Source organism: Roseovarius sp. 217, assembly GCF_000152845.1.
Classification (GTDB): Bacteria; Pseudomonadota; Alphaproteobacteria; order Rhodobacterales; family Rhodobacteraceae; genus Roseovarius.
In genome coordinates this window covers 1,651,866-1,737,569 of sequence record NZ_CH902584.1, presented here as the reverse complement: position 1 = coordinate 1,737,569, position 85,704 = coordinate 1,651,866, and the positions used below count along the sequence as shown (strand labels likewise).

Sequence of the window (85,704 nt, the reverse complement as noted above, 5' to 3'; positions counted from 1 at the left end):
TTCGACGGCCACAGGATCACCACCCGACGACCCGGTCTTCCACAGCGAGAACGCTACCCCGATGCCAAGAATGGCAAAGGTGATGCCCAGCGACCATGCGGGCGGAAACTTCTCCCAGCCCATCGCCTCCGCGACAAAGATCTTGGACCCGATAAACACCAACAGAACCGACAGCGCGTATTTCAGATAGGCAAAGCGGTGCAGGATCGCCGCCAGGGCAAAGTAGAGCGCACGCAGGCCAAGAATCGCAAAGATGTTCGAGGTATAGACGATGTAGGGGTCCGTTGTGATGGTAAAGACCGCCGGAACCGAGTCGACCGCAAAGACGATGTCAGCGACTTCGATCACGATCAGCGCAAGAAGCAGGGGCGTTGCATATCGCACCATGTGGCCTGTTTCGGGATGCGGCTTTCTGACTAGGAAACTATGGCCGTGTAGGTCCTCCGTCACGGGCATCCGCCGCTTGAGAAACCGGATCAGCCCGTTTTCCTCGAACGTGTGTTCCTTGTCGGCGACAAAGAGCATTTTGACCCCTGTAAAGATCAAGAAGGCCGCAAAAAGATAAAGGACCCAGTGATACTGCTCGACGATGGTCGCGCCGAGGCTGATCATGATGCCCCGCAATACGATCACCCCAAGCACGCCCCAGAACAGCACCCGGTGCTGGTATGCGCGCGGGATTGCGAAGAAGCCAAAAATCAGGGCGATCACAAAGATATTGTCCATCGCCAGTGATTTTTCCACCACGAAGGCGGTCAAATACTGGGCCGTGGCCGTGGCATCCATCTGCCACCAGATGAAACCGGAAAAACAAAGGCCGAGCGTGATATAGAGCGCAGACAGCCTGAGGCTTTCGGCCACCCCGATCTCATGGTCGTCCTTGTGCAGAACACCAAGGTCAAAGACCAGCAAGGCCACGACAATCGTCAAAAAGACAAGCCACATCCACAGCGGCTTGCCCAGAAAGAGCAGAAACAGGATTTCCAAGACAGGACCCTCTCGAGCGGCGTTACGCGCCAGATCAATAACCGCTCAGAACGAGGTCCAACCGGGCATGTCTCAAGCGCACGTGTTCACATGTTACGGTCCGACATCACGATGGGAGACCATCGTCAGAGGGGCCCGGTCCGTCATCAAGAAATCGTGTGCCTCTCACGGCACTTCAAGCCCCGGTGAAAGAAATTCACCGGACCAGATGGCGACACCGGCACTGGGGCTAGTGCCGCCAGCACCGCTCAGGCATCAATCTTTGCGAACTTGTGATTTGCCTTCCACTTTGGAACATCGCTGCGATCCAACCCCAGGAATAGAACGATGTTCTTGGCGACATAAAGCGTGGACCAAGTCCCGATGACCACACCAAAAACCATGGCAAAGACAAAGCCACGGATCACATCGCCGCCAAAGACCAAAAGCACGATCAGCGCGATCAGTGTTGTCACCGCCGTCATCAACGTCCGGCTCAATGTCTCATTGGCCGAGAGGTTCATCAACTCGCGCAACGGCATGACCTTGAACTTCGTGAGGTTCTCGCGCAGCCGGTCAAAGATCACGACCGTATCGTTGACCGAATAGCCCAGAATCGTCAGCAACGCCGCCACGATGGTCAGATCGAACTTGAACTGGAACAGCGCAAAGACACCAATCGTGACAATCACGTCATGCGCCAGCGCCGCCACAGTGCCGACGGCGAATTGCCACTCAAAGCGCATCCAGACATAGACGAGAATCCCAAAGGCCCCCGCCCCAACCGCCATCAGCGCCAGCCAGATCAGCTCAGCCGAGACCTTGGGGCCGACGGACTCCACCGCAGTGAACGCAATGCCCGGATCGACCGCGCGCAGGGCCGCCTGCACCTGCTGGACGGTTTCGACTGATATCGCCTCACCGCCATCCTGCGCCTGCACCCGGATCATGGCGACGTGCTGATCCGCCCGAAATCCCGGATCGAACACCTCGGAAACCGCCACATCTCCAAGCTGCAAACTGGACAGCGCCGCACGATACGCTTCCAGATTGATCTCCTGTACAGCCTCAGTCCGAAAGGTCGTGCCACCCTTGAAGTCGATCCCAAAGTTGAGGCCCAGTGTCGCCACCAGCAACAGCGAGGCTACAACCGCGAAAACCGAGACCCCAAAGGTGGCCCATTGTGCTCGGAAAAAGTCTATCGTGGTCCTGTCGGGTGCCAGCTTGATCCAGCCCTTCAGGGTGATGGAGCCCGGTTTGCGCCACCGCATCCAGGTCTCGATAATCAAGCGCGTCACATAGATGGCGGTAAACATCGACGTCACAAGACCAAGCCCCAGCGTCACCGCAAATCCCCGCACAGCCCCCGAGCCAATGGCAAACATGATCAGTGCCGTCAGCAACCCGGTGATATTGCTGTCCAGAATGGCCGAGAGCGCCCGTTGAAAGCCAAGCTCGATCGCGCGACCGGCAGGGCGCCCCTGTCGCAACTCTTCGCGGATACGCTCAAAGATCAATACAGTCGCATCGACCGCCATGCCCATCGTCAAGACGATTCCGGCAATACCCGGAAGGGTAAGGGTGGCCCCGATTACCGCCAGCGCCGCAATAAGAAGCGCCATGTTGAGGCTCAGCGCAAAAACAGCCATGACACCGAAACTGCCGTAACACGCCACCATAAACACGATCACGGCCACCATACCGATAGCAGCCGCACGCTGGCCCGCGTCGATGCTGTCCTGCCCCAGTTCCGGACCGATGGTGCGTTCCTCGAGAAAGGTCATTTCCGCCGGCAAAGCTCCTGCGCGCAGCAGCACGGACAATTCGGTGCTATCTTCAACCGTAAACTGCCCCGTGATGATCCCCGACCCGCTGGCAATATGACTCTGGATCACCGGGGCGCTGATCACCTCGTTGTCCAGAACAATCGCAAAGGGCTGACCGATGTGTGAGGCCGTGTAATCGCCAAAGGCGCGTGCGCCCGTGGGATCAAAGCGAAAGCTGACGGCCGGGCGGTTGTTCCGGTCAAACATCGGCTTGGCATCGACAAGATTGTCACCGCTGACGACCGGGGTTTGATCGACCCTATAGACCAAACCCGCATCATCCAGCGACGGCAGGATCAGCGTGCCGGGCTCTGCCACGGCATCCGCGGACGCCGCACGACCGATGACCGGATGAAACGTCAGCCGCGCCGTCGTGCCGATCAACGCCTTCAGCTCAGAGGCAGATCCGATGCCTGGAACCTGAATCAGAATGCGGTCAGCCCCCTGTCGCTGGATCGTCGGCTCGCGGGTGCCGACCTCATCGACCCGGCGGCGGATGATCTCGAGGCTTTGCTGCACTGTGCGTTCATCCGTCACTGCGCGTTCCGCCTCTGACAAGGTCACGCTCAGAACGCCGCCTTCGGCGCGGGCTTCGATGTCGGCCTGTCCCGCCCCGGTCATGGAAACAACGGGCGTGGCCAAAGCCCAGATTGCGGCCAGTGCCGCCTCGCTCCCGGCAGGGTCGGACAGTGCGATCCGCAACTCACCCGCTGCGGCCTCCTCGCGTCGAAAGGGTCCGACCTCGTCCCGGACGTCGCGCAGCGCATCCCGGACTTGTGGCCAAAGCGCGTCCATCCGCGCCGCATAGACGTCTTCGACCTGCACCTCGGCCAAAAGATGCGCACCACCGCGCAGATCGAGTCCCAAGCTGACCAAGCCTGACGGAAGCCATGACGGCCAGCCCGCCAGATCGGCCGCCAGCTCAGACGGCACGGCCCCGGTCTCAGCCTGAAGCGCGACAGCATCGTTGTATCGCTCGACCTGAGGGTAAAAGGCATTAGGCAACGCAACGACGAGGCCCCAGAGGCAAACGCTCCATATCAAGAGGCGTTTCCAGAAAATGGTATTCAGCATGATCGTGTCCTTGAACCGACACTGACCGACGGGCATCGCGCCCACTCCGGCAACATCGACGAGATCGGGGAAAGACTGTGGATCGGCAGGACAGTCACTCCAGAGCCCTTGTCGCCAGCAGAGCCAGCACCACAAGGCAACGGATCGAAAGATCACAAAGCCGCTTCGATGACGCGGCAGAAGTCAGAGCTGTCCACAGCTCTCACCATCCTGCCCGAGCATCAGGCGGCGGGCGGTGCCCTCGGGGAATGCGGCTGGTGCGCCCGGTCAACCGGGCCATCCGACCCGCATGCAACCCATCCAGCCCCTGACACCGACCAGCTTTCCCAAGCAGACGGGGGGACGGTCAGAATCGGGTCCACATCCGATGCATATCTGTCATCGGACGCGCGCTGCGACAGGCTGGTCTTGACCTCCCACGCTGCAAATTCGGGCGCCTCAGCACCGCTGAGCGCGGCCCCTCTCGCAAAAGGTTCAGAGGTGGCATTGGTCGCCCCAACACCCCCGACCCAGACCAGAAACACCGACAGCACCATAGCCCATGTGGCAAGCACTTGGCGCGATAAGCGGGCGAAGGGAATTGCTGTCGTCATGGAGCGGGTTATCTCACCAATTCAGAGCCAAGGCAATCTGCGGCAAGTGTCGCGCCACGCCCCGATACGACGGACCTCATGTCACACTCAATGCGACCATGAGGACGGCTGTGACGCCACGCGCCAACTCAGCGTGTAGGCGCGGCCCCTCATACCGCGCCGACGATCTCCAGACACCGACGAGCGCCACAAAGTTGTAGGGAAGTGAACAGCCATAGCCCACCAACAGCGCAAGCCACGGAAGATCAAAGGTCATCAGACCGATAAACAGGATGCTGGTCGTCAGGTTGACGATTAGACCACCAACGATAGCCCAGGTCCAAAACGCGTCGCCAAGATCCAAAGTGCCCTGCCAGAGGGCCTGTAACTGTTTCATCGCCCTAATCTGGGATGGCACACGCACCAACACCAGCCCTTTGATGCTCTATTTCAACACCAAATTCGCCGTCCTTGGGAACCAGCGCAGACTTTGCGTCCGCACGACGCATTCCGCATCACCACAGGATCACCGGTCGTCAGGACCGGTCGGGCTTGCGGGTCCGCGCTCGGTCTTGAGGCCAGTTCGGATCGTCCCGCTTGACGGCACGCGCTGTCCAGATGCCAGCCGGCACACCAAGAACGAGGCCCAGCGCGCCAGCGGTCGCAAAAGCGGTCCAGGTGACCCATCCGATACTGAGAAACGCAACGACACCGGCACCCGCAATGGAACTCACCCAAAGCAGCACCATGAACGTTCTGAGAGGAGCAGGCATAACGACCTCCTTTCACTTTGGAACCTGTGATCGTCATGGACCCAACGCGCACAAGCCTCTTCCGTTCCCTGCGCCGTCCAAGATCAGCGGAAACTTGCGCGACAGAGTCACCGGAAAAATGGGCTTCGTCAGCAAAGCTCAGCCCCTCACGCACGGCATCAATGGAACCAGAGACCGGCTCAAAGGGTTGTAAGGTCCTGACCTTGTCAAAGCCGGAGGCCCCTACGCGGTGCCCTCCAGAACAGCGATCACCTTGGAACGCACGCCGGTGCAGTGCCAGATGTTAAGGAGACACAACATGGATGAAGTCAAAACGGAGAAGACGCCCGAGACCACCCACACGACGATCACCCGCACCACCGAGAGATCATCGGCAAGCGGCGCGACCCTGTGGTTCCTGCTGGGCGGCATTGTCGTGGTCATCGCGGTGGTCGTCTTTTTCGTCTTCGGCGATGGGGTGCCATCAACGCAATCCGCCACACCGACGGACGGCGATGTCTCGGTCACAGTGGAAACGGACAATAGCCCCGTCGACGCCCCGGAACCCGCAGAAGCCGCGCCTGCCGACGCAGCTCCCACCGACGTAGAGCCCGCCGACGCAGAGCCCGCCGACGCAGAGCCCGAAGCGGCACCGCAAAGCGACTAAGACAAAGGGCGTCATGGCACCGAAACCCGAACCAGCCATGCCGCCACCAGCGCCTCAGGCCCGGCGCACGCTCGGTCTGAGGCAGGCCTATCCGCAGTACCGGGACCGCACATCTTGGCGGGGCACTGTATACGCATAGGACGTCGGCTCAAAGGGTCTGGTTTTGCCCGGAAAATCTCCGCTCACCCCCGGCAGATCCTTGCGCTGGGTCTCATGCTGCCCGTGCCGCTGCCGATCCCACTCCCGCACCCCAGCCTGTGCAGATGCGATCCGCCGCGGGAAGTCAGGTCTGAATGACTGGCAAATCAGTTGATCGCTCAGCGTGGCCTCGGCAAACTGGCCGGGCTTACGGTTCCGCAGGTTGACGATGTGACCCGCCTTGACCCCTAACCCTCGGGTTTCAAACACAAGGGGATCTCGCAACTCGAAAACATCCGTTTTCTCCCCCGGACCAAAGAGAGCATCCTCCCCCTTCCAGATATTTCCAGCGGCAAATCGCAACCTGTAGGACCCCGGCGGAACCAGAATCTTAAAGAAATCGCCGCCTTTGATATAGGCGGCCAGAGCCGCCGCGCCGGTCTCGTCATCACTCAGGGTCAAAAAATAGTCCTGCCCCGGCAAGGTCTTGACTTGAAGCGGAAACACGGCAGGCAATCCGGTCTTGTTCCACATCAGCCCGGCAGAGGGAACAGGATGCGCCATGTCGGCCTCGGCGCGCACGAGGGATGCCACCACGCCAAGAAACAGCACAAGCATCAGCCCTGCCACCTGTCTGCCGTGGATCAGTTTCATCACATCACCCTCATCACCAGACGCCGCCACGATCTGTCTGACACAGGGCACAGGACGGCCTGCACCCTCTTTGCCATCCTATCAGCCAGACCACCGCGATAAAAGACCAGGGATCACACCTGATCTATCAGGCAGCCCCATCGCAGGTCTGCGTCAGAGCTTGCGCAAATAGGCCCAGGACACAAATCCCCGCAACCCACGCGCCCGCTCCAGCGAAACCTCACACCAGCGTGTGCCGCCGGTCTGCTGACAGCTATGCACCCGCAAAACGGTCCCATTCGGCAAACCGACAATCACACTATACCCAATGCCCGGTCCGCCCCGCATTTTCAGCATGTCGTCGCCCTCGACCCCATGCACCTCAAAGCTCCCGAGCGAGGCCGCCATCGCGGGATCAGCCTCCATGCAACTCAGCAGCACAACCGCCGCCAACGCGCTCCAAAATGCCTTGCGCATCACAGTCTCCACCTTGCTCGCTCACCGCATGTTCTACGCGCTTGAGGTGTCAAACGGAATAGCAAGCTGTCTCAGGACCGCGCACGTCTCACCCGCCCCACGCCCGTCTTACGCCTCGCAGGAGGACACCATCACGAAATCCTCAAGGAGCGCGTGGAAAAGGGCGGGCTTTTCCAGATGCACGGCATGGGCGGTGCCCGGCACAACGGCCAACACGGCATCCGGCAACCCCTGCCAGAGCGCTTCGATCTGCGGCCAGCGATAGGAGCGATCGCCGTCCCCCCAAAGCACGAGGGTCGGCATTGTCAACCGCCCGAGCGCACCGCGCCCGTCCCAATGGCTCATCGCATCGAGCCCCGCCAGTGCCGCGCGTTCACTGGCCTGCGCGCCCAGATCGGCCACGATGCCAAATCCCTTGGCCGCCGTCCCCGCCCGAAACCATGTCGCGCCGATCCGCCGGATCGTCTGTGCCACGCCCTCACTGCGAATACGCTCCCGTGAGGTCTCCAAGAGTTCGAACCGGTCCGGCATCGCCCCCAACGGGCCGGTGCCATAGAGGATCAACCGCATGATCCGATCCGGATGGGTCGCGGCGATCTCCTGCACGATCATACCGCCCATGGAATGCCCCAGCAGGATGATCTGTCCCAGACCCAGTTCATCCAAGAGATCCACCACCGCCGCACCAAAGCGCGCGATTCGATCAGCGGGTGGCAACGCGGCAGACCCGGCATAGCCCGGCAAATCTGGGGCAATCACGTCAAACCGCTCCGAGAACCGCGCGATCTCAGCCTGCCATTGCGCCGATCCGCCCAGATACCCATGCACCAGCACCAGCGGCAGGCCCACGCCCGCCCGGCGATAGCTCAGTCCGCGCTGGCTGATCAACGCATCTGATCGGGCAGCCACAATGCAGTCTCCGGCACAAGGATGAGAATGACGATCAAGAGCACAAGCGCACCAATAAAGGGCAGACATCCCATGATCACATCGCCGATGCTGACCTGCCCGCGCCCGATCCCTTGGATCACATAGAGGTTGAGCCCCACAGGTGGCGTCAGCACCGCTATCTCCATGGTGATCGTATAGACCACGCCGAACCAGATAAGGTCGAACCCGGCGGCGGACATCAGCGGAAAGATCGTGGGCAGGGTGATGAAGGTCATCGAGACCGGCTCAAGAAACATCCCCAGCACGATGTAGAAAATCAACACGATGGTCAGCACGACATAGGGCGACAGATCAAAGCTCAGGAACAGCTCCGTGAATTGCTGCGGCACCCGGTAGTAGGTCAGCACAAAGCCAAAGAGCACCCCTGCCGACAAGAGCAGCCCGAGATAGCCCATCGTCCGCATCGTGGCAAAGAGCGCCTCCTTGAACCCCTGCCAGGTCAGCCCGCCGACACCAAAGGCAAGGATCACCGTCAGCAGAGCCGCCACCGCAGAGGCTTCGGTCGGGGTGGCGATTCCGGCATAAATCGCCACGGTGATCACCAATCCGATCAGGGCAATCGGTGCAATGGTGGCAGCAATCTGAACCAGCCCCATCTTGACGGCCACTTCACGGTCCGGAATGTCACCCGGTTTCAGAATACCCCAGACCAGCACCACCACCGAAAAAGAGGTGACAAGGATAAGCCCCGGAATGACCCCCGCAATAAAGAGATCGCCGATGCTCTGATCCGTGACGATACCGTAAAACAAGAGGATGAGCGACGGCGGCAGAAGCACACTCAGCGTGCCCCCCGCCGCCAGAACCCCCGACGACAGCCGCTTGCCATAGCCCAGCCGCAGCATTTCGGGCAGGGCCACGCCGCCGATGGTCAACGCCCCCACCATGGACGAACCACAGACCGCGCCAAACCCCGCGCAGGCCCCGATCGAGCCATAGGCGGCAGAGCCGCGCACGCGCACGCCTTGGTGCAGAAATTGATAGAGGTTCGGGCCAATCGACGATTTGCCGATCAATTCCCCTAAGAAAACAAAGAGCGGCACCGCCAACAGGATATAGTCGATCCACACCCCCCAGAGCTTCAACTCCGCCGAGGCGATCGAGGTCTCAAAGGTCTGAATTTGCCACAGGAACGGCAGTGACGCCGCCGCCAACGCAAAGGGGATCGGCACCCCCACCGCGATCAGGAACATCAAGAGGCCAAGCAGCCCAAGACCGACTTCATACCATTCCATCGCTCAAACCTCCGCCGCAGGCGTGCGTATGAGACGGATCAGCCTCAGCACCGCGTAAATCGAAAACAGAACCAGCGCCAAGGCCCCCGGCGCCCAGAACGCATAGCGCGGCCAAAGCAGGATTTCCGACGACGCGCCCGAATGGAATGACCGGATCGTGGCGCTCACCCCCGCCAGCGAAAAGAAGAGACCGACCCCCAGCATCACGCAGAGATTGAACACCGCCACCGCCTTGCGCAGACCGGCAGGCAGGGTATCGGTCAGCAGCGTGACCTTGGGATAGGCATCCTCGCGCATCGCATAGGCAAGGCCCGCAAAGGCCACCGGAAAGAGCAAGAGCGCGGTCGCCTCTGTCACCATCCGGTCCGGCGCATTCAGCGCATAGCGGGTAAAAACGCCGTAGCTGATCCACACCATCTGCACGAGCACGACCACGGCCCCGGCGGCCGCCAACCAGACAACGGCGCGCTCGACATGATGGATCAATCGGTCAAGGCCGCTTTGCATGGCTTGCCTCCCTTTGATGAAACGGGCGGCCCCCCGCGTGATTTGCGCGGGGGGCTGTCAGGTCACGGTGCGTGCTGTGCAAAGAGATCACGAACCTTGCCAGCCAGGTCCGGACCACAGGCCGCATCGACCGTCTCGTCCCACTTGCCTTGCACGCTGGCAATCAGCTCCATCCGCTTTTCCTCGGGGATCGCCACCGCCGCGCCGCCGCCCTTCATCACCGCATTGCCAACCCGCTGATCCACCCAATCCTCATACCGGGGCTTCAACCATTCCTCGGTTTCCTTGGCGGCGGCCATCACAGCGGCCTGCTCGTCGGCGGTCATGCCGTCGAACTTTTCCTTGTTCATCATGTATTGGATATTGCCATAGAACAGGCTGGCCTTGACCATATAGGGCATCACATCCCACAGCTTCCAACTGGAATAGGTGGCAACGCCCATGTTGATCCCGTCCACCACACCACGCTCGGCCGATTGAAACACCTCCTTAGGGGCGACAAAGACGGGCGCGCCGCCCCATGTCTCGATCATCAGGCTGACCAGCGGGCCAATGGAGCGGACCTGCTTGCCCGCAAGATTGCCCAGATCGTCAATCGCCTCTTCAAACCACCATTCCTGATCGTAGGAATAATTGGAATTGAACACCGGCACGAGGTTGATCGCCGCCGCCTCATCGCGCACCAGATCGGCATAGGCGGCGTCCATCTCGATCTGCCCCTCCAGATCCACCGCCACCGGATAGAGCGAGGTGACGCGGTAACAGGGCAACCGCTCGTCCGCGGGCATCCAGCTCATGTCCGAGACACCGCCCTGAACGGCATCCACACCCTCGGACCAACCATGCAGCGTGGCCGAGGGGAAAATCTCGACCTTGACGCTCCCGCCGGTCTTTTCCGCGACCAACTCTGCGAAATGCACAAAGCCATCATAGCGAATGTCCGCCTCGTTCACATAGGTGGACAGCCGGATCGTTGTCTCGGCCGAGGCGGGCAGCGCCACCGTCAGCCCGAGTGCTGTGGTGGCGATCAGTCCTTTCAGCGAAGTTTTCATGTCTTTCTCCTTGTTGGGGGCTGCGCGAGACCGTTCATGCGGCCTTCGTCTTTGATCTTGGCTTGAATGCTAGGACAGCCCCCCACGAGTCGGCCAATTCAAACATCTCATAAAACTATTCCGATCTTGCATGGTTACCCCGGCTGGCGCAGTCTGCTGGCTAAGAGGGGGCGCATATGGACATCAACTGGCTGCGCGATTTCGTGTGCTTGGGACGGACGCTGAATTTCACGCGCGCCGCCGAGGAACGCAACATCACCCAATCGGCCTTCAGCCGTCGCATCCGGTCTCTGGAAACCTGGATCGGTGTGCCCCTCATCGACCGCGCCAGCTATCCCGTGCAACTCTCCGAGGCGGGGCGGCAATTTCTGCCGGTGGCGCAACAGACGGTGGCGGACCTCACCGATACCCGCCAAGCGATTCGCGAACGCGCGCGCGGCCATGCCAGCTTTCAACGCTTCGCCGCCCTGCACGCCATTTCGGTCAATTTCCTGCAACCGCGCATGGCGGCGCTCGAGCGCGAGTATCCCGAGATGCGCACCCGCGTCATCTCCGACAGCCTCAGCGCCTGTTGCCAGCTCCTGAGCGAGGGGGGCTGCGAATTCCTGCTCTACTACCGGCATCAGGACGTGGCCCCGATCCTCGACGAGACCCGCTTCAAGCGCAAGGATATCTGCGAAGAACGCCTCATCCCCGTCGCCCAGCACGAGGCCGCCGCGCGTCACGGCTGGTCTCTGCCGCCACGCGCGGGCCAAGAGGTGCCGTATCTCAGCTACGATCCCAACACCTTTCTCGGCACCGTGGTGGACCAGACCATCGGCAACCGCCGCCCGGCGCTCAACCTGCGTTACATGGATGCGCTGGCCGAAGCCTTAAAACGCCGCACATTGGCCGGGGCGGGGCTTGCTTGGTTGCCGGAATTTTCCATCCGCGAAGAGCTGGCCGATGGCACGCTGGTCCGCTTGGGCGGGCGCGACTGGACCGCGACGATGACGATCTCGCTCTTTTGCTCGCCCGAGCGGCTGGATGATCTGGGGCGCACGATCTGGGATCAGTTTTAACTAGACTGGCGCAATCAGAATTGCCCGGAAATCGTTGACATTGGTCAGCGTCGGCCCCGTCACCACCTGCCCGCCAATGGCGCCAAAAAACCCATGTGCGTCATTGATCGCCAGTGCTTGCTCAGGGTCAACCCCGGCGGCTTTGGCCTGCGCCAGCGTCTCCGGCCCGATCACCGCCCCCGCCACCTCGGCCGCCCCATCGACGCCATCGGTGTCACAGGCCAGCGCGTGAATCCCGCCCGCCCCCTGCAACGCCAGCGCCAAGGCCAGCGCATATTCCGCATTGGGCCCGCCCACGCCATCGCCGCGCCGCGTCACCGTCAACTCACCGCCAGAGAGCAGCAGCACCGGCGCATCCCCCGGTGCCAGCCCCGCTTGCACATCACGCGCCAGCACCGCATGCACCTCTGCCACGTCCCGCGCCTCCCCCTCCAGCGCATCGCCCAGAATACGCACCGTCAGCCCCTCGGCTCGCGCCACCTCGGCTGCCGCCTCCAGCGATTGCACTGGGGCGGCATAGATCACATTCTCGACCCGGCTAAGCCGCGCATCATCCGGCGGCACCACACCGCTCTGCCCGTTCAGCACCGCCTGCGCCGAGACGGGCAGATCAATCCCATAGCGCGCCACGATCTCCAACGCCTGCGCAGCCGTGCTGCCCTCGCCCACCGTCGGCCCCGATCCGATCATCCCCGGATCATCCCCCGGCACATCGGAAATCAGCAGCGCATGCATCCGCGCCGGATAGGCCGCCGCCGCCAATTGCCCGCCTTTGACGCGGCTCAAATGCTTGCGCAGCACGTTCATCTGCCCGATCGGCGCACCCGAGGCCAAAAGCGCCGCATTGACCGCCTGCTTGTCCGCCAGCGTCATCTCCCCCGCTGGCTGCACCAAGAGCGACGACGCCCCGCCCGAAATCAACGCCAGCACCATATCGCCGTCGCCCAAGCCCTGTAGCAGATCAAGCATCCGCGCCGTGGCGCGCATCCCCGCGGCATCCGGCACCGGATGCGCCGCCTCGACAATCTCGATGCCCTGACAGGGCCGGGCATAGCCATAGCGCGTGATCACCAGCCCCTCGCAGGGGCCCCATTCCGCCTCGACCGCCTCGGCCATGCGCGCGCTCGCCTTGCCCGCCCCGATCACCACGACACGGCCCTCGGGCCGCGCAGGCAGATAGGGGGCGAGGCTCTGCATCGGGTCCGCCACAGCGACAGCGCGGTCAAAGAGACGGCGCAACAGGGTCTGGGGTTCGGTCATGTCTCTGGGGTCTCCGCTCACGTCGCGCGCACCCTAGCTTGGCCTGCGCGCCTGCGAAAGCCCTCAGCGCGCGGCGCGCGCCGCTTCCCGTGCCAGATGCTTGGCATAGAGACGCGGGGCAAGCACCCGCTCGTAAATCAGCCCCGCCACCTGCTTCAATCCCGGCAAGGCCACAATCCGCGCCGCCCAACGATAGCGCGGCAAGGCAGCCCAGAGCGCGGCAAAGGCCTCAACCCCCGAGAGCACCTGCCCCCCGCGCCGCACATGCAACCGCCGCGCCGCCTGATCCGGGTCAATCCCCCACTGCTCAAGACCACCCGCATTGAGATCATGAAACGTGACCGGCAATCCCTTCGCCTCCACATACCCCGCATAATGCACAATCTCCGCCCGACACACCGGACAGCGGGCATTATAAAGCACTTGGGTGGGTTGGGTCATGGCGGCCTCCTGAGGGGGGAGGTAGAACGCCCAAGCGCGGGGGAAAGAGCCACAGAATGTCGCGCTTTCGGCCGCAACCATTTCACGCGTCATTCCCGCGAAAGCGGGAATCTTCAGCCCCGCAAGAGGTCCTCGGGTCACACCCGAGGATGACGGTATGGAACTTAACTGTGTGCGCTTAACTTCACCGAAGCTCTTTAAACACGATTTTCAGTCACCAATTGCAATTCTCTCGCAATGGCTCAATGGCATTTTCTACGCCTGAGATCGCAAATGTGGCTGTTACAGGGCTTTCCGAATGCGGTGTGGCTCTAATCAAAAGTTTATCATGGCCGAACATCTGCTTGATAAATGGAATTGAAGTCCCACCACTCCATAATCCCAAAGCCATATGATCAGTCGACTCTTTCATATTTTTGTCACCGGCTGGATTTTTGTCCAATCGGTAGGTCACCTTGCCATGCTGATGGTCGGACATGAAATGGTCGTTGAATGTCACATAAAATAGAGTGGTGTTTTCACGGCATTGTATGAAAATTCTCATAGGACCAGCACTTCCGAAGCGTGCGGTAATGTCGTCTTCAGAAACTAACGAAATGTAAACATTTTCCGAATCGTCTATCGGAGACTTCTCCATTGTGACGGTCCATTGTCCTTCGGACTTTTCTAGTGGTACTTCCGGCTTGGCAAAATCTGCATCGTTCAAAGGTTCTCCGCTATTGGTCGCGCTATCTGGAACAACATAACCGGTAGCGCGATCATAACACCCCAATCGTTCAAGAGTGTTGACCACTGCGTGACAACTTTTCGCCTCATCTTCGGAGGCAAGTGCTCCCGAACCAATATTTATCATCGTAGCAAATAGAACAGGAACCATACTCATACTTCTCTGCATCGTCAGATTTCCTAATTACCCGCATACGCTTAATAATATTCTCGTCACGAATACGATAAACTCGCGTTTTAGGCGATTGACTGTCAACAAATAACTTTCCCCTCCGCTTGCCCCGCCTCTACTCCCCCAACCTTCCCCACAAATCATACTCCCCCGCCTCATCGACCACGACCGTGACGATGTCGCCCACGGCGATCCCCTCGGTTCCCTCATCAATGAACAGGTTCCCGTCGATCTCGGGCGCGTCCGCTTTGGTGCGACAGGTGGCGATGCCGTCGGCGTCGATCTCATCCACGATCACCTCCATGCGCTGACCGACCTTGGCCGCCAGCTTGGCCTCGGAAATCGCCTGCGCCTTTTCCATGAACCGATCCCAGCGCTCTTGCTTGACCTCCGCCGCCACATGATCCGGCAGGGCGTTGGACCGCGCGCCGGCGACATTCTCATATTGAAAACAGCCCACCCGGTCCAATTGCGCCTCATCCAGCCAATCGAGCAAAACCTGAAACTCCGCCTCGGTCTCGCCCGGATAACCGACGATAAAGGTCGAGCGCAGGGCGATCTCGGGGCAATCCCGCCGCCATGCCGCGATCTCATCCAAGGTCCGCGCCGCCGCCGCAGGCCGCGCCATGCGCCGCAGCACCTCGGGATGCGCATGCTGAAACGGGATGTCGAGATAGGGCAGCACCAGCCCCTCAGCCATCAGCGGGATCAAATCGCGCACATGCGGGTAAGGATAGACATAATGCAGCCGCACCCATGCTCCCAGTGACCCCAGATCCCGCGCCAGATCGGTGATATGCGCACGGTGCCCCCGCTCCTCGGCATGGCGGATATCGACGCCATAGGCCGAGGTATCCTGAGAGATCACCAACAACTCTTTGACACCGCTCTCCACCAGCTTTGCCGCCTCGCGGATCACCGCATGCGCCGGACGGCTCTGCAACTTGCCGCGCATGTCGGGAATGATGCAGAACTTGCACTTGTGATTGCAGCCCTCGGAAATCTTGAGATAGCTGTAATGCCGCGGCGTGAGGCTGACACCAGAGGCGGGCAAAAGATCAATGAAGGGATCGGGGCTGGGTGGCACCGCCAGATGCACGGCATCCAGAACCTGCTCATATTGATGCGGGCCGGTCACGGCCAAGACGCGCGGATGCACCCCGGTGATATACGCGGGCTCCGCCCCCAGACAGCCGGTGACAATCACCCGGCCATTCTCAGAGAGCGCCTCGCCAATCGCCTCAAGGCTCTCGGCCTTGGCGCTATCGAGAAAGCCGCAGGTGTTGACGATCACCGCATCCGCCCCGGCATAATCGGCTGAAATCCCATAGCCCTCGGCGCGCAACCGCGTCAAAATCCGCTCACTGTCCACCAGCGCCTTGGGACAGCCAAGGCTGACCATGCCAATCGTCGGCTGGCCCGCACGGGGCGTGTCAGTCAGACGCGCACGCGGCGCGAGATCGGGGCGGAGGGAGGGAGGGTTCTGAGCCATGCGCGCGCTATACTCTGCCGCCGCCCGCCCGCCTAGAGCTTTTCTGAAATTGCCGAGGCCCAAAATCGGTTGCCCCCCGCCACCCCACACGCCTAGACTGCGTCCGAGTGGAGCGGCAAAGGGGGCGAAGCCATGCGGTGGCTGTTTCGACTATTGGGATTGGTTGTGGTCATGCTGGCCATCATCCTTGGCGCGCTCTTTTTCCTGCCCGGCGAACGCATCGCCCGCATCGCCGCCGACCAGATCTCCAAGGCGACAGGTCGACAGGTCACCATGTCCGGCGACACCACGATCAGCTTTTATCCCATCCTCGGCGTCTCCACCGGGGCGGTCGAGGTGGCCAATGCCGACTGGTCCGACGCGGGCCCGATGCTGCGCGCCGACAGCCTCAAGATCGGCGTGGAACCACAAGCGCTCTTTGGCGGCGACATCCGCATCACCGGGCTCGAGGCGGTCAATCCCGAAATCCGGCTGGAACGTGCAAGCGATGGGCGGGTGAACTGGGAGTTGGGCGTCGAAGGCGTGGCCCCCTCCGGTCAATCAGGCGAGACATTGGCCACCTCCAACCGGCTCGCCCTCACGCTTGACCGCGCGCTCATCACCGGCTCCAGCCTCAGCTATACCGATCACACCACCGGCACGGTTCAGGCATTCCGCAACATGGATTTCGATCTGCGCTGGCCCGATTACGACGGCACCGCCACCTTTGAGGCGGTGCTGCGCCAGACCGCAAACCCCGTCACCCTCGCGGGTCAACTCGATCAGGTGGGGCAATTCCTCGACGGGGCGGTGACGGGCCTGTCGGCGCGGCTCTCGGGGCCGGGCGGCAGCGTGGCCTTTGCCGGGCGGGGCGGGGCGCAACCGCAACTCCAAGGGCGGCTCGACATCGACCTTGGCGATACCGATGCCTTTCTGGCGGCGCTTGGCCTTGACCGGCTGGAATTGCCCCCCGGCTTCGGCGCCAGCGTCAAGGGCGGCACGGATCTCACCCTTACGGATGCGCTCGATCTCTCGCTGCGCAACCTCGCGCTCAACTCGGGCGGCAACGCGATTGCCGGGGCGGCGGATATCGCCCTCGCGGGCGATGTGCCACGCATCAACGCCCAACTCAACGCAGGCGCGCTTGACCTCTCACGCTTTGCCGGGGCCGACAGCACCGCCTCGGGCAGCGCCGATAGCGGTTGGTCCACCAGCCCGATTGACGCCAGCGCCCTTGCCCTCGCCAATGGCGAGGTCGCACTTGTCGCCGACAGTATCAATCTGGGCGATCTGGAACTCGGCAAGACCCGCAGCCTGATGACACTGGACAACGCTCGCGCCGTGTTCGACCTGCGCGAATTGCGCGCCTATGATGGCCTCGTCACCGGGCAATTCATCGCCAACAACCGCTCCGGCCTCTCGGTCGGTGGCAACCTGGCGGTCAGCGACCTCAACCTCGAACGCTTTCTCACGGACGCGATGGACATCACCCGCTTTGCCGCCGCTGGCAGCGGCGAACTGGAATTCTTGGGCGTGGGCAATTCCGTGCAGGCGATCATGCAATCGCTCTCGGGCAAGGGCAGCTTGCGCACCGGGCGCGGGGTGATTTCCGGGTTTGACCTCGACCGGCTGATGCGTGCGGGCGATGTGACGGGCGGCACCACGATCTTTGACGCGATGACGGCCTCCTTCACCATGGACAAGGGAAATCTCTTTAATCAGGACTTGGCCATGAAACTACCTCTCGCCCGCGCCTCGGGTCAGGGACGCGTCGGCCTTGGCGCGCGCGACATCGACTATCTCTTTACCCCTGTCTTGCTCGAGGGCGAGAACACCCGCGGCCTCGCCATCCCGGTGCGGATCGAGGGGTCCTGGGCCAACCCTCGGATCAAACCGGATCTGGAAAAGGCGGTTCGCATGAACCTCAAGGCAGAACGCGACAAGCTGGAACAAGAGGCCAAGGACCGGCTGGAACGCGAGGTGCAGGAACGGCTGAACGTCACCCCGCAAGAGGGCCAGAATCTCGAAGATGCCTTACGGCAAAGTCTCGAGGAAAAAGCGGCGCGCAAACTGCGCAAACTCTTCGAGTGAGGCGCGCGGGGATTTTGAGTATTTTTGGACCGATGAAACGCAGGCCGCGCCCATGAGCGAGGTCAAGGCACAATACGAGACCTATCCCTATCCCGCCCGCAACCCCGAGGACGAGCGCAAGCGCCTGATCACCGGCTCGCCCTCGCATGTGCTGGAGATTGACCATTTCCTCTTTCAGGGCCAGCGCGACTGGCGCAAGCCTCTGCGCGCGCTCATCGCAGGCGGCGGCACCGGCGACGGGCTGATACAACTGGCGCAGCAAATGAAGGACGCAGGGCGCGAGACCGAGATCACCTATCTCGACCTCTCGACCGCCTCGCGCGCCATCGCCCAGGAGCGGGCCCGCCTGCGCGACCTGACCGAAATCCGCTTTGTCACCGGCAGTCTGCTCGACGCGGCCACGCTCGGGCAATTCGATTACATAGATTGCTGCGGCGTGCTGCATCACCTGCCCGACCCGGCGGCGGGGTTTGCAGCACTCTTGGCGGCGCTCGCCCCCGGCGGCGGGATGGGCTTCATGGTCTATGCCCCCTACGGGCGCGCGGGCGTCTACCCGCTGCAAGAGGCGTTCGGCGCGCTCTACGCGGGCCTGCCCCCCGAGGCGCGGCTCAGGGCCGCCAAGACTGTCGTGGCCAACCTGCCCGAGGGTCATCCGTTCACATCCAACCCCAATCTTGGCGATCACAAGGACAGCGACGCCGGCTTTTACGACCTGCTCTTGCATTCACAAGACCGCGCCTTTGACGTCACCTCCCTATCCGAGACCCTCACCCAGACCGGCTGGACCCTCACCGGCTTTAGCTTGCCCGCCCTCTATGACCTGTCGCGGATCACCACAGCCCCTGATCACCTCAACCAGACAGAACGCATGGCCGTGGCCGAGAAACTGCGCGGCACGATCAAGACACATGTGGGCTATGCCTGCCGCGCCTCCGAGGCGCGCGCACCCGCACACGGACGCAACCGTGGGCTCATCCCCCATCTCAAGGGCCTGTGCGCCAGTGATCTGGCCCGCGCTGTCGCCGCCGGACAAAAGCCCACGCTGCGGTTCAACGGGCTGGAGGTCCGACTCTCCCTGCCGAAACAGGCAGTCCCCCTCCTTGCCGCCATCGACGGACGGCGCAACCTGACCGAGATCGCGCAGGCCACCGGCACCGACCCCATCGCCTTTGGCAGCCTCTGGGCCGGGATCGAGCGCGACTTGGCCGATCACGGCCTCCTGCTCTATTCCAGCATCCTGCGCACATGAAAAAACCGCCGCCCGGAGACATCCGAACGGCGGTTTCACTCTCAATGCAAACCGGCTCAGGCGGCCAGCGCACCCTTGGCTTGGTCCACGATCGCGCCGAACGCAGCGGGTTCGTGCACGGCCAGATCGGCCAGGACCTTGCGGTCTACCTCGACCCCGGCCAGTGCCAGACCATTGATGAACCGCGAGTAGGTCAGCGATTCATCATGCGCACGCACAGCCGCGTTAATCCGCTGAATCCACAGCGCACGGAAATTGCGCTTGCGGTTCTTGCGGTCGCGGGTCGCGTATTGGTTGGCCTTATCGACGGCCTGTGCAGCCACCTTGAAGGTGTTTTTCCGGCGGCCATAGTAACCCTTGGCGGCCTTGATGACTTTCTTGTGACGGGCGTGGGTGACAACCCCACCTTTGACGCGTGACATATCCTAAATCCTCCTTAGCGCGCGTAGGGCATCATTGGCTTGATGATACCTTCATCAGCCTTTGACAACGTGGTCGTACCGCGAGCGTTACGAAGGAATTTGTTGCTGCGTTTGATCATGCCATGGCGCTTGCCGGCCTGTGCGGCCACCACGCGGCCCGAGGCCGTCACTTTGAACCGCTTTTTGCAGCTCGACTTGGTCTTCATCTTGGGCATTTCCGGCTCCTCTAATAGGTCGGTAGGACCACACGACTCGGCATGCCACATCGGGCCGGTCGTGCGGGATGAGCGCGCCGTATACGCGCCCACGAAATATTGTTCAAGAGGCTTTGACCCCGACGCCGGGCCGCTCAGCCCACGTAGCGCGCAATCACCCGCACAAGCACCTCCGGCAAGTCGCCAAAGCTGTAACCACCCGGCTTGTTGTTGATCGCCCAGACCACGAGTCCCCCCGATGCTATCAGCGTAAAGGCCGCCACCCGCGGCGAACGACCCTCGGAAAAGGCCGACAGAATCGAAGGTATCGAAAACACCCCCAACACCATGCCGATTGCCATCGCCAGATCAGGATCCATTCCACACCTCCGGAAAATATCTTTAACTAAACCGTTACAGTTTAGCCCGGATCGGTGGCGTAAATCAAACTTTCCTGACAGGGGGCCACGCGCAGGATATTCGTCGTCCCCGGCACGTTAAAGGGCACACCTGCGGTGACCACGATCTGATCGCTCTCGGTGGCATAGCCATGCGCCCGCGCCGCCCGCGCGGCATTGATCACCGCCATCTTGAACCGCGTCAATTCCCCGGTCATCACACAGGTCACACCCCAGGTCAGCGCCAGCCGCCGCGCCGTGCCAAGAAGGCTGGTCAGCGCCAGAATCGGCACACGCGGCCGCTCGCGCGCGGTCAAGAGCGCGGTGGTGCCCGACTCCGTATAGCAGCAGATCACCTTGATATTGGCGGTCTCGGCGATCTCGCGCGCGGCGGCCACGATGCCATCGGCCACGGTCTGTCGATCCACCCGGCGGCTCGCCTCGATCACCTCGCGGTAAATCGGATCGCCCTCAACCTCGATCGCCACATTATCCATCGTGCGCACCGCCTCAACGGGATAGTGCCCCGCCGCCGATTCCGCCGAGAGCATGATCGCGTCCGATCCCTCATAAATCGCGGTCGCCACGTCCGAAACCTCGGCGCGTGTCGGCATCGGGCTGTCGATCATCGACTCGAGCATCTGCGTCGCCACGATCACAGGCTTGGCCACGGCCCGACACCGCCGGATCAACCGCTTCTGAATCGGCGGTACGTTCTGCACCGGCAATTCCACCCCCAGATCGCCACGCGCCACCATGATCCCGTCGCTGACCGCCAGGATTTCATCAAACCGCGTCACCCCGGCAGGCTTTTCGATCTTCGACATGATCGCGGCGCGACCCCGCACCAGGTCGCGCGCTTCGGTCACATCCTCGGGCCGCTGCACGAAACTCAGCGCCAGCCAATCGACCCCTAGCTCACAGATGAACTCCAGATCTGACAAATCCTTTTCCGACAACGCCGCCAGCGGCAGCACCACATCAGGCACGTTCACGCCTTTGCGATTCGAAATGATACCGCCGGCAATCACGTCGCAATCGGCAAACTCGGGTCCGCAGGCGGTCACGCGCAGCCGGATCTTGCCATCATTGACCAGCAGGTTCGCCCCCGGCTCCAGCGCCGCGAAAATCTCCGGATGCGGCAGGCAAACGCGGGTCACATCCCCCTCTGCCTCGTCGAGATCGAGGCGGAAGGCCGCCCCCGGGATCAGCTCTTCCTCACCCTTGGCAAACACCCCAACCCGCAGCTTCGGCCCCTGCAAATCACCCAAGATTGCAATCGGGCTGTCCAGATCCGATTCGACCTGCCGGATGATCCGATGCCGCTCGGAAATATCGGCCTGCGTGCCATGGCTCATGTTGAGACGAAACACATCCGCCCCCGCCTCGTGCAGCGCCCGGATCGTATCATAATCGGACGAGGCCGGGCCCAGCGTGGCCACGATCTTGACATTGCGGTTGCGTCTCATTTCATGCGTCCTTCATCTCTTGCATCGCCAGCAATGTTAACGCTAACATCGCCCTTTCGCGCCTTATCGCGCAATTCACATTGTCTCGCAACTGTTCTAAAGGACGATGACAGGAAAAACCAAGCCAATGATGTATCACCCCTTCCAGATCGACGGGCAGGACCGTCCCGAACGCTGGCTCGTGACCTGCGATCACGCCAGCAACCGCGTGCCGGAGTTCGTCAATGACGGCTGCCTTGGCGTGGCCCCTGCCGACATGGCCCGCCATATCGCCTATGATGTGGGGGCCGCCGGTGTGACCCGCGCCTTGGCCGAGGCCTTGGGTGGCCCCGCCATCCTCAGCAATTTCTCGCGCCTCGTGATCGACCCAAACCGGGGCGAGGATGATCCGACCCTTGTCATGCGCCTCTATGACGGCACGATCATCCCCGCCAATCGCCACGCTGCGCCCGAGGATATAGACCGCCGCCTGAACCGGCTCTACCGCCCCTATCATACGGCCTTGGCCAAATTGGCCGCGCGCCGCGCCGATACGGTCATTGTCTCGATCCACAGTTTCACACCGCAATTGCGCGCCCGCCCGCCCCGCCCCTGGCATATCGGCCTGCTCTATGCCGCCGATGCGCGTCTGGCCAAACCGCTTCTGGCGCGCCTCAGCCAAGAGCCTGACCTCTGCGTCGGCGATAACGAGCCTTACACCGGCCATCTGCCCGGCGATGCCATCGCCCGCCATGCCATCGCCTATGAGCGGCCCAATGTGCTGATTGAACTGCGCAACGACCTGATTGAAACCCCCGCGCAACAGACCGCTTGGGCGCTCCGCCTCGCCCCCATCCTGCAAGAGGTCGCGGCCCGGACCGGCCTCTGACCCATCCCCCAAAAGGCCCATCCCCTAAAGGCCCATCCCCCAAAGGAGTGTGACAATGGACGACCAGACCAGACTTGAGCTTGAGGCCGCCGCCTTCCGCACCCTGCGCGCGCATCTGATGGAAAAACGCGCCGATGTGCAGAATATCGACATGATGAACCTCGCCGGTTTTTGCCGCAACTGCCTCAGCCGCTGGGTGCAAGAGGCCGCCAACGCGCGTGGCATCGAGATGTCCAAGGAAGACGCCCGCGAAATGTTCTACGGCATGCCCTATGACGACTGGAAGGCGCAGAACCAGACCGAGGCCAGCGCCGACCAACAGGCGGCTTTCACCAAATCCTTCGCCGAGAATGTCGGCCCCAAGGACTGAACCCGTCTTTCATCGTTCTTCAAATACTCAAAACTCCCCCGCCCGAGAGTGTCCGATGACCGCGCCCTACCGCCTGCATTACGCCCCCGACAACGCCTCGGTGATCGTCCGCCTCACCCTCGAAGAGCTGGGTGTGCCTTATGAAACGCTGCTGCTGGAACGCTCGAAACAGGCGCAGGCGGCCCCCGCCTATCTGGCGCTCAACCCCGGCGGGCTGATCCCGACGCTGGAAACCCCGGAGGGAACCATATTCGAGACGGGGGCAATTCTCCTCTGGCTCGCCGACCGGCATGGGCGGCTTGCCCCTGCCCCCGATGCGCCCGCGCGCGGCGATTTTCTCAAATGGCTGTTCTATCTCGCGAACACAGCCCACACCGCCCTGCGCATGAGCTTTTATCCAGAGAAATACGTGGGCCCAGATCAAGGCGCACAAGACCTCTTGCGCGCCACGATGCAGGCGCACTTTGCAGGCCATCTGGATATCCTCGAAACCCGCGCCACGCCGTGGTTTTCCACGGATTGCCCCTCGGTTCTGGATTACTACCTCGCCTGCCTCATGCGCTGGCGCGCGCTCTATCCAGAGGGCCTGTGCTCTGGCTATGACGCAAACGCATGGCCCCGCCTCACCCGCCTGCTGGAGCATCTGGAAACCCGGCCCGCCACCCAGCGCGCCGCCTTGGCTGAAGGTCTGGGCGCACAGCCCTTCACAGCCCCGGACTATTGCAATCCGCCCGAGGGCAGCGCCACCTGATCCGATCAGATGACAATGCGGCGGCCTTGAATCGTCGCTTTCGGACAAGTAGATCAAAGGGCAAGCGGCGATAAGACCCGCAATCAGGGAGCGCGCCACATGTTTCTATCCGTCTTCGATATGTTCAAGGTGGGCATCGGCCCCTCTTCCTCGCATACCATGGGGCCGATGGTCGCCGCCGCGCGTTTCTTGGACAAAATGCGCGCCTCGCCCTTCCATTACGCCGGGTTGCGTGGCTCGTTGCACGGAAGCCTCGCCTTTACCGGCGTTGGCCATGCCAGTGACCGCGCCACGATCCTTGGCCTCGCGGGCTATCTGCCCGACACCTATGATCACGACCGCGCCGAGGCCACGCTGGAGGACATTCGCGAAACCCATAGCGTGACACCCCCCGGCCTGCCGAGGCTCAAACTCCACCCAAAGGAAGACCTGATCTTCGACTTCGGCCCCAACCTGCCCGGCCATGCCAATGGCATGATCCTGATGGCCACCGACGCCCAAGGCGACGTGATCCTGCAAGAGACCTATTATTCCATCGGCGGCGGCTTTGTGCTGACCGAGGCGGAATTGGCCGCAGGCAAGGCCACCGACGACGGCACGCCCATCCCCTACCCGTTCAAATCCGCCGCCGAGATGCTGGAAATGGCTGAACGCTCCGGCAAGAGCATCGCCCAGATGAAACGCGCCAATGAGATCGCGCGCGGCGGCCCGGAAAACCTGCGCTCCGGCGTGGCGCGCATCTGGCAGGTGATGAACGACTGCATCGAGCGCGGCCTCAACGCCGAGGGCATCCTGCCCGGCGGTCTCAAGGTCAAACGCCGCGCCAAGGGCATTCGCGACGCGCTGGTGGCCGAGCGCGGCACCAACCTCACCGCCCCGCACAAGATCAACGACTGGATGAGCGCCTATGCCATGGCGGTGAACGAGGAAAACGCCGCCGGCGGGCAGGTTGTCACCGCGCCGACAAATGGCGCGGCGGGCGTGGTGCCGGCTGTGATCAAATACTGGCTGGAGCATGTGCCCGGCGCCCACGAAGGCCAGATCGAAGAATTCCTGCTCACCGCCGCCGCCATCGGTGGTCTGGTAAAATACAACGCCTCGATTTCCGGGGCCGAGGCAGGCTGTCAGGCCGAGGTGGGTTCTGCCGCCGCCATGGGTGCGGCTGGCCTTGCCGCCGTGTTGGGCGGCACCCCCGCCCAGATCGAAAACGCCGCCGAGATTGCGCTGGAACACCACCTTGGCATGACCTGCGACCCGGTGCGCGGTCTGGTGCAGGTGCCCTGCATCGAGCGCAATGGCTTGGGCGCGATCAAGGCGGTCTCCGCCGCCTCTCTGGCGTTGCGTGGCGACGGCACCCACCTCGTGCCGCTCGACGCCTGCATCGAGACCATGCGCCAGACCGGCCTCGACATGAGCGAGAAATACAAGGAAACCTCGCTCGGTGGTCTCGCGGTCAATATCCCGAATTGTTGAGGGGGTAGCTTGTTTCCGCGCGCGGATCGCTGGGCCGGGGACTAGCGATGCGACGGCTGAAACTGCCGCTTTATTCCGGCCAAATCCGTATGACCCCTCAGTGTTGCGCTCCCTGTCAAAATCGCTAGGCCGCGGGACGGCCCAGCGATCGCGCGGCGGCGCTCCGCGCCTTGTTCCGCGCGGATGGCATTCAATACGGACTAGACCCCAATCACCCCCAGCACCGCCTCCGGTGGCCGCCCGATCACCGCGCGCGCGGCCCCTATCGCAATCGGCCGCTCAATCAGAATCGGATGCGCGGCCATCGCCGCCAGCAGATCCTCCGCCACACTCTCGCCGTGCAGCCCCAGCGCCTTGAACTGCGGCTCACAGGGGCGCATCATCTCAATCGGCGCAGCCCCCAACAGCGCCAGAACCCTCCGCACCTCAGCCACACCCGGCGCATCCTCCAGATAGCGCCGCACAACCACCTCTGCCCCATGCTGCTGCAACAGCGCCAGACCGGCGCGCGACTTGGAACAGCGGGGATTGTGCCAATAGGTGATCACAGCCATTTCTCACGCTCCGTGCCCACCGCCTCCGCCACGCTGCCAAACCCGTCCCGCGCCAGCAACCGATCCAGCCCCCGCGCAATCTCGCTGACCAAAGACATCCCCTGATAGACCAGCGCCGAATAGAGCTGCACAGCACTCGCCCCGGCGCGGATCTTGGCATAGGCCTGTTCGGCACTGGCAATGCCCCCCACCCCGATCAGCGGCATCTCACCCGCCGTCAACTGCGACAGCCGCGCCAATACCCGCGTCGACTTTTCAAAGAGCGGCTGCCCCGACAGCCCCCCCGCCTCGCCCTTCGCGGCACTTACCAGCCCCTCACGGCCCAGCGTCGTATTGGTGGCAATGATCCCGTTCAGGCCCGACGCCCGCGCCACATCGGCGATCTCACTCAAGTCCACATCGCTCAGATCCGGCGCGATCTTGAGAAAGACCGGGATCGGCTGCGGCAACCAATCGCGCGCCTCCATCACCCCTTTCAAGAGGCCCATCAATGCCTCTGCCCCCTGCAAATCGCGCAGCTTCTCGGTGTTCGGACTGCTGACATTGACCGTGGCGAAATCCAGATGCGCTCCACAATGCGCCAGCACGCGGGCGAAATCCTCGGCCCGGTCGGCGCTGTCCTTGTTGGCCCCTAGGTTGAGGCCGATCACGGCATCCCTTGGCCGTGCCGCCAACCGTGCCGCCGCCGCCTCCATCCCAAGATTGTTGAAACCGAATCGGTTGATCACCGCGCGGTCCTCGCTCAGCCGAAAGAGACGCGGACGCGGATTGCCCGGCTGCGCACGCGGCGTGACTGCCCCCACCTCGATAAAGCCAAACCCGGCACGGGCAAGCGGCCCCAGCGCCTCGGCGTTCTTGTCAAACCCCGCCGCCAATCCCACCGGATTGGGCAGGCGCAACCCCGCCAGATTGGTCCGCAGCCGTGCGCTGGTATAGGCGCCCGGCGTGGGCACCAGACCCAGTTGCAACGCGCGGAGCGCCAGACCATGCGCCCGCTCCGGATCGACCCGGTGCAAGAGGCCAAGACCCAGACGCTCCATCCCGCTCATTCCAGACCTGCCGGAAACTGATGCACCCCGTCCATCAGCGGCAAGGGCTGCGCCCAGGCCACATCCGACAGTCTCATCTCGCGGTAGAGATGCGGAAACAGCGCGCCGCCGCGCGACGGCTCCCACTTCAGCGCCTCGCCCAACCGGTCCGCCGCAACCGCGACCAGCATCAACCCATCGGCCCCGGCAAAATGCTTGGCCGCTGTCTCCGCCGCCTGTTCGGCAGTCGAGAAATGCACATAGCCATCGGCCAGATCGACCGGCGCGCCAGCACTCTCGCCCGCCGCCCGCAACTCGGCCCATTCCGGGCCATGCAATATCTTGTATATCATCATGCAGGCGTGATGCCTTGACCCCGACCTCCAGTCAAGCGGCGCTTGAGACCGCCGCCCCAATCGGCTAGTCAGAGGGTCCGATCACGAAAGGGCAGCCCATGGCGTTCACCATCGCAATTGACGGACCCGCAGCGGCGGGCAAGGGCACCATTGGACGCGCACTCAGCGGCCATTTCGGCTTTGCCCATCTCGACACCGGCCTGCTCTACCGCGCCACCGGACGGCGCATGCTCTCCGGGCTGGACCCGGTCGAGGCCGCGCGATCCCTGCGCGCCGAGGATCTCGACGCCGATGATCTGCGCACCCCCGACGTCAGTCAGGCCGCCAGCCGCGTGGCCGCCATCCCCGAAGTGCGCCAGGCACTCCTCGACTTTCAGCGCGCCTTTGCCCGGCGCGCGGGCGGGGCCGTGCTCGACGGGCGCGACATCGGCACCGTCATCTGCCCCGACGCCGAGGTCAAACTCTACGTCACCGCCTCCGACACGGAACGCGCCCGCCGCCGACATCTCGAACTGACGCAAAAGGGCCACAACGTCACGCTGGATGAGGTCGCCCAAGACCTGCAACAACGCGACGCCCGCGACAGCGCCCGCGCCACCGCCCCCCTCAAACCCGCAGACGATGCGGTGCTGCTCGACACCTCCGAGATGAGCATCGAAGAGGCCACCAAACGCGCCATCGCGATCGTCGTCGCCGCACTGCGCTGACCCTCGCAACTGGCAGGATGCCGCCCATCCGGTTGCATGCCCCGGCATGGCTCTTACGTTTGTTGGCAACAGGCCCGCCTGTTGCCAACCGCAAACCAGAGCCGAAAGGAGGCACCATGTCCTTCCGCAAGACACTGACCGCATCCACCACCGCCATCGCCTTGGCGCTCGCAGCGGCCCCCATGGCCGCCTTCACCGCCCAGAGCGCTGCGGCGCAAGAGGCCGGGGACTATTCCGACCAAGAGCTTGACGCCTTCACCAGCGCCCTGATCGAAGTGGCAAGCGTGCGCGAGAAATACACACCTCTCGTGCAAAGCGCGGAAACCGAGGATCAAAAGGCCGCCATCGTCGAAGAGGCCAACACCGAGATCACCGAAGTGATCGAGGGCACCGAAGGGCTGACAATGGACAGCTATCTCGAGATTGCGCAGGCCGCGAGCACGGATCAGGCCCTCAACAAACGGATCGTCGAGCGCGTTCAGGCGCAGGACACGGCCGTTCAATAAACTGCGACAACCGGGGGCAACCCTGCCCCCGGACCGCTTGCCGCAAGCTGCAAAGGACTTTGCCATGACCCGCCCCCTTGCCCTCGCCGCCTGCCTCATGGCCCTCGCCGCCTGCCTCATGGCCCTCGCCAGCCCCACTCTCAGCGACTCAACTGAACTCAGCGAGACCGGCTCCTGCCCGGGGTGCGATCTGTCAAAGGCGGGGTTTGCGGATCAGGCCTTGGTCGGTGCCAACCTCACCGGAGCGATACTGGAGGACGGAGACTTTTCCACCAGCAACCTCTTTTTGGCCCAGTTGGACGACGCCCGCGCCGACCGCGTCAATTTCCGCAACGCCTCGCTCAAGGCGACCACCTTTGTCGGGGCGTCCCTGCGCGGGGCCGATTTCCGCGGCGCAGATCTGTCGGGGGCGCGGCTCAAGGATGCCGACATCACCGATGCCCGCTTTGACGGGGCGATTCTCTGCAATACCGTGATGCCCGACGGTGAACTGTCGCGCGACTCCTGCCAATAGGCCCGCTCAAGGGGCTGGATCACGCCAAATTCCATCCTCACAGGCTTGATTATCCCACCAAGCCGCTGTATACGCGCGCCTGTCACCAAAGGCGAATAAGGCCACAGGACACAAGAGATCGAGCAGGGTCGGGACCACCGGCCCTCTTTGTTTTGTGACCCGCCCGACCAATGAAACCCGCAAAGACCGGCGGAGACAACCGCGCGGCCAGAAAACCGTTAAAAGGAAACCAGAGACCACATGGCTCAACATACATCTATGGAGGAATTCGAAGCCCTCCTGAACGAAAGCTTCGAAATGGACACACCCGAGGAAGGGTCTGTTGTCAAAGGCCGCGTCATCGCAATCGAAGCGGGACAGGCCATCATCGACGTCGGCTACAAAATGGAAGGCCGCGTTGATCTGAAAGAATTCGCAAATCCCGGCGAGACCCCCGACATTTCCGTCGGCGACGAAGTCGAAGTTTTCCTGCGTTCGGCAGAGAATTCCCGTGGCGAAGCCGTGATCAGCCGCGAGATGGCCCGCCGCGAAGAGGCATGGGACCGTCTTGAAAAGGCATATGCCGACGAAGAGCGTGTCGATGGCGCGATCTTTGGTCGCGTCAAAGGTGGCTTTACCGTCGATCTCGGCGGTGCCGTGGCCTTCCTGCCCGGCTCTCAGGTCGATGTCCGCCCCGTGCGCGACGCTGGCCCGCTGATGGGTCTCAAACAGCCGTTCCAGATCCTTAAGATGGACCGTCGTCGTGGCAATATCGTTGTGTCGCGCCGCGCCATCCTCGAAGAATCGCGCGCCGAACAGCGCGCCGAGGTGATCGGCAACCTGACCGAAGGCCAGACCGTTGACGGTGTGGTCAAGAACATCACCGAATACGGTGCCTTCGTTGATCTGGGCGGTGTGGACGGCCTCTTGCATGTCACCGACATGGCATGGCGTCGCGTCAACCACCCCTCCGAGATCCTGACAATCGGCGAAACCGTCAAGGTGCAGGTCATCAAGATCAACAAAGACACCCACCGCATTTCGCTGGGCATGAAGCAGCTGCAAGAAGATCCGTGGGATCTGGTTGCCGCCAAATACCCGCTGGAATCGACCCATACGGGCCGCGTGACCAACATCACCGATTACGGCGCATTCGTAGAGCTGGAGCCGGGCGTCGAAGGCCTTGTTCACGTCTCGGAAATGTCCTGGACCAAGAAAAACGTCCACCCCGGCAAGATCGTCTCGACCTCTCAGGAAGTCGAAGTCATGGTGCTGGAAATCGACGGTGCCAAGCGCCGCGTGTCGCTCGGTCTCAAGCAGACGATGCGCAACCCGTGGGAAGTGTTTGCAGAAACACACCCCGAGGGCACCGAGGTCGAGGGCGAAGTCAAGAACATCACCGAATTCGGTCTCTTCATCGGTCTCGAAGGCGAGATCGACGGCATGGTTCACCTCTCGGACCTCAGCTGGGACGAGCGCGGCGAAGATGCCATCCAGAGCTACAAAAAGGGTGACATGGTTCACGCCGTCGTGTCCGAAGTAGACATCGAGAAAGAGCGTATCTCGCTCTCGATCAAGGCTCTGGGCGGCGACAAGTTCTCCGAGGCCGTCGGTGGCGTCAAGCGTGGCTCGGTGATCACCGTGGCCGTGACCGCAATCGAGGATGGTGGCATCGAAGTGGAATACGAGGGCATGAAGTCCTTTATCCGCCGCTCCGACCTCAGCCGCGACCGCGCCGACCAGCGCCCCGAGCGTTTCTCGGTCGGTGACAAGCTCGACGTGCGCGTGACCAATGTCGACGCCAAGACCCGCCGTCTGGGTCTCTCGATCAAGGCCCGCGAAATCGCCGAAGAGAAAGAAGCCGTCGAACAGTATGGCTCCTCCGACTCGGGTGCCTCGCTCGGCGACATCCTCGGCGCAGCCCTCAAGGGCGACCGCTAAACAGACCGCAACCGGCATCACGCCGGTTGCAGGTTCGCAAATACGAAGCGGCCCCACCGATCCGGCGGGGCCGTTTTGCGTTTGGGGGGATATCAATGACCGGACATCTATCGACCACCGATGAGCCGCGCGGTGCCCGTCCGCCGGGTGGGCGCTGCTACGCTATCGGCTGGCATTTTATATCCGCAAAATACTTCCGCGTTATCAAGAGACTACGACGTTGCAAAAGCGCCCGCCCGAGGGGGCGGACCATGCCAGAGGCATGCCTTCAGCATGACCGCTGCGCGGCGGCGCTACGCGCCTTGATTCCGCGCGGGGGTGCATGCGGCCTAGGCCAGCATTCCCCCCTCAACTCTCCTGCCGCACCGCGCCCACCACCGCATCCATCACCTGATCCAGAACCGCCGGATTGAGCGCCTCCGCCATCACCCGGATCAACGGCTCCGTGCCCGAGGGCCGCACCAACAGCCGCCCATCGCCGCCCAACAGCTTTTCCGCCGCCGCCATGGCGCTCTGCACCGCATCGGACGCCATCGGGTCTTTGCCCTTGGCAAAGCGCACATTGATCAACTTCTGCGGCACCGGCTCGAAGACCTGCGCCAGACCACTGGCCTTTTCACCCGTCTCGACCATCGCCGCCAGAAACTGCAACGCCCCGATCAACCCATCGCCGGTGGTGGCATAATCGGTCATCACGATATGGCCCGACTGCTCTCCGCCCAGATTGTGCCCGCCGGCGCGCATCGCCTCGACCACATAGCGATCCCCTACCGCCGTGCGCCTGAGGTTAATCCCCTGCGCCTCCAGATGCCGCTCCAGCCCCAGATTGGACATCACCGTCGCCACCAGCGTATTGCCCGCCAGCCGACCCTCACGTGCCCAGCGCGTCGCAATCAACGCCATGAACTGATCGCCATCCGCAATCTTGCCCTCCTCGTCGATCAACACGACCCGGTCGGCATCGCCATCCAGACAAATTCCCAGATCGGCCCGCGTCTCCAGCACCTTGCGGGCGGCGGCCTGAGGCTTCGTCGATCCGCAATCGAGGTTGATGTTGAACCCGTCCGGCTCCACCCCCATGGTGATCACCTCAGCGCCCAACTCCCACAACACTTCCGGCGCGGTGCGATAGGCCGCGCCATTGGCGCAATCGAGCACAATCCTCAGCCCCTCCAGCCGCCGCCGATGCGGAAAGGTGGTCTTGGCATATTCCACATAGCGCCCGCGCGCATCATCGATCCGCTTGGCCCGACCGATGTTCTCCGGCGACGCGAGGCGCGCGCCCTCATCCAGCAACTGCGCGATTCCCGCCTCCACCTCATCACTCAGCTTGTAGCCATCCGGCCCAAATAGCTTGATCCCGTTGTCAGAGGCCGGATTATGGCTGGCCGAGATCATCACCCCAACATCGGCCCGCAAAGAGTGGGTCAGATAGCCAATCGCGGGCGTCGGCACCGGCCCCAGCAGAAACACGTTCATCCCCGTCGAGGTGAATCCGGCTGTCAGCGCATATTCGATCATATAGCCCGACCGGCGCGTGTCCTTGCCGATCACCACGCGATGCTCCTGCTTGTCGCGACGGAAATACCGCCCCGCCGCCGCCCCCAGTTGCAGCGCCACATCCGCCGTCATCGGCCAGCTATTCGCCTGCCCCCGGACCCCATCGGTCCCAAACAGCTTTGCCCCCATCGTGTCTCTCCTTATCCACTCAACGCCACAGGCTTGACCTGTTTTCCCCTACAGGACCCTGCAACGCGTTGACACACCCGATTCGACCCCCAATACAGTCAAACGCAGAGGTCTTGCGTCAAAGGGAATGTAACATGAAAATTGCGATGATCGGAACGGGCTACGTTGGCCTTGTCTCGGGGGTCTGTTTTTCCGATTTCGGCCATGACGTGACCTGCGTCGACAAGAACCCTGACAAGATCGCGATGCTCCTGCGCGGCGAGGTGCCAATCTTCGAGCCGGGTCTGGATGCCCTGATGGCCAAGAATGTCGAGGCCGGTCGCCTCCGCTTCACCACGGATCTGGCCGAGGCCATCGACGGGGCCGAGGCCGTCTTCATCGCCGTGGGCACCCCCACCCGGCGCGGCGACGGGCACGCCGACCTCAGCTTTGTCATGGCCGCAGCCGAAGAAATCGCCCACGCCGCATCGGATTACGTGGTCATCGTCACCAAATCCACCGTCCCCGTCGGCACCAACCGCGCCGTCAAGAAGGTGGTCAACAAGGCCAACCCGGCCCTCGACTTCGATGTCGCCTCCAACCCCGAATTCCTCCGCGAAGGGGCCGCCCTCGACGATTTCATGAAACCCGACCGCGTGGTCGTGGGCGTCCAGACCGAACGTGCCGCTGATGTCATGGCCGAGATTTACCGCCCCCTCTACCTGCGCGACTTTCCCATCGTCACCACCGATCTCGAATCCGCCGAGATGATCAAATACGCCGCCAACGCCTTTCTCGCGACCAAGATCACCTTCATCAACGAAATCGCGGCGCTCTGCGAACGCACCGGCGCGGATGTGAAACAGGTCAGCCACGGCATCGGCCTCGATGGCCGCATCGGCAACAAATTCCTGCACGCGGGCCCCGGCTATGGCGGCTCCTGCTTTCCCAAGGACACGCGGGCGCTTGCCCGCATCGGTCAGGATCACGGCCTGCCGATGCAGATCACCGAAAAGGTCATCACCGTGAACGAGGAAATGAAGCGCCGCATGATCGACAAGCTGCTTGATCTCTGCGACGGCTCCTTCAACGGCAAGACCATCGCAGTGCTGGGCGTCACCTTCAAACCCAATACCGACGACATGCGCGATGCCCCCGCCCTCACCATCATTCCCGCCCTTGTCGGCGGCGGCGCACGCGTCCGCGTCACCGACCCCCAGGGCCAGCGCGAAGGCGAGGCGCTCTTGCCCGGCGTTGTCTGGCAGGACGACCCCTACAAATGCGCCAACAAGGCGGATCTTCTGGTCATCCTCACCGAATGGAACGAATTCCGCGCCCTCGATCTCAAACGTCTGGCCCGCAAGATGACCAGCCCCCGCATGGCTGACCTGCGCAACATCTATTCGGTCAAGGATGTCAAACGCGCGGGCTTCATCGCCTATGACAGCGTCGGGCGGACCCCCTACCGCCACGACGCGCTCCCCCAGAAGGACTGAACATTCCATGAGCGATACCCCAAAAACCGCCGTTGTCACCGGCGCCGCGCGCGGCATCGGCCTGGCCACCACCCGGCAATTTCTGGCCCAAGGCTGGCGCGTGGTGATGATCGACCGCGACGCGCCAGCCCTGCAAGAGGCCGCAGGCGCGCTCACCGGCGTTGACCCGGTGCTCTGCGATGTCTCGCAGCCGGATCAGGTAGACCGCATGGCCACCCATGTGACCGCCACCGCCCCCAGCATCAACGCGCTTGTCAACAATGCCGGCGTGGCCGATTTCGGCCCCTTGGCAGAAACCGATTTCACCCGCTGGCGCCGCGTGATGGACACCAATCTCGACGGCGTGTTTCTGATGTCCCAGGCGCTGCGCCCGGCGCTCTGTGCCGCACGCGGGGCCATCGTCAACATCGCGTCGATCTCGGGCCTGCGCGCCTCGACCCTGCGCGTGGCCTACGGCACCTCCAAGGCCGCCGTCAAACACCTGACCCTGCAACAGGCGGCGGAATTGGGCGAATTCGGCGTGCGCGCCAATTGCGTCTGTCCCGGCCCGGTGGCGACCAAACTTGCCATGGCCGTGCATACCCCCGACATCGTCGCCGCCTACCATGACGCGATCCCCCTCAACCGCTATGGCAGCGAGGATGAAATCGCATCGGTCATCACCTTCCTCTGCTCTCCGGCCTCCAGCTATGTCACCGGTCAGATCATCGCCGTCGATGGCGGGTTCGAGGCCACGGGCATCGGCCTGCCCGCCCTGCGCGGCTGAGTCACCACAGGACGCAATGAAAAACCGCCCCGGTTCTGCACCGGGGCGGCCTCACATGCGAGCGTCAAAGCTTGGCTTTACTTTTGCGCCGCTGTCACGATGAACTCGACCAGATAATCCGGCGTCGCCAGCTTGGCTTCCCCCGCCGCGCGCGCAGGCGTGTGCCCCTGCGGCACCCAGGCATCCCAAACCGCGTTCATCTCGGCAAAATCCGTCATATCCGCCAACCAGACGAAGGTTTGCAGAATGCGCGTCTTGTCGCTTCCGGTCTCGGCCAACAGCGCATCGACCTGCGCCAGACAGCTTTTGGTCTGCTCGGTCACGGTGTCACCGGGCTTGCCAACCTGCCCCGCCAGATAGACGATGCCGTTATGCACAACCGCTTGGCTCATGCGGGGGCCGGTATGAAGACGGGTAATCTCACTCATGGGATGTCCTTTCAGATGTGGTCCTGCCCCTTTTAGGCAGCCCGCCCAGCCCGCGCCAGTGCCAATCGCTACATCCACCACCGCGCCCGGTCGTGCCGCGCCAGCCAGCCACCGACGCTGAAATGATCCCGCCGAATGAGCAGCACAAGGGCGATGAACGCCGCCAGAACCGCCAGATCAATCACCTGATTGCGATTGATCGGAAACCCTTGGGCATTGACCGCGAAAGGGTCAAAGAACCCCTCCCAGCGCCGCGTCACGGTAAAGAAATGCATAATCAGCAGGCCGCCGTAGGAAAAATACCGCAAGACCCCAAGCACCACCAGGCCGCAGAGCACAATCTGCGCGCCCCCCGCCAGATAGACTTGGGTCAGGCTCACCTCGATCCCATCGAAATTGCGCGCGAGGCTCTGATATTGCCCCGGCGTGATGATCTTATGCGCCGCCCACAGGAAGATGAACCATGCCAACCCCATCCGCAACACCAAGACCGCCAGCGCATCCAGCTTGTCCTGCGGCGACAGACTGATTTTCTCGTGCAATGCCATCTGAACCTATCCCCGTTCCAAACAGCTTCTGGCTAACGGCATAAATTCCCACATTCAAATCACAGCTTGGCGAAGATTGTGTCAGCTGCGCTCAGCCCTGCCACCGTCGCCCATGCGCCTTCCCTATCCGCCGCCCGCCGCCTATGCGCCTTCTCTATCCGCCGCCCGCCGCCGCCGTGGTCCTCGTCTGTCCTTCATCCTCTGCCGCCGTGGTCCTCCTCTGGCCTTAACCCTTAGCCCTTAGCCATCTGCCGCCCCTCATCCTCCGCTGCGTCAACGGCCTCAGCCCCCATGTGCCGCGCGGCTGTCCTCGGGCGCCTCGTCCCGCTCATGCATGCCGTAATCCCGGATCACGCTGACCACGCGCAGCCGGTAGTCGTCAAACATCACCTCGCGCCCCGCCTTCTGCGCCCCGCGATGCGCCGCCAACTGCCGCCACCGGATCACCGCCGCCTCATCCTCCCAGAACGACAGAGACAAGAGCTTGCCGGGTTGGGTCAAACTCTCAAACCGCTCGACGCTGATAAAGCCGGGGATCGCCTCGGCCAGCGGTCGCATCTTCGCCGCCATCTCCAAATACGGCTCCTTCTGTCCCTCACCGGGGATCACCTCGAATATTACCGCGATCATGTCACGCCCTCCCACTTGGCTGCGCCGTTTCCCTTGGCTGCCAGCCTTAGCCTATTCCCTCGGCTCTCCGCCACGGCTTCCACAGCTTCTTGCCCCGGCAATCCGCTTGGGCAGTAAGTCTCAGCCTCCGCGTCTTGCCCCGGCCCGCCGCTTGGATCCCACCGCTCCGCCTCGGCACGTCCCATCATCCCCCTCCGCTCACGAGCTTCAGGAAAACGCGGTCCTCGCGCAACAAAAACCGCTCGCGCTGCGCAAAGGCATAATTCTCGCGCCCCAGCGGATCATCGGCCAGCCGCGCGCGATAGCTCTCATACGCCGCCAGAGAGGGGATGTTATAAATGCCATAGGCCAGCGTGCTGCTGCCTTCATGCGGGGCGTAATAGCCGATCAGATCCGCCCCACAGCGCGGGATCGCCTCACCCCAATTGCGGGCATATTGTGCAAACTCCTCCCTCTTGGTTGGGTCGATATGATAGCGAATCACACAAGTCAGCATGGCACGGCACTCCTTTCCAAATGGTTGCAGCCCGAATCTACCCGATTGCGCGGCGTTAATGCTTCGGCTATCATCGAACTATGAAAACTGGTCCCGACATCGCCCGCATCGCCGCCCTCATCGGCGACCCGGCCCGCGCCAACATCCTCACCGCCTTGATGAGCGGCAAGGCCCTGACCGCCACCGAACTGGCGGCCGAGGCGGGGGTGACCCCACAAACCGCCTCCGCGCATCTGGCGCGCCTTGAAACCGGCGGTCTCGTCATCCAGCGGCGGCAGGGGCGGCACAAATACACCCGCCTCGCCTCGGATGACGTGGCGCATCTTCTTGAAACCCTGATGGGCATTGCCGCCGGTGCTGGCCACCTGCGCACCCGCCCCGGTCCCCGCGACCCGGAATTGCGCCGCGCCCGCGTCTGCTACAACCACCTTGCCGGCGACATGGGCACCCGGATGTATGACAGCCTGCTCGCACGCGGATTTCTCCATCGCGATCACGCGGCCCTCACGCTCACCGACAGCGGCCACCGCTTTATCACGGCGCTCGGGCTCGACCTTGCCACGCTTCCGTCGCCGCGCACGCCCCTGTGCCGCGACTGTCTCGATTGGTCCGAACGCCGCGCCCATCTCGCCGGGCGTCTCGGGCGCGGCCTGCTCTCACATATCGAGCGGGTGGGCTGGGCCCGCCGCATTCCGGACACCCGGATCATCCGCTTCACTCCGGCGGGCGTGTCCGCCTTTGACAGCGCCTTTCCGCAGATTTGAGCTTGTGTACAAAAGCCGTGTACATAATGAACATCCGGTACACAGCGCCCTCGACGCATCACCAGACCAGATTGCACAGCACATAAGTCCAGTCTAATCTCGCAACATGGCGATTCCAGTCGAAACCTTCTTTCTTGCCCCCGAGGCCGAGGGCACCCTTCAGGCGCAGATCCAGCAGATGATCGCGCAGGGCATCCTGTCGGGCCGTTTTCGCAAGGGCGAGAAACTCCCCTCCTCCCGCAAACTCGCCGCGCATTTGGGTGTGAGCCGCATCACCGTGACCCTTGCGTTGACCGAATTACAGGCCAATGACTACCTCGCCTCGCGCGACCGCTCTGGCTACTATGTCTCTGAAAACGCACCAGAACCCCCGGCATTCACGGCCCCCGCGCCGCGCGGCGACACGATTGACTGGTCCCGCGCGCTTGGCCGCCGCTTCACTGGCGGCGACACGCCCGAGAAACCGCAGGATTGGGCGCGCTACCCCTATCCCTTCATCTACGGCCAGACAGACCCGGCGCTCTTTGACCATGCCAACTGGCGCCATTGCGCGCTACAGGCGCTCGGCGCCAAGGATTTTCAGGCCCTGACCGCCGATTACTACGATCAGGACGATCCCAAGCTCATAGAGTTCATCGCCCGCCACACCCTGCCCCGCCGCGGCATCATCGCGCAACCCGATGAAATCCTTGTCACAATGGGCGCCCAGAACGCTTTGTGGCTCACCGCGCAGGTGCTCCTGACCCAACGCCGCACCGCAGCAATCGAGAACCCCTGCTACCACGCCCTTCGTGACATTCTCATGCAATCCCGCTGTCATCTGATGCCGGTGGACGTCGACCGCGATGGCCTGCCGCCCGAAAACCTGCCCGATGAGGCCGACGTGATCTTTACCACGCCCAGCCATCAGGCGCCCACCAATGCCACCATGCCCCTCGCCCGGCGCAAGGCGCTGCTCTCCCGCGCCGCCGAGATGGAGGCGCTGATCGTCGAGGATGATTACGAGTTCGAGGTCTCCTTCCTCCGCGCGCCCCTGCCCGCCCTGAAATCCCTCGATACCGAAGGGCGGGTGATCTATGTCGGCTCCTTCTCCAAGTCGATCTTTCCCGGTCTGCGCCTTGGCTATCTCGTTGGTTCCAAATCATTTATCCGCGAGTGTCGGGCGCTGCGCGCCTCAGTTCTGCGCCACCCGCCGGGCCATATCCAACGCACTGCCGCCTATTTTCTCTCGCTCGGGCATTACGACAGCCTCGTGCGCCGGATGGGTCAAGTCTTTGCCCGCCGCCGCAGCGTGATGGAGAGCGCACTGACCGAACATGGCCTCGACGTCGCCGGGCGCGGCGTCTTTGGCGGCTCTTCCATCTGGATGCAGGCCCCCGATCACATCGACATGGGCCTGATTGACAACGCCCTCCGTCAAACGGGCGTGTTGATCGAGCCCGGTCACCCGTTCTTCCACGGTGCCGTCCGGCCCCGCAATTTCTACCGCCTCGCCTATTCTTCGATCCCCTCAGAACGCATCCCGCAAGGAATAGCCCATATCGCTCGCGAATTGGCCCTGGCTTCAGAACATAGCTCTTTAGGTTAAACGTATAATATTTCTCAATAAAAACAAGTATATAGGCTAATTTCTTTGTGACACAATCAAGAGCGTCTCTTCTAAGAGAATTCACTTTTGATACCATCATTCTCATTTTTAATATATTCTGGTATTATCCTCCACAACCGTCTGGCCCTAGAAGTAAGCCCCTCAGAAGGCTAGTTTCGCCTCAGACACCCATTCAACCGCCACTGTGCGCCCGATCCAGAGGACCCAGCCGATGAAGATGACCACCGAAGAGGCCTTTGTCAAAACCCTGCAACTGCATGGAATCCAACACGCTTTTGGGATCATCGGCTCTGCCATGATGCCTATCTCGGATATTTTCCCCAAGGCCGGAATCACCTTTTGGGACTGCGCACATGAGGGCTCTGCCGGCATGATGGCCGATGGCTACACCCGTGCCACCGGTAAGATGTCGATGATGATCGCCCAGAACGGCCCCGGCATCACAAATTTCGTGACCGCCGTCAAAACCGCCTACTGGAACCATACCCCCCTCCTGCTCGTCACCCCACAGGCGGCCAACAAGACCATCGGTCAGGGTGGCTTCCAAGAGGTCGAACAGATGAAACTGTTCGAAGATATGGTCGCCTATCAGGAAGAGGTGCGCGATCCCACACGCATCGCCGAAACCCTCAACCGTGTGATTCTAAAGGCAAAACGTGCCTCAGCACCGGCCCAGATCAACATCCCCCGCGATTTCTGGACCCAGGTCATCGACATCGAATTGCCCGCCATCGTCGAGTTCGAGCGCCCCTCGGGCGGCGAGACCGCGATTGCCGAGGCGGCCAAACTGCTGACCGAGGCCAAGTTTCCCGTCATCCTCAACGGCGCGGGCGTCGTTTTGGCCGATGGTATCGACGCCTCGCGGCAACTGGCCGAACGGCTCGATGCGCCGGTCTGCGTGGGCTATCAGCACAATGACGCTTTCCCCGGCTCGCACCCGCTTTTCGCCGGTCCCTTGGGCTATAACGGCTCCAAGGCCGGGATGGAGCTGATTTCCCGCGCCGATGTCGTCCTCTGCCTCGGCACCCGCCTCAACCCTTTCTCGACCCTGCCGGGTTATGGCATCGACTACTGGCCCAAAGAGGCCAAGATCATTCAGGTCGACATCAACCCCGACCGCATCGGTCTGACCAAGAAAGTGGCCGTGGGCATCGTCGGCGACGCCAGAAAGGTCGCCACCTCGATCCTCGCCCATCTGGGCGAGAGCGCGGGCGACACCAACCGCGCTGATCGCAAGGCTCTGATCGCACAGACAAAATCAACATGGGCGCAACAGCTCAGCTCGATGGATCACGAAGATGACGATCCCGGCACAAGCTGGAACGAGCGCGCCCGCGCCGATAAGCCCGACTGGATGAGCCCCCGCATGGCATGGCGTGCGATCCAATCCGCCCTGCCGCGCGAGGCGATCATTTCCTCTGACATCGGCAACAACTGCGCCATCGGCAACGCCTATCCGTCGTTCGAAGAGGGCCGCAAATACCTCGCCCCCGGCCTCTTTGGCCCCTGCGGCTATGGCCTGCCCTCCATCGTTGGCGCGAAAATCGGCCAACCTGACGTGCCGGTCGTGGGCTTTGCGGGCGACGGTGCCTTTGGCATCGCGGTCAATGAACTGACCGCAATCGGGCGCGGCGAATGGCCCGCTGTGACGCAGATCGTATTCCGCAATTACCAGTGGGGCGCCGAAAAGCGCAACTCAACCCTTTGGTTTGACGACAATTTCGTCGGAACAGAGTTGGATCAACAGGTCAGCTACGCCGGCATCGCGCAGGCCTGTGGCCTAAAGGGCGTGATTGCCCGCACGATGGAGGAACTGACAGACGCGCTCAACACCGCGATCAAGGACCAGATGGAGCATGGCAAGACCACGCTCATCGAGGCCATGATCAATCAGGAACTGGGCGAGCCCTTCCGCCGTGACGCGATGAAGAAACCCGTGGCCGTCGCGGGGATCGACCCCGCCGACATGCGCGAGCAGCAGGTCTGATCCATGTCGGGACCCGGCGACAGCGATCTTGTTCTGGTCCTGAATGCCGGGTCGTCCTCGATCAAGCTGGCCGTTTTTGACGGCGCGCTGACCCAGATCCTGACCGGGATCGCCGATGGTATCGGCGGCCCCGGCACGCTCAAACTGGGCCATGTGGATACGACCCAAGCCTTCCCCGACCACGCAACAGCCCTGCACGCCATCCTGCAAGCACTTGAAATTGAAGGACTTCCAATCAGCCGCTTTGCTGCCGCCGCGCATCGTGTGGTGCATGGCGGTACTGCGCTGACCCAGCCCACGCGCATCACGCCTGAGGTGCTCAGCGCGATCAAAGCCTGCACGCCACTCGCCCCCCTCCACAACCCGCACAACATCGCCGCGATCGAGACATTGGCCGCCCTCGCCCCTGATCTACCGCAGGTGGCCTGCTTCGACACCGCCTTTCACGCGAGCAACCCGGAGGTCGCCACCCGCTACGCCCTGCCACCAAGAATCGAGGCGCGCGGCATCCGGCGCTATGGCTTTCACGGCATCTCCTATGCCTCTCTCATCGACAGCCTGCCCGCCCTGACCGGCACGCCGCTGCCCGCACGGCTCTTGGCCTTTCACCTTGGCAACGGCGCGTCGATCTGCGCCATTCGCGACGGAAAATCCATAGCGACATCAATGGGATACTCGCCACTTGAGGGGCTGACCATGGGCACCCGCACCGGCATGATCGACGGCAACGCGGTGCTGCGATTGGCCGAGGAGGACGGTATCGCCGCCACCCACCACCTCTTGAACAAGGAAAGCGGGCTGCGCGGCCTCTCGGGCGGCCTCTCGGACATGCGCGCTCTGCTCGCTGATCCATCCCAGGCAAGCGCCTTCGCGGTTGACCATTTCTGTTACTGGGCCATCCGCCACGCCGGATCGCTCATCGCCGCGATGCAGGGGCTGGATGCCGTGGCCTTTACCGGCGGCATCGGCGAAAACGCCGCCCCCGTGCGCGCCCGGATCATGGACGGACTGGCATGGCTCGGGGCACAGATCGACGCCCGCGCCAATGCTACGGGCGAAACCCGCTTGCATGCCCCCAGCTCTGGCATCGCCTGCTGGATCATCCCGGCCCAAGAAGAACGCATGATCGCAGGCGACGCACAGCGTCTTTTGTCTCGCTAATGAGGTTTCATATCGGGAAAACAGACCTGTAAATTCGGAAATTCCGAGACATGTTTTCAGGAAATGAAAAGAAACGAGAAGATGGTCGCGAATTGGGTTCTCCTGCCATAACGTGACGCCGACGGAGGAAAAGGCCAGCCATGACACATCAGCCCCGCATCGACACCTCGCCGCATGTCTCGGATGAGGTCCGCAAAACCACCTGCTACATGTGCGCCTGTCGCTGTGGGATCAATGTGCATATGAAGGCCGGCCCCGACGGCAAAAAACATGTCGCCTACATCGAAGGCAACCGCGACCACCCGGTGAACAAGGGCGTGCTCTGTGCCAAGGGCTCGGCAGGTATCATGCAGGTCAACGCCCCCTCACGCCTGCGCGCTCCACTCAAGCGGGTCGGCCCGCGCGGTTCCGGCGAATTCGTGGAAATATCCTGGGATGAGGCGCTGCAAATCGCCTGCGACTGGCTCGAACCGATCCGCCATGAGGACCCATCAAAGCTGGCCTTCTTCACTGGCCGCGACCAATCGCAGTCTTTCACAAGCTTCTGGGCGCAGAATTTCGGCACCCCCAACTATGCAGCACACGGCGGCTTTTGCTCGGTCAATATGGCTGCGGCGGGCATCTACACCATGGGCGGCGCCTTTTGGGAATTCGGCCAGCCGGATTGGGACCATACCAAGCTATTCATGCTCTTCGGCGTCGCCGAGGATCACGATTCAAACCCGATCAAGATGGGCATTGGCCGGATCAAGGCGCGTGGCGCGCGCGTCATTGGCGTGAACCCGATACGCTCGGGCTATAATGCCGTGGCCGATGATTGGGTGGGCATAACCCCCGGAACCGATGGGCTTTTCATCCTGTCACTCATTCACGAACTCATGCGCGCAGGCAAGATCGACCTCGATTATCTCGCCCGCTACACCAATGCGCCGGTTCTGGTGAATGCCGATTCCGCCTCGCCCGAACATGGCCTCTTCCTACGCGACGCCGATGGCAAACCTCTGGTGATCGACCGCGAGACGGGCCAGCTCACGGCCTTCGACAAACCCGGCGTGCGCCCCGATCTTAGCGCCACATACGACTCCGATGGCATCACGCATCGCCCGGTGATGCACCTCATGGCCGAGCGCTATCTCGATCCGCAATACGCGCCCGAAGCGGTGGCCGAGCGCTGCGGCATCACCCCCGACAAAATCCGCCGCATCGCCGCCGAAATCGCGCGTGTGGCTTTCGAGGAGGAGATCGCCCTAGATCACGAATGGACCGATTTCCGCGGCGAAACCCATAAGACAATGATTGGGCGGCCCGTCAGCTTTCACGCCATGCGCGGGATTTCGGCCCATTCCAACGGTTTCCAGACCTGCCGCGCCTTGCACGTACTGCAAATCCTCCTCGGCACGATCGAGGTGCCCGGTGGTTTCCGCTTCAAACCGCCCTATCCGAAACCCGTCAGCGCACATCCCAAGCCGCATTGCGGCGTGCAGCCTGATTGCCCGCTCGACGGACCGCACCTGGGCTTCGTGCGCGGTCCCGAGGATCTGGCGCTCAAGCCAGACGGCACGCCGGCCCGCATAGACAAGGCGTTCACATGGGAAAACCCGATGTCCAGCCACGGGCTGATGCATATGGTGATTTCCAACGCCCACGCGGGGGATCCCTACAAAATCGACACGCTCTTCATGTACATGGCCAACATGTCCTGGAACTCATCCATGAACACAAGCGGTGTGATGGACATGCTGACGGACACCGACGAAACGGGTGAATACGTCATTCCCCGCATCATCTATTCGGATGCCTATAGCTCGGAAATGGTTGCCTATGCCGATCTGATCCTGCCTGATACGACCTATCTGGAGCGGCATGACTGCATTTCGCTGCTTGATCGCCCCATATGCGAAGCGGATGCAGCCGCCGATGCGATACGCTGGCCTGTGATCGCCCCTGACCGTGATGTGCGCGGCTTTCAGACCGTCCTTGTGCAACTGGCCAATAAGCTGAAGCTGCCCGGCTTCACCTCTGAGGATGGCTCGGCGAAATACGCCGATTACGCCGATTACATTGTCAACCACGAGCGAAAACCGGGAATTGGCCCACTCGCAGGCTTTCGCGGCGATGGAACCGAGACCGGGCGCGGCGCACCCAATCCCGAGCAGCTTGACCGCTATATCGAGAACGGGGGGTTCTATGTCAGCCATATTCCTGAGGGGGCGAATTACTACAAACCGTGGAATATGGCCTATCAGGATTGGGCAGTCGGCATGGGACTCTTTGACACGCCACAGCCCTATGTCTTTGATATTTATGTTGAAACGCTGCGCAAATTCCAGCTTGCCGCTGAGGGTCATGGCGACCGTCAACCGCCCGACCACCTGCGCGAACGGATCAAGTCCACGCTCGATCCCCTGCCAATCTGGTATCCGCCGTTTGAAGACGACAGCGTCAGTACGGATGAATTCCCGGTCCATGCTCTGACCCAACGCCCGATGGCGATGTATCACTCATGGGGCACGCAGAACGCATGGCTGCGCCAGATCCACGGGCATAACCCACTCTATTTACCCACGAAAATCTGGCAACAGCACAGTTTCACCGACGGCGATTGGGCACGCGTCACGTCTGCTCATGGCGAAATCACTGTGCCGGTCGCCCACATGGCCGCGCTCAATGAGAATACCGTCTGGACATGGAACGCCATCGGCAAACGCAAAGGCGCTTGGGCTCTAAGTGAGGATGCCCCAGAGGCCACCCGTGGCTTTCTACTCAACCACCTCATCCATGAGCTTTTGCCGCCCAAGGGCGACGGGTTGCGCTGGTCGAATTCTGACCCGATCACCGGACAGGCCGCATGGTTTGACCTGCGGGTCAAGATCACCAGGACCGACACCCCATCAGAGGCGAAGCCCATCTTCGCCCCACTCAAATCCCCCGTTCCCCAAGGGCCCTCACATCTTGAATGGAAGGTTGGCAAATGAGCGGAAAAACCCTGACATTGCTCGCAATTCTGACTTTTGTCGCGGTGACGGTCGGATCATTCGTCTGGTTCATTGTCACATGGGACAAGGCCAAGGAAGAACCGGTCACTCTGATTGCACCGGCATATACCGTTGAGGAGCGCATCACATGACCTCGCTTCCAAAATCGACACAGCGCAAGATGGGCCTCGTGATCGACCTCGACACCTGCGTAGGCTGTCATGCCTGCGTCGTGTCCTGCAAGGGCTGGAATACCGAAAACTACGGTGCTCCGCTGAGCGATCAGCAGCCCTACGGAGCTGACCCCTCGGGCACCTTCCTCAACCGCGTGCACAGCTACGAGGTGCAGCCGCTGGCAACCTCGACGATGCCGCACCCCGCCGCACAATTGATCCATTTCCCCAAATCCTGCCTGCATTGCGAGGACGCGCCCTGCGTCACGGTTTGCCCGACAGGGGCCAGCTATAAGCGGGTGGAGGATGGGATCGTTCTGGTCAACGAAACCGATTGCATCGGTTGTGGCCTATGTGCCTGGGCCTGCCCCTACGGCGCGCGCGAAATGGACGCGGCCGAAGGGGTAATGAAGAAATGCACCCTTTGCGTCGACCGCATCTATAACGAAAACCTCCCCGAGGTGGACCGCGTGCCCGCCTGCGTGCGCACCTGCCCTGCGGGTGCCCGGCATTTCGGCGATTTCGCGGATCCTGAGAGCAATGTGTCGAAATTAACCGCAGAGCGCGGTGGGATGGATCTCATGCCCGAGCAGGCCACCAAACCGGTCAACAAATACTTACCGCCGCGCCTCAAGGATCAGCTCGATCAGCCCAAACCAGTCGGCGAAATCGACGTTCTCGCCCCCTTTCTCGCCCCTGTAATCCAAGAACCCAAGGGCTTTCTTGGATGGCTCGACAAGACCTTGGAGAAGCTCTGATGCACCCCGCACCATCCGTCATCGTCTTCACCACGCTCTCTGGGTTGGGTTTTGGCCTACTTGTCTGGCTTGGTTTAGGCCTGCCTGCCGTTTCAGGCTGGGTGGCCTTTGTCTTCTTCGTCATTGCCTATGCTCTCGCCGTTGGCGGGCTGATGGCCTCGACATTTCACCTCGGCCACCCTGAACGGGCCTGGAAGGCCTTTAGCCAATGGCGTTCCAGTTGGCTCAGCCGAGAAGGCGTCTGTGCGGTTGCCGCGCTCTTGGTCATGGGGGTCTATGCGGCGGGATTGGTGTTTTTTGACATCCGGCTTGCGGTGGTGGGCTTGATCGGGGCGCTCCTTTCGGTGGCGACTGTTTTCACGACCTCGATGATCTACGCGCAACTCAAGACCGTTCCGCGCTGGAAAACACCCCTTACGCCAGCGTTGTTGATCGCGATTTCTTTGGCAGGCGGTGCGCTCTTGGCAGGTCAAGTCAGCGCCGCCTTGGTTCTAATCCCCGTTGCCGGTGTGCTGCAAATTCTATGGTGGGTTCGTGGCGACGGGGCCTTTGGGCAAAGTGGCACAACCATGGCTACAGCCACTGGCTTAGGTCAAATCGGCCAAGTCCGCGCGTTTGAGGCGCCGCACACCGGACCCAATTACCTATTGCGCGAACTTGTGTTTCAGGTGGGGCGCAAACATTCGCTAAAGCTACGCGGTATCGCTTTTGGCCTTGGCTACGCACTGCCCGTGCTGCTGTTGCTCGCGCCTTTCACTCATATATTGGCGATCATCGCAGTGATCACCCACGTCGCTGGTATCGCTGCGTCACGTTGGCTGTTCTTCGCCGAGGCAGAGCATGTCGTGGGCCTCTATTACGGGAAACGCTAGGGCGCGGGCGCGTTAGCGCCCGGTGCTCCATTCTTCGTCGACAGACTCTCCTCGCCCATGCCAGAACCGTTTCCACCGCGCGCGGATGGCCCAAAATAGTGCGGCCAAAAGGATCAAGATCACAATCTTGACCCAAGGAATGATCTGCACGTCCGGGCCCTCAACGGCCCAGATCGTGACGGCATTGGGATAGATCGAAAAGAATTCGTTACGCCATCCATAATGGCGCACCACGACCCATTGCGCATTCTCGGCGTTCTTCTTTGACATCATGTCTGACGCCTGCGCCTGCAAGTTCGATGTATCGAACTTGAAATAGGGTGGCCAGCCCCAGCCAGTATCCTCATTGCGGTAGATCATGGGCTTGTCATTGGCGCGAAAGGTCTGGATGAAAAACACATCCCGCTCCGCAACATCCGTGCGCTCACCAGTATCGGCATTGGACCAAAAGAGCGAATTATCGCCCGGATTGACCCGCTTTTCATAGGTGTCTGTGATCCGCACCACGTCATGCTGTGGCAACGTATAATGCAGAAACGCAATCAACACGGTCCAGAACAGACCCCAGAACACCCATTTGACATAGACCATATCCGGCTCCTTACCTGAAATTCGTCATATAGATGACGACAGCCACCGTCGTCACCGGAACGATATAGACCAGCAATATCAGACGCCGCCGCAGGGAGTGCTGATATTGGATCATTCCTGCCTCTATATAGGCCTCACGATCACCCGGACGACCGGCCTCTTCCCAATCATGCTCCATTTTCTGGCGGCGCTGCGATCGCGAGTACCACGATATCCCCAGATAGAGCAGCGTCAGCACGATCAGCCCAAAAATCAGCAATCGCATCAACGCCAGCATAACAGTCTTCCCTTTTGGTTTCCGCAGATCAAGCCACGCTCTGCATAACTCAGAATCATGCTAGGCTGCACCCCGTATCCCTCAAATAATGAAAGGACTACCCCATGTGTGACGCCTGTATCATCAACGCAGTCAAAGACCGGATGCTGTCTCGCCGCGCTTTCTTTAGCACGGCCGCGGCATCCGGTGCGGCTGCGGCCCTCACAACCGGGGGCACAACTCGTGCGATGGCCTCAGGTCATTCCTCGGTCGAGGATCTGACCCATGCCTATGACGCCAGTTTCCCGACCTATTTCGGCGCGCCCGGCATCTCGACCGAGCAGACTTTCAACTTCGCCGAACATGGCTTCAATCTTATGACGTTGACGATCAACGAACATACCGGCACCCATGTGGATGCGCCGCTGCATTTCTCTGCGGACGGCGCCTCGGTCGATGAAATCCCGGTGGGAGATCTGGTGGCCCCGCTCTGTGTCGTGGATATCGCGGCGCGCGCGGCTAACGACGCCGACACGCTGCTGACACCTGACGATCTCAAAGCCTGGATTGCAACGCATGGGCCGATCCCGGATGGGGCCTGTGTGGCGCTCTATTCTGGCTGGGGATCCAAGACCGGAACCGAGGCCTTCCGCGGCTTTGACGGCGAAAAGCAACATTACCCCGGCTTTCATATCGAGGCGGCGCAGATGCTGATTGAGGAAACCGGCGCACGTTCGATTGCCAGCGATACGCTCTCGCTCGACCATGGGCCCTCGGCAGATTTTGCCACCCATTATGCTTGGCTCCCCACCGGCCGGTTTGGCATCGAATGTCTGGCAAACCTCGACAAGGTACCCGCGGCCGGGGCGACGATTGTGATCGGAGCGCCCAAACATCGCGGTGGTTCGGGCGGACCGGCACGAATTTTCGCCCTGATATAAAGTCTGGCGGCCCCGGCAAGCTTTCTCCGGGGCCAAAGTCTTGACGACCGTAGGACATGACGGTTCAAAACGGTTTCATTGACAACGATGTAGGTCGTCATAGGATTGATGCGCGGCGTGTTGGTTCCTAGACGCAGGTCTGGCTCGGCGTGGCCCCGCCCGCCATCAAAAAAGTTTACGGGATACACCCCTACTCCAATGCCCGGTGGAAAAGAGAACCATTTCGCTCTTTCCCAATTCCGAAAGAGACGCACCACTTTTGTGGCCGAAGATCAAGACACCGACATTAAGAAGTCTATCAGGACAAACGCCTCTATCCCTTTGCTGGACGTGTCGATCAGAACGCCCGTCCAAGCAACGCAGACCACAAAGGTGGTACGCAACGGATTGATTTAGGGCGGTGCCTCATCATCGAACCCTATCAGCAGCCGTACAAACTTAAATCCGAACTCATCTGCTTGTTGACTGCAAGCAATCTACTTGAACATCGGCATCAATGCGGCTGGCTTGCGTGAGTCAAGTGCGAGACCGCGCTCTCACTCAATCGAGAGAAATTGCGGCAGACAGACGTGTCGCTCGATCTGTATCGCCGATACAAAAAACGGGCCCTAAGGCCCGTTTTTATTCTGTGCATCTCACGTGCCTCTTGGCAGCGCAGAGATGTATTAGTTGGTGGTTGTGGTCGTGCTGGAGCTATCGTCCGAGCCCCCAGCTACAGCCCCAATAATGATCGCGCCAACAACGATAGCTGTAGCCGTTGCCGCAGTCACACCAAGACCCGGAGTCGTCGACTCACTTTGGGTCGACACAAAGGGGTCAGCGTTCACTTTTGCGTCGTCAGCGAACACAGGGGCAGCCGCAGAGCATGCAATTGCAGCCACAGCAACAAACGTCGAAATCTTGTTCATACCATTCTCCTATCCATAATGGACCATAACGCCCTACAAGGACTTGGCCCGGTTATGCCATACCTCATGGTTCAATGGAACCAATAATTGCAGCCACAACGCAATCTCGCTGGATCGGCGCAAACTTGCCACGTTTTGGATGATTTTTAGGCAGTTTCAACTCACTACCATCGCCATTGCAGCGATTTCCGCCGCTCCGGCACTGCTGGCGGAGCAGTCACCCCGCGATTCGAGCCAAAGACAATAGGCCGCCATGCGCCAGTGATACCAGGGCGCAAGGGACAGGTAGCGAGGAACCAGATCCTGATCAGGATAGCTCAAGAGGAATGTCTCTCGTTCGGTTTCTGTAAGAGGCTGTTGGCGATACGCCAGTTGCATCGCGGGTGACAAAAAGAGCGCGAGGTCTTCACAGGGATCGCCCAATGCCGGACATTGCCAGTCGATCAGCCGCCATGCGCCTTGCATGCCAACAATATTCCCCGGAACCGGGTCACCATGCAGAAAAGAGAGCCTTCCGGATGGTTGAACGGCACCTTGTGGCCTGAGACCCAAGAGACTCTGCGCCCGGAATTGAGGGCAAAGAGCGAGGATACTCTTGGTCTGATGTTCAATTTCGCCACTTCCATCAGGTGTGATGCGGAGATGAGGGGGGCCGGTCACGCAATGAACACGGTACAAGAGTTCCGCAATTTGTAACGGCCCGTCCTGCCATGTCCGGCCGGGCACATGCTCATAGATCAGGCAATGCCCATGGTCGGTCGGAAAATCATCGACATAAGCTGGAGCAAGGTCTCGGCCAGCGAGATGCCGCAAGGCCGCCACCTCTCCATCCGGATCATTCGGAAACAAGGGGTTGTGTCCACCGGGGCTAAACAGTTTGACGACAATGCATTGGTCGTGGGATTCCACTTTCCAACTCCTGTTCGTTCGCCCACCGACCAATTGGGTCCAAGCCGCGGCTGCGACATCAAAGCCCCGGCCTTTCAGCGCCCGCAACAAGCCTGTCTGTGTCTCGATTGCCGAACCGAACGGCATGGTGTGTCACCTGTTGCAGGGAAATGGGTCGAGTGACGCTAGAGGGATTGGGCCCATTCGACAAGTCCAGGATTACTGAGAACTCGGACGCAGGCCTAGAACTTGGTCTGGTGAAATCCGCTGCCCGCTTTCGAGTAACAAAACTGCCTCACCAGCCTCGAATTGGGCCTCAACGATGCGGCTAGGCACACGCGCGTTATGCCGGGCGATGATGTCGTCATTCACCAGCGAGTGGACCGAAAGAGCGTAGTCCCCATGGGCGAGGGGCAGACCTATAGGATCAAGCCCAGCCCACAAAACCTGTCCGGAGGTGGTCGGGATGGGTTGTCGATTAACAATAATGCCTTGGGCGTTGGTTGCCACAATCTCGGCCGCTTCTGCTTGCGGGTCAACCGTAGCCAAGAGCGAAACTGGCTCACCGCTAAAGGTGACGGGCAGCTCTGAGAGCGCCTCCATCCCGATCCAACCAGATACCTGTGACAGACCCTGCGCGCCAATCCGCGCGCCCAGATCAGTAAGGAGATCGTTGGTGAGGACCTGCTGCTCGACCGTCGAGAATGTCGCCAGCTGCACAGCGAAATCCGACGACTCAATGGGGTTGAGCGGATCCTGATTACGCAACTGAGTTGTGAGCATTTTGAGAAAGGTTTCAAAATCGGTGCTGAAGCCACCAGTCGCTTTCTCAAGGGAATTGTCCGAGGTTGTCGCGCCGCGCTGTAGTGCGCCCGCCTCGAAGCTGGGTTGACTGGCAGACGTCACGTCCATCTAGGTTTCCTTTATATCAGAACATCAAGCCGCTCTCCGTGCATTGACTGCGGAGAGGCCAAGGGAATTGCGGCAGCCCCTGAGGCAGTATCGAACTGAACCGATTCCTGAGCAGGGTCTCGTCGGTGGTGCAACTTAGTATTGGAGCCGTTGGCCGAGTCTTGGCCGCCAAATGAGAAATGCGTGCGCTCATATCCGACGTCGAGGAGTGCGCGGGCCAGAGTATCAATATGGCGTCGCAAGAGATCGAGAGTTTCCGGTCGATCAGCCAAAAGGTTGACAGTCATCACGCCATCTTGAGATGACAGTTTCAGACGTATCCCGCCCATTTCATCGGGGGACAAAAGCAATTCTACCGAGCGTTCGCCATCCCCTGATTGATGCACAGCGGTCGCGATGTGCTGCGCAAGAGCCGAAGGCAACTCCGAACGATGCCACAGAGCACTGTTTCGGAACATGCTGGGGTTCTCTTGTGATGTCGCCACAGGGAATTCCGAACCCATGACATCATTCTGACCGTCCTGACCGATTTCAACATCAAGGTTCAGGACAAGGTCCACAACACCGTCAGTCAGTATTTCATGGTTCTGGCTAAGGGGAAATCTGATCTCAGGTCGCGAGACGGCGCGTGTCGGATCAAGCAAGTCAGGATGAACGCGCTCAACACTATATGCGTTCCTTGCCAGCCCGGCGTCGCGAGAACTCAGGTCTTCATGGATCGACTTTGACGCAGATGCGGTGAGACCCAACGCGATCGCCTTCTCTTGCATGATCGCCGGAGCGTTAGGACCAACGTGGGGCATTTCTTGCACAGTCGTGGCACCGGTGGCCTTGCCTGGAATAATCGGTGCCTCGGGAGCTATCAGGATCTTTCCCGCGACATCTATGGTCTGGTGAACATGGGTCTTCTGTCCAAGATCGCGCCCCTGATCCAGAGATGACAGCCCGTCCGGCCCATCTGGTAAAGCCACAAAGTGTTTCCCCCCCAGTCGCGAAATTGCACCATCGGGGACCACAGGGTCCAAACTTTGGTCAAGGCCATTCAGAACCGGCACCCTCCCACCGTCGGACGCCATGATAAGCGCCTTGTTAACCCCTGCCGCCGCTTCTGGCCGTGCGTACGTGGTCAATTGCTCATCAAACTCTCCCTCAGAACCGTGGGTCTTGGGAAACTCCGGCACATCATCCAATGGCACCAAGACATGTTCCGCCCCGCTATCCTGCCGCCCCTCATCGAGGCCCACCGATGAGGACATCAAGATGTCTTTGGTCGAAACGGTTTCTGGCCGCCCACTCTGCATCGCCTCTGATAGCGAGACATCTAGGCAGCCGACTCATAAAACTCGATCCACAGCCTGATCGATGCCAGTTTGATCATCGACAGGAAATTGCGTGAGGTCTTCTCGTATCGGGTTGCGATACGGCGGAACGAGGCTTTCAGCCTGCCAAAGAAGCGCTCGATTTTGTTGCGTTCCCGGTAGATTTCAGCATCAAATTCGGCGGGTAGTTTACGGTTGGCCTTGGGAGGGATCACGTCGATAGCCCCCTGTTCCCAGATCATATCCCTGATCCAGTCTGCGTCATATGCTTTATCCGCGAGCACATGTTGTCCAGGTTGCAAGTTGTCCAGTAGCGTCTTGCACGGCGGCGCGTCATGGGCTTGACCGGGTGTCAATTCATATCGGATCGGCAGCCCATCCTGATTGGTAAGTGCATGTATTTTCGTCCCTAATCCGCCCCGTGAACGACCTAAACAGCGGCGTGGGTCTTTTTTTGAGCGTGGTGGCGGAATGATGCGCACGCACGCTGGTCCCGTCGACCATCACCATGTCAACGTTATGCGCGTCGGCGATGGCCTCCATGATCCGGTCCCAGTGGCCTGCATAGCTCCACCGGTTGAAGCGGTTGTAGACCGTGGTCGGTGGGCCGTATTGCTCTGGTAGATCAGCCCAAGGGATGCCGGTGCGCAGGACGTAGAAAATGCCGTTGATCACGCGGCGGTCATCAACCCGCTTCTTGCCACGTGTTTTGTTGGGCAAGACAGCTTTGATGAACTCCCATTCCAGATCGCTCATATCTGATCGCGCCATTTGCATTCTCCCGCCCAGTTTTGTGCGAGAGTGAATCACAAACTTATGCTTCTAAACAAGAATTAATGAGTGTGCTGCCTAATTCTGGTGTGTCACTCTCAATCAATGTCGTCGCCTCGTCGTCACTGATGTCATCGCGAGACAAATCATGAACTTTCTCGAACACCTCTCCAAAATCCTGCGGCGCACGCGCAGCATCGGACGATTTAGTCTCAATGCCCCTCACGGTCATCGGCGGCGCAGACGTCCGCGTGTTGGAGTGCATTGGCCCAGTGGCAAGTGATTCGAACATCTGCGCCCTCCAGTTGTCTGTGACCATGTCCCTGAATATGGCGAAACCGGTTACTGCTTCTTTACCGATTTCGAGTCTTCTGGTGATTAGTTCGATCAATTTGAGGAATACCCATGCCCAACCCAGTATCGTTACCGTCGGGAATAAGGGGTTCAGACACCCCCCTCAAAAACCCGACCCGCATCGTCGCCGAGCGCCTGGAAGCCAGCTTTCTGGCAGAGATGCTCAAGTTTGGAGGGCTCGAACCAAAAGAAAGCAGCTTTGCTGGCAGCACTGGAGAATCACAGTTTGCTTCCTTCCATCGAGAGGCATTGGCACGCGAGATGGTCAAAGCAGGCGGTATCGGACTGGCGGACGTCTTTTTTCAGTCCATGATGGAGCGCTCCAATGGCTCATGAAATTGAAGCCCGGATTATCACTGATCTCGATGCGATTCTGGAAGAAGAGCGCAACGCGCTGCTGGCGAGTGATATTGCAAGGATCACCGCGCTCATTCCAGAAAAGGAACGCCTGATTGAACGTCTCAATGCGCTCGACCATCAACCGGTCAATGCATTGAACAGCCTCCAGAAAAAGCTGTCGCGCAATCAGGACCTGCTCAACGGCACCTTACAAGGTATTCGAACCGTCGCCGCGCGGCTCGCAGCTCACCGCAGCATTCGCCGCTCGACGGAGACATACGACCAACATGGCCGCAAATTCTGTATCCGCGGCGAGGTCGCCCATACCATCGAAAAACGCGCCTAGGCAGGGTTCGTTAAAATTCGCCGCTTATCTCATGCCGGGTTTAGCACTCCATTAGGACCTTGGCGGCACTCTCGGTCTTGCATCCACACCGGATGGCGCAGACGGATCATACCCTTCGCTGCACATGTCAGAATGACATCAGACCGCTCCCGATACGGGCGTGGGACATTAAATGGCGAAAAGCGTCAAAATCAAAGGGAACATACAATGTCCAGTATTCTGACCAACAACAGTGCCATGGTGGCGCTTCAAACCCTGCAATCGGTCAACTCGAATCTCGCCAAGACGCAGGATATGATCTCAACAGGCAAAGCTGTTGCGACGGCCAAAGATAACTCGGCGATCTTTGCAATTTCCAAGGTGATGGAATCCGACGTCAGTGGCTTCAAGGCCGTCTCTGACGCCTTGTCCTTGGGTGAATCGACCGTGGCCGTTGCCTCTGCCGGAGCGGAACAAATCACCAATATTCTCAATGACATCAAGGAAAAGGTCGTTGCCGCTACCGGTGAAAACGTCGATCATGCCAAAATACAGAACGATGTTGATGAACTGGTCAATCAGGTCAATTCGATCATTGGCGCGTCTCAGTTCAACGGGGCGAACCTGCTCGACACGGCAGGCAATGCTGGCATTACGGTGCTGTCCTCGCTTGATCGGGACGCGACTGGAACGGTAACAGCATCGAATATCTCCGTGGCGTCCGTCGATTTCGAGACCAACCTTGACCTGAGCAATATTGACGTGTCGAGCGCAACTGCAGCAGACAGTTCGCTGGCTGCGATCGAAGTCCATATCCAGACGGCCGTTGACGGGGCAGCCGCCCTTGGCGCTTCGGCGCGACGGATATCTGATCAGAACGAGTTTGTCAGCAAAGTCACGGACGCCATGAAGTCCGGAATCGGCGCACTGGTCGATGCCGATCTGGAAGAGGCCTCGGCGCGTCTTCAGGCTCTTCAGGTACAGCAGCAGTTGGCAACCCAATCCCTGTCCATTGCCAATCAGGCACCACAGGCGATCCTCTCGCTGTTCAGAAACTAAGCTCAACTGGGGGCGCCCTCAGGGCCCCCCAACCTCCGCTCAGTGACAGACCGCCTACTTGAAAGGACATGACGTGAACGCGACCCAGCTGGCGCAGACCGCCTATCGAAACCAAGCGCAGACCATTCGGACTGAGCGAGGGCTGGAGTACGACGCCTTTGCCCGGATAACGCATCGCCTCGGCTTAGCTGCAGCCAAGGGTCGTGAGGATATTCACAACCTTGCCGCAGCGCTTCATGACAACCGGCGCCTTTGGACAATTCTGGCGACAGACGTCGCAGATCCGGACAACCCCTTACCAAAAGAATTGCGCGCGAGAATTGTATATCTGGCGCAGTTTTCGCACCATCACAGTACTATGGTGCTCAATGGCGACGCGTCTATCCAGCCTCTCATCGACATCAATACAGCCATGATGCGCGGGCTGAGTAACAGGCAGATCGTATAATGAGCGGTCTTGTACTGAAGCTTGGTCCCAAAGAGCGCGTGCTGATCAACGGAGCGGTGGTTGAAAACGGGGATCGTCGCTCGCGTTTGTCAATTATGACCCCGAACGCACATATTTTGCGCCTGCGTGACGCAATACACCCTGAAAGTGCGACCACGCCGGTGCGTCGGGCATGCTATGTCACACAGCTTCTCCTGTCAGGAGACGGCGATCCGCAACAGGCGCGTCGCCAACTCTTGCGACACATTGAGGAGCTAAGTCAGGTCCTGCGCGATTCCGACAGTCGAATCCAGCTGACACTCGCAACAAGAGCCCTGTTAGGCGGGGAGTATTATCAATGTCTCAAGGCCCTTCGTAGACTAATACCACGAGAAGAACGGCTATTGGCGCATCGAATGTCATGAACTTTGCGCCGGTTCTTCCCCTGAGCGGATTGTCAGGATGGGCACTCTTGGCTCGCACCTTTGAGCGCCAGTCAGATCTCTTCAATAAATCCCCGCAGATTGTTCGGGATACAGACTATTTCGAGCAAACCATCGGCAAGATCACCACCGCTGAGGATCTCGTGTCTGACCGCCGCTTGTTGCGGGTCGCGCTTGGGGCATTCGGGCTTCAGGAGGACATCGACAGCCGTGCCTTCATCCGCGCTATCCTTGAGGGCGGCACGATCAACGAGGATTCATTGGCCAATCGCCTCGCCGATGATCGCTATAAACAGCTGGCCGAAGCCTTTGCATTTGCAGATCGCCCCATCCCTCGCACTCAATTGTCCACTTTCGGCTCCGAGATCACTGAAAAATTTCGCCGCAGGGAGTTTGAGGTGGCGGTCGGTGATCAGGATCAATCCCTACGCCTCGCCCTGAACGCGCGGCGCGAGTTAGGTGATATCGCAGGCGACGATGCGGCAGAGGATACGCGGTGGTTCCGTATTCTTGGAAATACCCCGCTGCGCCGCGTATTCGAGGTGGCGCTAGGATTACCTGAGAGTTTTGCACAAGCGGATCTGGATCGACAGTTGGACGAGATAAAATCTCGGGCGGCGCGCCAATTGAACATCGGTTCGCTATCAGACCTTGCCGACACAGATGTTCAGGAACAATTGCTCCGACGTTTTTTACTGCGTGATCAGATGGCGAGCATCAACGTGCAATCATCACAGTCCATCGCGCTGACCCTGCTGCAATCGGTCCCTCCGCGATCTTGAGTCGCAGACCGTGAGGTGGGTTTCACAGGTCAGGTCCAAACGTCATTTCAAATTTCTTATTGCAATTGTAAGGACATGACGGCCCTATAGCCCTATGATCTGGCGCAGCCTGAAGCCGAAAAGGTCTTTCGACTGGCTCGAAAACAGTCTCTGCGTCTACACAGAAGGAAAGTTAAATGCGCTGCGTCTTTATCAACATTCGCTGCAAACCGGGGCATTCGTACCGCGTTGCTGAGGCGATTGCATTGCGCGAGATTCATTCAGAGCTTTATTCCACATCCGGCCCGTTTGACCTTTTGATGAAGCTTTACGTTCCCGAGAGTGAGGATATCGGGAAATACATCAACGATAACGTGCTCGATATCGCAGGCATCGAAAGAACCGAAACGACCCTGACATTCAAGGCCTTCTAGCTGAGGATCTCGAACCGCGTGACATCGACCAACCCACGATCGGTGATCTTGAGTGCCGGAATGACCGGTAGCGCCAGAAACGCCAGTTGCAAAAACGGCTCTTGCAACGTGACCCCCAGGGATTTAGCCGCCGCGCGCAAACCAATGAGCCTATCACGCACGAGTTCGAAGCGCTCAAGGCTCATCAGCCCAGCCATGGGCAACGCCAGTTCCGCACGCACCTGCCCCCCCTCGACGACTATAAAACCACCTTCTATTTTGCCGAGTCGGTTCACGGCAACAGCCATGTCCGCATAATCAACGCCAACACAAACGATATTGTGATGATCGTGACAGACAGTCGAGGCAATTGCCCCGGCCTGCAAACCAAAACCCTGCACAAATCCTGTTGCGATATTGCCATTCTTTCCGTGCCGCTCGACAACCGCAATGCGTACCAGGTCCCGCGCGACGTCTGGACACTTGTCACCATTCTGCGGGGCGATTTCTTCGTGCAGATGCTCCGTCAGAATTTTGCCATTCAAGATACCGATCACATCGGTTTCGGCCCGATTGCCCGCGTGACGAAAATCCTCTGGCCGAACTTTGGGAGCATTTACAGAGTTCCGCCCGATTGGTGGTATCTCGTAACGCGCGGCGAATGTACTGGCATCGGCCACTCGACCACCGCAGAGCACCAATCGCACATCGCACGCCTCCAACGTCCCAACGGCTACGATATCGGCACGTCGCCCCGGCGCAATCAAACCGCGATCTTTTAGCCCAAATGCTTCTGCTCCGGACAGCGACGCCGCACGATAGGTTGCCAATGGGGAAGATCCGAGCGCGATCAAACGTCGGATCATGTGATCGAGATGCCCTTCTTCGGCGATATCGAGCGGGTTGCGGTCATCCGTACACAGGCACATGTAGGGGGCTGTGACATCCGTCAATAGCGCTTGTAGAGCATCCAGATCCTTGCTGACCGACCCCTCGCGGATCAGAATGCGCATGCCGCGCTGCAGTTTCTCGCGCGCCTCCTCTGGCGTTGTCGCCTCATGTTCGGTGCGAATGCCGGCAGAACAGTAGGCGTTGAGATCGCGACCCGAGAGCTGCGGACAATGTCCGTCGACATGCGCCCCTTCAAACAACCGCAGTTTGGCCATCATGCCCGGATCACGGTGGATGACGCCCGGGTAATTCATCACCTCGGCCAACCCGATGCCAGAACGATGACCCATCACAGAGCAGAGATCCTCTGCCGCAATTTCGGCGCCAGAGGTTTCCATATCCGTCGAGGGCACACAGGACGACAATTGAACCCGAATATCCATCAAGGTTTGCTCGGAGGCGGCTTGAAAATAGCGAATTCCGTCGAGGCCCAATACATTGGCGATCTCGTGCGGGTCACAAATAGCCGTGGTCACCCCACGCGGCGTGACACAACGGTCGAATTCATAAGGTGTGACCAGCGAGCTTTCGATGTGCAGATGTGTGTCGATAAAGCCCGGCACAAGGATGAGGCCTGAGACGTCGATCACAGCGCACCCTTCATAGGCGGCCCCGATGCCCACGATGGTATTGCCGCAGACCGCGACATCACCGGGGATCAAATCCCCCGTGACTAGGTCAAACACCTGCGCCCCACGCAGCACCAGATCAGCGGGGCCATCACCCCGCCCCTGTGCGATCCGTTGTTCAAGATCTGACATGTTTACGCCCCCCGCGACATGCAGCGAGTGTCGCGCGGAGGGTAGCCAAGAGCAAGCCCATTGAGCCAAAATCATCGACCACGGGCTTGCCGTCAGAGGATGATCACTCGGTCTTCGCCGCTTGCTTTTCGAGCTTCATTTCGGGTTTGCACGCCATGCCGTTGTAGCGGCCGACCAACGATTCGTTACGGCGCTGATAGGCACGCGCCTCGTCGCCCGCAGCCCCCTTGAGATCCATAAAGAACCAAGGAACAAGAAGGAAAGCACCTGCTGTCCCGGCAACGATGTTCTGCGTGGTTTTGGCCTGCTGCTCTTTGATGAGGCCTTGAATAGCATGGGTATTGGCCGTGATCTCGGTGCGCAACTGGGAGCAAGAGAGCGCGCCGTCGCCGGACTGAATTTCGTCAACAGGATCGGGGGCACGACCACCACAACCGCTCAACACGACAATGGACAGGAGGGCAGGAGCTAACAACTGGTTCATCTGATTACCTTTTAACAGAGTGTTCGCGTCAGTACCCGGCTCCTAAGACGATGAAAAGCAGCAATTTCACTTTAGCCTCGCCGACGCTTGCGGCGCCCACCATCGCTTCCATCTCCATGGGTGTTGAAACTCGGATTTGGCAAGGTCACGATCTTGGCCAATTCGGGAAACGGGTCGGTCTTGTGTGGGATCGCGTTTGCCGCAACAAAATGCTCTTGGAATTTCGGCTCGATGGCGGTCTCGACCTTGGTGATCTGGCCCACCACGCGCTCAATCTCGCGCCGGGCCGCAACATTGCAGAGCGCGATGCGCGCCCCGGTGCCCGCTGCATTGCCCGCCGATGTCACCTTGTCGAGCGGTACATCGGGGATCATGCCAAGCACCATCGCATGTAGCGGCGAGATATGCGCTCCAAATGCCCCAGCCAGAACCACCCGGTCTACCTTGTCCACACCGCGCTCATCCATCAAGAGGCGCGCGCCGGCGTAAAGCGCAGATTTGGCGAGCTGGATCGCTCGTATATCGCCTTGGGTTACGGTAATGACCGGACCGCCCGTGGCACTCCCATCGTGGACCAAATAAGAATGGGTGCGGCCGTCTTCAATCATCCGCGCGGTGCCCGTGGCCGCCGCCGATCCGATCAGACCGGAATCGTCCAAGAGACCGGCCATCCGCATTTCGGCAACCGCCTCAATGATGCCGGAGCCGCAAATGCCGGTGATACCGCCGTCGCCCACCTCTTCGGTGAAACCATCGTCATCCGACCATTTGTCAGATCCGATAACCCGAAACCTTGGTTCCTTGGTCACGGGATCAATGCGGATCGCCTCAATCGCGCCGGGTGCTGCCCGTTGCCCGCTGGAAATCTGCGCACCCTCAAAGGCCGGTCCGGTGGGCGACGAACAGGCCAGAACCCGCGTCTTGTCGCCCAGCAAAATTTCGGCATTGGTGCCGACATCGACGATCAGCGCCAGGTCTTCGGACTTGCCGGGCTCTTCACTCAGCGCCACAGCGGCGCAATCCGCGCCCACATGTCCCGCAATGCAGGGCAGCACATAGACCTGCGCCCGCGGGTTTACCGCCGTGAGGTCCAATTCTTTGGCGCCCAAGGTCAGGCTTCCCGACGTCGCAAGCGCAAAGGGTGCCTGCCCGAGTTCTACCGGGTCAATGCCCAAAAGCAGGTGATGCATGACCGGATTGCAAACAAACACCGTCTCGACGATGAGCTTTGCATCAATGCCCGCCTCCTTGGCGATCTCCTCAGCCAACAGGTTGAGCGCATCGCGCACGGCCGCCGTCATTTCCTTGTCACCGCCGGGGTTCATCATGGAATAGCTGACACGGCTCATCAGATCCTCGCCAAAGCGGATCTGCGGATTCATAATACCAGACGAGGCCTTGACCTCGCCGGTTTCCAAATCCGTCAGATGCGCGGCGACCGTGGTCGAGCCGAGATCAATCGCAAGACCAAATAGCCCACCCTCGTGCAGTCCGGGCCATATCTCCAGAATTTGCGCAGCCGCGTCAGCGTGACCGCGGTGCAGCGCCACTGTTACCTGAAACTTGCCCTTGCGCAGAACGGGTTGCAGCTTCGACAACAAGCTCAGATCAGCACGAATATCGTCAATCTCCCATTGCGATTTGAGCGCGCGCTTGAGGCGTTCGAAATCTCCGGTTGGCTCGTGCATGTCGGCCTCTTCGACTTCAACGAAATAGAGCCGAGTTGCCGGGTCCATCTCGATCACGCGGGCCGAAGCAGCTTTGCGCACCACCTGCTTGTGGACTTGGCTCTCAGGGGGCACGTCGATCACAACATCGCCCATGATCTTTGCCTGACAGCCCAGCCGACGTCCCGGTTTCAGGCCACGCTTCTGGTCATACCGCTCTTCAACGGCGTTCCAGTCCGACAGCGCGTCCTGATGCACGGTAACACCGTGTTTTGAGAACTCACCATAGCCCGGCGAGATCTGGCATTTCGAGCATATCCCACGCCCACCGCAAACGGAATCAAGATCGACACCAAGCTGCCGCGCGGCCGTCAGGACCGGGGTGCCTATGGCAAATCGCCCACGTTTGCCGGACGGGGTGAATACGACGAGAGGGTCTGTCGACATAACGAATATCCTGCTTCTGACGCTGCGCTTGCGCGGAACATAAGGCATAGGCGCTTGCCCGACAGCCCACAAGCGTCAGAAAATCGTCGTCGCGCGGCATGACCTGAGAATGAGAAAGCCCCTAAGAGAGAGTCCAGCCAAAGAGCCAGATTGCGAGAGGCACAGGTGCGGTCGCAATCACAAGAGTCAGGATTGCCAAATGCGCCCGAAACACGCCCGATAACCCGGACACAAATGCAATACCACCTCCGCCCCCGATCATCGAGTTTCCCGGAATGTTGATAAGGAGCGCGAGGTTGACGTAGCGATATTTGACAACCCAGCCCAAATAGCGCGCGGGCAACTGCGCTTGCACAAAGCTGGCCCGCTCATCGAGGGGCAGTGCCTGAAACCTTTCGAACATCACGCAGGCCCGCGTAAGATGCAGATCGAGCAGAATGCGGCTAAGCCAACGATAGGGGACCTTGCATCCAACCATATAGGCCAAAACGAGACCAGATGCCGTTGCAAGCCACACCAAAGGCGCAATATCCGGGCCACCGACGGCTAGAACCATGAGACCGATTTCAATGCCCGGAACAAACGGAATGGCGATCAGAACCGCATAGATCAAGAGCGCCGCCGCGAGAACGCTCGGTATGGCCCAGCCAAAGTTATTTTGTGTGATCCAGTCTTGCGCCCAGACAAAAAGCGCGTGCAGCAAGATGGCCAGGATCACGAGCGCCACAAGGCGCAGCGCAGTCCGGAACAGCCCGATTTTGACAGGGGGCGGAACCGGCGTTTCAAGAATTGGTAGGTCGTTTTTGTCCATAGCCGAGTCTATGGTTCAATCACCGGTCTCCACAATGGCCCGCGGACCGAGATCACACGCATTTGCTTCAACGGGCGAACTGCAGATCTATCTCAGCCCATTCAACCTGCTCTGATCACTCAGACCGGAGTTATGTCAGCCAGTGTGACTCATACCCTTCGAATGTCAGCGCCTAGACCAGCCATCAGATGCTCAAAAATCGGAAAGGAGGTTGCGATCGGGCTTGCGTCATCGACACTGACCGGAGCCGTTGTCGCCATGCCCATCACCATGAACGACATCGCGATCCGGTGATCGAGATGACTGGCGCAGGTCTGCCCGCCTAGAACATTTCCGTGTCCTCGCCCATGCACAATCCACCAATCTGGACCGTCCTCGACCTCGACGCCCCCCGCGCGCAATCCGGCCGCCATTGCCTCGATTCGGTCGCTTTCTTTGACACGCAGTTCCTTGACCCCGCGCATGACGGTCTCACCTGTCGCGAATGAAGCGACCACCGACAGAACGGGATATTCGTCGATCATGCTTGCCGCGCGCTCGGGAGGCACCTCTATTCCCTTGAGGTCAGGAGAGAACCGGGCGCGCAGATCGGCTACCGGCTCACCGCCTTCTTCGCGCAGGTTCTCATACTCCAGATCGGCCCCCATCTCGCGCAAGGTTGTAAAGAGCCCGGCGCGCGTTGGATTCAGGCCGATATTTGGAACCAGAACATCGGACCCCGGTACAATGAGCGCCGCGCAGACGGGAAAGGCCGCAGAGCTTGGGTCGCGCGGCACCACGATGGTCTGAGCCCTGAGTTCGGGTTGCCCGGTCAGCGTAATCACCCGCCCTTCGGCGGTTTCTTCTGTGACAATCTCGGCCCCGAACCCAGCCAACATCCGCTCGGTATGATCGCGCGTTGCTTCCCGCTCGATCACCACGGTCTGTCCGGGCGCGTTCAGCCCCGCCAAAAGCACGGCACTCTTGACCTGCGCCGAGGGCACAGGCACGACATAGCGTATCGGCACCGGATCAGCAGCGCCCACGATGGTCATCGGCAGCCGGCCTCCCGCCCGTCCAACAGAGCGTGTTCCAAACAACGCCAAAGGGTCCGTCACGCGCGCCATGGGCCGTTTGTTCAAACTGGCATCGCCAGTGAACGTTGCGGTTATGGGTGAGGTCGCCATCGCGCCCATGATCAAGCGCACCCCTGTGCCCGAATTTCCGCAATCAATGACATGATCAGGTTCGGCAAAGCCTCCAACGCCTACGCCATGAACGTGCCAAGAGCCAGTCTCGTCGCGCGTCACTTCGGCCCCAAAGGCCCGCATCGCCTTGGCCGTATCCAGCACGTCCTCACCTTCAAGCAGCCCCGTGATCACGGTCTCGCCCACGCTCAGCGCCCCAAGGATCAGTGAACGATGCGAGATCGACTTGTCTCCCGGCACATCAGCAACACCGGAAAGAGGCCCGGAGCGGTGCGATGTCATTGGGGTCGGAGTGCCGTGGCCAGACATGATGTGCCTCTTGAATAGTCTGTGTTATCCGCCCAATAGCCCAAGCTGGGGCACCCGTCCATGACCTTTGCCACGCCGCCTTTTATGGGGCGGCACCCAGTTGGGTCACGATGCTGTGCCCCGGCGCATAGCTCAGGCGAGCAAAGGTCACGGCCCGCACATGATCCCATGTCAGGCGCTCAATCACAAACAGAGGTGCGCCGGGACGCGCGTTCAGGATCATGGCCTCAGCCTCTGTTGCAGCTTGGGCCGCCAAACGGATTTCACCATGGGTATAGGGGACATTGGCCAACAACCACTCATTGGCGTTCAGCGCCTTAAAGTCCTGAGCATCAGCGGATGGGGCTGTCTCAAGATTGATCCAGCGATCTTCGAAGACAAAGGGCTCACCAGAGGCCAGATGCAGGGCCGTCACATGCAGACATTGGATGAGGCCTTCGGCGCAGAACCGACGCGCCAGACCAAGCGGCGGCGCGGCACGGGCACGGCTCAGACGACGATACTCGTATATCTTCCCAAGGGCGCTGACTTCCTGCCGGATCACCGGAATGTCCACGGTCGCGCGGCTCACAGGGTGCAAAGCAACGCGTGTCCCCGCCTTGCGCCGCCGCTCGACAAGTCCAAGTTCTGCCAATGCTCTCAGAGCGCGATTGACGGTGGCGCGCGCACACCCAAATTCCTGTGCTAGATCGGCCTCGTTCGGAATCACGGCACCTGGCGGCCACTCACGCGCATGGATACGGCGCAAGACCTCGTCCTGAATCGATTGCCAACTTTTGAACTGTGGTTCTGTCATGGGGCATTCCAACGCGGTTTCGTACTCTGGCAAGGACGGCAACTTTGCCGTCCCGCAGCATTGCGCGCCCTTATCGGTAGCCTTTTCTGTTACGCCACGACCCCGAACAGAAGGCAAGTCCCCCTCAGCCAGGCCGTGGATGTGTCAGCGCATACCGTCTTGACAGATTAATATGTATAGACATAATATTCAATCGCGGTTCAGAAAATCACAAGGGTGCTCTGCATGCTTCTGCGCAACGCAACTTTAGCAACAATGCACGGGGATGACCCCTACGGCCTGCTTCTTCAGGGAGCAATCCTCGTTGATGCTGGTCGTATTGTCTGGCTCGGGAAAGACGCGGATGTCCGGAGGGGATACCAAGGACCGGAAGAAGATCTTGAAGGACGTCTCGTCACCCCTGCGTTGATCGACTGTCATACCCATATCGTCCATGGCGGCAACCGTTCCGGTGAGTTTGAGATGCGGTTAAACGGGGCGAGCTATCAGGACGTTGCCCGCGCTGGCGGAGGGATCGTTTCAACCGTTACCGCGACTCGCGCAGCCTCGGAAGAGGTGCTGCTCAACGGGGCTTTACGCTTTGTTGACGCGCTGATTGCCGAGGGCGTTTGCACCCTAGAGGTGAAGTCCGGCTATGGGCTGGACATCGACACGGAGTTGAAAATGCTGCGTGTGGCGCGATCCATCGAGGATGTGCGTGACATTCGTGTGAAAACCACCTTTCTCGGAGCCCACGCAGTTCCAAAGGAATTTGATGGACGTACGCTCACGTATGTTCAGCAGATTTGCATTCCCGCACTCAATGCAGCGCATGCGGCCGGCCTCGTCGATGCTGTGGACGGGTTCTGCGAGGGAATTGCATTCTCGCCCGAGGATCTGGAGCCTCTCTTCGCAAGGGCGCAGTCCCTTGGCCTGCCAATCAAACTTCACGCAGAGCAGTTGAGCCACCTTGGCGGCACGCAATTGGCCGCGCGTTACGGGGCTTTGTCTGCGGATCACCTGGAATACGCGACCGATGAGGATGCCAAGGCAATGGCCCAGTCTGGCAGCGTGGCGGTCATCCTACCGGGGGCGTTCTACACCCTTCGTGAGACGCGAATGCCACCGATCGACGCCTTTCGCGCCGCGGGCGTGCCAATGGCCTTGGCCACCGATTGCAACCCCGGTTCGTCGCCCTTGGCGTCAGTGTTGTTGACGATGAACATGGGATGCACCCTTTTCCGGATGACACCCGAAGAGGCGCTCGCGGGGGTAACGCGACATGCTGCGCGCGCTTTGGGGCTTGATGATTGCGGGATGCTTGCCGCAGGCATGCGCGCAGACCTTGCCGTTTGGGACGTCGAGCATCCAGCCGAATTAGCATATCGCATTGGGTACAACCCGCTCTGGCGGCGCATTTTCGGAGGCAGGGCGTGACAGTTATCCTAGCACCAGGACAAGAACGGCTCGCCGCACTTGAGAGTATCTGGCGGAAAAACCTTTCCGTGGAACTGGATCGCGGCGTCAAATCCGATGTCGAGGTCGCACATGCGCTCGTCGCACGGGCTGCATCCGGACATACGGCTGTGTATGGAGTCAACACAGGCTTTGGCAAGCTCGCCAGCGTAAAGATACCACCGGAAAAGACCGCCGAGTTACAACGCAATCTCATCCTGTCACATTGTTGCGGCGTCGGAGAGGCGTTGGATATCGCGACCACTCGGTTGATGATGGTGTTGAAACTCCTCAGCCTTGGGCGCGGGGCGTCTGGCGTGGCGTGGTCTACCATCACGTTGCTCGAAACCATGCTCGCACGCGGCGTCACACCTGTTGTTCCGGATCAGGGGTCGGTTGGCGCCTCGGGGGATCTGGCGCCCTTGGCTCATATGGCGGCGGTGATGATTGGTGCGGGCGAAGCCTGGGTGAACGATACGCGAATGCCCGGTGACACGGCGCTTGCCCTTTGCGGTCTGAGCCCAATAACCCTCGGCCCAAAAGAAGGATTGGCGCTGATCAATGGCACCCAGTTTTCAACGGCTTGCGCGCTGACCGGACTCTGGACGGCGTGGCGCAACGCTCAAAACTGTGTGGTGACGGCAGCGCTCTCGACCGATGCCATCATGGGGTCCACGGCACCATTGGTGGCAATGATCCATGAATTACGCGGCCATCGGGGTCAGATTGACATGGCCCGCGCCCAATCTGACCTTATGACAGGCAGCCAGATTCGTGAAAGCCACCGCGAAAACGATACGCGTGTCCAAGACCCCTATTGCATTCGTTGTCAGGCACAGGTCTCCGGCGCGGCTGTCGACCTGTTGCGCCAAGCTGGCGCGGTGTTGGAGATTGAGGCGAACGCCGTAACCGACAATCCCTTGGTTCTGGTGGACCCAACTCATCCAGACGGTGGCATGATCGTTTCGGGCGGTAATTTCCACGCCGAACCAGTCGGCTTTGCTGCAGATCAGATCGCAATGGCGATTTCAGAGATTGGCGCGATTGCGCAACGTCGCGTGGCGCTGATGGTCGACCCCACGCTGAGTTTTGATCTCCCGCCCTTCCTGACTCCTGATCCGGGTCTGAACTCAGGTCTCATGATTGCAGAAGTGACGACCGCCGCGTTGATGAGCGAGAACAAGCATCTGGCCAATCCCTGCACGACCGATTCCACGCCGACGTCTGCCAATCAAGAGGATCACGTCAGCATGGCGGCACATGCCGCGCGACGCCTCAAGCGCATGAATGACAACTTGAGTGTGATACTGGGGGTCGAGGCAATCTGCGCGGCGCAAGGCATCGGATTTCGCTCGCCAATGCAGACAAGCGCCGCACTCCAAGCAGTTATCACCCGTCTGCGTGAGCAGATACCTCCGCTGACCAAAGATCGCTACCTTGCTCCCGATTTGAACGCAGCAGCACAGATGGTGCGTGCCGGGGAACTAGTCGTGGCGAGCGGGCTGGATCTGCCGCTGAGTGGTCCGGCGCAGACCCGGGTGTCTTGAGAATGATGGATTTGAGCCCGAATACACCCGCCTTGTGCGCTGATGTCATTCGCATTGCGCACATCAACATTGAGCATACGCTACCGTACGCTTTGGGTCAGTGGACCCTCCTCGGCAGTCGACCCACAATCTTCACCCCCTGACTATCCGACTGGGAAGGAACCAAAATGACCGATCCGCGTCACAATACCCGCGACATCTATCCGGACACAGGCACAAAAATCTCCGCCAAGAGCTGGCTAACCGAAGCCCCACTCCGGATGCTGATGAACAACCTTCACCCGGATGTGGCTGAAAACCCGCACGAACTTGTGGTCTATGGCGGCATTGGGCGCGCGGCGCGCACCTGGCAGGATTTCGACCGCATCGTCGCCGCGTTGCGATCGCTTGAAGAGGACGAAACACTTTTGGTCCAATCCGGAAAGCCGGTAGGTGTTTTTCGCACTCACAAGGACGCGCCACGGGTTTTGATTGCGAATAGCAACCTCGTACCGCATTGGGCCACGTGGGATCATTTCAGCGAACTCGATAAGAAAGGGCTGATGATGTACGGTCAGATGACCGCCGGTTCGTGGATTTACATAGGATCTCAGGGGATCGTGCAGGGCACCTATGAGACCTTTGTTGAGGCGGGCCGACAGCACTATCATGGCAGTCTGACTGGTCGCTGGATCCTGACCGGGGGCCTTGGCGGTATGGGTGGCGCGCAACCTTTGGCGGCGGTGATGGCAGGAGCCTGTTGTCTGGCCGTGGAATGCGACGAGACCCGCGCCGAATTTCGCAAGCGCACCCGTTATGTGGACGAAATCACCCATGATCTGGACGAGGCGCTCGCCATGATCGACCGATGGTGCAAAGCGGGCGAGGCCAAGAGCGTGGGCTTGATTGGCAATGCCGCCGACATCTTTCCAGAGCTCGTGCGGCGCGGCGTGAAGCCCGATATCGTGACCGATCAGACAAGTGCGCATGATCCCCTGCATGGCTATCTGCCTCAGGGCTGGACCGTCGCCGAATGGCGCGCGCGTCAAGAAAGCGATCCTAGAATGGTTGAACGTGCCGCGCGTGCCTCCATGCGGGTGCAGGTGCAGGCCATGGTCGATTTTTGGAACGCTGGTGTTCCGACCCTCGACTATGGCAACAACATTCGCCAAGTAGCGCTTGAGGAAGGGTTGGATACTGCCTTTGCCTTTCCCGGATTCGTACCCGCCTATATCCGACCGCTGTTTTGTAGTGGGATTGGGCCGTTTCGCTGGTGTGCCCTAAGCGGCGACCCCGAGGATATTTACAAAACCGACGCCAAGGTAAAGCAACTGATTGACGATCCACATTTGCACAACTGGCTCGACATGGCGCGCGAGAGGATTGCGTTTCAAGGTCTGCCAGCACGGATTTGCTGGGTAGGACTTGGCGTGCGACACAAACTTGGTCTCGCGTTCAACGAGATGGTGCGCAGCGGTGAATTGAGCGCCCCGATTGTCATTGGCCGCGACCATCTCGATAGCGGCTCAGTGGCAAGCCCCAACCGCGAAACCGAAGCCATGAAGGATGGATCTGACGCCGTGAGCGACTGGCCGCTTCTCAACGCGCTGCTGAACTGCGCGTCAGGCGCCACTTGGGTGAGCTTTCACCATGGCGGCGGCGTGGGAATGGGATTCAGCCAGCATTCCGGCATGGTGATCTGCTGCGATGGATCCGAAGAGGCGGACCGGCGTCTTGCACGGGTGCTTTGGAATGATCCCGCGACTGGTGTGATGCGCCATGCCGATGCGGGATATGAGATTGCACTGGATTGCGCGAGGGAACACGGGTTAAATCTCCCGAGCATTTTAACCTGACCCATGATTGACGCATTGAGGATAACATGATGACTTTAGAGCGGTTTGTCTTAGCACAGAACAAGATATGGCCGCTCCCACTCCAAGAGATCGCATCTGGCAAAAAGCGCCAGCATTGGGCGTGGTTCGTGTTGCCACAGGTCAAAGGGCTGGGTCGGTCCGAGTTTGCGAAATCCTTTGCAATCGACGATCTCGATCACGCGCGCGCCTACCTGGCGCATCCGGTTCTTGGTCCCCGTCTGATCGAAACCTGCGCGGCCTTGTTGGCATTGCAGAACACCTCCGCAGAGCGCGTGTTGGGCGGCATAGACGCACTCAAACTTCAATCCTGCGCCACCTTGTTTGCTGAGGCTGGAGGTCAGCAAATTTTCTCCGATGTTCTGGCGAAATTCTATGGTGGCATACGCTGCGAAACCACACGCGATTACCTTGCAGGACGGCGTGCATTGCCAACAGATGACGAGTACTTCACGCGCCCACCACAGCCCGACCTCCCAACTGGCGTGGCCTGAACCGTCAGCGTAGTCTCTGGATGGCGCTATATCCCATAGTTGGACCAGCCCAGTGGCGAGATTGTAATATCCTGCCACTTGAATCTACCAGATAGGAATTGACCACACTTCGATCCGATTGCCAGCACTCTGCTGTCATTCGAACCACGGATGCAGTGCCATTGGCACCCGCCAAGGTTTCTGTGTCACCGCGCGTGATCTTGCAATCTGATTTCAGGGTCACGATTTTGTTTTCCCCATCGAGATAGCGCTGCTGAATCTTTGCGACGCCGTTTTCCCGGCGGGTCACAACATCAAGCAACGGCTCAATCCGTGACGACATCAGATCATTCCCAAGCCCCCGCGTCGCAACCAACACACCATTGCGTGTCGTCGCACTGCGCCGATCTGAACTGCCATAAGAGGCCCACGTCTGGTGCGGCCCATTCTGCTCGATTGGGCGCAAAACAGCAGCCGCCTTACGATCCTCCAAGGCATAGAGCGCAACTGGGCCTGTGGTATTCGCCAAGGCTTTCATCGCAACCGACGAGACGAGCTGAGGGTCAGGGGCAACAGGTTTGACTCTTTGTTGATTGATCAAGCTCTTGGCGACCGAAAAAACGTTCTCCGAACTCCGCTGATTGGAGCACGCAGCCAGCACCATGAGACCTCCCAATAGGAAAACTTGGGGCAGCGATCGGCACATCATCTCCAGAACTTCCCCCAACTCGCGGCCGCGTCGCGTCTGTGCGATGTCCGAACTGTTTCATATAGACGCCCGCTGACATTCAAACGCTGACCACCATCGCGGGTTAGCGAGCGGATGACGGCCGTCGGCGCCTGCTGTGTCGGCTTGCCCAAGATCCAAGAGATTGGCGCAGTTATGCGAATGCCCTTGTCAAACGATCCTTCGCCGAAATCCTGAGCCGAAACATCAGTTTTCGTCGCGAACGCACCCACCTTCCAACCGTTGGCGAATTCGCGGTCGAGGCCTAGCGTTACACCCCAGTCCCCTGCCAGATAGCGCCCGGCATCAACCTGCGCGTGATATCCGCCACCAAAATCATAATAGACCGACGCATGCCCATTGAACTCGGGGATCGCGCCGCTGATCGTGTTCCGATCGCGCAAGCCAAAATCACCATCAAAATCACGTGGTCGGACATAGTTCAACTCAGCGCCTATTGCGATCCGGCTGTCTACTGGCCGCCACAGCACCTCTGTCGAGACCCCAGCATACATCTGCTCCAGATACCCCACAGTCCCCCGGGCGTAGACGTCCGGAGCAAGGCGCTGATACTTGCTCAGGGTCAGCCAGTCGAGACGAGGCGCATCCGATTTTGCATAAAGCGCCGCATCGGAGCGCACCCGCGGTATGCGCGAATTGCTGACTCGGTTCGATTTATCAAGGTTGCCAAAGAGTTTGACGGATGTCGCCGCACGCGCCACCCATCCTCGCCCAAATTCCACCTGACCTTGAAACCGAAGCGCAACATCGATCCGCGCCGGATTATCAGGATCAAACAAGCTGATCCGCGTAAAGGGATTGATCCCCCAACCGTAACGCGGAAACTTGCCCGGCAAAGGTTCGGGCAGATTTCCAAATCGCAGACTGTCGCTGAAAGTTGCCGCCGCCAGAGCGTCATCAGCGGCCGTATGTTCCAGCCGCTCAATATCACTGCGTGCGAAACTGACCGTGCTGGCGGGAATTCCCTTTACGTAGAGGGTGATATGAAAGTCCTCGACAGAGGCGGGCAAAACCCGTGTCATCACGCGGGCTGTTCGGCCAAGTGCCTGCGAGGTCTGGTCATAGGTTTCGTTCTGAATTCCAACATAGGCGGCGCGATCTTCTAGCCGCAACCTGATCAGGTCAATTTGATCCTGTGCAAGGGTCTCATCAAGCGCCTTGCTGACTTGCGCCCGCGCGGCTGGCACAGTGGCCCAACCAAGGTCACGCGCCGCGTCCGGATCACGAACCGCAACAGGCAATGGTGCAGGTTCCAACCCTCCAGGAATTGGCATTCGGCGCGGGTTGATCGCTATGGAAAGGTTCACACCAATTTCCTCACCGTGCAGGACAAAGGCCCGCATGGTGGCATCTTGGCCCAGCTTGTAGGTCAATCCAAAATTGATCGGTGTGCTTTGATCAAAGATGCCCGCCGTCTTCTCCGTGTCGTAGTTATCGGATGAATACTCGACAGCAAAAGCCAGCTTTTCGCTGATATCGTAGCTGAATCCACCGAAGAAACCGATGTCCCCCTTGAACCAGTTTGAGATGCTCACATCGCCACCGGTTCCGACACCGGCAAAGTTAAAGGGCGTGCGGGTTCCGAACCCACCAATTGAATTGCTCGAGCCAAACCGCCCCCAACCCAAGCCCGCAGTTACACGCAAACGGTCTCGATAGGATTTCGTGGCAACCAGGTACTCGCCTCCGAGAACCCCCGTCCCTAGAAAGTCCTGAAGTCCGATCGCGATTGCCGGTGAATAGTCGGTTTCCTTGAACAGTCGGAACCGCAAATCAAAACTACGGTCATAGAAGGTGCTGAACTGTGGCGTAAGATCCCGCGTGCCCGAGTAGCGAAAGCTGCCTGTGATCCAAGGTGCAATCTGAAAGCTGAGCGTGGTCTTACTGAAGCCATCGAAATAGGCAACTGTCGTGGATAGCTGCGCATCCGGGGCCATTTCCGCCGTCGGCATATCCCAAAGACCACCGGGTGTTCCGTAATTGTTTGTCACGGTTGTTGTCAGATCATTCGCCGACGCACTCGAAGCAGCGACCAAAACCACCGTCGCGCCGAACATGTTCCGCAATCTGCCTGTCATCGACTGTTCACCTGCTCCGAGCGCCTTCACTTTTCTCTTGGGGGACAATAACCGTCACAGTGCAACACAGCAATGTGCGTTTATAAATCAATCCACTTTGACCCACAAAAGCGCGAACATCGCACATTCAGATCAGAGTTGCGGCAATCGCCACGCCCAAAATACCGATCACAACGCCCAGACCTGACCAGAGCGCGCGCTCAGGCCAAACAGAGCGCTTAGGCGGCACCTGTGGCGCAGTTTGACGAATAAGAGCCGCCTCTACCAGCCCCGGCAACCTCGGGCCGTAGCGTGACAAAACCATCGCTGTCCGCCCCAAATCCCTGAGAGCGGCCCGCGGACCAATGGTCTGTTTTATATAATCTTCGACCACTGGCTTGGCGACCTGCCATATATTGATCTGAGGGTTGAGGCTACGCGCCACCCCCTCAACCACAACCATGGTCCGCTGAAGCAGAATCAGTTCAGTGCGCGTTTCCATGCCGAAACGCTCGGTCACTTCGAAGAGATAGCTCAGCAGGCTCCCCATCGAAATCTTGCTCGCATCCATGCCGAAAATCGGCTCGCCAACTGCCCGCAATGCACGCGCAAAGGCATCGACATCGCGATCCGCAGGCACATAGCCTGCCTCGAAATGCACTTCGGCTACACGTAGGTAATCCCGCTTTATGAATCCGTAGAGGATTTCCGCGTAAACCCGACGGGTATATTCATCAATATGCCCCATGATACCGAAATCATAGGCGATGACATTGCCATTGGCGGCCACCTTGAGATTTCCCTGATGCATGTCGGCATGGAAATAGCCATCCCGCAAAGCATGGTTGAGAAATAGTTGTAGCACCCGCTCACCCAGTTCAGAACGGTCGTGTCCGGCAGCATCCAGAGCGGCGTTGTCCCCCAACGGCAGCCCATCCGCCCAAGCCATGGTCATCACGCGCCGCGACGACAGGTTCCATTGCACGGTGGGAAGTTGAAATCCCGCATCCTGCGCCGTATTCGCCGCGAACTCAGAGGCCGAAGCCGCCTCAAGTCGCAAATCCAACTCGCCCGTCACCACACCTTCGAAATGGGCAATCACATCCGTGGGGCGAAGTCGGCGCGCACCCGGGGCCAGCAATTCGATCATCCGCGCGGCGAAATAGAACGCGTCTATATCGCGCCGGAAAGCCCGCTCAATCCCGGGGCGCAGGACCTTGACCGCCACTGCTTCGCCGCTATCCCGCAGCCGCGCCTTGTGGACCTGCGCAATAGAAGCCGCAGCAACCGGTGGGCTGAAATCGTCAAACATATCTTCAACCGGCCGCCCGAGTTCGTAAGCGATGCTGCCCTTTGCAAGCTCAACCGAAAACGGCGGCAGCTTGTCCTGCAGCACGCGCAACTCGCCAGCCAGCTTTTCACCAACAAGATCGGGCCGCGTGCTCAGAATCTGCCCGAACTTGATATAAGCAGGCCCAAGGGCGGTCAGCGCCCGAGGTGCAGGTGGCGTCGAGGGGTCTCCCTTGTAGCCCAACCATTGAAACGGCCAGGCCAGAAACCGCATCGTCCCACGCACCATCGGCGGAGCCTCGAATGCATCCATGATCAGACCCATGGCACCCGTACGTTCCAGGGTCGCACCCGTACGGATCAGCCGCAGAATATTGTGCGGTCCGCGCATCTCAGATCTTCCAGCCGGAATGCAAGCAGGCGATTCCGAGACTCAAATTGCGGTACTTTGCATTCTCGAATCCTGCCGCCCGCACCATCTGCAGAAATGTCTCTTGGTCAGGAAACTGACGGATAGATTCCACCAGATACTGATAACTGTCGCGATCATCCGCGATCATCTGCCCCAAACGCGGGATGATGTTGAAGCTATAAAGGTCATAGACCTTTTGCATCAACTCGTTGGGGATCTGACTGAATTCCAACACCATCAACCGCCCGCCGGGCTTGAGCACGCGAAACGCCTCGTTCAGCGCCTCTTGCGGGCGGGTCACGTTGCGGATGCCAAAACTGATCGTGTAGACATCAAAGCTGTTGTTCTCAAACGGCAGCGCCATCGCGTCGCCCACCACCCAATCGAGGCTTTCGGCCATCTGCTCTGCCTCGGCACGCTTGCGCCCCTCAATGAGCATCGGCTCGGTCAAGTCCAACACTGTCGCGTGCGCCTGCCCTGCCCGCTTGAGAAAGCGAAAGGAAATATCCCCCGTTCCCCCCGCGACATCGAGCAGACGTTGACCCGAGCGTGGTGCCAGCCAATCCATCATCGCATCTTTCCATACGCGATGGATGCCGAGCGACATTGCGTCGTTCATCACGTCATACTTGCTGGCAACACTGCCAAAAACGCCGCGCACGCGCCGGGCCTTCTCTGACTCGGGGATGTCTTGAAACCCGAAATGCGTGGTTTTTTCGATCATGGGCCTTGCCGCTCTTGTGTCTCGCCTTTCTTATAGGGCTATGACAGGGGGTTACAATGCGCCCCTTGTGCCCATCGAGGTCCGATATGCCCGAATTACCCGAGGTTGAGACAGTCCGCCGCGGCCTTGCCCCGATCATGGAGGGACAGGTGATCGCCCGCGCCACCGTGAACCGCCCCGACCTGCGCTGGCCCTTTCCACCCGAAATGTCGGCACGCCTGACGGGTCAGCGCGTGCTGGCGCTGCGGCGGCGATCAAAATACCTTCTTGCAGACCTTGCTTCGGGTGAGACATTGCTCATTCACTTGGGCATGTCAGGTCGGATGCTGATATCGGGTGATCCCCTCGGCCAGTTTGTTCACGCGCATCCAGCCCCTGAAAAGCACGACCATGTTGTGCTTGATATGGCGGGCGGCGCGCGGATCACGTTCAATGACCCGCGCCGGTTTGGGGCAATGGACCTGATGCCCACGACCACGGCAGAATCGCATCCACTTTTAGCTCGGATCGGTCCAGAACCGCTGGGCAACGACTTTAACGAACTCTATCTGACCGCCGCACTCAAGGGTCGCAATACCCCGATCAAATCCGCGCTTTTGGATCAGCGAATCGTCGCAGGCTTGGGTAACATCTATGTTTGTGAAACTCTCTATCGCGCAGGCATTTCGCCCCTGACACGCGCCGGGACGCTCTCGGCCAAACGCGCCGCATCTCTGGTGCCAATCATCCGAGACGTTCTCCGGGACGCCATTACCGCGGGCGGCTCTTCGCTGAGGGATTTCCGGCAAACCGATGGCGAACTAGGCTATTTTCAACATAGTTTTGACGTCTATGGGCGTGAGGGCGACCTATGCCGCAACTCGGGATGCACCGGCCTGATCACGCGCGTCATTCAGGCAGGCCGATCCAGCTTCTATTGCCCGAAGTGTCAAAGATAGGTTGAACGCGCGGCCAACAGTGGTAATGAATCACCCCTGATGCAAACAAATGAAAGCTGATTTCATGGCCTATGAGACGATCATCGTCGAAATAGAAGACCACGTCGCCCTCATCAAGCTCAACCGCCCCGATGCGCTCAACGCGCTCAATGCGCAGTTGATGTCGGAACTCGCAGAGGCATTGGGCGAAGCGCAACAGAATGAAAAGGTGCGCTGCATCGTCCTGACCGGCTCGGAAAAAGCCTTTGCCGCCGGGGCCGACATCAAGATGATGAGCGAAAAGAGTTTTGTCGATGTCTTCACAGAAGATCTCTTTACCGCTGACAGCGCCGCCATCTGCCGGGTGCGCAAACCGATTATCGCCGCCGTGTCGGGCTATGCGCTTGGTGGAGGCTGTGAACTGGCAATGATGTGTGACTTCATCATCTGCTCTGATACCGCCAAATTCGGCCAGCCCGAAATCAATCTTGGCGTGATCGCGGGCCTTGGAGGCACGCAGCGACTGACACGGCTGGTGGGCAAATCCAAGGCGATGGACATGAATCTCACAGGCCGCTTCATGGATGCCGAAGAGGCAGAGCGTTCTGGGCTGGTCAGTCGGGTCGTGCCCGTCAAAAAGCTGATGGAAGAAGCGTTAAGCGCCGCTCAGAAGATTGCGGAGAAATCCCAGATTTCGGTGATGGCAGCGAAAGAGTCGGTCAATCGCTCCTATGAGACCACGCTGCGCGAGGGACTGCTCTTTGAGCGCCGCGTGTTCCACTCGCTCTTTGCCACCGAAGATCAGAAAGAGGGCATGGCCGCCTTTGCCGAAAAACGCGAGGCACAGTTCCGCGACAAGTGACGCCGTTTGGCGCGCGCAATGCGCGCCCGGGTTTGACACACGCAACACCCGGGCGCGACTTGTCCTTGGGCGGTCATCAGCTCTCCAGCCTGTACCGCAGCACAAGCATCGCATGTCAGGGTTAACAAAGCCTTGCGCTTTTTCTTGGCAGAAATACTCAAATCCGACGCTGGTTGAGTAGACAAACGCCTCAGATCAGCCCTTCTGCCGCAAAGAGCGCCTTGACGTCCGCCTCGGGCCGCGCGCCGTAATGGCCGATCACCTCGGCGGCGGCGATGCAGCCCATACGGCCGGCCACGGCCAAGGACTGGCCGGTCGCCAGGCCGTAGAGCAGGCCCGCGGCAAACTGATCGCCCGCGCCGGTCGTATCAACCGGGGTCACGCGGTGCACCGGCACGGTGACGGTCTCATCGCCTTGCACAAGCACGACATCATGGCCCGATCGGGTGCAGACAATCAGCCCGCTCTCAGATGCCGCCTGTTCCAGCGCCGCCCCCAGATCCTCGGTCTCATAAAGCGCGCACCATTCATGCTCGTTGCCGATCACGTAGTCCAACTCGCGCAAGAGACCCCGGAAATCGTCGCGGTGGCGATTGACGCAGAACGGGTCAGAGAGGGTGATCCCGGCCTTGCCGCCACCTGCCCGTGCGGCCCGCGCCGCCGCTTGAAACGCCGCCTTGCCCTTGGGCTTGTCAAAGAGATAGCCCTCAAGGAACAAAAGCTCTGCCTGCCCGGCCGCCGCCTCGGGCACATCCGCATCGTCGAGTTCGGTCGAGATACCCAAATAGGTGTTCATCGACCGCTCGCCGTCGGGCGACACAAAGATCATCGAGCGTGAAGTGGGCAGCGCGCCATTGCTCCGCGGCGGGTTGACGAAATCGGTGCCGACCTCGGCCATGGCCGCCGCATAGTAGCGCCCCAGCTCGTCATCGCTGACCCGTCCGATAAACCCGGTCGAGAGGCCAAGCGCGCCCAGTCCCGCGATGGTATTGGCGACCGAACCCCCCGGCATCTGCCGCCGGTCGGCCATGTTTTCATAAAGAAACTCGGCGCGCTCGGTCTCGATCAATTGCATCACGCCCTTGTCGACACCTAGGCGCTCCAGAAAGGTGTCATCGCATTGGCTGATCACGTCCACCACGGCATTGCCGATGCCGACGGCCTGATATTTGGTCATAGGGTCTTGTCCTCGAATAAGCAGAGATCACGAATAAGGCACGTGCCGCAGGCGGGTTTGCGTGCTTTGCAGGTATAGCGCCCATGCAGGATGAGCCAGTGATGCGCGTGGCGCTGAAAACCCACTGGTACGTTGTCTTCGATGGCGCGTTCGACGGCGACCACATCGCGACCCGGACCGATGCCGCTGCGGTTGCCTACGCGGAAAATATGCGTATCAACGGCCTGCGCCGGATAGTGCCACCACATGTTGAGCACCACATTGGCCGTTTTGCGCCCGACGCCCGGCAACGATTGTAGCGCGGCGCGGGAATTGGGTACGCAGCCGCCATAGTCCTCAACAAGGATACGGCTGAGTTTCATCACATGCTTGGCCTTATTGCGATAAAGACCAATGGTCTTGATATGCTGGATCAGCCCCTCTTCGCCCAAATCCAGCATCTTTTGGGGCGTGTCGGCGATCTTGAAGAGATCCCGCGTGGCGCGGTTCACCCCCACATCCGTCGCCTGCGCCGACAACGCCACAGCCACGACGAGGGTATAAGCATTGACATGGTCCAACTCACCCATAGGCTCAGGCTCTGCGGCCTGAAACCGGGTAAATATTTCGCACATCGCGTGGTAATCGAGTTGGCCTGCCATGGCTGCTCTATGCCGGGAAAAATACGGATGCGCAACATTCGGGTCGCATGCTCTGGTCCACCGCTTTATCTTGAGGGTGAAACGACAGGAACACCAACATGACCGCTCATTCCGAACCCAGCTATCATTATCACGTCATGCGACGCGCCATCGCGTTGATTGATAGCGGCGGGGAGACGCTGACGCTGGAAGAATTGTCACGGGAAATGGGCATGAGTGCGGCCCATTTTCAACGACTTTTCTCACAGTGGGTCGGCGTTTCTCCAAAACGCTATCAACAGTATCTGATGCTTGGCCATGCCAAGGAAATGCTGGCACAGCGCTTTACCACACTTGAAGCGGCTGATGCAGCAGGGCTTTCGGGGTCGGGGCGGCTGCACGATCTGTTCTTGCGGTGGGAAGCGATGAGCCCCGGTGAGTTCGCCCGTCAGGGCTCCGGGGTGACGATCAATTTCGGCTGGTTCGACAGCCCATTTGGCGAAGCCCTCGCTATGGGCACCGAGCGTGGACTCTGCGGTCTGGCCTTTGTCGGGGAATTCGGTCGGACGGTCACAATGAGCGATATGCAGTCTCGCTGGCCGAATGCAATCTACAACGAAGCCCCTGACCGGATCGCAGCGTGGGTTCACGCAGCTTTTGGGGGCAAGGGAGAGGCCGCGTTGCACATGATCGGCGCGCCCTTTCAGATCAAGGTGTGGGAGGCCCTTCTTCAAATACCATCAGGCCATGTAACCACCTATTCAGAAATCGCATCTGCCGTCGGCCATCCGCGTGCGGTACGTGCTGTGGGGACTGCGGTGGGACGCAACCCTGTCAGCTTTCTCATCCCGTGCCACCGTGCGTTGCGCAAATCCGGCGCACTTGGCGGCTATCATTGGGGCTTGCCGGTCAAACGCGCCATTCTCGCATGGGAGAGTGCCAGAGCCGACGTGTAGGCGGAAATCTGCGCGACTTCCCGCCCGTTTTCCCCTCGTTTGATCTTGGGTGAGCTCATGTTATTGCATATCATCGCCCAACACCCGAAACCTAGGGCCAGTGTAATCAAAGAGGCGAACATCCAATGATCCGAGCGAAAAAATCCCTTCTGCTGCTCTCAGGCGCATCCCTTTTTCTGGCTGCGGCTTGCACCGAACCAGGCTATGTCACCGGTAACAATACCAACCAAAAGACGAAGCAGGGAGCCATCCTTGGTGGTATCATTGGTGCTGGCACAGGTGCGATTGTCAGCGACGACAAAGGAAAAGGCGCGCTGATCGGTGGTATTCTTGGCGCAGCAGGCGGTGCCACCATCGGCAATGCACTCGACCGCCAAGAGGCGGAACTGCGCCAACAACTCGACAATGACGTCCAGATCGTCAACACAGGGGATCGCCTAATCCTCACAATGCCACAGGATATCCTGTTCCCGGTCGATAGCTTTACCGTGGCATCCGTCCTGAGAGATGACCTCCTCAAAGTGGCTCAAAGCCTCCAAGCCTATCCCGATACGACAGTGCAGGTCGTGGGCCACACCGACAGCGACGGTGCCGCCAGCTATAACCAGAGCCTGTCAGAGCGTCGCGCCAACGCCGTTGCGGATGTCCTGGCGAGCGGGGGCGTGTCCTATGGCCGGCTCCGGGCATTCGGTCGAGGCGAAGATCAACCGGTCGCCTCGAATCTGACGCCCCAAGGCAAGGCGCAGAATCGCCGGGTCGAGATCGTTATTCTGCCAAATGCCTAAAGGTAAGTGAGATCGAAGAATGTGACTGATCGCCCTCTGGTCAGTCACATTCTGCGTTACTGAGCCTGAATGCTCTGAAGATAGGCCATAAGAGCAGCCAACGGTCGTGGCGTCGGAGTGAAAACACCATCCCCCACATCCACGGGTACGGTATCGCCTTCCAGTAAGAGACCGAACTCGGGCATCTCCTGCCCCGGAAGACCTGTGCGGTCATAGCCATCAATCACCGACAAAACACGCGCACGCGGAAAGACACCGGCCTTGGAGAGCTGTGTCAGGTCCGCAGGACGCGGCGACAGATCGGTCGCCCAAGGACCATCGCCCTTGCCTGATGCCCCATGGCATTGTGCGCAATTGGCATTGTAAATTACCGCGCCTTCGCTGGCATCCGGCATCGAAATCGTCTGGGCGCAGGCCGCCACAGCCAATGCGATCAGAACTGTCATTGTACGCATCGCTCGCCCCTTTGTTTTTCGGCAAGGGTAGCAAGCGCATCCCACCCGCGCAACGATCCTGATTACGACAACTCGCCCGCAAGCCCCTTGTCGATGAGCGTCACAGTCTCGGCCACGCCATAGAGGGCAATGAACCCCCCAAACCGTGGCCCCTGAGACGCGCCGAGCAGCACTTCGTAGAGCGCCTTGAACCAGTCGCGCAGCGGATCGAACCGATCACGTCCGACCGAATAGACGATGGATTGAAGTGCCTCATCCTCAGCTGGGCCATCATAGGCGGCGAGGTGGTTGCGCAGATCCATCAGCGCCTCACGCTCCAGATCCGTGGGCGCGCGGTAGGTCTTGGCCGGTGCGACGAAATCCTCGTAATACTTGACCGCATACCCCGCCGCTGCGTCGAGATCAGGATGTGTCTGTGCCGTTGCGTCAGGCGCATAGCGACGGATAAAGCCCCAGAGAGTTTCCTTGTCCCGCGCGGCCGAAACCGAGGCGAGGTTGAGAAGCATCGAGAATGGCACGACCATCCGGCTTTCTGGCACAGCCCCGCCGTGGATATGCCAAACTGGGTTAGCCAGCTGCTGGTCCAGCGTCTGATCCGCATAAGCGCGCAATTGCTGGTGATATTCATCGACGGCCTTGGGGATCACGTCAAAATGCATCCGCTTGGCGGTCTTGGGCTTTTGAAACATGAAATAGGACAGACTCTCGGTCGCGGCATAGGTCAGCCATTGGTCGATCGAGACACCATTTCCGGAAGACTTGGAAATCTTCTGCCCGCCTTCATCCAGAAACAGTTCATACGTGAAATGTTCTGGCGCAGGCGCGCCGAGCGCCCGACAGATGCCGTCGTAGATCGGCGTATTGGTCGAATGGTCCTTGCCATACATCTCAAAATCGACGCCAAGGGCTGCCCATCGGGCACCAAAATCAGGTTTCCATTGTAGCTTGACGTGGCCACCTGTCACCGGCAGCGTCCATTCACGGCCTGTCTCATCATCAAAGGTGATGGTGCCGTCTTTGGCATTCACCTCCTTCATCGGAACATAGAGGACGCGACCAGTTTCCGGATGGATCGGCAAAAAGATCGAATAGGTCTGCTGTCGTTCTTCTCGCAACGACTTGAGCATGATTTTCATGATGTCGTCATAGCGTTCTGCCGCGCGCAGCAGGACTTCGTCGAACTGACCAGAGCGATAGAAATCCGTCGCTGAGTAAAATTCATACTCAAAGCCGAACGTATCGAGGAACCGCCGCAGCATCGCATTGTTGTGATGACCAAAGCTTTCATGCGTGCCAAAGGGGTCCGGGACGCTCGTCAACGGCTTGTGCAGGTGCTCCAAGAGCATCTCGCGGTTCGGCACGTTTCCCGGAACCTTGCGCATCCCGTCAAGATCGTCGGAAAAGCAGATCAAACGCGTAGGAATATCGCTGATCACCTCAAACGCGCGCCGGATCATCGTGGTGCGCAGGACCTCTCCAAAGGTTCCAATATGCGGCAGGCCAGACGGCCCGTAACCCGTCTCAAACAGCACATAGCCCTTTTCCGGCGGGGCCTTTTCATAGCGTTTGAGCACGCGGCGCGCCTCTTCAAAAGGCCAGGCTTTCGAATTCATCGCGGCATCGCGCAGATCGGACATTGGTCACTCTCCAGTTTCCCTTGGCCGAAACACCGGCAAGGCATCGCCGCTACCTATTGCCGGGGGACCGAACAGTCAATATTCTGCGCCGCAACATAGCCCCGTGCGAAAGGCCCGCAGATGTCTGATCCGATCCCACATCCCCTCACACCGCAAGATTGCCTTGTGGCGGTGATGATCGCCGTTTCGGCCTCGGATGAGGATATGCGCACCGCAGAACTCATCAAGATCGAGAGCACGGTGAACAACCTGCCGATCTTTGCCGATTACGACCTCGACCGGCTCCGAGTGATGTCGCAGACCGTGCTCGATCTCTTCACGGTCGAAGAGGGGCTCGATGCGCTCTTTGGGCTTGTGCGAGCAAACCTTCCCGAGCGGCTGTTCGAAACCGCCTACGCGCTCGCCTGCGATGTGGCCGCCGCAGATGGGACACTCAATGAGCGCGAGTTGCGCCTGCTCGAAGAAATCCGCTACGAGCTCGACATCGACCGCCTCCATGCTGCGGCCATCGAGCGGGGCGCGCGGGCGCGGCACATGACCGCCTAAGCGCCTTCACTGCGACGAAGCCCGCACAACCGGCGTTCCAGCCCGCCTCAGGATGACACCGAGGCGGGCAAAACTGTTCTTGACCGAAACCGCCTCTTTATCTGCGAGAAATCCGTCTAGGTCTGGCCAGATTCGAATCGCCTGATCCAATTCCGGATCGCTTCCCTCGGCATAGAGCCCGGCCCTGATCATGGTCTCAGAGCGGGAATAGCTGCTCAGTAGCGCGCGCGCGCGCGCGATCAACGCATTCTCCTCGTCACTTGCAGCACGCGGCAGGCTCCGCGACACGGAGCGCAATAGATCAATCGCAGGATATCGCCCCCGCTCGGCGATCTGACGATCCAGGATCACGTGCCCATCCAGCACTCCGCGCAGAATATCGGCAATCGGCTCGTCCATGTCAGACCCCGCCACCAGCACCGTCAAGAGAGCGGTGATATCACCCATACTTTCGGCACCTGGGCCCGCCCGTTCACAGAGCGACATGATCAGATGTGCTGTCGATGATGGAAACCCACGCAGGGCAGGCATTTCACCAGCCGCTGTCGCGACCTCTCGATGCGCTTCGGCAAACCGAGTAATCGAATCGGCAAGAAACAAAACCTGCTTCCCCTCGTCACGAAAGAACTCCGCGACCGCCATCGCGGTCCAGGCGCAGCGTCGGCGAATGAGCGGCGAGCGGTCAGATGTCGCGGCCACGATCACAGAACGCCGCATGCCCTCCGGCCCCAGCACAGTCTCGACGAACTCCCGCAGCTCACGCCCGCGTTCTCCAATCAATGCGATCACGACGACATCAGCCTGCATGTGACGCGCCAAATGTCCCAGAAGCATGGATTTTCCCACCCCTGATCCGGCAAATAATCCAACGCGCTGCCCCCGAACGATCGGCAGCACGGTATTGAACGCCACCATTCCGGTTTCCAGACGCGCGCCAAGCGTGCGCCGTCGCGTAGGGGCTGGCGGGTCAGCGCGCAACGCCCGAATATTGGCCCCACGCAACAACGGTCGCCCATCAAGTGGCTCCCCGAACGGGTCGATGATCCGGCCCAACCACGAGTGTGACGGTGCGACGGAATTCTCTTGGCCCAAGATCACCCGATCCCCGAGCGCCACGCCATCCGGACTGGTATCGGGCAACACAACTAGGGACGCGGCCTCGAGCCGGATCACCTCTCCGTGCAATGCCCCGTCCGATCGGCGTTGGATCACGACCCGATCCCCGAGCCGGGCCTCGGCAGACAAACCGCTGATCTGCAAGGAACTTCCTTGCACCGCAGAGACCCGGCCCATCATCCGCATCGGCCGCAACGCCGATATTTCAGCCCGGAGGCCTGCCATGTCCTGTCTGATCATCGAACGCTCCAATCATGTCCTGAAAACAATTTCTAAAGGAATCAGGGTTAAGCCTTGGTTGAAGCCAATCGAGGGAGAAGCCCCGATGTTTGAAAAACTTGAGATCTTTCGCATGGCCCATGCCATGGCCCGCCATGCCGGAGCGCGTCAGGCTGTCGTGTCACAGAACATGGCCAATGCCGATACCCCGCATTACGCCGCACGAGATATCGTCGCCTTTGCGGAGTCCTACGAGACGGACAAGACGACCCATGTTTCCCGTGCCACCCGCACCGGACATCTTCTTGGACAATATCACCGTCTCGGATTTGACGTGGCTGAAGACCCAACGGCGATCAAAGACCCCAATGGCAACTCTGTCTCGCTTGAAACTGAGATGCTGCGGGCGGTCGATGTCAAACGTCAACACGACCGCGCGCTTGCGATCTACAAGTCTTCGCTCGCCGTGCTGCGCACGGCGATCGGGCGGCGATAGGAGCGCAGGATGAGCGATTTCTCCAACGCCCTCTCAGTTTCTGCCAGTGGCCTCAAGGCTCAGGCACAGCGACTGGTT

At 60.2% G+C, this 85,704-nt stretch carries 90 protein-coding genes (1 of these 90 cut by a window edge); 41 read left to right on the top strand and 49 right to left on the bottom strand.

Annotation, left to right across the window (positions count from 1 at the left end):
• From ROS217_RS08320 to ROS217_RS08300, 5 genes are all read right to left on the bottom strand, one after another.
• Window positions 1–987 (bottom strand): TerC family protein (locus tag ROS217_RS08320; RefSeq protein WP_009817267.1); only part of this gene is annotated, 987 nt, incomplete at its 3' end.
• A 248-nt stretch (window positions 988–1,235) separates the two neighbouring features.
• Complete coding sequence (gene secD, locus ROS217_RS08315; protein WP_040651234.1) at window positions 1,236–3,866, bottom strand: protein translocase subunit SecD; 2,631 nt, start codon at window positions 3,864–3,866, stop codon at window positions 1,236–1,238.
• Between the two features lie 221 nt (window positions 3,867–4,087).
• Entirely contained in the window at window positions 4,088–4,459 is a 372-nt protein-coding gene (locus tag ROS217_RS08310; protein WP_157046570.1) for a hypothetical protein, read from the bottom strand.
• Window positions 4,460–4,535: 76 nt separating this feature from the next.
• Complete coding sequence (locus tag ROS217_RS08305; RefSeq protein ID WP_009817264.1) at window positions 4,536–4,835, bottom strand: hypothetical protein; 300 nt, start codon at window positions 4,833–4,835, stop codon at window positions 4,536–4,538.
• Between the two features lie 139 nt (window positions 4,836–4,974).
• A complete protein-coding gene (locus tag ROS217_RS08300) occupies window positions 4,975–5,211 on the bottom strand; it encodes a hypothetical protein (protein WP_157046569.1) in 237 nt (78 codons plus the stop codon).
• Between the two features lie 298 nt (window positions 5,212–5,509).
• On the opposite strand from ROS217_RS08300, the gene ROS217_RS24350 reads away from it, so the two are divergent.
• Window positions 5,510–5,857: a hypothetical protein gene (locus ROS217_RS24350; protein WP_009817262.1), complete on the top strand. Its 348-nt coding sequence runs from the start codon at window positions 5,510–5,512 to the stop codon at window positions 5,855–5,857.
• A gap of 87 nt (window positions 5,858–5,944) precedes the next feature.
• Here ROS217_RS24350 and ROS217_RS08290 read toward each other — a convergent pair whose 3' ends face one another.
• From ROS217_RS08290 to dctP, 6 genes are all read right to left on the bottom strand, one after another.
• Entirely contained in the window at window positions 5,945–6,649 is a 705-nt protein-coding gene (locus ROS217_RS08290; protein WP_198134878.1) for a hypothetical protein, read from the bottom strand.
• A 153-nt stretch (window positions 6,650–6,802) separates the two neighbouring features.
• Window positions 6,803–7,105 carry an SH3 domain-containing protein gene (locus tag ROS217_RS08285; RefSeq protein ID WP_040650455.1) on the bottom strand — a complete coding sequence of 101 codons (303 nt, stop codon included), beginning with the start codon at window positions 7,103–7,105 and terminating at the stop codon, window positions 6,803–6,805.
• A 108-nt stretch (window positions 7,106–7,213) separates the two neighbouring features.
• On the bottom strand, window positions 7,214–8,014 hold the full coding sequence (locus ROS217_RS08280) for an alpha/beta fold hydrolase (RefSeq protein WP_083781524.1): 801 nt from the start codon (window positions 8,012–8,014) through the stop codon (window positions 7,214–7,216).
• Window positions 7,990–9,291 carry a TRAP transporter large permease gene (locus ROS217_RS08275; RefSeq protein ID WP_009817258.1) on the bottom strand — a complete coding sequence of 434 codons (1,302 nt, stop codon included), beginning with the start codon at window positions 9,289–9,291 and terminating at the stop codon, window positions 7,990–7,992. Before ROS217_RS08275 ends, ROS217_RS08280 begins: the two co-directional genes overlap by 25 nt.
• 3 nt (window positions 9,292–9,294) lie before the next feature.
• Window positions 9,295–9,798, bottom strand: coding sequence for a TRAP transporter small permease (locus tag ROS217_RS08270; RefSeq protein ID WP_009817257.1), 504 nt, complete (start codon window positions 9,796–9,798; stop codon window positions 9,295–9,297).
• Window positions 9,799–9,860: 62 nt separating this feature from the next.
• Window positions 9,861–10,850, bottom strand: a complete 990-nt coding sequence (dctP, locus tag ROS217_RS08265; RefSeq protein ID WP_009817256.1) for a TRAP transporter substrate-binding protein DctP — start codon at window positions 10,848–10,850, stop codon at window positions 9,861–9,863.
• A 176-nt stretch (window positions 10,851–11,026) separates the two neighbouring features.
• Between dctP and ROS217_RS08260 the strand changes: the two genes are divergently transcribed.
• The gene (locus ROS217_RS08260) at window positions 11,027–11,911 is read left to right on the top strand and encodes a LysR family transcriptional regulator (RefSeq protein WP_009817255.1); all 885 of its coding nucleotides are present in this window, start codon (window positions 11,027–11,029) and stop codon (window positions 11,909–11,911) included.
• Here ROS217_RS08260 and ROS217_RS08255 read toward each other — a convergent pair whose 3' ends face one another.
• From ROS217_RS08255 to rimO, 4 genes are all read right to left on the bottom strand, one after another.
• Window positions 11,912–13,171 (bottom strand): glycerate kinase type-2 family protein, encoded by a 1,260-nt coding sequence (locus ROS217_RS08255; protein WP_009817254.1) that lies wholly within the window; start codon window positions 13,169–13,171, stop codon window positions 11,912–11,914.
• Between the two features lie 63 nt (window positions 13,172–13,234).
• The gene (locus ROS217_RS08250; RefSeq protein ID WP_040651231.1) at window positions 13,235–13,612 is read right to left on the bottom strand and encodes a thiol-disulfide oxidoreductase DCC family protein; all 378 of its coding nucleotides are present in this window, start codon (window positions 13,610–13,612) and stop codon (window positions 13,235–13,237) included.
• A gap of 214 nt (window positions 13,613–13,826) precedes the next feature.
• Window positions 13,827–14,495, bottom strand: coding sequence for a type VI secretion system-associated protein TagO (locus tag ROS217_RS23465; RefSeq protein ID WP_217623013.1), 669 nt, complete (start codon window positions 14,493–14,495; stop codon window positions 13,827–13,829).
• 130 nt (window positions 14,496–14,625) lie between these two features.
• A complete protein-coding gene (rimO, locus tag ROS217_RS08245; RefSeq protein WP_009817251.1) occupies window positions 14,626–16,002 on the bottom strand; it encodes a 30S ribosomal protein S12 methylthiotransferase RimO in 1,377 nt (458 codons plus the stop codon).
• Between the two features lie 132 nt (window positions 16,003–16,134).
• Between rimO and ROS217_RS08240 the strand changes: the two genes are divergently transcribed.
• Complete coding sequence (locus ROS217_RS08240) at window positions 16,135–18,072, top strand: AsmA family protein (protein WP_040650454.1); 1,938 nt, start codon at window positions 16,135–16,137, stop codon at window positions 18,070–18,072.
• A 52-nt stretch (window positions 18,073–18,124) separates the two neighbouring features.
• Window positions 18,125–19,321, top strand: a complete 1,197-nt coding sequence (locus ROS217_RS08235) for a class I SAM-dependent methyltransferase (protein WP_009817249.1) — start codon at window positions 18,125–18,127, stop codon at window positions 19,319–19,321.
• 56 nt (window positions 19,322–19,377) lie between these two features.
• Here the strand turns inward: ROS217_RS08235 and rplT are convergent, their stop codons facing one another.
• The 4 genes from rplT to pyk all read right to left on the bottom strand — a co-directional run bounded on the left by rplT (window position 19,378) and on the right by pyk (window position 21,804).
• A complete protein-coding gene (rplT, locus tag ROS217_RS08230; RefSeq protein WP_009817248.1) occupies window positions 19,378–19,743 on the bottom strand; it encodes a 50S ribosomal protein L20 in 366 nt (121 codons plus the stop codon).
• Between the two features lie 14 nt (window positions 19,744–19,757).
• Complete coding sequence (rpmI, locus tag ROS217_RS08225) at window positions 19,758–19,958, bottom strand: 50S ribosomal protein L35 (RefSeq protein WP_008279522.1); 201 nt, start codon at window positions 19,956–19,958, stop codon at window positions 19,758–19,760.
• A gap of 134 nt (window positions 19,959–20,092) precedes the next feature.
• Window positions 20,093–20,317: a hypothetical protein gene (locus ROS217_RS08220; RefSeq protein WP_009817247.1), complete on the bottom strand. Its 225-nt coding sequence runs from the start codon at window positions 20,315–20,317 to the stop codon at window positions 20,093–20,095.
• A gap of 41 nt (window positions 20,318–20,358) precedes the next feature.
• Complete coding sequence (gene pyk / locus ROS217_RS08215) at window positions 20,359–21,804, bottom strand: pyruvate kinase (protein ID WP_009817246.1); 1,446 nt, start codon at window positions 21,802–21,804, stop codon at window positions 20,359–20,361.
• A 106-nt stretch (window positions 21,805–21,910) separates the two neighbouring features.
• On the opposite strand from pyk, the gene ROS217_RS08210 reads away from it, so the two are divergent.
• The 4 genes from ROS217_RS08210 (at window position 21,911) to ROS217_RS08195 (ending at window position 25,266) form a co-directional block, all read left to right on the top strand.
• Complete coding sequence (locus ROS217_RS08210; RefSeq protein ID WP_009817245.1) at window positions 21,911–22,672, top strand: N-formylglutamate amidohydrolase; 762 nt, start codon at window positions 21,911–21,913, stop codon at window positions 22,670–22,672.
• Between the two features lie 55 nt (window positions 22,673–22,727).
• Window positions 22,728–23,042, top strand: coding sequence for a DUF1244 domain-containing protein (locus ROS217_RS08205; RefSeq protein WP_009817244.1), 315 nt, complete (start codon window positions 22,728–22,730; stop codon window positions 23,040–23,042).
• 55 nt (window positions 23,043–23,097) lie between these two features.
• Complete coding sequence (locus ROS217_RS08200) at window positions 23,098–23,793, top strand: glutathione S-transferase family protein (RefSeq protein WP_009817243.1); 696 nt, start codon at window positions 23,098–23,100, stop codon at window positions 23,791–23,793.
• Between the two features lie 99 nt (window positions 23,794–23,892).
• Window positions 23,893–25,266, top strand: coding sequence for an L-serine ammonia-lyase (locus ROS217_RS08195; RefSeq protein WP_009817242.1), 1,374 nt, complete (start codon window positions 23,893–23,895; stop codon window positions 25,264–25,266).
• Window positions 25,267–25,466: 200 nt separating this feature from the next.
• On the opposite strand, the gene arsC is transcribed toward ROS217_RS08195, so the two are convergent.
• From arsC to ROS217_RS08180, 3 genes are read right to left on the bottom strand one after another with little or no spacing between them, the layout of a single operon-like run.
• Window positions 25,467–25,820, bottom strand: coding sequence for an arsenate reductase (glutaredoxin) (gene arsC / locus ROS217_RS08190; RefSeq protein WP_009817241.1), 354 nt, complete (start codon window positions 25,818–25,820; stop codon window positions 25,467–25,469).
• Window positions 25,811–26,869, bottom strand: coding sequence for a quinone-dependent dihydroorotate dehydrogenase (locus ROS217_RS08185; RefSeq protein ID WP_009817240.1), 1,059 nt, complete (start codon window positions 26,867–26,869; stop codon window positions 25,811–25,813). Before ROS217_RS08185 ends, arsC begins: the two co-directional genes overlap by 10 nt.
• The gene (locus tag ROS217_RS08180; RefSeq protein WP_009817239.1) at window positions 26,866–27,204 is read right to left on the bottom strand and encodes a DUF952 domain-containing protein; all 339 of its coding nucleotides are present in this window, start codon (window positions 27,202–27,204) and stop codon (window positions 26,866–26,868) included. The genes ROS217_RS08185 and ROS217_RS08180 overlap by 4 nt, the downstream gene beginning before the upstream one ends.
• Window positions 27,205–27,302: 98 nt before the next feature.
• Here ROS217_RS08180 and cmk point away from each other — a divergent pair, with 98 nt between their 5' ends.
• The 4 genes from cmk to rpsA all read left to right on the top strand — a co-directional run bounded on the left by cmk (window position 27,303) and on the right by rpsA (window position 30,851).
• Window positions 27,303–27,911 carry a (d)CMP kinase gene (gene cmk / locus ROS217_RS08175; protein ID WP_009817238.1) on the top strand — a complete coding sequence of 203 codons (609 nt, stop codon included), beginning with the start codon at window positions 27,303–27,305 and terminating at the stop codon, window positions 27,909–27,911.
• Between the two features lie 116 nt (window positions 27,912–28,027).
• Complete coding sequence (locus tag ROS217_RS08170) at window positions 28,028–28,417, top strand: DUF4168 domain-containing protein (RefSeq protein WP_009817237.1); 390 nt, start codon at window positions 28,028–28,030, stop codon at window positions 28,415–28,417.
• A 64-nt stretch (window positions 28,418–28,481) separates the two neighbouring features.
• The gene (locus tag ROS217_RS08165; protein WP_009817236.1) at window positions 28,482–28,931 is read left to right on the top strand and encodes a pentapeptide repeat-containing protein; all 450 of its coding nucleotides are present in this window, start codon (window positions 28,482–28,484) and stop codon (window positions 28,929–28,931) included.
• Window positions 28,932–29,171: 240 nt separating this feature from the next.
• Window positions 29,172–30,851 (top strand): 30S ribosomal protein S1, encoded by a 1,680-nt coding sequence (gene rpsA / locus ROS217_RS08160; RefSeq protein ID WP_083781522.1) that lies wholly within the window; start codon window positions 29,172–29,174, stop codon window positions 30,849–30,851.
• A gap of 348 nt (window positions 30,852–31,199) precedes the next feature.
• Here the strand turns inward: rpsA and glmM are convergent, their stop codons facing one another.
• Complete coding sequence (gene glmM, locus ROS217_RS08155) at window positions 31,200–32,540, bottom strand: phosphoglucosamine mutase (protein WP_009817234.1); 1,341 nt, start codon at window positions 32,538–32,540, stop codon at window positions 31,200–31,202.
• A gap of 134 nt (window positions 32,541–32,674) precedes the next feature.
• Here glmM and ROS217_RS08150 point away from each other — a divergent pair, with 134 nt between their 5' ends.
• Together ROS217_RS08150 and ROS217_RS08145 are read left to right on the top strand one after the other, a co-directional pair.
• The gene (locus ROS217_RS08150) at window positions 32,675–34,015 is read left to right on the top strand and encodes a UDP-glucose dehydrogenase family protein (RefSeq protein ID WP_009817233.1); all 1,341 of its coding nucleotides are present in this window, start codon (window positions 32,675–32,677) and stop codon (window positions 34,013–34,015) included.
• Between the two features lie 7 nt (window positions 34,016–34,022).
• Window positions 34,023–34,781, top strand: coding sequence for an SDR family NAD(P)-dependent oxidoreductase (locus ROS217_RS08145; RefSeq protein WP_009817232.1), 759 nt, complete (start codon window positions 34,023–34,025; stop codon window positions 34,779–34,781).
• A gap of 77 nt (window positions 34,782–34,858) precedes the next feature.
• Here ROS217_RS08145 and ROS217_RS08140 read toward each other — a convergent pair whose 3' ends face one another.
• The 4 genes from ROS217_RS08140 to ROS217_RS08120 form a co-directional block, all read right to left on the bottom strand.
• The gene (locus ROS217_RS08140) at window positions 34,859–35,209 is read right to left on the bottom strand and encodes a RidA family protein (protein WP_040650453.1); all 351 of its coding nucleotides are present in this window, start codon (window positions 35,207–35,209) and stop codon (window positions 34,859–34,861) included.
• 68 nt (window positions 35,210–35,277) lie between these two features.
• Window positions 35,278–35,757: a hypothetical protein gene (locus ROS217_RS08135; RefSeq protein ID WP_009817230.1), complete on the bottom strand. Its 480-nt coding sequence runs from the start codon at window positions 35,755–35,757 to the stop codon at window positions 35,278–35,280.
• A gap of 282 nt (window positions 35,758–36,039) precedes the next feature.
• Complete coding sequence (locus tag ROS217_RS08130; protein WP_009817229.1) at window positions 36,040–36,387, bottom strand: antibiotic biosynthesis monooxygenase family protein; 348 nt, start codon at window positions 36,385–36,387, stop codon at window positions 36,040–36,042.
• Window positions 36,388–36,571: 184 nt separating this feature from the next.
• Window positions 36,572–36,883, bottom strand: coding sequence for an NIPSNAP family protein (locus ROS217_RS08120; RefSeq protein WP_009817227.1), 312 nt, complete (start codon window positions 36,881–36,883; stop codon window positions 36,572–36,574).
• A gap of 80 nt (window positions 36,884–36,963) precedes the next feature.
• On the opposite strand from ROS217_RS08120, the gene ROS217_RS08115 reads away from it, so the two are divergent.
• From ROS217_RS08115 to ROS217_RS08085, 8 genes are all read left to right on the top strand, one after another.
• Window positions 36,964–37,647 carry an ArsR/SmtB family transcription factor gene (locus ROS217_RS08115; RefSeq protein WP_009817226.1) on the top strand — a complete coding sequence of 228 codons (684 nt, stop codon included), beginning with the start codon at window positions 36,964–36,966 and terminating at the stop codon, window positions 37,645–37,647.
• A 106-nt stretch (window positions 37,648–37,753) separates the two neighbouring features.
• Window positions 37,754–39,235 (top strand): MocR-like pyridoxine biosynthesis transcription factor PdxR, encoded by a 1,482-nt coding sequence (gene pdxR / locus ROS217_RS08110; protein ID WP_009817225.1) that lies wholly within the window; start codon window positions 37,754–37,756, stop codon window positions 39,233–39,235.
• A gap of 232 nt (window positions 39,236–39,467) precedes the next feature.
• Window positions 39,468–41,243 carry a sulfoacetaldehyde acetyltransferase gene (xsc, locus tag ROS217_RS08105; RefSeq protein WP_009817224.1) on the top strand — a complete coding sequence of 592 codons (1,776 nt, stop codon included), beginning with the start codon at window positions 39,468–39,470 and terminating at the stop codon, window positions 41,241–41,243.
• A 3-nt stretch (window positions 41,244–41,246) separates the two neighbouring features.
• Window positions 41,247–42,404 carry an acetate/propionate family kinase gene (locus ROS217_RS08100; RefSeq protein ID WP_009817223.1) on the top strand — a complete coding sequence of 386 codons (1,158 nt, stop codon included), beginning with the start codon at window positions 41,247–41,249 and terminating at the stop codon, window positions 42,402–42,404.
• Window positions 42,405–42,544: 140 nt separating this feature from the next.
• Complete coding sequence (locus ROS217_RS08095) at window positions 42,545–45,379, top strand: molybdopterin oxidoreductase family protein (protein ID WP_009817222.1); 2,835 nt, start codon at window positions 42,545–42,547, stop codon at window positions 45,377–45,379.
• A complete protein-coding gene (locus tag ROS217_RS24345; protein WP_009817221.1) occupies window positions 45,376–45,531 on the top strand; it encodes a hypothetical protein in 156 nt (51 codons plus the stop codon). Before ROS217_RS08095 ends, ROS217_RS24345 begins: the two co-directional genes overlap by 4 nt.
• Entirely contained in the window at window positions 45,528–46,310 is a 783-nt protein-coding gene (locus ROS217_RS08090; RefSeq protein ID WP_009817220.1) for a 4Fe-4S dicluster domain-containing protein, read from the top strand. The genes ROS217_RS24345 and ROS217_RS08090 overlap by 4 nt, the downstream gene beginning before the upstream one ends.
• Entirely contained in the window at window positions 46,310–47,182 is an 873-nt protein-coding gene (locus tag ROS217_RS08085) for a dimethyl sulfoxide reductase anchor subunit family protein (RefSeq protein ID WP_009817219.1), read from the top strand. Before ROS217_RS08090 ends, ROS217_RS08085 begins: the two co-directional genes overlap by 1 nt.
• Window positions 47,183–47,194: 12 nt before the next feature.
• On the opposite strand, the gene ROS217_RS08080 is transcribed toward ROS217_RS08085, so the two are convergent.
• Window positions 47,195–47,773: a DUF1523 family protein gene (locus tag ROS217_RS08080; RefSeq protein ID WP_009817218.1), complete on the bottom strand. Its 579-nt coding sequence runs from the start codon at window positions 47,771–47,773 to the stop codon at window positions 47,195–47,197.
• A 10-nt stretch (window positions 47,774–47,783) separates the two neighbouring features.
• Window positions 47,784–48,050, bottom strand: coding sequence for a hypothetical protein (locus ROS217_RS08075; RefSeq protein ID WP_009817217.1), 267 nt, complete (start codon window positions 48,048–48,050; stop codon window positions 47,784–47,786).
• A gap of 104 nt (window positions 48,051–48,154) precedes the next feature.
• Here ROS217_RS08075 and ROS217_RS08070 point away from each other — a divergent pair, with 104 nt between their 5' ends.
• On the top strand, window positions 48,155–48,970 hold the full coding sequence (locus tag ROS217_RS08070) for a cyclase family protein (protein ID WP_009817216.1): 816 nt from the start codon (window positions 48,155–48,157) through the stop codon (window positions 48,968–48,970).
• Between the two features lie 1,064 nt (window positions 48,971–50,034).
• Here the strand turns inward: ROS217_RS08070 and ROS217_RS08055 are convergent.
• From ROS217_RS08055 to ROS217_RS08030, 5 genes are all read right to left on the bottom strand, one after another.
• Window positions 50,035–50,913, bottom strand: a complete 879-nt coding sequence (locus tag ROS217_RS08055) for a phosphotransferase (protein WP_050766377.1) — start codon at window positions 50,911–50,913, stop codon at window positions 50,035–50,037.
• 72 nt (window positions 50,914–50,985) lie between these two features.
• Window positions 50,986–51,678 carry a flagellar hook capping FlgD N-terminal domain-containing protein gene (locus ROS217_RS08050; RefSeq protein ID WP_009817212.1) on the bottom strand — a complete coding sequence of 231 codons (693 nt, stop codon included), beginning with the start codon at window positions 51,676–51,678 and terminating at the stop codon, window positions 50,986–50,988.
• An 11-nt stretch (window positions 51,679–51,689) separates the two neighbouring features.
• Entirely contained in the window at window positions 51,690–52,922 is a 1,233-nt protein-coding gene (locus ROS217_RS08045; RefSeq protein ID WP_198134876.1) for a flagellar hook-length control protein FliK, read from the bottom strand.
• A 77-nt stretch (window positions 52,923–52,999) separates the two neighbouring features.
• Window positions 53,000–53,768, bottom strand: a protein-coding gene (locus tag ROS217_RS23460) for an IS5 family transposase (protein ID WP_157046516.1) whose coding sequence is annotated in 2 segments (ribosomal slippage) — window positions 53,000–53,447 and window positions 53,446–53,768 — 771 coding nt in all. Because the reading frame shifts where the segments join, the coding sequence is not laid out codon by codon here.
• A 43-nt stretch (window positions 53,769–53,811) separates the two neighbouring features.
• Window positions 53,812–54,060, bottom strand: coding sequence for a hypothetical protein (locus ROS217_RS08030; RefSeq protein WP_157046568.1), 249 nt, complete (start codon window positions 54,058–54,060; stop codon window positions 53,812–53,814).
• A 113-nt stretch (window positions 54,061–54,173) separates the two neighbouring features.
• On the opposite strand from ROS217_RS08030, the gene ROS217_RS08025 reads away from it, so the two are divergent.
• From ROS217_RS08025 to ROS217_RS08000, 7 genes are all read left to right on the top strand, one after another.
• On the top strand, window positions 54,174–54,458 hold the full coding sequence (locus tag ROS217_RS08025; protein ID WP_009817209.1) for a rod-binding protein: 285 nt from the start codon (window positions 54,174–54,176) through the stop codon (window positions 54,456–54,458).
• Window positions 54,448–54,807 carry a flagellar protein FlgN gene (locus ROS217_RS08020; protein WP_009817208.1) on the top strand — a complete coding sequence of 120 codons (360 nt, stop codon included), beginning with the start codon at window positions 54,448–54,450 and terminating at the stop codon, window positions 54,805–54,807. Before ROS217_RS08025 ends, ROS217_RS08020 begins: the two co-directional genes overlap by 11 nt.
• A 207-nt stretch (window positions 54,808–55,014) precedes the next feature.
• Window positions 55,015–55,845 carry a flagellin N-terminal helical domain-containing protein gene (locus ROS217_RS08015; RefSeq protein ID WP_009817207.1) on the top strand — a complete coding sequence of 277 codons (831 nt, stop codon included), beginning with the start codon at window positions 55,015–55,017 and terminating at the stop codon, window positions 55,843–55,845.
• A gap of 73 nt (window positions 55,846–55,918) precedes the next feature.
• Complete coding sequence (gene flaF, locus ROS217_RS08010; RefSeq protein WP_009817206.1) at window positions 55,919–56,293, top strand: flagellar biosynthesis regulator FlaF; 375 nt, start codon at window positions 55,919–55,921, stop codon at window positions 56,291–56,293.
• On the top strand, window positions 56,293–56,697 hold the full coding sequence (flbT, locus tag ROS217_RS23455) for a flagellar biosynthesis repressor FlbT (RefSeq protein WP_009817205.1): 405 nt from the start codon (window positions 56,293–56,295) through the stop codon (window positions 56,695–56,697). The genes flaF and flbT overlap by 1 nt, the downstream gene beginning before the upstream one ends.
• A 47-nt stretch (window positions 56,698–56,744) precedes the next feature.
• A complete protein-coding gene (locus ROS217_RS08005; RefSeq protein WP_368072245.1) occupies window positions 56,745–57,497 on the top strand; it encodes a DUF1217 domain-containing protein in 753 nt (250 codons plus the stop codon).
• 176 nt (window positions 57,498–57,673) lie between these two features.
• Entirely contained in the window at window positions 57,674–57,910 is a 237-nt protein-coding gene (locus ROS217_RS08000) for an Lrp/AsnC ligand binding domain-containing protein (protein WP_009817203.1), read from the top strand.
• Here the strand turns inward: ROS217_RS08000 and ade are convergent.
• The 6 genes from ade to ROS217_RS07970 form a co-directional block, all read right to left on the bottom strand.
• Entirely contained in the window at window positions 57,907–59,601 is a 1,695-nt protein-coding gene (gene ade, locus ROS217_RS07995; protein ID WP_009817202.1) for an adenine deaminase, read from the bottom strand. The two genes, ROS217_RS08000 and ade, sit on opposite strands and share 4 nt — an antisense overlap.
• 103 nt (window positions 59,602–59,704) lie before the next feature.
• On the bottom strand, window positions 59,705–60,085 hold the full coding sequence (locus tag ROS217_RS07990; RefSeq protein WP_254656390.1) for a hypothetical protein: 381 nt from the start codon (window positions 60,083–60,085) through the stop codon (window positions 59,705–59,707).
• Window positions 60,086–60,156: 71 nt separating this feature from the next.
• Window positions 60,157–62,199, bottom strand: coding sequence for an ASKHA domain-containing protein (locus ROS217_RS07985; RefSeq protein ID WP_009817200.1), 2,043 nt, complete (start codon window positions 62,197–62,199; stop codon window positions 60,157–60,159).
• Between the two features lie 121 nt (window positions 62,200–62,320).
• Window positions 62,321–63,010, bottom strand: coding sequence for a hypothetical protein (locus ROS217_RS07980; protein WP_009817199.1), 690 nt, complete (start codon window positions 63,008–63,010; stop codon window positions 62,321–62,323).
• Window positions 63,011–63,159: 149 nt separating this feature from the next.
• A complete protein-coding gene (gene aroA, locus ROS217_RS07975) occupies window positions 63,160–64,506 on the bottom strand; it encodes a 3-phosphoshikimate 1-carboxyvinyltransferase (protein WP_040650449.1) in 1,347 nt (448 codons plus the stop codon).
• Between the two features lie 82 nt (window positions 64,507–64,588).
• On the bottom strand, window positions 64,589–65,302 hold the full coding sequence (locus ROS217_RS07970; RefSeq protein WP_009817197.1) for a UTRA domain-containing protein: 714 nt from the start codon (window positions 65,300–65,302) through the stop codon (window positions 64,589–64,591).
• Between the two features lie 225 nt (window positions 65,303–65,527).
• Here ROS217_RS07970 and hutI point away from each other — a divergent pair, with 225 nt between their 5' ends.
• The 4 genes from hutI (at window position 65,528) to ROS217_RS07950 (ending at window position 70,630) form a co-directional block, all read left to right on the top strand.
• Window positions 65,528–66,718 (top strand): imidazolonepropionase, encoded by a 1,191-nt coding sequence (hutI, locus tag ROS217_RS07965; RefSeq protein ID WP_040650448.1) that lies wholly within the window; start codon window positions 65,528–65,530, stop codon window positions 66,716–66,718.
• Window positions 66,715–68,283, top strand: a complete 1,569-nt coding sequence (gene hutH / locus ROS217_RS07960; RefSeq protein ID WP_040650447.1) for a histidine ammonia-lyase — start codon at window positions 66,715–66,717, stop codon at window positions 68,281–68,283. Before hutI ends, hutH begins: the two co-directional genes overlap by 4 nt.
• Window positions 68,284–68,450: 167 nt before the next feature.
• Window positions 68,451–70,118, top strand: a complete 1,668-nt coding sequence (gene hutU / locus ROS217_RS07955; protein WP_009817194.1) for a urocanate hydratase — start codon at window positions 68,451–68,453, stop codon at window positions 70,116–70,118.
• A gap of 26 nt (window positions 70,119–70,144) precedes the next feature.
• Window positions 70,145–70,630, top strand: a complete 486-nt coding sequence (locus ROS217_RS07950; RefSeq protein ID WP_009817193.1) for a DUF1810 domain-containing protein — start codon at window positions 70,145–70,147, stop codon at window positions 70,628–70,630.
• 4 nt (window positions 70,631–70,634) lie between these two features.
• Here the strand turns inward: ROS217_RS07950 and ROS217_RS07945 are convergent, their stop codons facing one another.
• From ROS217_RS07945 to ubiE, 4 genes are all read right to left on the bottom strand, one after another.
• Window positions 70,635–71,273, bottom strand: coding sequence for a YjbF family lipoprotein (locus ROS217_RS07945; RefSeq protein WP_009817192.1), 639 nt, complete (start codon window positions 71,271–71,273; stop codon window positions 70,635–70,637).
• Window positions 71,274–71,314: 41 nt separating this feature from the next.
• Window positions 71,315–73,435, bottom strand: a complete 2,121-nt coding sequence (locus tag ROS217_RS07940; protein ID WP_009817191.1) for a YjbH domain-containing protein — start codon at window positions 73,433–73,435, stop codon at window positions 71,315–71,317.
• A gap of 127 nt (window positions 73,436–73,562) precedes the next feature.
• Window positions 73,563–75,095, bottom strand: a complete 1,533-nt coding sequence (gene ubiB / locus ROS217_RS07935; protein WP_009817190.1) for a 2-polyprenylphenol 6-hydroxylase — start codon at window positions 75,093–75,095, stop codon at window positions 73,563–73,565.
• A gap of 1 nt (window position 75,096) precedes the next feature.
• Complete coding sequence (gene ubiE, locus ROS217_RS07930) at window positions 75,097–75,840, bottom strand: bifunctional demethylmenaquinone methyltransferase/2-methoxy-6-polyprenyl-1,4-benzoquinol methylase UbiE (protein WP_009817189.1); 744 nt, start codon at window positions 75,838–75,840, stop codon at window positions 75,097–75,099.
• 86 nt (window positions 75,841–75,926) lie between these two features.
• Here ubiE and mutM point away from each other — a divergent pair, with 86 nt between their 5' ends.
• Entirely contained in the window at window positions 75,927–76,778 is an 852-nt protein-coding gene (gene mutM, locus ROS217_RS07925) for a bifunctional DNA-formamidopyrimidine glycosylase/DNA-(apurinic or apyrimidinic site) lyase (RefSeq protein WP_009817188.1), read from the top strand.
• A gap of 64 nt (window positions 76,779–76,842) precedes the next feature.
• Complete coding sequence (locus tag ROS217_RS07920) at window positions 76,843–77,619, top strand: enoyl-CoA hydratase (RefSeq protein ID WP_009817187.1); 777 nt, start codon at window positions 76,843–76,845, stop codon at window positions 77,617–77,619.
• A 190-nt stretch (window positions 77,620–77,809) separates the two neighbouring features.
• Here the strand turns inward: ROS217_RS07920 and ROS217_RS07915 are convergent, their stop codons facing one another.
• Together ROS217_RS07915 and nth are read right to left on the bottom strand one after the other, a co-directional pair.
• The gene (locus tag ROS217_RS07915; protein WP_009817186.1) at window positions 77,810–78,796 is read right to left on the bottom strand and encodes an adenosine kinase; all 987 of its coding nucleotides are present in this window, start codon (window positions 78,794–78,796) and stop codon (window positions 77,810–77,812) included.
• Complete coding sequence (nth, locus tag ROS217_RS07910; RefSeq protein ID WP_009817185.1) at window positions 78,793–79,437, bottom strand: endonuclease III; 645 nt, start codon at window positions 79,435–79,437, stop codon at window positions 78,793–78,795. Before nth ends, ROS217_RS07915 begins: the two co-directional genes overlap by 4 nt.
• A gap of 98 nt (window positions 79,438–79,535) precedes the next feature.
• On the opposite strand from nth, the gene ROS217_RS07905 reads away from it, so the two are divergent.
• Window positions 79,536–80,372 (top strand): methylated-DNA--[protein]-cysteine S-methyltransferase, encoded by an 837-nt coding sequence (locus tag ROS217_RS07905; protein ID WP_009817184.1) that lies wholly within the window; start codon window positions 79,536–79,538, stop codon window positions 80,370–80,372.
• Between the two features lie 125 nt (window positions 80,373–80,497).
• Window positions 80,498–81,157 carry an OmpA family protein gene (locus tag ROS217_RS07900; protein WP_009817183.1) on the top strand — a complete coding sequence of 220 codons (660 nt, stop codon included), beginning with the start codon at window positions 80,498–80,500 and terminating at the stop codon, window positions 81,155–81,157.
• Between the two features lie 56 nt (window positions 81,158–81,213).
• Here the strand turns inward: ROS217_RS07900 and ROS217_RS07895 are convergent, their stop codons facing one another.
• Complete coding sequence (locus ROS217_RS07895) at window positions 81,214–81,603, bottom strand: c-type cytochrome (protein WP_009817182.1); 390 nt, start codon at window positions 81,601–81,603, stop codon at window positions 81,214–81,216.
• A 71-nt stretch (window positions 81,604–81,674) separates the two neighbouring features.
• Window positions 81,675–83,249 (bottom strand): lysine--tRNA ligase, encoded by a 1,575-nt coding sequence (locus tag ROS217_RS07890; protein ID WP_009817181.1) that lies wholly within the window; start codon window positions 83,247–83,249, stop codon window positions 81,675–81,677.
• 120 nt (window positions 83,250–83,369) lie between these two features.
• Between ROS217_RS07890 and ROS217_RS07885 the strand changes: the two genes are divergently transcribed.
• A complete protein-coding gene (locus ROS217_RS07885; RefSeq protein ID WP_009817180.1) occupies window positions 83,370–83,795 on the top strand; it encodes a tellurite resistance TerB family protein in 426 nt (141 codons plus the stop codon).
• 6 nt (window positions 83,796–83,801) lie between these two features.
• On the opposite strand, the gene ROS217_RS07880 is transcribed toward ROS217_RS07885, so the two are convergent.
• The gene (locus tag ROS217_RS07880) at window positions 83,802–85,151 is read right to left on the bottom strand and encodes a FliI/YscN family ATPase (protein ID WP_198134875.1); all 1,350 of its coding nucleotides are present in this window, start codon (window positions 85,149–85,151) and stop codon (window positions 83,802–83,804) included.
• 85 nt (window positions 85,152–85,236) lie between these two features.
• Between ROS217_RS07880 and ROS217_RS07875 the strand changes: the two genes are divergently transcribed.
• Window positions 85,237–85,626: a FlgB family protein gene (locus tag ROS217_RS07875; RefSeq protein WP_040650444.1), complete on the top strand. Its 390-nt coding sequence runs from the start codon at window positions 85,237–85,239 to the stop codon at window positions 85,624–85,626.
• A gap of 9 nt (window positions 85,627–85,635) precedes the next feature.
• Window positions 85,636–85,704 carry the beginning of a flagellar basal body rod protein FlgC gene (gene flgC, locus ROS217_RS07870; protein WP_009817177.1) on the top strand. Its footprint extends 324 nt past the window's final position, so the window shows 69 of its 393 coding nt (coding positions 1–69); its start codon is at window positions 85,636–85,638; its stop codon lies beyond the right edge, outside the window.

What these genes read in the sequence shown, in the direction of transcription:
- secD (WP_040651234.1), bottom strand. Translation starts at nt 3,866, where the DNA reads ATGCTGAATACCATTTTCTGGAAACGCCTCTTGATATGGAGCGTTTGC.
- ROS217_RS08310 (WP_157046570.1), bottom strand. Translation starts at nt 4,459, where the DNA reads ATGACGACAGCAATTCCCTTCGCCCGCTTATCGCGCCAAGTGCTTGCC.
- ROS217_RS08305 (WP_009817264.1), bottom strand. Translation starts at nt 4,835, where the DNA reads ATGAAACAGTTACAGGCCCTCTGGCAGGGCACTTTGGATCTTGGCGAC.
- ROS217_RS08300 (WP_157046569.1), bottom strand. Translation starts at nt 5,211, where the DNA reads ATGCCTGCTCCTCTCAGAACGTTCATGGTGCTGCTTTGGGTGAGTTCC.
- ROS217_RS24350 (WP_009817262.1), top strand. Translation starts at nt 5,510, where the DNA reads ATGGATGAAGTCAAAACGGAGAAGACGCCCGAGACCACCCACACGACG.
- ROS217_RS08290 (WP_198134878.1), bottom strand. Translation starts at nt 6,649, where the DNA reads ATGAAACTGATCCACGGCAGACAGGTGGCAGGGCTGATGCTTGTGCTG.
- ROS217_RS08285 (WP_040650455.1), bottom strand. Translation starts at nt 7,105, where the DNA reads ATGCGCAAGGCATTTTGGAGCGCGTTGGCGGCGGTTGTGCTGCTGAGT.
- ROS217_RS08275 (WP_009817258.1), bottom strand. Translation starts at nt 9,291, where the DNA reads ATGGAATGGTATGAAGTCGGTCTTGGGCTGCTTGGCCTCTTGATGTTC.
- ROS217_RS08270 (WP_009817257.1), bottom strand. Translation starts at nt 9,798, where the DNA reads ATGCAAAGCGGCCTTGACCGATTGATCCATCATGTCGAGCGCGCCGTT.
- dctP (WP_009817256.1), bottom strand. Translation starts at nt 10,850, where the DNA reads ATGAAAACTTCGCTGAAAGGACTGATCGCCACCACAGCACTCGGGCTG.
- ROS217_RS08260 (WP_009817255.1), top strand. Translation starts at nt 11,027, where the DNA reads ATGGACATCAACTGGCTGCGCGATTTCGTGTGCTTGGGACGGACGCTG.
- ROS217_RS08255 (WP_009817254.1), bottom strand. Translation starts at nt 13,171, where the DNA reads ATGACCGAACCCCAGACCCTGTTGCGCCGTCTCTTTGACCGCGCTGTC.
- ROS217_RS08250 (WP_040651231.1), bottom strand. Translation starts at nt 13,612, where the DNA reads ATGACCCAACCCACCCAAGTGCTTTATAATGCCCGCTGTCCGGTGTGT.
- ROS217_RS23465 (WP_217623013.1), bottom strand. Translation starts at nt 14,495, where the DNA reads ATGAGTATGGTTCCTGTTCTATTTGCTACGATGATAAATATTGGTTCG.
- rimO (WP_009817251.1), bottom strand. Translation starts at nt 16,002, where the DNA reads ATGGCTCAGAACCCTCCCTCCCTCCGCCCCGATCTCGCGCCGCGTGCG.
- ROS217_RS08240 (WP_040650454.1), top strand. Translation starts at nt 16,135, where the DNA reads ATGCGGTGGCTGTTTCGACTATTGGGATTGGTTGTGGTCATGCTGGCC.
- ROS217_RS08235 (WP_009817249.1), top strand. Translation starts at nt 18,125, where the DNA reads ATGAGCGAGGTCAAGGCACAATACGAGACCTATCCCTATCCCGCCCGC.
- rplT (WP_009817248.1), bottom strand. Translation starts at nt 19,743, where the DNA reads ATGTCACGCGTCAAAGGTGGGGTTGTCACCCACGCCCGTCACAAGAAA.
- rpmI (WP_008279522.1), bottom strand. Translation starts at nt 19,958, where the DNA reads ATGCCCAAGATGAAGACCAAGTCGAGCTGCAAAAAGCGGTTCAAAGTG.
- ROS217_RS08220 (WP_009817247.1), bottom strand. Translation starts at nt 20,317, where the DNA reads ATGGATCCTGATCTGGCGATGGCAATCGGCATGGTGTTGGGGGTGTTT.
- pyk (WP_009817246.1), bottom strand. Translation starts at nt 21,804, where the DNA reads ATGAGACGCAACCGCAATGTCAAGATCGTGGCCACGCTGGGCCCGGCC.
- ROS217_RS08210 (WP_009817245.1), top strand. Translation starts at nt 21,911, where the DNA reads ATGACAGGAAAAACCAAGCCAATGATGTATCACCCCTTCCAGATCGAC.
- ROS217_RS08205 (WP_009817244.1), top strand. Translation starts at nt 22,728, where the DNA reads ATGGACGACCAGACCAGACTTGAGCTTGAGGCCGCCGCCTTCCGCACC.
- ROS217_RS08200 (WP_009817243.1), top strand. Translation starts at nt 23,098, where the DNA reads ATGACCGCGCCCTACCGCCTGCATTACGCCCCCGACAACGCCTCGGTG.
- ROS217_RS08195 (WP_009817242.1), top strand. Translation starts at nt 23,893, where the DNA reads ATGTTTCTATCCGTCTTCGATATGTTCAAGGTGGGCATCGGCCCCTCT.
- arsC (WP_009817241.1), bottom strand. Translation starts at nt 25,820, where the DNA reads ATGGCTGTGATCACCTATTGGCACAATCCCCGCTGTTCCAAGTCGCGC.
- ROS217_RS08185 (WP_009817240.1), bottom strand. Translation starts at nt 26,869, where the DNA reads ATGAGCGGGATGGAGCGTCTGGGTCTTGGCCTCTTGCACCGGGTCGAT.
- ROS217_RS08180 (WP_009817239.1), bottom strand. Translation starts at nt 27,204, where the DNA reads ATGATGATATACAAGATATTGCATGGCCCGGAATGGGCCGAGTTGCGG.
- cmk (WP_009817238.1), top strand. Translation starts at nt 27,303, where the DNA reads ATGGCGTTCACCATCGCAATTGACGGACCCGCAGCGGCGGGCAAGGGC.
- ROS217_RS08170 (WP_009817237.1), top strand. Translation starts at nt 28,028, where the DNA reads ATGTCCTTCCGCAAGACACTGACCGCATCCACCACCGCCATCGCCTTG.
- ROS217_RS08165 (WP_009817236.1), top strand. Translation starts at nt 28,482, where the DNA reads ATGACCCGCCCCCTTGCCCTCGCCGCCTGCCTCATGGCCCTCGCCGCC.
- rpsA (WP_083781522.1), top strand. Translation starts at nt 29,172, where the DNA reads ATGGCTCAACATACATCTATGGAGGAATTCGAAGCCCTCCTGAACGAA.
- glmM (WP_009817234.1), bottom strand. Translation starts at nt 32,540, where the DNA reads ATGGGGGCAAAGCTGTTTGGGACCGATGGGGTCCGGGGGCAGGCGAAT.
- ROS217_RS08150 (WP_009817233.1), top strand. Translation starts at nt 32,675, where the DNA reads ATGAAAATTGCGATGATCGGAACGGGCTACGTTGGCCTTGTCTCGGGG.
- ROS217_RS08145 (WP_009817232.1), top strand. Translation starts at nt 34,023, where the DNA reads ATGAGCGATACCCCAAAAACCGCCGTTGTCACCGGCGCCGCGCGCGGC.
- ROS217_RS08140 (WP_040650453.1), bottom strand. Translation starts at nt 35,209, where the DNA reads ATGAGTGAGATTACCCGTCTTCATACCGGCCCCCGCATGAGCCAAGCG.
- ROS217_RS08135 (WP_009817230.1), bottom strand. Translation starts at nt 35,757, where the DNA reads ATGGCATTGCACGAGAAAATCAGTCTGTCGCCGCAGGACAAGCTGGAT.
- ROS217_RS08130 (WP_009817229.1), bottom strand. Translation starts at nt 36,387, where the DNA reads ATGATCGCGGTAATATTCGAGGTGATCCCCGGTGAGGGACAGAAGGAG.
- ROS217_RS08120 (WP_009817227.1), bottom strand. Translation starts at nt 36,883, where the DNA reads ATGCTGACTTGTGTGATTCGCTATCATATCGACCCAACCAAGAGGGAG.
- ROS217_RS08115 (WP_009817226.1), top strand. Translation starts at nt 36,964, where the DNA reads ATGAAAACTGGTCCCGACATCGCCCGCATCGCCGCCCTCATCGGCGAC.
- pdxR (WP_009817225.1), top strand. Translation starts at nt 37,754, where the DNA reads ATGGCGATTCCAGTCGAAACCTTCTTTCTTGCCCCCGAGGCCGAGGGC.
- xsc (WP_009817224.1), top strand. Translation starts at nt 39,468, where the DNA reads ATGAAGATGACCACCGAAGAGGCCTTTGTCAAAACCCTGCAACTGCAT.
- ROS217_RS08100 (WP_009817223.1), top strand. Translation starts at nt 41,247, where the DNA reads ATGTCGGGACCCGGCGACAGCGATCTTGTTCTGGTCCTGAATGCCGGG.
- ROS217_RS08095 (WP_009817222.1), top strand. Translation starts at nt 42,545, where the DNA reads ATGACACATCAGCCCCGCATCGACACCTCGCCGCATGTCTCGGATGAG.
- ROS217_RS24345 (WP_009817221.1), top strand. Translation starts at nt 45,376, where the DNA reads ATGAGCGGAAAAACCCTGACATTGCTCGCAATTCTGACTTTTGTCGCG.
- ROS217_RS08090 (WP_009817220.1), top strand. Translation starts at nt 45,528, where the DNA reads ATGACCTCGCTTCCAAAATCGACACAGCGCAAGATGGGCCTCGTGATC.
- ROS217_RS08085 (WP_009817219.1), top strand. Translation starts at nt 46,310, where the DNA reads ATGCACCCCGCACCATCCGTCATCGTCTTCACCACGCTCTCTGGGTTG.
- ROS217_RS08080 (WP_009817218.1), bottom strand. Translation starts at nt 47,773, where the DNA reads ATGGTCTATGTCAAATGGGTGTTCTGGGGTCTGTTCTGGACCGTGTTG.
- ROS217_RS08075 (WP_009817217.1), bottom strand. Translation starts at nt 48,050, where the DNA reads ATGCTGGCGTTGATGCGATTGCTGATTTTTGGGCTGATCGTGCTGACG.
- ROS217_RS08070 (WP_009817216.1), top strand. Translation starts at nt 48,155, where the DNA reads ATGTGTGACGCCTGTATCATCAACGCAGTCAAAGACCGGATGCTGTCT.
- ROS217_RS08055 (WP_050766377.1), bottom strand. Translation starts at nt 50,913, where the DNA reads ATGCCGTTCGGTTCGGCAATCGAGACACAGACAGGCTTGTTGCGGGCG.
- ROS217_RS08050 (WP_009817212.1), bottom strand. Translation starts at nt 51,678, where the DNA reads ATGGACGTGACGTCTGCCAGTCAACCCAGCTTCGAGGCGGGCGCACTA.
- ROS217_RS08030 (WP_157046568.1), bottom strand. Translation starts at nt 54,060, where the DNA reads ATGTTCGAATCACTTGCCACTGGGCCAATGCACTCCAACACGCGGACG.
- ROS217_RS08025 (WP_009817209.1), top strand. Translation starts at nt 54,174, where the DNA reads ATGCCCAACCCAGTATCGTTACCGTCGGGAATAAGGGGTTCAGACACC.
- ROS217_RS08020 (WP_009817208.1), top strand. Translation starts at nt 54,448, where the DNA reads ATGGCTCATGAAATTGAAGCCCGGATTATCACTGATCTCGATGCGATT.
- ROS217_RS08015 (WP_009817207.1), top strand. Translation starts at nt 55,015, where the DNA reads ATGTCCAGTATTCTGACCAACAACAGTGCCATGGTGGCGCTTCAAACC.
- flbT (WP_009817205.1), top strand. Translation starts at nt 56,293, where the DNA reads ATGAGCGGTCTTGTACTGAAGCTTGGTCCCAAAGAGCGCGTGCTGATC.
- ROS217_RS08000 (WP_009817203.1), top strand. Translation starts at nt 57,674, where the DNA reads ATGCGCTGCGTCTTTATCAACATTCGCTGCAAACCGGGGCATTCGTAC.
- ade (WP_009817202.1), bottom strand. Translation starts at nt 59,601, where the DNA reads ATGTCAGATCTTGAACAACGGATCGCACAGGGGCGGGGTGATGGCCCC.
- ROS217_RS07990 (WP_254656390.1), bottom strand. Translation starts at nt 60,085, where the DNA reads ATGAACCAGTTGTTAGCTCCTGCCCTCCTGTCCATTGTCGTGTTGAGC.
- ROS217_RS07985 (WP_009817200.1), bottom strand. Translation starts at nt 62,199, where the DNA reads ATGTCGACAGACCCTCTCGTCGTATTCACCCCGTCCGGCAAACGTGGG.
- ROS217_RS07980 (WP_009817199.1), bottom strand. Translation starts at nt 63,010, where the DNA reads ATGGACAAAAACGACCTACCAATTCTTGAAACGCCGGTTCCGCCCCCT.
- aroA (WP_040650449.1), bottom strand. Translation starts at nt 64,506, where the DNA reads ATGTCTGGCCACGGCACTCCGACCCCAATGACATCGCACCGCTCCGGG.
- ROS217_RS07970 (WP_009817197.1), bottom strand. Translation starts at nt 65,302, where the DNA reads ATGACAGAACCACAGTTCAAAAGTTGGCAATCGATTCAGGACGAGGTC.
- hutI (WP_040650448.1), top strand. Translation starts at nt 65,528, where the DNA reads ATGCTTCTGCGCAACGCAACTTTAGCAACAATGCACGGGGATGACCCC.
- hutU (WP_009817194.1), top strand. Translation starts at nt 68,451, where the DNA reads ATGACCGATCCGCGTCACAATACCCGCGACATCTATCCGGACACAGGC.
- ROS217_RS07950 (WP_009817193.1), top strand. Translation starts at nt 70,145, where the DNA reads ATGATGACTTTAGAGCGGTTTGTCTTAGCACAGAACAAGATATGGCCG.
- ROS217_RS07945 (WP_009817192.1), bottom strand. Translation starts at nt 71,273, where the DNA reads ATGGTGCTGGCTGCGTGCTCCAATCAGCGGAGTTCGGAGAACGTTTTT.
- ROS217_RS07940 (WP_009817191.1), bottom strand. Translation starts at nt 73,435, where the DNA reads ATGACAGGCAGATTGCGGAACATGTTCGGCGCGACGGTGGTTTTGGTC.
- ubiB (WP_009817190.1), bottom strand. Translation starts at nt 75,095, where the DNA reads ATGCGCGGACCGCACAATATTCTGCGGCTGATCCGTACGGGTGCGACC.
- ubiE (WP_009817189.1), bottom strand. Translation starts at nt 75,840, where the DNA reads ATGATCGAAAAAACCACGCATTTCGGGTTTCAAGACATCCCCGAGTCA.
- mutM (WP_009817188.1), top strand. Translation starts at nt 75,927, where the DNA reads ATGCCCGAATTACCCGAGGTTGAGACAGTCCGCCGCGGCCTTGCCCCG.
- ROS217_RS07920 (WP_009817187.1), top strand. Translation starts at nt 76,843, where the DNA reads ATGGCCTATGAGACGATCATCGTCGAAATAGAAGACCACGTCGCCCTC.
- ROS217_RS07915 (WP_009817186.1), bottom strand. Translation starts at nt 78,796, where the DNA reads ATGACCAAATATCAGGCCGTCGGCATCGGCAATGCCGTGGTGGACGTG.
- nth (WP_009817185.1), bottom strand. Translation starts at nt 79,437, where the DNA reads ATGGCAGGCCAACTCGATTACCACGCGATGTGCGAAATATTTACCCGG.
- ROS217_RS07905 (WP_009817184.1), top strand. Translation starts at nt 79,536, where the DNA reads ATGACCGCTCATTCCGAACCCAGCTATCATTATCACGTCATGCGACGC.
- ROS217_RS07900 (WP_009817183.1), top strand. Translation starts at nt 80,498, where the DNA reads ATGATCCGAGCGAAAAAATCCCTTCTGCTGCTCTCAGGCGCATCCCTT.
- ROS217_RS07895 (WP_009817182.1), bottom strand. Translation starts at nt 81,603, where the DNA reads ATGACAGTTCTGATCGCATTGGCTGTGGCGGCCTGCGCCCAGACGATT.
- ROS217_RS07890 (WP_009817181.1), bottom strand. Translation starts at nt 83,249, where the DNA reads ATGTCCGATCTGCGCGATGCCGCGATGAATTCGAAAGCCTGGCCTTTT.
- ROS217_RS07885 (WP_009817180.1), top strand. Translation starts at nt 83,370, where the DNA reads ATGTCTGATCCGATCCCACATCCCCTCACACCGCAAGATTGCCTTGTG.
- ROS217_RS07880 (WP_198134875.1), bottom strand. Translation starts at nt 85,151, where the DNA reads ATGATCAGACAGGACATGGCAGGCCTCCGGGCTGAAATATCGGCGTTG.
- ROS217_RS07875 (WP_040650444.1), top strand. Translation starts at nt 85,237, where the DNA reads ATGTTTGAAAAACTTGAGATCTTTCGCATGGCCCATGCCATGGCCCGC.